Annotated in this window: 106 protein-coding genes, 1 tRNA gene and 1 pseudogene (1 of these 108 running past the window's edge); 62 read left to right on the top strand and 46 right to left on the bottom strand. The window is 64.9% G+C overall.

From position 1 onward, the window contains the following. Positions 1-156, top strand: partial view of an acetyl-CoA C-acetyltransferase gene (locus QM615_RS11850; protein WP_149407263.1) — the 3' end only. 1,056 nt of this gene lie to the left of the window's left edge; 156 of the gene's 1,212 nt are visible here — the last part of the coding sequence; its start codon lies off the left edge, out of view; its stop codon occupies positions 154-156. Positions 157-165: 9 nt separating this feature from the next. Continuing rightward, entirely contained in the window at positions 166-2,301 is a 2,136-nt protein-coding gene (locus QM615_RS11845; RefSeq protein ID WP_283347350.1) for a 3-hydroxyacyl-CoA dehydrogenase NAD-binding domain-containing protein, read from the top strand. A gap of 66 nt (positions 2,302-2,367) precedes the next feature. On the opposite strand, the gene QM615_RS11840 is transcribed toward QM615_RS11845, so the two are convergent. From QM615_RS11840 to fadD5, 5 genes are all read right to left on the bottom strand, one after another. Continuing rightward, on the bottom strand, positions 2,368-3,030 hold the full coding sequence (locus QM615_RS11840) for a GntR family transcriptional regulator (protein ID WP_188078771.1): 663 nt from the start codon (positions 3,028-3,030) through the stop codon (positions 2,368-2,370). Between the two features lie 12 nt (positions 3,031-3,042). Further along, positions 3,043-4,215, bottom strand: a complete 1,173-nt coding sequence (locus QM615_RS11835) for a cation:proton antiporter (RefSeq protein ID WP_269595576.1) — start codon at positions 4,213-4,215, stop codon at positions 3,043-3,045. Between the two features lie 19 nt (positions 4,216-4,234). Beyond that, positions 4,235-4,717, bottom strand: a complete 483-nt coding sequence (locus tag QM615_RS11830; protein ID WP_094638737.1) for a cation:proton antiporter regulatory subunit — start codon at positions 4,715-4,717, stop codon at positions 4,235-4,237. A gap of 67 nt (positions 4,718-4,784) precedes the next feature. After that, a complete protein-coding gene (mihF, locus tag QM615_RS11825; protein WP_008712632.1) occupies positions 4,785-5,099 on the bottom strand; it encodes an integration host factor, actinobacterial type in 315 nt (104 codons plus the stop codon). Positions 5,100-5,345: 246 nt separating this feature from the next. After that, on the bottom strand, positions 5,346-6,902 hold the full coding sequence (gene fadD5, locus QM615_RS11820; protein ID WP_269595577.1) for a fatty-acid--CoA ligase FadD5: 1,557 nt from the start codon (positions 6,900-6,902) through the stop codon (positions 5,346-5,348). 188 nt (positions 6,903-7,090) lie between these two features. Here fadD5 and QM615_RS11815 point away from each other — a divergent pair, with 188 nt between their 5' ends. Next, positions 7,091-8,278, top strand: a complete 1,188-nt coding sequence (locus QM615_RS11815) for a TetR/AcrR family transcriptional regulator (RefSeq protein WP_269595578.1) — start codon at positions 7,091-7,093, stop codon at positions 8,276-8,278. 12 nt (positions 8,279-8,290) lie between these two features. Here the strand turns inward: QM615_RS11815 and QM615_RS11810 are convergent, their stop codons facing one another. Both QM615_RS11810 and QM615_RS11805 read right to left on the bottom strand, forming a co-directional pair. Next, positions 8,291-9,187, bottom strand: a complete 897-nt coding sequence (locus tag QM615_RS11810) for an oxygenase MpaB family protein (RefSeq protein ID WP_269595579.1) — start codon at positions 9,185-9,187, stop codon at positions 8,291-8,293. A 2-nt stretch (positions 9,188-9,189) separates the two neighbouring features. Further along, positions 9,190-10,686, bottom strand: a complete 1,497-nt coding sequence (locus QM615_RS11805; protein WP_269595580.1) for an aldehyde dehydrogenase family protein — start codon at positions 10,684-10,686, stop codon at positions 9,190-9,192. 122 nt (positions 10,687-10,808) lie between these two features. Here QM615_RS11805 and QM615_RS11800 point away from each other — a divergent pair, with 122 nt between their 5' ends. From QM615_RS11800 to QM615_RS11790, 3 genes and pseudogenes are all read left to right on the top strand, one after another. Continuing rightward, entirely contained in the window at positions 10,809-11,984 is a 1,176-nt protein-coding gene (locus QM615_RS11800; protein WP_269595581.1) for an acyl-CoA dehydrogenase family protein, read from the top strand. 6 nt (positions 11,985-11,990) lie between these two features. Beyond that, complete coding sequence (locus QM615_RS11795; RefSeq protein ID WP_255183170.1) at positions 11,991-12,626, top strand: GntR family transcriptional regulator; 636 nt, start codon at positions 11,991-11,993, stop codon at positions 12,624-12,626. Between the two features lie 29 nt (positions 12,627-12,655). Next, positions 12,656-13,440, top strand: a pseudogene (locus QM615_RS11790) (oxygenase MpaB family protein). 8 nt (positions 13,441-13,448) lie between these two features. On the opposite strand, the gene QM615_RS11785 reads toward QM615_RS11790, so the two are convergent. The 3 genes from QM615_RS11785 to QM615_RS11775 are packed head-to-tail and all read right to left on the bottom strand — an operon-like array spanning position 13,449 to position 16,724. Further along, positions 13,449-15,815, bottom strand: coding sequence for an FdhF/YdeP family oxidoreductase (locus QM615_RS11785; RefSeq protein ID WP_269595583.1), 2,367 nt, complete (start codon positions 15,813-15,815; stop codon positions 13,449-13,451). 48 nt (positions 15,816-15,863) lie between these two features. Next, entirely contained in the window at positions 15,864-16,124 is a 261-nt protein-coding gene (locus tag QM615_RS11780; RefSeq protein WP_032379982.1) for an acyl-CoA-binding protein, read from the bottom strand. Between the two features lie 27 nt (positions 16,125-16,151). Continuing rightward, a complete protein-coding gene (locus tag QM615_RS11775) occupies positions 16,152-16,724 on the bottom strand; it encodes a TetR/AcrR family transcriptional regulator (protein ID WP_094638731.1) in 573 nt (190 codons plus the stop codon). Positions 16,725-16,747: 23 nt separating this feature from the next. Here QM615_RS11775 and QM615_RS11770 point away from each other — a divergent pair, with 23 nt between their 5' ends. Both QM615_RS11770 and QM615_RS11765 read left to right on the top strand, forming a co-directional pair. Beyond that, positions 16,748-17,680: an oxygenase MpaB family protein gene (locus QM615_RS11770; RefSeq protein WP_269595584.1), complete on the top strand. Its 933-nt coding sequence runs from the start codon at positions 16,748-16,750 to the stop codon at positions 17,678-17,680. Between the two features lie 29 nt (positions 17,681-17,709). After that, positions 17,710-18,492 (top strand): alpha/beta fold hydrolase, encoded by a 783-nt coding sequence (locus QM615_RS11765; RefSeq protein ID WP_283347349.1) that lies wholly within the window; start codon positions 17,710-17,712, stop codon positions 18,490-18,492. A 54-nt stretch (positions 18,493-18,546) separates the two neighbouring features. Here the strand turns inward: QM615_RS11765 and QM615_RS11760 are convergent, their stop codons facing one another. The 4 genes from QM615_RS11760 to QM615_RS11745 all read right to left on the bottom strand — a co-directional run bounded on the left by QM615_RS11760 (position 18,547) and on the right by QM615_RS11745 (position 22,837). Next, positions 18,547-19,863 carry a class I SAM-dependent methyltransferase gene (locus tag QM615_RS11760; RefSeq protein WP_269595586.1) on the bottom strand — a complete coding sequence of 439 codons (1,317 nt, stop codon included), beginning with the start codon at positions 19,861-19,863 and terminating at the stop codon, positions 18,547-18,549. Beyond that, the gene (locus QM615_RS11755; protein ID WP_283347348.1) at positions 19,860-21,305 is read right to left on the bottom strand and encodes an FAD-binding oxidoreductase; all 1,446 of its coding nucleotides are present in this window, start codon (positions 21,303-21,305) and stop codon (positions 19,860-19,862) included. The genes QM615_RS11760 and QM615_RS11755 overlap by 4 nt, the downstream gene beginning before the upstream one ends. Before the next feature lie 114 nt (positions 21,306-21,419). After that, a complete protein-coding gene (locus QM615_RS11750; protein ID WP_283347347.1) occupies positions 21,420-22,385 on the bottom strand; it encodes a DDE-type integrase/transposase/recombinase in 966 nt (321 codons plus the stop codon). Between the two features lie 47 nt (positions 22,386-22,432). Continuing rightward, positions 22,433-22,837, bottom strand: coding sequence for a hypothetical protein (locus QM615_RS11745; RefSeq protein WP_283347346.1), 405 nt, complete (start codon positions 22,835-22,837; stop codon positions 22,433-22,435). 209 nt (positions 22,838-23,046) lie between these two features. Here QM615_RS11745 and QM615_RS11740 point away from each other — a divergent pair, with 209 nt between their 5' ends. Continuing rightward, complete coding sequence (locus tag QM615_RS11740; RefSeq protein ID WP_068050479.1) at positions 23,047-23,481, top strand: SRPBCC family protein; 435 nt, start codon at positions 23,047-23,049, stop codon at positions 23,479-23,481. Here the strand turns inward: QM615_RS11740 and QM615_RS11735 are convergent. Further along, positions 23,478-24,137, bottom strand: a complete 660-nt coding sequence (locus tag QM615_RS11735; protein WP_269595587.1) for a hypothetical protein — start codon at positions 24,135-24,137, stop codon at positions 23,478-23,480. The two genes, QM615_RS11740 and QM615_RS11735, sit on opposite strands and share 4 nt — an antisense overlap. 139 nt (positions 24,138-24,276) lie before the next feature. Between QM615_RS11735 and QM615_RS11730 the strand changes: the two genes are divergently transcribed. The 3 genes from QM615_RS11730 to QM615_RS11720 all read left to right on the top strand — a co-directional run bounded on the left by QM615_RS11730 (position 24,277) and on the right by QM615_RS11720 (position 26,334). Continuing rightward, positions 24,277-24,588, top strand: a complete 312-nt coding sequence (locus QM615_RS11730) for a YbaB/EbfC family nucleoid-associated protein (RefSeq protein WP_217901741.1) — start codon at positions 24,277-24,279, stop codon at positions 24,586-24,588. A 3-nt stretch (positions 24,589-24,591) separates the two neighbouring features. Beyond that, the gene (recR, locus tag QM615_RS11725; protein WP_032379989.1) at positions 24,592-25,200 is read left to right on the top strand and encodes a recombination mediator RecR; all 609 of its coding nucleotides are present in this window, start codon (positions 24,592-24,594) and stop codon (positions 25,198-25,200) included. Between the two features lie 126 nt (positions 25,201-25,326). Continuing rightward, positions 25,327-26,334: a type IV toxin-antitoxin system AbiEi family antitoxin domain-containing protein gene (locus QM615_RS11720; RefSeq protein WP_283347345.1), complete on the top strand. Its 1,008-nt coding sequence runs from the start codon at positions 25,327-25,329 to the stop codon at positions 26,332-26,334. 32 nt (positions 26,335-26,366) lie between these two features. Here the strand turns inward: QM615_RS11720 and QM615_RS11715 are convergent, their stop codons facing one another. From QM615_RS11715 to QM615_RS11705, 3 genes are all read right to left on the bottom strand, one after another. Next, the gene (locus QM615_RS11715) at positions 26,367-27,077 is read right to left on the bottom strand and encodes a type 1 glutamine amidotransferase (protein WP_269596772.1); all 711 of its coding nucleotides are present in this window, start codon (positions 27,075-27,077) and stop codon (positions 26,367-26,369) included. Then, positions 27,070-28,332: a Mur ligase family protein gene (locus tag QM615_RS11710; protein ID WP_283347344.1), complete on the bottom strand. Its 1,263-nt coding sequence runs from the start codon at positions 28,330-28,332 to the stop codon at positions 27,070-27,072. The genes QM615_RS11715 and QM615_RS11710 overlap by 8 nt, the downstream gene beginning before the upstream one ends. A gap of 119 nt (positions 28,333-28,451) precedes the next feature. Further along, complete coding sequence (locus tag QM615_RS11705; RefSeq protein ID WP_269596774.1) at positions 28,452-29,348, bottom strand: EamA family transporter; 897 nt, start codon at positions 29,346-29,348, stop codon at positions 28,452-28,454. Positions 29,349-29,420: 72 nt separating this feature from the next. On the opposite strand from QM615_RS11705, the gene QM615_RS11700 reads away from it, so the two are divergent. Then, positions 29,421-30,332, top strand: a complete 912-nt coding sequence (locus QM615_RS11700; protein ID WP_269596775.1) for a LysR family transcriptional regulator — start codon at positions 29,421-29,423, stop codon at positions 30,330-30,332. Here QM615_RS11700 and QM615_RS11695 read toward each other — a convergent pair. From QM615_RS11695 to QM615_RS11685, 3 genes are all read right to left on the bottom strand, one after another. Then, positions 30,301-30,678, bottom strand: coding sequence for an SHOCT domain-containing protein (locus QM615_RS11695; RefSeq protein WP_094638721.1), 378 nt, complete (start codon positions 30,676-30,678; stop codon positions 30,301-30,303). The two genes, QM615_RS11700 and QM615_RS11695, sit on opposite strands and share 32 nt — an antisense overlap. A gap of 132 nt (positions 30,679-30,810) precedes the next feature. Continuing rightward, positions 30,811-32,622: a 2-isopropylmalate synthase gene (gene leuA / locus QM615_RS11690; RefSeq protein ID WP_068053950.1), complete on the bottom strand. Its 1,812-nt coding sequence runs from the start codon at positions 32,620-32,622 to the stop codon at positions 30,811-30,813. A gap of 151 nt (positions 32,623-32,773) precedes the next feature. After that, positions 32,774-34,450 (bottom strand): FUSC family protein, encoded by a 1,677-nt coding sequence (locus QM615_RS11685; RefSeq protein ID WP_269596776.1) that lies wholly within the window; start codon positions 34,448-34,450, stop codon positions 32,774-32,776. 160 nt (positions 34,451-34,610) lie between these two features. On the opposite strand from QM615_RS11685, the gene QM615_RS11680 reads away from it, so the two are divergent. Next, positions 34,611-35,876: an aspartate kinase gene (locus QM615_RS11680; RefSeq protein WP_283347343.1), complete on the top strand. Its 1,266-nt coding sequence runs from the start codon at positions 34,611-34,613 to the stop codon at positions 35,874-35,876. 3 nt (positions 35,877-35,879) lie between these two features. Further along, the gene (locus tag QM615_RS11675; RefSeq protein WP_283347342.1) at positions 35,880-36,902 is read left to right on the top strand and encodes an aspartate-semialdehyde dehydrogenase; all 1,023 of its coding nucleotides are present in this window, start codon (positions 35,880-35,882) and stop codon (positions 36,900-36,902) included. Positions 36,903-36,951: 49 nt separating this feature from the next. Here QM615_RS11675 and QM615_RS11670 read toward each other — a convergent pair whose 3' ends face one another. Beyond that, positions 36,952-38,022, bottom strand: coding sequence for an ABC transporter ATP-binding protein (locus QM615_RS11670; RefSeq protein ID WP_283347341.1), 1,071 nt, complete (start codon positions 38,020-38,022; stop codon positions 36,952-36,954). Positions 38,023-38,138: 116 nt separating this feature from the next. Between QM615_RS11670 and QM615_RS11665 the strand changes: the two genes are divergently transcribed. Both QM615_RS11665 and QM615_RS11660 read left to right on the top strand, forming a co-directional pair. Next, on the top strand, positions 38,139-39,947 hold the full coding sequence (locus tag QM615_RS11665) for a multicopper oxidase family protein (protein WP_283347340.1): 1,809 nt from the start codon (positions 38,139-38,141) through the stop codon (positions 39,945-39,947). A 36-nt stretch (positions 39,948-39,983) separates the two neighbouring features. Continuing rightward, positions 39,984-41,585 (top strand): DUF222 domain-containing protein, encoded by a 1,602-nt coding sequence (locus QM615_RS11660; RefSeq protein ID WP_262498541.1) that lies wholly within the window; start codon positions 39,984-39,986, stop codon positions 41,583-41,585. Positions 41,586-41,925: 340 nt separating this feature from the next. Here QM615_RS11660 and QM615_RS11655 read toward each other — a convergent pair whose 3' ends face one another. Next, a complete protein-coding gene (locus QM615_RS11655) occupies positions 41,926-42,840 on the bottom strand; it encodes a polysaccharide deacetylase family protein (protein ID WP_149407284.1) in 915 nt (304 codons plus the stop codon). 363 nt (positions 42,841-43,203) lie between these two features. Between QM615_RS11655 and QM615_RS11650 the strand changes: the two genes are divergently transcribed. From QM615_RS11650 to QM615_RS11600, 11 genes are all read left to right on the top strand, one after another. Next, positions 43,204-43,809 carry a TetR/AcrR family transcriptional regulator gene (locus QM615_RS11650; protein WP_410482255.1) on the top strand — a complete coding sequence of 202 codons (606 nt, stop codon included), beginning with the start codon at positions 43,204-43,206 and terminating at the stop codon, positions 43,807-43,809. Beyond that, the gene (locus tag QM615_RS11645) at positions 43,806-45,314 is read left to right on the top strand and encodes a flavin-containing monooxygenase (RefSeq protein WP_149407286.1); all 1,509 of its coding nucleotides are present in this window, start codon (positions 43,806-43,808) and stop codon (positions 45,312-45,314) included. The genes QM615_RS11650 and QM615_RS11645 overlap by 4 nt, the downstream gene beginning before the upstream one ends. Then, positions 45,311-47,002 carry a GMC oxidoreductase gene (locus tag QM615_RS11640; protein ID WP_068054039.1) on the top strand — a complete coding sequence of 564 codons (1,692 nt, stop codon included), beginning with the start codon at positions 45,311-45,313 and terminating at the stop codon, positions 47,000-47,002. The genes QM615_RS11645 and QM615_RS11640 overlap by 4 nt, the downstream gene beginning before the upstream one ends. Next, positions 47,002-47,643: an acetoacetate decarboxylase family protein gene (locus QM615_RS11635; RefSeq protein ID WP_149407287.1), complete on the top strand. Its 642-nt coding sequence runs from the start codon at positions 47,002-47,004 to the stop codon at positions 47,641-47,643. The genes QM615_RS11640 and QM615_RS11635 overlap by 1 nt, the downstream gene beginning before the upstream one ends. A 45-nt stretch (positions 47,644-47,688) precedes the next feature. Further along, positions 47,689-48,123 (top strand): Fur family transcriptional regulator, encoded by a 435-nt coding sequence (locus tag QM615_RS11630; RefSeq protein WP_149407288.1) that lies wholly within the window; start codon positions 47,689-47,691, stop codon positions 48,121-48,123. A 91-nt stretch (positions 48,124-48,214) separates the two neighbouring features. Further along, on the top strand, positions 48,215-49,747 hold the full coding sequence (locus QM615_RS11625) for a catalase (RefSeq protein ID WP_283347339.1): 1,533 nt from the start codon (positions 48,215-48,217) through the stop codon (positions 49,745-49,747). Between the two features lie 135 nt (positions 49,748-49,882). Continuing rightward, on the top strand, positions 49,883-50,356 hold the full coding sequence (locus tag QM615_RS11620) for a Dps family protein (RefSeq protein ID WP_068054046.1): 474 nt from the start codon (positions 49,883-49,885) through the stop codon (positions 50,354-50,356). Between the two features lie 80 nt (positions 50,357-50,436). Further along, positions 50,437-51,129 (top strand): HAD family hydrolase, encoded by a 693-nt coding sequence (locus tag QM615_RS11615; protein ID WP_149407289.1) that lies wholly within the window; start codon positions 50,437-50,439, stop codon positions 51,127-51,129. Continuing rightward, a complete protein-coding gene (locus QM615_RS11610) occupies positions 51,126-52,925 on the top strand; it encodes a glycoside hydrolase family 15 protein (protein ID WP_149407290.1) in 1,800 nt (599 codons plus the stop codon). Before QM615_RS11615 ends, QM615_RS11610 begins: the two co-directional genes overlap by 4 nt. Positions 52,926-52,954: 29 nt before the next feature. Continuing rightward, positions 52,955-53,755, top strand: coding sequence for an SDR family NAD(P)-dependent oxidoreductase (locus QM615_RS11605; protein WP_149407291.1), 801 nt, complete (start codon positions 52,955-52,957; stop codon positions 53,753-53,755). Positions 53,756-53,764: 9 nt separating this feature from the next. Then, on the top strand, positions 53,765-54,736 hold the full coding sequence (locus QM615_RS11600) for an LLM class F420-dependent oxidoreductase (protein ID WP_149407292.1): 972 nt from the start codon (positions 53,765-53,767) through the stop codon (positions 54,734-54,736). 53 nt (positions 54,737-54,789) lie between these two features. On the opposite strand, the gene QM615_RS11595 is transcribed toward QM615_RS11600, so the two are convergent. From QM615_RS11595 to QM615_RS11570, 6 genes are all read right to left on the bottom strand, one after another. After that, entirely contained in the window at positions 54,790-55,542 is a 753-nt protein-coding gene (locus QM615_RS11595) for an ABC transporter permease (RefSeq protein WP_149407293.1), read from the bottom strand. Then, on the bottom strand, positions 55,539-56,285 hold the full coding sequence (locus QM615_RS11590) for an ABC transporter permease (protein ID WP_149407294.1): 747 nt from the start codon (positions 56,283-56,285) through the stop codon (positions 55,539-55,541). Before QM615_RS11590 ends, QM615_RS11595 begins: the two co-directional genes overlap by 4 nt. Next, positions 56,282-57,184, bottom strand: a complete 903-nt coding sequence (locus tag QM615_RS11585; RefSeq protein ID WP_149407295.1) for an ABC transporter ATP-binding protein — start codon at positions 57,182-57,184, stop codon at positions 56,282-56,284. The genes QM615_RS11590 and QM615_RS11585 overlap by 4 nt, the downstream gene beginning before the upstream one ends. 92 nt (positions 57,185-57,276) lie before the next feature. Continuing rightward, positions 57,277-57,702: an SRPBCC family protein gene (locus tag QM615_RS11580; protein WP_149407296.1), complete on the bottom strand. Its 426-nt coding sequence runs from the start codon at positions 57,700-57,702 to the stop codon at positions 57,277-57,279. Positions 57,703-57,819: 117 nt separating this feature from the next. After that, positions 57,820-57,893 (bottom strand) — tRNA-Pro (locus tag QM615_RS11575). A gap of 17 nt (positions 57,894-57,910) precedes the next feature. Further along, entirely contained in the window at positions 57,911-58,849 is a 939-nt protein-coding gene (locus QM615_RS11570) for a metallophosphoesterase (RefSeq protein ID WP_231893981.1), read from the bottom strand. 206 nt (positions 58,850-59,055) lie between these two features. Here QM615_RS11570 and QM615_RS11565 point away from each other — a divergent pair, with 206 nt between their 5' ends. Next, complete coding sequence (locus QM615_RS11565; RefSeq protein ID WP_037187848.1) at positions 59,056-59,520, top strand: GatB/YqeY domain-containing protein; 465 nt, start codon at positions 59,056-59,058, stop codon at positions 59,518-59,520. A 66-nt stretch (positions 59,521-59,586) separates the two neighbouring features. Here the strand turns inward: QM615_RS11565 and QM615_RS11560 are convergent, their stop codons facing one another. After that, complete coding sequence (locus QM615_RS11560; protein WP_149407339.1) at positions 59,587-61,935, bottom strand: penicillin-binding protein; 2,349 nt, start codon at positions 61,933-61,935, stop codon at positions 59,587-59,589. Between the two features lie 294 nt (positions 61,936-62,229). Here QM615_RS11560 and QM615_RS11555 point away from each other — a divergent pair, with 294 nt between their 5' ends. After that, positions 62,230-62,553: a WhiB family transcriptional regulator gene (locus QM615_RS11555; RefSeq protein ID WP_008712729.1), complete on the top strand. Its 324-nt coding sequence runs from the start codon at positions 62,230-62,232 to the stop codon at positions 62,551-62,553. Positions 62,554-62,575: 22 nt separating this feature from the next. Here the strand turns inward: QM615_RS11555 and bagB are convergent, their stop codons facing one another. The 3 genes from bagB to QM615_RS11540 are packed head-to-tail and all read right to left on the bottom strand — an operon-like array spanning position 62,576 to position 66,111. Next, a complete protein-coding gene (bagB, locus tag QM615_RS11550; RefSeq protein WP_094638698.1) occupies positions 62,576-63,706 on the bottom strand; it encodes an ATPase BagB in 1,131 nt (376 codons plus the stop codon). Next, on the bottom strand, positions 63,703-64,710 hold the full coding sequence (gene bagA / locus QM615_RS11545) for an ATPase BagA (RefSeq protein ID WP_068054088.1): 1,008 nt from the start codon (positions 64,708-64,710) through the stop codon (positions 63,703-63,705). Before bagA ends, bagB begins: the two co-directional genes overlap by 4 nt. A 45-nt stretch (positions 64,711-64,755) precedes the next feature. Then, positions 64,756-66,111, bottom strand: coding sequence for a wax ester/triacylglycerol synthase domain-containing protein (locus QM615_RS11540; RefSeq protein WP_149407297.1), 1,356 nt, complete (start codon positions 66,109-66,111; stop codon positions 64,756-64,758). 57 nt (positions 66,112-66,168) lie between these two features. Here QM615_RS11540 and sp36 point away from each other — a divergent pair, with 57 nt between their 5' ends. Beyond that, positions 66,169-66,336, top strand: coding sequence for a Sp36 family protein (gene sp36 / locus QM615_RS11535; RefSeq protein ID WP_094638696.1), 168 nt, complete (start codon positions 66,169-66,171; stop codon positions 66,334-66,336). Positions 66,337-66,342: 6 nt separating this feature from the next. Then, on the top strand, positions 66,343-66,801 hold the full coding sequence (locus QM615_RS11530; protein ID WP_068054093.1) for a RidA family protein: 459 nt from the start codon (positions 66,343-66,345) through the stop codon (positions 66,799-66,801). A 15-nt stretch (positions 66,802-66,816) separates the two neighbouring features. Here the strand turns inward: QM615_RS11530 and QM615_RS11525 are convergent, their stop codons facing one another. After that, positions 66,817-67,701, bottom strand: coding sequence for a Gfo/Idh/MocA family protein (locus QM615_RS11525; RefSeq protein ID WP_149407298.1), 885 nt, complete (start codon positions 67,699-67,701; stop codon positions 66,817-66,819). A gap of 58 nt (positions 67,702-67,759) precedes the next feature. On the opposite strand from QM615_RS11525, the gene QM615_RS11520 reads away from it, so the two are divergent. Then, positions 67,760-68,551 (top strand): MBL fold metallo-hydrolase, encoded by a 792-nt coding sequence (locus tag QM615_RS11520; protein WP_149407299.1) that lies wholly within the window; start codon positions 67,760-67,762, stop codon positions 68,549-68,551. Between the two features lie 27 nt (positions 68,552-68,578). Here QM615_RS11520 and QM615_RS11515 read toward each other — a convergent pair whose 3' ends face one another. After that, complete coding sequence (locus QM615_RS11515; RefSeq protein ID WP_027494494.1) at positions 68,579-69,253, bottom strand: Crp/Fnr family transcriptional regulator; 675 nt, start codon at positions 69,251-69,253, stop codon at positions 68,579-68,581. A gap of 267 nt (positions 69,254-69,520) precedes the next feature. After that, positions 69,521-69,790 carry a hypothetical protein gene (locus tag QM615_RS11510; protein WP_068054099.1) on the bottom strand — a complete coding sequence of 90 codons (270 nt, stop codon included), beginning with the start codon at positions 69,788-69,790 and terminating at the stop codon, positions 69,521-69,523. A 173-nt stretch (positions 69,791-69,963) separates the two neighbouring features. Between QM615_RS11510 and nth the strand changes: the two genes are divergently transcribed. Genes nth through marP form a run of 4 tightly spaced genes read left to right on the top strand, consistent with a single transcriptional unit; the run spans position 69,964 to position 73,206 of the window. Further along, on the top strand, positions 69,964-70,650 hold the full coding sequence (nth, locus tag QM615_RS11505) for an endonuclease III (protein WP_262498546.1): 687 nt from the start codon (positions 69,964-69,966) through the stop codon (positions 70,648-70,650). Between the two features lie 50 nt (positions 70,651-70,700). Continuing rightward, positions 70,701-71,309 (top strand): TlpA family protein disulfide reductase, encoded by a 609-nt coding sequence (locus QM615_RS11500; protein ID WP_149407340.1) that lies wholly within the window; start codon positions 70,701-70,703, stop codon positions 71,307-71,309. A gap of 23 nt (positions 71,310-71,332) precedes the next feature. Further along, entirely contained in the window at positions 71,333-72,019 is a 687-nt protein-coding gene (locus tag QM615_RS11495) for an NUDIX hydrolase (protein ID WP_094670605.1), read from the top strand. Continuing rightward, complete coding sequence (gene marP / locus QM615_RS11490) at positions 72,016-73,206, top strand: acid resistance serine protease MarP (RefSeq protein ID WP_149407301.1); 1,191 nt, start codon at positions 72,016-72,018, stop codon at positions 73,204-73,206. Before QM615_RS11495 ends, marP begins: the two co-directional genes overlap by 4 nt. Here marP and QM615_RS11485 read toward each other — a convergent pair. After that, positions 73,203-73,706 (bottom strand): MarR family winged helix-turn-helix transcriptional regulator, encoded by a 504-nt coding sequence (locus QM615_RS11485; protein WP_223145657.1) that lies wholly within the window; start codon positions 73,704-73,706, stop codon positions 73,203-73,205. The genes marP and QM615_RS11485 overlap by 4 nt on opposite strands. Before the next feature lie 99 nt (positions 73,707-73,805). On the opposite strand from QM615_RS11485, the gene QM615_RS11480 reads away from it, so the two are divergent. Further along, positions 73,806-74,717: an NADP-dependent oxidoreductase gene (locus QM615_RS11480; protein ID WP_149407342.1), complete on the top strand. Its 912-nt coding sequence runs from the start codon at positions 73,806-73,808 to the stop codon at positions 74,715-74,717. A gap of 27 nt (positions 74,718-74,744) precedes the next feature. Here QM615_RS11480 and QM615_RS11475 read toward each other — a convergent pair whose 3' ends face one another. Beyond that, positions 74,745-75,677, bottom strand: a complete 933-nt coding sequence (locus QM615_RS11475) for an alpha/beta fold hydrolase (protein ID WP_149407302.1) — start codon at positions 75,675-75,677, stop codon at positions 74,745-74,747. A gap of 22 nt (positions 75,678-75,699) precedes the next feature. Further along, the gene (locus tag QM615_RS11470) at positions 75,700-76,194 is read right to left on the bottom strand and encodes a phage holin family protein (protein WP_149407303.1); all 495 of its coding nucleotides are present in this window, start codon (positions 76,192-76,194) and stop codon (positions 75,700-75,702) included. Positions 76,195-76,444: 250 nt separating this feature from the next. Between QM615_RS11470 and QM615_RS11465 the strand changes: the two genes are divergently transcribed. Beyond that, positions 76,445-77,812, top strand: a complete 1,368-nt coding sequence (locus QM615_RS11465; RefSeq protein WP_188078774.1) for an MFS transporter — start codon at positions 76,445-76,447, stop codon at positions 77,810-77,812. Between the two features lie 60 nt (positions 77,813-77,872). On the opposite strand, the gene acs is transcribed toward QM615_RS11465, so the two are convergent. Next, on the bottom strand, positions 77,873-79,816 hold the full coding sequence (gene acs, locus QM615_RS11460; RefSeq protein ID WP_149407304.1) for an acetate--CoA ligase: 1,944 nt from the start codon (positions 79,814-79,816) through the stop codon (positions 77,873-77,875). A gap of 444 nt (positions 79,817-80,260) precedes the next feature. Here acs and QM615_RS11455 point away from each other — a divergent pair, with 444 nt between their 5' ends. The 5 genes from QM615_RS11455 to QM615_RS11435 all read left to right on the top strand — a co-directional run bounded on the left by QM615_RS11455 (position 80,261) and on the right by QM615_RS11435 (position 86,337). Next, positions 80,261-81,883 (top strand): peptide ABC transporter substrate-binding protein, encoded by a 1,623-nt coding sequence (locus tag QM615_RS11455; protein ID WP_094638619.1) that lies wholly within the window; start codon positions 80,261-80,263, stop codon positions 81,881-81,883. Positions 81,884-82,030: 147 nt separating this feature from the next. Continuing rightward, positions 82,031-82,954: an ABC transporter permease gene (locus QM615_RS11450; protein ID WP_094612081.1), complete on the top strand. Its 924-nt coding sequence runs from the start codon at positions 82,031-82,033 to the stop codon at positions 82,952-82,954. Continuing rightward, on the top strand, positions 82,947-83,885 hold the full coding sequence (locus QM615_RS11445; RefSeq protein ID WP_094638621.1) for an ABC transporter permease: 939 nt from the start codon (positions 82,947-82,949) through the stop codon (positions 83,883-83,885). Before QM615_RS11450 ends, QM615_RS11445 begins: the two co-directional genes overlap by 8 nt. Before the next feature lies 1 nt (position 83,886). Beyond that, positions 83,887-85,560 carry an ABC transporter ATP-binding protein gene (locus QM615_RS11440; protein ID WP_149407305.1) on the top strand — a complete coding sequence of 558 codons (1,674 nt, stop codon included), beginning with the start codon at positions 83,887-83,889 and terminating at the stop codon, positions 85,558-85,560. Between the two features lie 30 nt (positions 85,561-85,590). Then, the gene (locus QM615_RS11435; RefSeq protein WP_068054137.1) at positions 85,591-86,337 is read left to right on the top strand and encodes an oxidoreductase; all 747 of its coding nucleotides are present in this window, start codon (positions 85,591-85,593) and stop codon (positions 86,335-86,337) included. Positions 86,338-86,734: 397 nt separating this feature from the next. Here QM615_RS11435 and QM615_RS11430 read toward each other — a convergent pair whose 3' ends face one another. Beyond that, positions 86,735-87,580: an HAD family hydrolase gene (locus QM615_RS11430; protein ID WP_410482256.1), complete on the bottom strand. Its 846-nt coding sequence runs from the start codon at positions 87,578-87,580 to the stop codon at positions 86,735-86,737. Positions 87,581-87,914: 334 nt separating this feature from the next. Between QM615_RS11430 and ssd the strand changes: the two genes are divergently transcribed. The 6 genes from ssd (at position 87,915) to QM615_RS11400 (ending at position 96,686) form a co-directional block, all read left to right on the top strand. Then, positions 87,915-89,030, top strand: a complete 1,116-nt coding sequence (gene ssd / locus QM615_RS11425) for a septum site-determining protein Ssd (RefSeq protein WP_149407306.1) — start codon at positions 87,915-87,917, stop codon at positions 89,028-89,030. Continuing rightward, a complete protein-coding gene (locus QM615_RS11420; RefSeq protein ID WP_149407307.1) occupies positions 89,027-90,211 on the top strand; it encodes a TadA family conjugal transfer-associated ATPase in 1,185 nt (394 codons plus the stop codon). The genes ssd and QM615_RS11420 overlap by 4 nt, the downstream gene beginning before the upstream one ends. Beyond that, positions 90,208-90,987 carry a type II secretion system F family protein gene (locus QM615_RS11415; protein WP_149407308.1) on the top strand — a complete coding sequence of 260 codons (780 nt, stop codon included), beginning with the start codon at positions 90,208-90,210 and terminating at the stop codon, positions 90,985-90,987. The genes QM615_RS11420 and QM615_RS11415 overlap by 4 nt, the downstream gene beginning before the upstream one ends. Beyond that, entirely contained in the window at positions 90,984-91,556 is a 573-nt protein-coding gene (locus tag QM615_RS11410) for a type II secretion system F family protein (protein WP_262498543.1), read from the top strand. Before QM615_RS11415 ends, QM615_RS11410 begins: the two co-directional genes overlap by 4 nt. Before the next feature lie 188 nt (positions 91,557-91,744). After that, positions 91,745-93,436 (top strand): recombinase family protein, encoded by a 1,692-nt coding sequence (locus tag QM615_RS11405; protein WP_283347338.1) that lies wholly within the window; start codon positions 91,745-91,747, stop codon positions 93,434-93,436. Between the two features lie 1,300 nt (positions 93,437-94,736). Then, on the top strand, positions 94,737-96,686 hold the full coding sequence (locus tag QM615_RS11400; RefSeq protein WP_283347337.1) for a hypothetical protein: 1,950 nt from the start codon (positions 94,737-94,739) through the stop codon (positions 96,684-96,686). 134 nt (positions 96,687-96,820) lie between these two features. Here the strand turns inward: QM615_RS11400 and QM615_RS11395 are convergent, their stop codons facing one another. Further along, the gene (locus QM615_RS11395; RefSeq protein WP_283347336.1) at positions 96,821-97,702 is read right to left on the bottom strand and encodes a ParA family protein; all 882 of its coding nucleotides are present in this window, start codon (positions 97,700-97,702) and stop codon (positions 96,821-96,823) included. 793 nt (positions 97,703-98,495) lie between these two features. Between QM615_RS11395 and QM615_RS11390 the strand changes: the two genes are divergently transcribed. From QM615_RS11390 to QM615_RS11335, 12 genes are all read left to right on the top strand, one after another. Next, positions 98,496-99,020 (top strand): hypothetical protein, encoded by a 525-nt coding sequence (locus tag QM615_RS11390; RefSeq protein WP_283347335.1) that lies wholly within the window; start codon positions 98,496-98,498, stop codon positions 99,018-99,020. Positions 99,021-99,907: 887 nt separating this feature from the next. Beyond that, positions 99,908-100,054 (top strand): hypothetical protein, encoded by a 147-nt coding sequence (locus tag QM615_RS11385; protein ID WP_283347334.1) that lies wholly within the window; start codon positions 99,908-99,910, stop codon positions 100,052-100,054. A 65-nt stretch (positions 100,055-100,119) separates the two neighbouring features. Further along, a complete protein-coding gene (locus QM615_RS11380) occupies positions 100,120-100,953 on the top strand; it encodes a hypothetical protein (RefSeq protein ID WP_283347333.1) in 834 nt (277 codons plus the stop codon). Beyond that, entirely contained in the window at positions 100,954-101,922 is a 969-nt protein-coding gene (locus QM615_RS11375) for a hypothetical protein (protein WP_283347332.1), read from the top strand. It abuts the gene before it with no gap. Beyond that, complete coding sequence (locus tag QM615_RS11370; protein ID WP_283347331.1) at positions 101,912-103,273, top strand: radical SAM/SPASM domain-containing protein; 1,362 nt, start codon at positions 101,912-101,914, stop codon at positions 103,271-103,273. Before QM615_RS11375 ends, QM615_RS11370 begins: the two co-directional genes overlap by 11 nt. A 6-nt stretch (positions 103,274-103,279) precedes the next feature. After that, complete coding sequence (locus QM615_RS11365; protein WP_283347330.1) at positions 103,280-104,434, top strand: hypothetical protein; 1,155 nt, start codon at positions 103,280-103,282, stop codon at positions 104,432-104,434. A gap of 331 nt (positions 104,435-104,765) precedes the next feature. Beyond that, a complete protein-coding gene (locus tag QM615_RS11360) occupies positions 104,766-105,380 on the top strand; it encodes a hypothetical protein (RefSeq protein ID WP_283347329.1) in 615 nt (204 codons plus the stop codon). Between the two features lie 32 nt (positions 105,381-105,412). Beyond that, positions 105,413-106,924 carry a tyrosine-type recombinase/integrase gene (locus QM615_RS11355; protein ID WP_206511543.1) on the top strand — a complete coding sequence of 504 codons (1,512 nt, stop codon included), beginning with the start codon at positions 105,413-105,415 and terminating at the stop codon, positions 106,922-106,924. Continuing rightward, positions 106,921-108,681: a hypothetical protein gene (locus QM615_RS11350; RefSeq protein ID WP_206492264.1), complete on the top strand. Its 1,761-nt coding sequence runs from the start codon at positions 106,921-106,923 to the stop codon at positions 108,679-108,681. Before QM615_RS11355 ends, QM615_RS11350 begins: the two co-directional genes overlap by 4 nt. 14 nt (positions 108,682-108,695) lie before the next feature. After that, positions 108,696-110,702 carry a hypothetical protein gene (locus QM615_RS11345; RefSeq protein WP_206492265.1) on the top strand — a complete coding sequence of 669 codons (2,007 nt, stop codon included), beginning with the start codon at positions 108,696-108,698 and terminating at the stop codon, positions 110,700-110,702. Further along, positions 110,699-111,082, top strand: coding sequence for a hypothetical protein (locus QM615_RS11340; RefSeq protein WP_206492266.1), 384 nt, complete (start codon positions 110,699-110,701; stop codon positions 111,080-111,082). Before QM615_RS11345 ends, QM615_RS11340 begins: the two co-directional genes overlap by 4 nt. Positions 111,083-111,568: 486 nt before the next feature. Beyond that, positions 111,569-111,877 (top strand): alkylmercury lyase, encoded by a 309-nt coding sequence (locus QM615_RS11335; protein ID WP_206492267.1) that lies wholly within the window; start codon positions 111,569-111,571, stop codon positions 111,875-111,877. Between the two features lie 58 nt (positions 111,878-111,935). Here QM615_RS11335 and QM615_RS11330 read toward each other — a convergent pair whose 3' ends face one another. The 4 genes from QM615_RS11330 to QM615_RS11315 are packed head-to-tail and all read right to left on the bottom strand — an operon-like array spanning position 111,936 to position 115,121. Next, positions 111,936-112,283, bottom strand: coding sequence for a DUF3703 domain-containing protein (locus tag QM615_RS11330; RefSeq protein WP_206497609.1), 348 nt, complete (start codon positions 112,281-112,283; stop codon positions 111,936-111,938). After that, positions 112,280-112,798 carry a signal peptidase II gene (gene lspA, locus QM615_RS11325; RefSeq protein WP_241257668.1) on the bottom strand — a complete coding sequence of 173 codons (519 nt, stop codon included), beginning with the start codon at positions 112,796-112,798 and terminating at the stop codon, positions 112,280-112,282. The genes QM615_RS11330 and lspA overlap by 4 nt, the downstream gene beginning before the upstream one ends. Continuing rightward, positions 112,795-114,747: a heavy metal translocating P-type ATPase gene (locus tag QM615_RS11320; protein ID WP_206497608.1), complete on the bottom strand. Its 1,953-nt coding sequence runs from the start codon at positions 114,745-114,747 to the stop codon at positions 112,795-112,797. The genes lspA and QM615_RS11320 overlap by 4 nt, the downstream gene beginning before the upstream one ends. Next, positions 114,744-115,121 carry an ArsR/SmtB family transcription factor gene (locus QM615_RS11315; RefSeq protein ID WP_206492269.1) on the bottom strand — a complete coding sequence of 126 codons (378 nt, stop codon included), beginning with the start codon at positions 115,119-115,121 and terminating at the stop codon, positions 114,744-114,746. The genes QM615_RS11320 and QM615_RS11315 overlap by 4 nt, the downstream gene beginning before the upstream one ends. Positions 115,122-115,343 lie beyond the last annotated feature (222 nt).

Below are 115,343 nucleotides of genomic sequence, written 5' to 3'. Positions count from 1 at the left end.
GGAGCCATCGCCATGGGCCACCCCTTGGGAGCTACCGGCGCGATGATCACCGGCACCGTGCTCGACGAGCTCGAGCGCCGCGGCGGTCGTTACGCGTTGATCACCTTGTGCATCGGCGGCGGCATGGGCGTTGCCACCATCATCGAGCGAGTCTGAGGTAAAGGCATGAGCAACAACATGATTCAGTGGGACCAGGACGCCGACGGCATCGTCACGCTGACAATGGACGACCCCAACCAGGGCGCCAACACGATGAACCAGCTGTACAAGGACTCGATGGGTGCCACCGTCGAACGCCTCGAGGCCGAGGTCGACTCCATCACCGGTGTCGTGATCACGTCCGCCAAGAAGACGTTCTTCGCCGGCGGCGATCTGCACACCCTCATCGCAGCCAAGCCCGAGGACGCCCAGCAGGTGTTCGACGAGGTTCAGGAAGTCAAGGGGCAGCTGCGTCGCATCGAGAAGCTCGGTAAGCCGGTCGTGTCCGCCATCAACGGCGCAGCACTCGGCGGCGGACTCGAGATCGCCCTCGCGACGCATCACCGCATCGCGGCCGATGTTTCCGGCGTCCAGATCGGTCTGCCCGAGGTCTCGCTCGGACTGCTTCCCGGCGGCGGCGGCGTTGCTCGCATCACGCGACTGCTCGGCATTCAGACCGGTTTCATGACCGTCCTCGCCCAGGGCACCCGGTTCCGTCCGGCGAAGGCTCTCGAGATCGGTCTGATTCACGAATTGGTCGGCAGCATCGACGAATTGGTGCCCGCCGCCAAGGCGTGGATCAAGGCCAACCCCGAGGGTGGCGTCGCACCGTGGGACGTCAAGGGCTACAAGATCCCCGGCGGAACGCCGTCGAACCCGAAGCTCGCGCAGATCCTGCCTGCATTCCCGTCCAACCTGCGCAAGCAGATCAAGGGCGCACCGATGCCGGCTCCGCGCGCGATTCTCGCTGCGGCAGTAGAGGGTGCGCAGGTCGATTTCGACAACGCGTGCACCATCGAGTCGCGGTACTTCACCGAGTTGGTCACCGGACTGGTGTCCAAGAACATGATTCAGGCGTTCTTCTTCGACCTGCAGGCGATCAACGCCGGCAAGTCCCGCCCCGACGGCATCGAGAAGACCACGTTCACCAAGGTCGCAGTTCTCGGCGCAGGCATGATGGGCGCGGGTATCGCGTACGTGTGCGCCAAGGCCGGAATCGATGTGGTGCTCAAGGACGTTGCCCTCGAATCGGCTCAGAAGGGTAAGGCCTACTCCGAGGCCATCGAGGCCAAGGCGCTCTCCCGTGGCAAGACCACCCAGGAGAAGTCCGACGCTCTGCTCGCCCGTATCCACCCGACGGCCGACGCCAAGGACGTCGAAGGCGCAGATCTTGTCATCGAGGCCGTCTTCGAGTCGGAAGAGTTGAAGCAGAAGGTGTTCCAGGAGATCGAGGACCTCGTCGATCCGACGGCGCTGCTCGGTTCCAACACCTCGACGCTGCCCATCACGAGCCTCGCTCAGGGCATCAAGCGTCAGGAAGACTTCATCGGAATCCACTTCTTCTCACCCGTGGACAAGATGCCGCTGGTGGAGATCATTCGCGGCGAGAAGACGTCGGATGCAGCCTTGGCCAAGGCATTCGACCTGGTGCAGATCATCAAGAAGACCCCGATCGTCGTCAACGACAGTCGCGGCTTCTTCACCTCGCGTGTCATCGGCACGTTCATCAACGAGGCCATCGCGATGTTGGGCGAGGGCGTCGAGCCGTCGACCATCGAGCAGGCCGGTCTGCAGGCCGGTTACCCGGCTGCGCCGCTGCAGCTCTCGGACGAGCTCACGCTCAACCTGATGCAGAAGATCCGCAAGGAGACCTACGACGCGCTCATCGCCGCGGGTCAGACTCCTCCCGAGGATCCGGCCGGTGCCGTCATCGACAAGATGGTCGACGAGTTCGAGCGTCCGTCGAAGGCCAAGGGTGCGGGCTTCTACGAGTACGAGGACGGCAAGCGCGCCGGACTGTGGCCCGGACTGCGTGATGCGTTCAAGTCGGGCTCGGCGGACATCCCGTTCGAGGACCTCAAGGAGCGCATGCTGTTCATCGAGGCCATCGAGACGCAGAAGTGCTTCGACGAGGGTGTCCTGAACACCACCGCCGACGCCAACATCGGCTCGATCTTCGGCATCGGATTCCCCGCCTGGACCGGAGGCGTGCACCAGTACGTCGTCGGCTACCCGGGTGGTCGGGCCGGATTCGTCACCCGTGCAGACGAATTGGCGAAGAAGTACGGCGATCGCTTCCAGGTTCCCGCCTCGCTGCGCTAGTGCCAAGGCAGTGGTGTGGTTATGTGCCGCCCGTGGCACCTAACCGCACCACTGCGCGTAGCGCACTCAACCGCGGTGCGCGATCAACCTCTCGGCGCCGTCTGTGAATTGTTGCTTCATCAATTCGCAGGCGGCGTCGATGTCGTTTCGAACGAGTGCCTCGATGAGGGCCTCGTGATTGCGTACTGTCGCTCGGCCCCAGTCGCGGTCGGTGGCGTAGAGGCGGGTGGGTGTGTAGCGGGTGGCGTTGTTGAGAAACCACGCCAGTTTCGCGGATTCGGCGAGTCGGTTGAGGACTCGGTGGAACTCGAACTCGCAGTTCTCGACGTCCTCCGGCCGACCGTTCTCGACGGCGATCGACAGTGCGGCGGTGAGCTCGGCGAGCCGGTCGAGCTCGGCCTCGGTGATCTTCGGCGCGGCGCGGCGAACCAGCTCGGCGGCGATGTGGCCCTGGAGCCAGAAGATGTCGACGATGTCGCTCGGCGTCAGTGGTGAGACCTTGTATCCGCGATGCGGGACGAGTTCGACGATGCCCTCACCCCGCAGCGTCAGCAGCGCCTCACGAACCGGAGTGACGCTCACCCCGAGTTCGGCGGCGGTCTCGTCGAGTCGGATGAAGTCGCCTGGGCTCACCTCGCCGGACATGACGAGATGCCGGACGTGGTTGGCCACCTCCTCCGACAGCTGCGGCCGTCGGCGCAGAACCGATGCTCGACGCTTGTCCACCATTCCGAAAGCCAATCACACGGCGGGCTTCGTGCGAAGGAGGACCTTCGCGACCGGTTCGACGACTCGGGCCGCGATGGGCCCCAGGATGGCCATCAGCAGCACGTATGCCGTGGCCAGAGCAGCCAGCTCGCCCTCGACGGCTCCCGCGGCCACGGCCAGCCCGGCGATGACGATGGAGAACTCGCCACGCGCCACCAGGGCCGCACCGGCGCGCAGTCGGCCCGGCCGCCCTATTCCTTGACGCCTGGCCGCCCACCAGCCCGTCGCGATCTTGGTCGCTGCGGTGGCGACCGCCAAGACGACGGCCCAGCCGAGCACCGGCGGGATGGTTGCCGGGTCGGTGGCGAGACCGAACACCACGAAGAACATCGCCGCGAACAGATCTCGGAGGGGTTCGAGAACGCGGGTGGCGTTGGCGGCCGTCGAGCCGGAGATCGCGATACCGAGCAGGAATGCGCCGACGGCGGCCGAGACCTGCAGTTCCGACGCGATTCCGGCCACCAGCAGGGCAGCGCCGAGGACGTTGAGGAGCATGACCTCACGGTCCTTGCTGTCGAGCAGCGCAGAGACCGAGCTGCCGTAGCGCAGTGCGATGACCAGGACGATCGTGACGACCAGCAGGGAGATTCCGAGAGCTTCGAGCCCGCCGAGGAAACTGGCACCCATCAGAACGGTGGTGAGGATCGGCAGGTAGACGGCCATCGCAAGGTCCTCGAACACCAGAATGGACAGCACGATGGGGGTTTCTCGGTTGCCGAGCCTGCCGAGGTCGGTGAGGACCTTGGCGATGATGCCCGAGGACGAGATGTATGTGACACCGCCCATCACCAGCGCTCCGACGCCGCCCCAGCCGAGTATCAGTGCGACCACTGCGCCCGGGGTGAAGTTCAGGGCGATGTCGACCAGGCCCGCCAGCCAGGATCGGCGTAGTCCGGTGACGAGTTCGGTGGCGGTGTACTCGAGTCCGAGCAGGAGCAGCAGCAGGATGACGCCGATTTCGCTGGCGATCTCACTGAATTCGTCGATGCCGCCGAGGCTGACGATTCCGCCGTTGCCGAAGGCGAGACCGGCGAGAAGATAGAACGGAATGGGGGAGACCCCGAACTTGCCTGCCACGCGGGCGAGTAGGCCGAGGACGAAGAACACCGCTCCCAGTTCGGTCAGAGCGAGTGCAGTCTCGGCCACCGGTCAGACCCGACGATTGTCAGGCATTGCCGAGGATCTTGGCAGCTGCGTCCAAACCGTCGGCGGTTCCGACGGCGACCAGCAGATCGCCGGAGACGAGGGTGAAGCCAGGAGTGGGTGACGGTTGTACTTGGCCCGCGCGCATCACTGCGACGATCGAGACGCCGGTCTTGGTGCGCATCCCGGTATCGCCGAGGGGGCGGCCGTCGAAACGCGAGCCCTTCCTGACGGGGAGCTGGCGGGTGTTGATGCCGGGGAGGTCGCGATGCTGTTCCCCGAGCTGAGCGATGAGTTGCGGCGACCCGAGCAGATTGCCCAGGGCCGCCGCTTCCTCATTGCTCAACGTGATGGATTCCTGCGTCGCATCGGGGTCGTCCTTGCGCGAGACGATCAACTCGTTCGCGCCGTCCTTGCGGGTGATGACGCCTATGCGACGCCCGGAAGCGAGGGCGAAATCTTTCCGCACCCCGATTCCCGGCAGCAGGGTCACTTCGACGTTCATGGTCGAAATGCTAGCCCTGCAGGCAACGCATTATCGCCGGATCGGGTGTGAGCCCGACCCAGGTCGATCAGGATGCGACTGCGGCCAGGAGGGCTTCGCGCTGGTTTGCACCGAGGCCACCGATACGGCGGGTATCGGCGATGGACAGCTGCTCGAGCAGCTGTGCGGCGCGCACGGAACCAACACCCGGCAGGGCCTTGATCAGGGCGGACACCTTGGTCTTCTTGACGATCTCGTCGTTCTCCGCCTTGGCGAGAACGTCAGCGACGCTGAGTTCGCCGGACTTGACGGATGCGAGCAGCTTCGACCGCGCAGTGCGTGCCTCGGCCGCCTTGGCCAGCGCCGCGGTGCGCTGTTCCGGTGTCAATACTGGTAAAGCCATGGCCTGTTCTCCTCGATTGTGGTGACCCGTCGCTCGTTGACAGGTCTCGACCCTCTTGCATCGTGCCTGGTGGCTCTCCCAATCTAACCGAACAACACGACTGTCATTCCGGTCGAGCCACCGAACCTTCCCAGCCAGGCTACGTCCTATCCGATTCGGGGTGTGCCCCGACCAGCACTTCGGCCCCGTGTCGGCCCTCGAAGGGCGTCGTGTACCGGGCATGTTCGACGCCTCCCTGCCCGCCTTTCAGGCAGGTGCCGGCGAGTAGGTCTTCCGGAGTGCGACCTTGACCACCTTGCCGCTCGCGTTGCGCGGGAGGGCGTCGACGACGACCAGATCCTTGGGGTGTTTGAACCGCGCGAGATGGTCGCCGAGCCACACCAGAAGCTCGTCGAGTGTCAGGTCCGGGGCGCCGGGCGAATCGTGCAGTGCGACCACCGCGACGGGCACCTCACCCCATCTGTCGTCGGGGCGGCCGATCACTGCGGCCTCGAGGATTCGGGGGTGGGAGAACAGGACGTTCTCGACTTCGGCGCAGTAGATGTTCTCGCCGCCGGAGATGATCATGTCCTTCTTGCGGTCGACGACGAACACGAAGCCTTCCTCGTCCTGGCGTACGAGGTCGCCGGAGTGGAACCAGCCGCCGTGGAATGCGTCCGCCGTCGCGTCCTGGTTCTCCCAGTACCCCTGCATCAATGTGGGCCCTCGATAGACGATTTCACCGATCTCGCCCTGCGCCACGTCGTTCATCTCGTCGTCGACGACGCGCGCTGCGATGGTCGGAATGACACGTCCGACGGAGCCGAGTTTGCGGAGGGCGTCGACGCCGTCGAGCACGCAGGTGATGGGCGACATCTCCGTCTGCCCGAAGACCGCGACGTTCAGCGCTCCCGGGAACGTTGTCGACATCGCGCGCAGGACGGTGTCGGAGGCCGGGGCGGCACCCCAGGAAATGACCCGCAGGGCAAGTTCTCTGGGGTTGGCGGCCTGCTCGGCGCACATCGCCTGCCATTGCACGGGGACGAGGAAGAGATTGGTGACACCCTCGGCGGCGAGTACGTCGAGCAGGGTGCCCGGATCGAAGGCACCGACCGGGTGGACGACGGTGGGAATGCCGAGCAGCAGGCTCGGCGCGAGACTGCCGAGTGCGGCGATGTGGAACATCGGTGAGGCGCAGAAACCGACCTCGTCGGTGGCGCTCATCTGCAGTGCCCGGATGCAGGTGAAGGCCTGGGCCTGCATGTTCGCGTGCGTGAGGACCGCGCCCTTGGGTCTTCCGGTGGTACCCGAGGTGTACATGATCAATGCCGGGGCGTCGTCCGGAACGTCGACGGTGTCCGCCGGCTCAGCCGCGGACAGTAGCGCCTCGTAGTCGTCCCCGACGGTGATGATTCCGTTCAGTGAATCACTCTGCGCCACAACTGCTTCGGCCAGCGGAGCGAGTGTGTCGTCGGTGATCACCAGGGTGGAGCCACTGTTCTGCGCGAGAAAGGCCACCTCGGGCGGAGTCATCCGGAAGTTCACCGGCACTGCCAGAGCCCCGAGCGCGTTGATTGCCAGCACCGCCTCGAGGTACTCGGGTCGGTTGAGCATCACGATCAGCACCCGGTCGCCGAATCCGATTCCGCGGCTCTGCAGGACGCCTGCGCATCTCGACACGCGGTCGTCGAGTTCGCGCCACGTGATCGATCGCCCCTGGAATCGGAGCGCCACGGCGTCGGGTTGCATGAGGGCGTGGCGTCGAACGTGGTTGTTCCAGTTGTTTCGGTTGGACAACCCGGGTTCGTTCGGGTGAGCGGCCATCGCCGGTTCCTCTCGTCAGCAGTAAGAGCAGGGCATCGAATGTGATGCAGCCTACAGATCGGGCACTGCTTTGTCCGGAGCTTCGCAGACTGCATTTCTGCAGCTCAGCACGCCAATAAGTTTGCGGTCATTCGCATCGATGCCGCTACTATGGGGAATCGAGACGACCGGCGGTGCAAGGGCAGGCGATGAACGAGACAGGTACGACGGCGCAGCGGCGTCGGCCACGGAATCGAAAGGCGCAGATTCTGGTGGCCGCGGCCGAGGCCTTCAGCGAGCGCGGCTATCACCCCGTCGGAATCGAGGACATCGCCGCCACCGTCGGCATTTCCGGGCCCGCGCTGTACCGGCACTTTCCCACCAAGTACTCCCTGTTCGTCCACACAGTCATGCGGATGACCGACTCGTTGGTCGCGGCAACCGATCCGGCCGTCATCGAGGTGGAGGACCCGCAGGCTCGGATCGACGCGGTCATCGGTGCCATCATCGCCACCACCCTCGACAATCGGCGCACCGGTGGGTTGTATCGATGGGAGGGGCGCTATCTCGTCGGTTCGGACCGTGAGTACTTACGCCTAGCGCTGCGAACGGTGCACGAGCGGGTGACGGTCCCGCTGCGACAGCTTCGCCCCGATCTGTCCGAATCCGATGCAGCGCTGCTGGCCACCGCGGCAATCAGTGTGGTCGCCAGCATCACCGCGCATCGATCGGCGTTGTCGGCCAAGCAGATCGAGGAGTCGATGCTCGCTGCCGCACGGTCGGTCCTACGGACCGAACTTCCGCAGCAGGGCAGTGCATCTCCCCACCGCGAATCCGTGCTCGAGCATGCATCGAAACGCGAAGAGCTGCTGCATCATTCGATCAGGCTGTTCTACCTGCACGGCTACCACGAGGTGGGCCTGGACGACATCGGCGCAGCGGCGTCGATCACTGCCTCCAGTGTGTACCGCTATTTCCCCAGCAAGGCCGAACTGCTCGAGGCTGCGTTGCACCGTGCCAACGACCAGCTCACCGACACCCTCGCCGGTGCGCTCGAGCAATCGAGCTCCCCGGTCGACGCGGTGCGGACGTTCGCCAGGCTGTACACCGAATTGACCTTCCGGCAGGGCGAACTCGTGGCCGTGTACTTCGCCGAGATCGGAAATCTACCGGCCGATCGGCGGACGACGCTGCGCAGAATTCAGCGCCACAACATCGACGGCTGGGCACAACTACTGCGGGAAGCACGGCCGAACACGAGCGTGGTGGTCTCGAAATTTCTGATCCACGCCGCTCTCGGGTTGGTCTTCGACGTCGGTCGCACGGTGCGGTTCGAGCGCTCCGACCGAACCATGGCCCGAGTGCAGCAGACGATGACCGCGGTACTGCTGGGGTGATCGCCGCCGGACTCAGGCAGGCGTGGCCACGGCGGTGTACGGGCACGCACCAGCTCCCAGATCCCGAGGGCGGTAGCCGACGGGATAACCGGGGTAGGTCTTGTTCGACGCGTCGGCGGTGGCCCGCGAGTGCGTCCGCTTGGGCAGGAACCGCTCCACGCGGGCTCGGGCACGTAGAGCCCGCACGGCGGCCCGCTCGATCGTCGCCGAGCCGGACGGGAAGCCGAAGGCACCCGCCATCCGGTCGTCCAGCAATGCGAAGACTCCCTGTTTCACGGCGGGGGTGAACGCGGCTGGGTACCACGAGCAGTACAGCTCGAGGGTGTACGTGCCGATCCGACGGTTGTCCGCGCTGAAGCGAAACGTGCGCTCCTCGTAATCGAGCTTGAACTGCGCGAGCTCGGTGTACGAGGAGGGAATGTTCTTGATTCCCATCCGCTTTCCCACTTCGCAGTAGAAGTGGAACGTTGCGAGTCGTTCCTTCGGATGCAGGCGACGCCATCCGTAGGTGTCGATCCACTCGATCGGCTCGTAGATGAACGTCGTCAACACGTAGAGCATGTCGTCGTTCGAAATGTCGAACTGCCCGTGCATCCGGTTGACCATCCGAAGCGATTCGCGGCCCCGCTCGGAGTCGTATCCGTGCTCGAGCAATTCGGCCATCAGCAGCGCGGTGTCATCGTAGCGCTTCTGCGGCCTGTTCTCGAATTCGCCGGTCCTGACCAACAGAGCCGAGATGGTCGGCACGCAGTAGGTACGGAACAACGCGAATTCGAGTGCACGCTGGTAGTCCCACGGAAACTCGTAGCCGGCGGTGATGCGGTGGATCGTGTGGCAATCCCGCACCGGGTCGAGTTCCTCGATGCGGCGGAGCCAGCCGAAGCGCCCCTTCTTCGGCTTGATTTCCATGTTCAGCCCCGTCCGTGACGAAGCTTCAGCGCCAGCACGGACAGCTTCATGTTTCGCGCTTTGCGCTTCATCGTCAGCAGATTGACCGGAGCTGCAAAACTCTGCACGGTCAACGATTTCACGGTGCTGAATTCACGGAGGCCGTCGGCACCGTGGATGCGGCCGAATCCCGAGTCGCCCGTGCCGCCGAACGGCAGCGCCGGAACACCGGCGAAGCCGAGCACCGAATTGACCGTCACGACACCACAATCGAGCTTCTCGGCGGCGCGTCTGCCCACCGCTCCGTCCTGGGTGAACACCGATGCGCCGAGTCCGTACTTGGACGCGTTGGCGCGTTCGATGGCCTCGTCCAGATCGCGCACCTTGTTGACCACCACGGTCGGACCGAAGGTCTCCTCGGTGATCGCCGTCGAATCCTCGGGTACGTCGGTGAGAACCACCGGGTCGATGTACGGACCGTGCAACGAGTCGAGTCCGCCGACGACCGCCTTGCCGCCCTTGGCCAGAGCGTCCTCGATCTGGCCGCGCACGATGTCGCTCTGCTTGCCCAGCGTCATCGGACCGTAGGACGAGGTCTTCGTTCCGCCGGGCTTCAGCGCCTTCACCGCGGCGGTGAACTCGCCGACGAAGCGGTCGTACACCGGAGCCGCGACGTAGATGCGTTCGACGCCTGCGCAGGTCTGCCCGGCGTTGCCCATCGCGCCGAACGTCGCGAATTCCACTGCGGCAGTGATGTCCGCGTCTGCGTCGACGAGCATCGCGTCCTTGCCGCCGCACTCGGCGACGAGTGGGGTCAGGGACTTCGCGCAGGTGGCCATGACCTTCTTGGCCGTGGCGGTGGATCCGGTGAACGCGATCTTGTCGACACCGGATTCGACGAGGGCGGTGCCGGTGGATCCGTCGCCGGTGATCGTCTGGAACACCGGGTGCTGAGCGGCAAGCGACTGCCACTTCTCGGCCAACCAGGTCCCGACGCCAGGCGTCAGCTCGCTCGGTTTGAACACGACGGTGTTGCCTGCCGCGAGGGCGTACGCGATCGAACCCATCGGTGTGTAGAGCGGGTAGTTCCAGGGGCCGATCACTCCGACGACACCGAACGGGCGGTACCCGACGTAGGCCTTCTGGTTCACGGCGAGCAGGCCCGATCCGACCTTGCGCTGCCGCAGGATCTTCTCGGCGTTGCGGGCCGCCCAGTCGAGGTGTTCGACGCCGAGCATGACCTCGAGCAGAGAGTCCTCGTCCGGCTTGCCGGTTTCGGCGGCGATGACGGTAGCGAGGCTTGCAGCGTCCTTGGCGATGGCGGACTTGAATTCGAGCAGCCACCGTTTGCGTCCGACGAAGCCCTGTACGTCCCACCAGCGCGCGGCCGACCGAGCGCGAGCGACGGCGACGTCGACCTCTGCGGTGCCCGCGATCGGATACGTGGCGAGTGCGACACCTGTTCTGGGGTCGAGGCTTTCGAAGGTGCTCTCGTTCGTTCGTTCGATCTGGTCCGTCACGGGCTCTTCCTCCAGCAGATCGCATCACATATATTTGATGTGATTCAATGTTGTCCAGGACACACTATGCGTCCGATTCGGTTGCTACAACCCCCGCCGCCTCGATGTGCAGGAGCCGATTCATGAGTATCGATCTCACCCAGGAACAGACCGCGTTCGCCCAGGCTGTCGCATCCTTCTGCGCCAAGGAAGCCGGCACCCGCGCCCAGCGCGACGCGCTCACCGAGCACGGCAAGCACACCCACAATCAGGCGCTCTACGACAAGATGGCCGAGCTGGGCTGGTTGGGTGCGATCATCTCCGAGGAGCATGGCGGGGCGGGCGGCAGCACCGTCGACCTGTGCATTCTGCTCGAAGAATCTGCCAAGGCCATGGCTCCCATCGGCGGCATCGGACCCACCCTGATCACCGGCGCGGCCTACGAGAAATTCGGCACACCCGCACAGAAGGAGACCGTTCTCGGCGGCATCGTCGCCGGGCGGAGCTATTCGATCTCGATGTCCGAGCCCGAGGCCGGCTCGGACGTCGGCAACCTCAGCTGCCGCGCCGAGAAGACCGACACCGGCTGGCTGATCAACGGCCAGAAGACCTGGTGCTCCAACGCGCACTTCGCCGATCGGATCCTGCTCGTTGCCCGCACCGGCAGGAGCGGAGCCGGCGGAGCGACCCAGGGAGGCAGAGAGGGTGGGAAGCACGAAGGCCTGACGATGTTCGACGTTCCGGCCGATGTCGAGGGCCTGAACATCGTCGGCATCGACACGATGGGCGGCAAGGAAGTCAACGACCTGTACTTCACCGACTGCGCGCTGCCCGGGGACGCGGTGGTCGGGGTGGAAGGGCAGGGGTGGTCTCAGCTGATGACCGGTCTGAACATCGAGCGCCTCATTCTCGCGGCGATGATGCTCGGTACGGCGCAACGAGCATTCGACGACACACTCGACTTCATCACCCAGCGAAAGCAATTCGGACGGCCCGTCGGAACGTTCCAGGCACTGCGGCATCGCATCGCCGATCTGGCCACCGAGATCGAGTGCGGACGGCTGCTGGTCTACCACGTGGCTCGGTTGGTCGACGAGAGCCCGACGAAACTCTTCCCGCGCGAGGCATCGATGGCCAAGCTCAAGCTCACCGAGACCGCCAAGAAGGTGGCGCTCGAAGGCATGCAGATGATGGGTGGCTACGGCTACGCCACCGAGTTCGACATGGAAAAGCATGTCAGGACGACTCTCGTGTCCTCGATCTACGGCGGTACCAACGAGATTCAGCGCGACATCATCGGCAAGACGTACGGACTGTAGATCATCGTGTTGCGTCGTCGACCACAGCTCGCGGAGGATGTCGCCGCCAGTATTCGCCAGCAGATCGTCACGGGTGCGCTCGAGCCAGGGGCATTCGTGCGAATCGACGAGACGGCGGCGGAGCTGGGCGTCAGTGCCACTCCGGTGCGCGAAGCACTCGTTTCGCTGCGCGGGGAAGGGCTCGTCGAGCAGGTGCCTCGACGCGGCTATCGCGTCGGTGAGCTCTCGCGCCAGGATGTGGACGACATCTTCTGGCTGCAGGGGACCATCGCCGGCACACTCGCCGGTCGGGCCGCTCGCAGCATCACACCCGAGCACCTGGATCGGCTGACAGCACTCAACGACGGTCTCCGTGACGCCGTGGCCCGCTCGGACACCGAATCGGTGGAGTACTACGAGTTCGAGTTCCATCGATTCGTGAACAAGATCGCAGGCGGAACCAAGTTGGCGTGGTTCCTCCTCGGTGCGGTCAGATACACGCCGCGGTTGTACGCGACCGACAAGCGATGGGGTGAAGATGCAGTGCGCAGTCACGAAGAACTGATCGAGGCCTTTGCGCGACGCGACGTCGAGGCCGCCGACGACGTGATGCGTCGACAGTTCCGGCAGTGGGACATCGGCGCGGAATCGACGCCGTCGTGACCGGCGATCCGGATTTCCTGCGCAAGTCCATGACCGGGCTGGGGCTGCTCGCCGGCTCGGCCAACGTCATCATGCAACTGGGGCACCCGGCCGTCGGGTACGGAGTGTTCGAGAGCCGGGTCGAATCCGGACAGATCAACCGGCACCCGATCAAGCGCACCCGAACCACGTTGTCCTATCTCGCCGTCGCGGGTATGGGCGACGACGAGACCAAGGCCGCATACCGCAAGGCGACCAACCGATCTCATGCAGCGGTGAAGTCGACGCCGGACAGTCCGGTGAAGTACAGCGCCTTCGATCCGACCCTGCAGCTGTGGGTGGCTGCGTGCCTCTACCGAGGTCTCGAGGATGTGTACGTCGCCTTGTACGGGCCGCCCGATCCGGACACCGTGGACGAGATGTACCAGGCATGCCACGTCCTGGGCTCGACGCTTCAGATGCCACCCGAGATGTGGCCCGCAGATCGAGCAGCCTTCGAGAAGTACTGGGACGCAGCGCTCGACGACATTCACATCGACCCGACGATCCGGCGTTACCTACACGGCATCGCCTCGGCCACGTTCACCAAGCCGGCTGTACTGCATCCGCTGATCGGGCCGTTCTTCCGCTTCGTGACGACCGGATTCTTACCTCAGCGATTCGGGACGAGATGGAATTGGCCTGGGACCCGGTCAAGCAGAGACGGTTTGCGCTGTTGCTGCGCAGCGCGTCCCTGCTCAACCGGGTGTCGCCGCCCGTCGTGCGCGCATTTCCGTTCAACATCCTGCTCCGCGATGTCGAGCGGCGGATGCGCTCGGGGCGAGCACTGGTCTAGTACGAGCCTCAGCTCAGATGATGCGGCTGCGGGTGCGACTTGTGCCCCTCGTCCGATCCCTCGTTGTCCTGATGACCGTTCGCCGTACCCTGCACGCCTGTTCCCGCCGGAACCATCGCGATGATGACCGACTTCGAGGTGGGGGTGTTGCTGTGCAGCGCAGTCGAATCCAGCGGGATCAGCGGATTGGTTTCGGGGTAGTATGCGGCAGCCGACCCACGCGGGGTGTCGTACTCGACGATGCGGAACGACGGCGCGCACCGATCCACGTCGTCGTCGTCCCACTTGGTGACGAGGTCGACCATGTCGCCGTCGCGGAAGCCGAGCGCCGAAATGTCCTCTCGGTGCACGAAGACGACGCGTCGGCCGTTCTCGATGCCGCGGTAACGGTCGCTGAGTCCGTAGATGGTGGTGTTGAACTGATCGTGGCTACGCAGCGTCTGCAGGATCAGATGGCCCGGCGGAACCTGCAGTACATCGATCGGTGAGACCGCGAATTCGCCCAGGCCGCTCTTGGTTTCGAACGTCCGGCTGTCGCGCGGCGGATGCGGCAGCACGAAGCCGCCGGGGCGTCGAACATTGACCTCGTAACCCTCGCAACCGGCGACGACGCGGGAGATGTGCTTGCGGATGTTGCGGTAGTCGTCGCGGAAACCCTTCCAGTCGAGACCGTATCGGTTGCCGAGTGTCGCCTCGGCGATGCCGCTGACGATCGCGACCTCGGAACGAAGGAACTCGCTCGCGGGCTTCAACGGTCCGCGCGAGGAATGCACCGAGCACGTGGAGTCCTCGACCGAGATCCATTGCTCACCACTGGCTTGCACGTCCTTCTCGGTGCGTCCCAGAGTCGGCAGGATGATCGACGTCTCGCCGCAGACGAGGTGCGAGCGGTTGATCTTGGTGGAGATCTGCACCGTCATCCGCATCTTGCGCAGTGCCTCGAAGGTGACGTCACTGTCCGGAGTCGCCTGGACGAAGTTGCCGCCGAGGCCGAGGAAGAAGTGCGCCTTACCGTCGCGCATGGCCCGGATGGAATCGACGGTGTCCAAGCCGTGCTCGCGCGGCGGCTCGAAGTCGAATTCCGCAGCCATGGCGTCGAGGAAGGCCACCGGCGGACGCTCCCAGATGCCCATCGTCCGGTCGCCCTGCACGTTCGAGTGGCCGCGCACGGGGAGCAGCCCGGCACCTGCCCGGCCGATATTTCCCTGTGCGAACGCGAGATTGGTGACTTCCTTGATGGTCGCGACGGCATTGCGGTGCTGCGTCAGACCCATGGCCCAGCAGAAGACCGTTGCCTTGGAGTCGCGCAACATCTCGGCTGCCTCGGTGATCTGCGCTACCGACAGTCCGGTCACCTCGGTGACGAGATCCCAGTCGACCTCGGCGACGTGCGCCTTCCATGCGTCGAAGCCGACGGTGTAGTTGTCGAGGAACTCGTGATCGAGTGCATCCCACTTCACCAGCAACGAGCCGATGGCCTGGAAGAGTGCGAGGTCGCCGTTGATCTTGATCGACAGGTGCAGATTCGACAGGTCCGTTCCCGGGCCCACCATGCCCCGCGGGGTCTGCGGGTTCTTGAAGTTCAGCAGACCCGCTTCGCGAAGTGGGTTGATGGACAGAATCTTTGCGCCGTTCTGCTTGGCCATCTCGAGGGCCGAGAGCATGCGGGGGTGATTGGTTCCGGGATTCTGACCGGCGAGGATGATCAGTTCGGCATTGTGGACGTCGTCGAGCGTGACGCTGGCCTTGCCGATGCCGATCGATTCCTGCAGCGCGATGGACGTCGACTCGTGACACATGTTGGAACAGTCGGGCATGTTGTTCGTGCCGAACGCCCGGGCGAAGAGCTGATAGGTGAATGCGGACTCGTTCGAGGCGCGACCCGAGGTGTAGAAGATGGCCTCATCGGGACTCGCGAGGGACTTCAGCTCATCGCCGATCAGGCGGAATGCGTCGTCCCACTCGATGGGCTCGTAATGGCTGCCGCCGGGCAGCTTGATCATCGGGTGCGTGATCCGGCCCTGCTGGCCCAGCCAGTGTTCGGTGTGGCTGTCGAGTTCGGCAATGCTGTGCTGCGCGAAGAACTCCGGCGTCGCCCGCGTCGTCGTCGCTTCCTCGGCAACGGCCTTCGCGCCGTTCTCGCAGAATTCCGCCGCGTGTCGGTGGCCCGGATCGGGATCGGGCCACGCGCAGCTCATGCAGTCGAAACCCTCGGCCTGATTGAGCTTGAGCAGCGTCTGCGCGGTGCGCTTCGGGCCCATGTGGCCAAGCGCTCGCTTCATCGACACTGCGACGGCGACGGGGCCTGCCGCGTGGGTCTTCGGCTTTTCGATGTCGAGCTCGGCCTCGTCGACGTCGCTGTCGGTGCGTCTCATGCGGGTCCCTTCGTTGCGTTACCCCCGCACTCGACCATAGCCGTTGGCTCAGCCGGCGAGGAGCTTGGTCACCAGATCCACGTACTGCTGCTTCGCCGAATCCTGGCTCGTACCTTCGAGCTTCGCCCAGGCATCGAACTTCGCTCGGTTCACCATGTCCAGTCGTCCGGGCCGCTTACCCGAGGCGTCACCGATCGAACCCTGCTTGTAGAGCGAGTACAGGCTCAGTAGGTCGTCGTTGCTCGGCTTGGACGTGAGCTTCTTGACGTCTACCTGCGCGTCGGCGAACGACTGGTCGAGATCGGACATGAAGAACTCCTTCGGTTAGAGGTGGTGTCATCCTCGCACGGAGGCCTCGGAAATCAGCCGAATGCAGTGCGCCACGAGGGCTTCGCGGGTGACGGTGAGCGTGCCGTCGAGATAGCCGATGAACAGGGCCGTCAACGCCCCGACGGTTCCGACGGCGATCAGCTGTCGATCGTCGGTGTCGGGCAGTTGGGAGTGCACCAGCTCGACGAAGCCGGGCAGGAGATCGAGACCGCGTCGGCTCAGTGCCGGTTCGGCCAACGGCGCGATGAGCAGCACCCGTCCCGTTCGCGGTTCGTCGATGATGAGTTCGACGAATGCGCGCACCGGCGCGGCGATGGTGTCCTCGGCAGTGCTCGCCTGCATCACGGCGTCGAGCAAAGCGCCCTGCGCTCTGGTGCCGACCCACGCGTACACCGCGCGGACGAAGGCGTCGCGGTCGGCGAAGCTCTCGTAGAAATACCGCTCGGTCAGGCCGGCGGTACGGCAGACGGCCCGCACGTTGACGGCCGGACCGTCCGGCGAGCCGAGGAGCTCGACCCCGGCCGCGAGCAACGCGTCGTAGCGCTTGGATCTGCGTTCCTCCAACTGTTGACTACGCATGTTGTCAACCCTAGTCTGACAACATGCGTAGTCAGCCCGATCGACCCGTCCCGCTCGGTCCGGATTCGCTGACCTGGAAGTACTTCGGCGACTGGCGAGGGATGCTGCAGGGCGTCTGGGCAGGGTCGATGCAGAACATGCACCCAGGGCTCGGAGCCGGGGTGGAGCAGCACTCCACGTTCTTCGACGAGCGCTGGCAGCGGCTGTATCGGTCTCTGTACCCCATCGGTGGGGTCGTGTTCGACGGCGATCGGGCCGAGGAGACCGCGCTGCAGGTCCGCGGCTATCACACGAACATCAAAGGGATCGACTCGAAGGGCCGCAAGTACCACGCGCTCGATCCCGACACGTTCTACTGGGCGCACGCCACCTTCTTCATGGGCACGGTGCTCACCGCAGACCACTTCATGGGCGGGCTGACCGAGGCTCAGAAGGTGCAGCTGTTCGACGAGCACGTGCAGTGGTATCGCCTCTACGGCATGAGCATGCGGTCGGTGCCTGCCACCTGGCCGGAGTTCCAGCAGTACTGGGATCACATGTGCCGACACGTGTTGGAGGACAACATGGCCGCCCGCGGGGTGCTGGACCTGTCGAAGCTGGGACCACCGCCGTATGCGGCCTGGCTGCCGAAGCCGATCTGGGCCGTGTTCCGGCGTCCGGTGGCGAAGTTGTTCGTCTGGATCACCGTCGGGCTCTACGACGAGCCGGTACGCCGGCTTTTGGGCTACAGCTGGTCTCCCCAGGACGAGAAGCGCCTGGCGTTGTTCGGCAAGGCAGTGAACCTCGTGTTCGGGTTGGTTCCGCCTCGACGGCGACTGCACCCGCGAGGCCGCGCCGGATGGGACCGTGCTCGGGGCCGGATCGACCCGACGTCGCCGCTGGTCCATACGCCGGCCCGCAATCTGCCGCCGGTGGAACGCCGCACGGACCCGTCGCACTACATCCCGAAGGTGTAGATCGGCGCGCTCGGGGTACAACGCGGGGTATGTACAACGTCAGAACCGGCACCGGAAAGCCCCTGGTCCTCGTCCACGGTCTCGGTTCCTCGCACCGCAACTGGGACCCCATCGTGCCCGCCCTCGCCAAGCACCGAGAGGTCATCGCCCTCGACCTACCCGGGTTCGGGCAGACTCCGCCCCTGGCCGAGGTCTCCATCGCGACGTTGACCGACGCGTTGCGGGAATTTCTCGACAGCGAGGGGCTGTCCGACGCCGATCTCGTCGGAAGTTCGATGGGTGCGCGAATGGTCGTCGAGCTGGCCCGCCGCGGTCACCGCGGATCCATGGTGGCGCTCGATCCCGGCGGGTTCTGGAACGACCGGCAGGTCAAGATCTTCGGGGCCACGATCACCGCATCGTTGGCGCTGATGAAGAACGTGCAGCCGCTGGTACCGTTCCTGGCCGGCAACCCGGTCACCAGAACTGCTGCACTGGCGCAGTTCTCGGCCGCGCCCTGGAAACTTCCGAGTGGGCTGGTCGAGCAGGAGCTGAAGGGTTTCTCCTCCAAGACATCGCCTTCGCTCGACGCCGCACGCAAGGCGCTGATCCACGGGCCGAAGCAACAGGGTTCCCCGAAAGGTTCCCTGCAGGGCTCGCTGCTCATCGGCTGGGGCCGTCAGGACAAGGTCACCACACCCAGCCAGGCGACAGTGGCGTTGGAGCGATTCCCCGACGCCACCCTGCACTGGTTCGAAGAATGCGGACACTTCCCGCACTGGGATCAGCCGACCGAGACCGCGCGGGTCATCCTGCGGGGAACGGGTCGCTGACGCTCCCATGTGCGCGGAACTTCGACCCCTGCTACGAGGTTCCGCTCACAAGCGTCAGCCGTTCCACCAAGGCCGCAGGGGGACGTCGGCCTGTCCCTTCGGTCCGAGCTTGACGGCCAGAACCTGGTGCAGCTGAACCACATTGCGCTCGAAGCCGAGCCGAGACCCGGCCATGTACAGGCCCCAGACACGGGCTGTTCCCTCACCTGCTTCGGCGACGCAGGCGTCCCAGTTCTCGACGAGGTTCCGGCACCATCCGGCCAGCGTCAGCGCGTAGTGCTCGCGCAGGTTCTCCTCGTGCCGGACCTCGAGTCCGACGTCCTGGATCTCGGTGATGATGCGGCCCGAGCCGGTGAGTTCGCCGTCGGGGAAGACGTACCGGTCGATGAAGCTGCCGGCCTTGGCGTGTGCGCGATTGTCCGGCCGGGTGATGGAGTGGTTGAGCAGTCGGCCGCCGTCGCGCAGCTTGGACTGGATGAACGTGAAGTACGACGGGTAGTTGTGCACGCCGATGTGCTCGGTCAGTCCGATGGAGGAGATGGCGTCGAAGTTGGTCTCGGGCACGTCGCGATAGTCGGAGAAGCGCACCTCGGCGAGCTCGGAGAGCCCCTCGTCGGCGATGGCCTGCTGTGCCCACGACGCCTGCTCCTGCGAGAGCGTCACACCGATCACCTTCACTCCGCGGCGGGCGGCGTAGCGCACCATCGAGCCCCAACCGCAGCCGATGTCGAGCAGGCGATCACCCGGTTGCAGGCCGAGCTTGTCGAACACCAAGCGATACTTGTTCTCCTGTGCGGCTTCCAGAGACTGATCGACGCTCTCGAACGCCGCGCAGGTGTACGTCATGGAGGGGCCGAGCACCTTCTCGTAGAAGGCATTGGACACGTCGTAGTGATGGTGGATCGCTTCTGCATCGCGAGTCTTGGAGTGGCGCAGACCTTCTGCGATACGACGCCACCTCGGGATCGCTTCCTGGGGTGGGGGAGCGATGGGCCGCAACACATCCCAGCCGAGCGAACGGGCGATCGATGTCAGTGTCATCGCCGAGGGGCGACGGAAGTGCAGCTCGTCGCCCATCAGCGCCAGCAGCTCGTAGGGGTCGCCCGGATGGACTCCCGTTGCTTCGAGATCGCCCGAGACGTACGCGCGCGCCATGCCGAGATCGCCGGGAGCGGTTGCGAGATAGGTGGTTCCGCGCGGGCTCTTGAGGTTGAGGCCGATTCTGGCGTCCTCGGGTCCTGCGGTGCTGCCGTCGTAAGCGGTGAAGCGCAGTGGGATGTTGCCGTCGGAGATCAGTTCGAGAATCTCGGAGATCTTGAGCTTCTGGGCACCGTTCACCGTGCGATTGCCGGAGTCCTTGAACGTCGTCATCTGCGTTGCACCGCCTTCGAGTACAAATCCAACAATCGGGATTCGGGATCGTATTTCTTCTTCAACACTTCGTATCGATCGCCGCCGTACAGAACGGCGAATTCATGTTCGGTGTAATAAGCGTCCGAGTACAGCGATTTATGCCCGTCGAACTCGGTGACCTTCTTCTCGATGGCGCGGTTCGCGGCACCCTCTGGTTCGCCTGCAACGATCGGGACCGAAGACCAGAAGCCGATGTTGACGTAGGTGCGTTTCGGTTCGAGTGGATACAGCGGCCACGGCCGGGCCGGATTCGCGCCCGGTGCTGCGGGCTCACGAAGACGCAACGGGCACAACCACAACGGCTCGATCGGGATGTTGTCGAGGAACCACGCGACGAAGCCTGCGGTGTGTTCGATCGGAACCTCGACATCTTGCACGACGCGTTCGCGCGGCGGATTTCCTTTGCGCTTCTCTAGTCGATCGCCGATGTCGTACTTACGATCGAGACCGATGAGCTTCCAGTAGAAGCTACTGCGCCGGTACTTGCGCGGCCAGAAGCGTCGGATTCTCGGGTTCTGTGTTCCGAATGCGCGGGAACACCAGAACCAATCGGTGTCCCAGCGCCACAGGTAGTCGTGAATGGTGAGGCGGTCGGTCTTGGGTGTGTCCGATGCGTGCTGGATCGAGCGGTAGAAGATGTCGGCACCGGTGTAGTCGCTGACCGGTCCCGGTTCGTCGGTCTGGACGCCGAGTGTGAGGTAGCTTTCGTCGGCGCTGAAGACCACACCGTCGAGGTACTGGACCTCGATGCCGTCGTACTCGCGCTGCTCGACGATTCTGTCCATCGTGGACTGCAGGGTTTCGAGATCGTGAAATCGCAGGTGGCGCAACGCGACATACGGCAACACGGGTTCGAGCTGGATCTTCAGCCGAGTGGAGTAGCCGAGGGTTCCGTACGAGTTGGGAAAGCCCCAGTAGAGATCTGCGTGTTCGCCCTCGGGTGTTGCGGTGACGATCTCGCCGCTGCCGGTGAGGACATCGATCTCGAGCACCGATTCGTGGGGAAGTCCGCTACGAAACGACGTCGACTCGATACCGAGTCCGGTGACGGCTCCGCCGAGGGTGATCGTCTTGAGCTGTGGGACGACGAGGGGTGCAAGGCCGTAGGGAAGCGTCGCGTCGACCAGGTCCTCGTAGGTGCACATTCCGGCGACATCTGCTGTGCGCGAGGCGGGATCGACGGTGATGACCTTGCTCAGGCCCGACACGTCGAGCCCCGGTGTGGTGGTGGTCGTCCTGGCCCGGAACAGGTTGGACGTCTTCTTCGCCAGACGCACCGTCGCATCGGCGGGAATTGCGCGATAGCTGCGAAGCAGCTGCTCGACACCCGACCGGTGCGCTGCGTAACCGCTCTCCCTCGGTTCTGGCCGTCGTCCGAGAAGAGCATTCACTGAAGCCACACTCAGACGCTATATCTCGTACCGCGTGGTATCCACCGGCATCGGCGTCCGACCGGTGAAACTTCACGCAACTGTTGCCGAATCTCGGCGAAGAATCGGAGTAAACGCTCAATGTCAAGCTGTCTGGAGTCGGTTGTTGTTGATTCCGACGGTTGCGGGCGGTTGGGCGGTGTGGGGGCGGCGGCGGAACCTCTCGGGGTGTCGGTCGTAATAGGCCTGGTGAGCTCGGTCTCGGTCGGTCCACAGGGTTCGCCAGTTCCCGGAGTGGACGTCTGCGGGTGAGAACAGGGCGATGCCGGAATGTTTGTGGTCGGTGTTGTACCAGTGGACGTAGTCGGTGAGGTGCCCGCGGGCGGCATCGATGTCGGAGAAGATCCCCGGGTAGTTCGGCCGGTATTTCATGGTCCGGAACTCGGACTCGGAGAACGGATTGTCGTTACTGACGTAAGGCCGGTTGTGGGTGAGCTGGACTCCGTGGGCGGTCAAACAGTTCTTGAGGGTGTTCGAGCGCATCGCTGCACCGGAGTCGGCGTGAACGAATGATGGTGCGCCGTAACGCTGTATGGCTGTCTCGAACATCTCGGCGGCGAGGTGGTCGCTCTCTCGTTCCTCCACACGCCACCCTGCGATCAGGCGGGAGTGGATGTCGATGATCGAGTACGCCTTGAACGAGGCACCGCGCCACGGTGAGTGCAGATCGGTGATGTCCCAACTCCACACCTGACCGGGTGCGGTAGCGGTGTGCACGGGCATCGGGCGCGGGGTTCGGGTGCTCTTCTTGGTCGGTGTCTTCGGGCGGTTGCGTTGGTCGAGGACCGCTGCTGCGATACGCCACCACGAGCGACGTGATGCCATCATCGACCCGTTGTCCCAGGCGGTGGCGAAGGAGTGATCGACCGAGTTCCCGGCTTGCCACCCGGTGTCGATCAACGCCTCGACCCGGGCGCGATCGGTGGTGTCGATTCTGCTCGGATACTTCCGATCTCGTTGGTGCACAGGGTGTTCGGTCTTGACCCTGGGGTTGCGGCGGTAGTGCCACGTCGAGCGGGACAACCCGACCAACGTCAATGCTCGACGCACCGATCCGGTCAGTGGGGCCAGTTCGTCGACGAGGGTGTTCTCGTCGCTCAGGAATCGGTGGGATCGGTTCTCGTCGGGGTGTCGTCGGGCTCGGGCACGTTCAGTGTGTGCAAGAGCCCGATAGCTTTTCCCAGCAGCTCGTTGGTCTCCTTGAGCTCACGGATCTGAGCGTCACGTCGGGCGAGTTCCTCGGCGTGGCGCGCCGTCTCGATGGCTCGCCGTTCGACCATTCCCTGCCGGCCCTTCGGTTGCGAGTTCATCGGTTCAGTCTGACGCGGAACCAGCCCGCGGTCCACGTCGCCGTCGAACACCGCCGTCCGCCACCGCGTCATCATGCCCCTCGAGACGGACGGATGCGCCACCATCCACGGCCCATGCTGGCCATACGGCAACCGGCAGTACTCGAACACCATCTCCCGAATCTGCTCCCCTGTGAACTCAGCACTCAACATGCGATAACCCTCCATAGCTTCTCGAATGACTCACCAGAAGCTTGGCAAAGAGGGAAATCGGACAAATGGTTGCGTCATACATGTGTTTTGCGGGATCGGAATTTCTTGTGTGAAGCACGTCACACACGGTCCGGCGGGATGCCGGCCGCGCGTGCGCGGCGAGGCAGTATGGACGCACATCCCGTTCGCTATCGAAGGAGAACGTTTCCGTGGCTCAGGTCAGTGCATCCAGTTCCGCCACCATCGCCACCACACCGGATCGAGTGCTCGCTGCGCTCGCCGACTACGAGACGGTGCGCCCACGCATCCTCCCCGAGCAGTACCGCGACTACGAGGTGGTCCAGGGCGGGCAAGGAGACGGAACCGTGGCCACGTGGACCCTGCAGGCCACCGAGAAGCGAGTGCGCAACGTCGCCGCGACCGTCACCGTCGCCGGATCGACCATCACCGAACGCGACGCCAATTCCTCCATGGTCACCACCTGGTCGGTCGCCCCGGACGGCGCAGGAACCACAGTCACCACGACGACGGAATGGAAGGGTGCAGGCGGCATCGGCGGATTCTTCGAGAAGACCTTCGCACCGCTGGGACTGAAGAAGATCCAGGCCGCGACGCTGGAGAACCTGCGCCGCGAGTTGATCTAAGCCTGCTCGAAGTCGGGGGCCTCGATGAGCTCGAGTGTTCCGACGACCACGGTGCGCATCGACCACAGGAACATCCCGTCGGGTCCACGGTCGACCGTGTCGTAGGCCCCCGGCAGTGTGTCCAGGTCGGTGCGCGCCGCGATCGCGTCGTCGTACTCACGATCGCGTCGAGCAGAGTTGTAGACCATCTCGGACAAGGCCAGCGCATGCTCGCAGACGGTGATCACAGCCCACGTCGCCTGCTTCGGAGTGAGGTCGTATCGAGTTCGATAGCGCGTCTGCACCGAGTCGGCCATACGGATCGCGTCGATCGAGCTGGGAGTCAGGCCGATCAGATACTCCGCGATGCCCGGGTTGGAGTGAACCAGCTCGCGCATCGCGGAAGCGAGGGTCAGCAACGCGTCGTGCATCGATTCGTCGTCAGCGGGAAGCGGAGGCGACCACCTGCGCAGAATCTCCTCCGCCACGAGCGCCTTGAGGGAACCGAGATCGTCGATGTTGTTGTAGATCGCGACGATCGACACGCCCAGGCTCTCGGCCACCGACTTCACCGACACCTTCGGCAGCGTCAGCGCAATACCCGCCTCGGCCATGGTCTGGGGCGTCACCCGACGCTTGCGAGGGGAGCGACCCTCGGGGTTCGTCGGTTCGTGCATTCGAGGATGGTACGCGCCTCAGTTGTGACGCATCCTCAGCTGTGTGGCGCGGCATCCGCGAACCTTCGTGCGACTACGCTGGGGATCGCTTCGACCCACGCGAGAGGACGGCACAGTGCAACCCGGTGAACAGCCCGACATGGCATCGATCCTTCAGCAAGCCCAGCAGATGCAGCAGCAGCTGATGGCGGCGCAGGCCGAGATCGCGGAAACCGAAGTGACCGGCCAGGCGGGCGGTGGCCTCGTGGTCGCCACCGTCAAGGGAACCGGTGAGGTGGTCGGTCTGACCATCGACCCCAAGGTCGTCGACCCCGAAGACATCGAGACCCTCCAGGATCTCGTGATCGGCGCTATCGCCGATGCGTCTCGCGCGGCTCAGGCCGTCGCGAGCGAGAAGATGGGCCCCCTCGCTGGTGGTCTCGGTGGCATGCCCGGCCTGCCCGGGTTCTAGGCGGTGTACGAAGGTCCGGTTCAGGATCTGATCGACGAACTCGGCAAGTTTCCCGGGGTCGGTCCGAAGAGTGCTCAGCGCATAGCTTTTCACCTCCTGGGCGTCGAACCTCCCGAGGTGGATCGGCTGATGCGCGCGCTGCAGCGCATTCGCGACGGTGTGCAGTTCTGCATCGTCTGCGGCACGGTCTCGGACAAGGAACTGTGTCGAATCTGCGCGGACTCACGTCGTGACAGATCCATGATCTGCGTCGTCGAAGAACCCAAAGATGTTCAAGCCGTGGAACGTACGCGAGAGTTCAAGGGCCGCTACCACGTGCTCGGTGGGGCACTCGATCCACTGAACGGAGTGGGCCCGGATCAGCTCCGCATCCGAGAGTTGTTGACCCGCGTCGGAACCCAGGACGACGGCGTCGACGTCACCGAAGTCATCATCGCCACCGACCCCAACACCGAGGGCGAAGCAACGGCCACGTATCTGGTGCGCATGATGCGCGACTTCCCCGGCCTGGCGATCACCCGCCTCGCCTCGGGCCTACCCATGGGCGGAGACCTCGAATTCGCCGACGAGTTGACGCTGGGCCGCGCGTTGACGGGGCGTCGACGAATGTAGAGCGGCTTCGCCGCACGTGCACGAAACCTCGTAGCAGGGGTCGAGTTTCCACTCACGACCCGAGGTTATGCACAGCCTGTGGATAGATTCTGACGTGGGCGCTGGAAACCGGCCATCCTGAGGTCCATGAGGACAAGACCAGCGGGTACCTGGCAGCGATTATTGGACGAGCAGCACGGAATCATCACGACGAAACAGATGCATGCTTTCGGCGTCAACAAGGATTCGATCAACCACTACGTGGAAACCGGGCAGTGGCTGAGAGTGTTTCGTGGAGTCGTCTCGGTGACCAATGGGCCGCTGACTCGTGAGATGCAATTGTCTGCAGTGCTGCTGTACTCAGGGCGGGGAGCGTTGCTCAGTCACACCACCGCCGCGGAGGAATGGGGGTGGGTTCGGCCTGGGGCAGGCCCGGTTCACGTCACCGTTCCGTACGGATGCTCGGCCACCAGCAAGCCGCCGACGATGAGGCACGCCAAGCAGAACTTCACCTCTAAAAGCAACGAACAAATCCATCCCGGGGTAGTGGTCCACCGTTCCCGAGCCATGGGACACATCGGTGCCGAGACGAATCCGGCGCGAACGAGCACCGTCGATACGGTCCTCGATCTCGTTGTCGCAGAGCCGACGTCGAGGCAAGCGACGATCACATTGGTCTCGGCGATGTCTTCGGGTGGCGTGAACGTCGCGGCCATGACGAGCAAGGTCGAAGTCCGGCGACCGATGCGCTACCTCAAACCGATTCTGCACACGCTGGCTCTCATGCGCGACGGAGTCCATTCTGCACTCGAACACCGTTACGTACTCGACGTCGAGCAGGCACACGGTCTGCCGGTCGGGCAGCGGCAGGCCCCGGTATTCGTCGACGGCCGACAGCTTTTCGAGGACATTCGCTACCAGATCTGCGACCTCATCGTCAGGCTGGACGGCCAGGCCTTCCACTCTGCCAAGCAGCGGCGATTTCGCGATCGCAGACGTGACAATGCCGCGGAGCTGAGGAACCTGCCGCGGTTGATGTACGGCTGGCACGAAGTGACCGACGACCCGTGCGGTGTGTACCGCGAGGCCCGCGAGGTGCTGGTCAGAGAGGGTTGGGACGACGCGTCGTATCCGTGCGAACGTTGCGCCTTGTGAGTGAAAATTCGTAGTGGGCTACGAGTTTTCGTTCACGTGCGGCGCAGTCGCTCTTTACGTAACTGCGTGACCTCGGCAAGCTCGAGCGGAGCGAGAGTGGTGCCCAATGCCCGCTCCAGCAGATAGTCCGCCAATTCCGGGTTCCGGGCGAGTACCGGGCCGTGCATGTACGTGCCGATCACAGAACCCTGCACGACGCCTTCGCGTCCGTCGCCGACACCGTTGCCGACACCGTGGGTGACCTTGGCCAACGGGGACGCATCCAGGCCGAGAGTCGTTCCGCCGCGGTGGTTCTCGAAACCGGTGAGCTTCTGAGTGAGTCCGTCGAGCGCGGGTTCGGTGACGACTTCGCCGATCGAACGCGTCGCCTGCGGTGCGGTGGTGACGTCGAAGAGCGAGATGCCGTCGACGCGTTCGCCGGCAGAGGTTTCGTACCAGTGGCCGAGGACCTGGATCGCGGCGCAGATGGCGAGCACGGGCGCTCCGCGGGCAGCGGCGTTCTGCAGTCCGGGGTATCGGGTGAGGTGACGCGTCGCCAGGCGCTGAGCCGAATCCTCGGCTCCGCCAAGGGTGTACACGTCCAGTGAATCGGGAACCGGGTCGCTGAGGGTGATCTGCACAACCTCGGCGTCGATGTCTCGCATCCGAAGCCGCTGCCGCAGAATGAGCGCGTTGCCGTTGTCGCCGTAGGTGCCCATCACATCGGGCAGGACCAGACCGATGCGGACGGTGGACTCAGACATTCTTCACCTCACGTGCCAGCGCGCGCCCGAGGTCGCGGAACGCAGTGTAATTGGCAAGCACTTCGACGCGCCCCGGCGGACAGGACGCGATGGCCTGCAACGGATCTGCGATGGTCGTGTGCTGCGAGCCCGCGTACAGCAGGCGAACTCCGAGGTCGGTCGCGCGCTCACCCGCGGCGACGACGGCGACGTTCTCGAAATGCTCGAAGCGGACGTCCCACAACCACGACAGGTCTTCGCCGTCGGGTACCTGCCCGTTGACGGCGATGACGAGGCCGTCGCAGGTGGGGTCGATCATCGACAGCGCCTCCTGCCAGCCGGCAGGGTTTTTCGCGAGAAGCATTCTGACGGAATGAGATCCGTACTGGATGGTGGAGTAGCGTCCGGCTACTTCGTCGACGCTCGACGCGGCGGCGACGGCATCTTCCGCGCTCGCGCCGAGGGTCACTGCGGCGGCTACGGCCTGAGCTGCGTTGCCGCGGTTGGCTTTTCCTGGCAGCGACAACGTCATCGGCAGGACGAGTCCGTCGGGCCCGTAGAGATTCTCCTCGTCGAGCCACCAGTCCGGCGTCGGGCGCTTGAAGTCGCTGCCGGTGCTGTACCAGTGCTCGCCCTCCCACAGGATGGGTTCGCCCGTGCGCGGGCAGCTGACCGAATCGCCGGCCCATCCGCCGCCGGCCGCGACCCAGACGACGTTCGGTGCGTCGAATGCTGCCGAGGTGACGAGGACGTCGTCGCAGTTGGCGATGACGACGGTCTCGGGATGCCGGGCCAGTCCGGCGCGCAGTTTGCGTTCGATCATGTTGATCTCGCCCACGCGGTCGAGCTGATCGCGACTGAGGTTGAGCAACACGATGGCCGCCGGTTCCACCTCGTCGGAGACATGGGGGACGTGCAGTTCGTCGACCTCGAGAGCAGCCAGTTCGGCATCGAAGTGAGCGTGCAGGGCCGCGACGATGCCGGCATCCATGTTCGCGCCGTCGGCCTGGGTGGCGACATCGCCCAGGGTGGCCAGGGCAGCGGCCGTCATACGCGTGGTGGTGGACTTGCCGTTGGTGCCGGTGACGATGACGGTGCGTCGTCCGCGACCGAGCCCGCCGAGGATGTTCGGATCGATCTTCAGGGCGACGAGTCCGCCGATCATCGAGCCCTTGCCCCGACCCGCCTTGCGAGACGCCCAGGTCGCCAGCTCCGCCGCGCGCAGTGCCACACGGCCACGTGCACCGATACGTCTGCGCTCACCCACTTCAACCATCCGCCGAGTCTGGCACAGAAGAGCGTGCAGTTTCACGTCGGCGGCTTCTACCCCTCGGTCATTCCGCAGGCTCCACTCCCGCTACCCCCGGGTCGTTCCGCAGGCTCCACTCCCGCCTCTCACACCGGTGCTTTCTCCCGAACCTCGACCGACCGTCGCACGGCCATGCCGCCGAGGCATCCGCCGATCACGACTACTCCACCGATCAGTGCGAGCACGGACGGGTTCTCGCCCAGGAAAATCCAGGCACCGGCGATTCCGACAACGGGAACCAGCAGTGAGAACGGCGCGACCAGTCCGGCGGGGTTGCGGCTCATCAGGATGCTCCAGAGACCGCTGCCGATGATGGTGGCGGGAATCACGATGTAGGCCAACGCGACCAACCCTGGCCAGCCTTGCGGACCGAACGACTCCGTCAGCGCATGCCAGCCGGTGCTCGGGCCCTCGAAGATCGCGGACAGCGCCAGCATCGGCAGCGGCGGAACGACGGTCATCCACAGCATCAGCGTCATCGGCGAATCGGACTTGGCGAGTCGGTTTCCCAGATTGCCGAACGCCCAGCCGAGGCCGGCGAGGAGGGTGAGGATCACCGGAAGCAGGGAGGCGTTCTGAGCGCGGTCCCATCCGATCAGGACCATGCCGAGGACGGCGACCGCGATGCCGATCGCCTGTCTGCGAGAGACGTGTTCGCGCAGCAGAACAGCGCCGAGAACAACGGTGAACGGGGCGGACGACTGCAGCACGAGTGACGCCAATCCGGTGGGCATGCCTGCTGCCATCGCCGCGAACAGGAAGGCGAACTGCAGAAATCCGAACCCGAAGCCGTAGAGCAGCAACCACTTCAGCTGCACTTTCGGCCTGGGGGCGAACAGGACGACCGGGATGGCGATCACCAGGAAGCGCAACGCGCCGAAGAAGAACGGCGGAAAATGATCGAGTCCGACTCGGATGGCCAGGAAGTTCAGTCCCCACAACACGGCGACGGTCAATCCGAGGAGGCGGTCGCGAGTGGTCATGGCGTCCATCGTGTCCGCTACAAATGATCAGCACAATCGAATATATCCGCATCAACAGTTAAGATTTACTGCATGAACGTGGAGCGACTGCGGATCCTCGCGGAACTCGCCGACCGAGGAACTGTCGCAGCGGTGGCCGACGCGATGTCGATGACCCCCTCGGCGGTATCCCAGCAACTCAAGCTGCTGGCCAGGGAAGCGGGTGTGACTCTCCTCGAACCGGACGGTCGCCGGCTCCGACTGACCGATGCGGGACGCGCTCTGGTGCTGCGCACCGACGAGGTGCTCGCTGCGGTCGCCCGCGCTACAGCCGAGATGGATCGGTACCGTGCGTCCCCGCGGGGACGCGTGCGAGTCGCGCTGTTCCCGTCCGGTGCTGCTCTGCTCCTGCCCGGGGTGCTGACGCGGTTGGCGAACTCGGACGTCGACATCGAGGCACGCGACGAGGACCTGCCTGCATCCTCGGTGCCGGAACTGTTGGCCGACTACGACGTGGTGCTCACCCACCGCGACGAGCGGGCCCCGTCGACCGCAGGCCCGCGCATCGAAGTGACGACACTGATGCGTGAGCCGATCGATCTGGTGCTCCCGCCCGGTCATGGTTTGGCGCAACACGAATCGATAGACCTCAGGGATCTGGTCGACGAACGATGGATCAGTGTTCGCGGCGGATTCCCGGTCGACGACGTGCTGCTCTCCGTCGCCGCTGCCACCGGCGTCGAGCCCCGGGTGGTCCAGCGGGTGAACGATTTTCGCGTCACTGAGGTGTTGGTGGCGGCCGGTCACGGCGTGGCACTGATGCCGCGGTACGCCGTGGTGCATCCCGGTCTGGTGCGTCGAGAACTGTCCGGCGTTCGGGCCGGGCGCATCTACGAACTCGCGACCAGGCCCGACGCTCGACGCCTACCTGCGATCGCTGCCGTGCTCGACGCGTTCCGGGCGGAGGCGGACCTCAGGACAGAGCTTTGGCCTTCAGCGTCCTGAACTCGTCCTGATCGATGGTTCCGTTGTCCAGCAACGTCTTTGCGTGTGCGATCTCCTCCGATGCGGACCGCCCGGCCACCTCTTTGATGTAGTTCTCCTGCTGGTCCTTGGCGTGCTGCAGGGCGGCAACCTGACGCTCGGCCATGTTGCCGCCGTTCACGATGAGGTAGATCAGCGCGGTGAAGAACGGCGCGATGATGAGGAAGAGCACCCACGCGGCTTTCACGAGCCCGGATGCTTTGTGGTTTCGGAAGAGGTCTCCGATGATCGACAGCATCACCATGAGGTAAGCCACGAATGCGAAACCGACGATGAGAAGCCAGAGAAAATCCCAGAAAGAATCCATGGCGAACTTCCATTCCTTGTGTGCCCCGACAGCGAAATCATTGTCGCACGGGGCGTAGCATCCGGCCGTGGATCAGCAGCGAAAAGCCGCCCATTCGTGATGAATGGGCGGCTTCGCGTCGAACCGAGAAATCTACTTCAGTGCACGGTTCACGGCCGAGACCACGGCGCGCAGTGATGCGGTGGTGATCGAGGTCGCGATGCCGACGCCCCAGACGGTGGTGGCGACACCGGCGGGTGAGGTGACCGAGGCCTCGACGTAGGCCGCAGCCTGGGCGTCGTCGCCGGCGGACATGGCGTGCTCGGAGTAGTCGAGGACGCTGACGTCGTATCCGATGGTGGACAGTGCGTCGACGAACGAGGCGAGGGGGCCGTTGCCGGATCCGGAGATCTCCTGCTCCACGCCGTCGACCTTGACCGTCGCGGTGATCGTGTCGGTGCCACCGTCGTGCTCGGCCGCGATGACCGACTGCTTGATGCGCTCGAGGGGGCGGATCGGGGTCAGGTACTCCTCGGCGAAGACGTCCCACATCTCCTTGGGCGAGACCTCGCCGCCCTCACCGTCGGTGATGCGCTGGACGGCCTGGGAGAACTCGATCTGCAGGCGACGTGGCAGGTTCAGTCCGTGATCGGACTTCATGATGTACGCGACGCCGCCCTTGCCGGACTGCGAGTTGACGCGAATGACGGCCTCGTAGGTGCGACCGACGTCCTTCGGATCGACGGGCAGATACGGGACCTGCCAGGTGACGTCTCCGATGTCCGAACCCTGTTCGTCTGCAGTGACTTTCATCGCGTCCAGGCCCTTGTTGATGGCGTCCTGGTGGCTGCCGGAGAAGGCGGTGTAGACCAGGTCGCCGCCGTAGGGGTGACGCTCGGCGACGGGAAGTTGGTTGCAGTACTCCACGGTTCGACGGACCTCGTCGATGTTGGAGAAGTCGATCTGCGGATCGACACCGCGGGTGAACAGGTTCAGCCCGAGCGTGACCAGGCAGACGTTGCCGGTGCGCTCGCCGTTGCCGAACAGGCAGCCCTCGATGCGGTCCGCGCCGGCCTGGTAGCCGAGTTCTGCTGCGGCAACACCGGTTCCGCGGTCGTTGTGCGGATGCAGTGACAGCACGATGCTGTCGCGGCGATCGAGGTTGCGGCTCATCCACTCGATCGAGTCGGCGTAGACATTGGGCGTCGCCATCTCGACGGTCGCAGGCAGATTCAGGATCAGCGGCTTGGCCGGCGTGGGATCGATGATCGCGGTGACCGCGTCGCACACCTCTTTGGCGTAGGACAGTTCGGTGCCGGTGTAGGACTCGGGGGAGTACTCGTAGCGCCAGTCGGTATCGGGGAACTTGGCTGCTTCTTCGAGGACTTTTCGGGCACCGTCGGTGGCGATCTTCTTGATGACGTCACGCTCGGCCCGGAACACCACTCGGCGCTGCAGGATGGACGTCGAGTTGTAGAAGTGCACGATGACGCTGCGGGCACCTTCGCACGCGACGAAGGTGCGCTCGATCAGCTCGGGACGGCACTGCGTCAGCACCTGGATGGTGACGTCGTCGGGGATCGCGCCGTCCTCGATGATCTCGCGGACGAAGTCGAAGTCGGTCTGGCTGGCCGACGGGAAGCCGACCTCGATCTGCTTGTATCCCATGCGAACCAGCAGGTCGAACATGCGGCGCTTGCGGGCCGGGCTCATCGGATCGATCAGCGCCTGGTTGCCGTCGCGCAGATCGACGGCGCACCACTGCGGGGTGCGGTCGATGATCTTGTCCGGCCACGTGCGGTCGGGAAGGGTGACGTGCTCGACCTCCTCGGCGAACGGCCGGTAACGGTAGGTCGGCATCGAGGAGTTCTTCTGGGTGTTCCAGGCGGGCTGGTCGCTTGGTGCGGGCCGCGAGGGCGGGGTGATGGTGCGAGTTCCCGAGGTGAATGCGTCGGCTGGTGACATGGTCTTCGTCTCTCCGTACAGATCAGAGCAATGTGTTCGACCGGCGCAACGAACCCCGCGACGGGAAGCCAGTCTGGTCTCAGACCCCGTCGCGGCTGTTAAGAAGGAGAGCTCGCAGCATGGGCTGAGTGTACTACCGCGCGCCGACCGCCTACCCCAGGGTTGACGAGTGGAATTCTGCAGTTGCTGCATCGACTCTGCGCTGCCAGTGCCCGATGTCGTTCATTCGTCCGACGTCGGTGATCGTCCAGCAGTGCGCGAGGAGTTCGTACCCGAGGCGATCGACCTCGGCATGCTGCGACCACACCCGATGAGCCCACCGCCGATCGTTGTGTGCGGCCTCGGCACCGGCCAACGCGGACCCGACCAGCTCGAACTGGACGTCGCGCCGGGCGGTGAGAGCGCTCGATCCGGCCACGTCCTCGGTGCGCAACACCGTCAGCAGATCCGCGCTGAGCGTCAGGACTCGGCCGTCGGACCACTGCAATGCGCGCCTGAACGCCCCGGGAAGCAGCAGCCACAGCGCAGCGAAGGCCAGAGCGACACCCACCGTGGTTTCCACGATCCGGTCCACGACGATGTCCTCCAGAACAGCTCCCGGATGCGTCAGTGTCCCCATCAGCAGGGCGAGCGGCGTGATGAACGTGACGGCCAACCCGTAGTTGCGCGCCACCGACACCTCGATCGCGAACTGCAACACCATCAACACCACGATGACGGCCAGACCGGTCAGCGGCGAGAGGAAGATGGCGGAGAACAGGGCCACCCCCGCGAGGGTTCCGCCGAGCCGCTGCAGGCCCCGATACGTGCCGTGCACCCGGTCGGGACCTTGTTGCAGCACCAGGACGGCACCGAGGATCGCCCAGTCCGGTCGGCTCAGATCCAGCACGACGCTGATCCCGCCTGCCGCTGCCGCCGCGCAGAAGACCCTGATCGCCGTGGACGATGCGTGTGAATCCCGGTGCAGCGAGCGCCGCAACCGGTAGGCGATGCTCGGCCTCGCGAGCGGCAGCTGCTCCGGCACCGAGTCGACTGCCTGGTCCGCATCCATGGTTCGAGAGGTAGTGGCCGCAAACGCCCGATGGGCGTCGAACAGCCTCTGCACCAGCACCGGCCTCGACGACAACCGTGCGGCACCTGCGTCGTACACGGCGGCCCAGGCAGCGTGCAGACGCGCGGCCGCGACGTGACGATCGGCGGCAGAAGGCGTCGGCGAGCTCGTGTATTTCTCGATCGCGCCCACCGCTGCTCCGACGGCCTCGCGCTCGGGTCCTCGCGGATCCCACAGCACCCCGGACATCGACACCAGTAGCGCCGACGCGACGCCGATCGCCGCGCAGACCGCTCCGTGAACGGCGCCGATGCCGGCCCCGGGGATGTACGACGACACCGCGCACACCAGCACGAAGAAGAACGCACCCGGCGGTCCCAGTCGCAGCGCAGCGATGACGTAGACCGCCACGAGAGCGAGGAGCGAGAGCAGGGTCACCGGGATCATCTGCGCCCAACCGGTGCTCCCGAGATCGAGCGCCACCTGCCCGGCCGTCGCCCCGAGCCACACCGATGCCACCAGTGCGCCGCCCGCGGTCAGGACGACCCACCAACGCGAACGATAGGGACGCCCCTCGCCGTAGATGACGGCGAAACTGCCCGAGACCACCAGCAGGGCCTCGGTGTGGAACCCGAGAACCCACGCCGCGATCGCGGGGATGCCGAATGCCAGAGCCGAGCGCAGTCCACCCGGCCAGCGGCGGCCGACGGCAGGGAGCCCGAAGAGCACCCGCAGACCTCGCGGGGGTGGGGGTGGTCGGTGCTCGGGAAGGGTCACCCGAACATGTTAGGTCAGGTGTATCCGCAGGCGAACCGCCCTAAAGTCCCAGCTCGGAGCTACCCGGCCCACTGCTCGGGGTGCCGGATCGGTAAGGTGACCCCGGAACATTTCCCCGACATTCTCGTGATCGTCGGCTATCCAGCGGAGGTAAACACGCGTGGCTCTCATCGTCCAGAAGTACGGTGGATCGTCGGTGGGGACCGCCGAACGTATCCGACGCGTCGCTGAACGAATCGTCGAGACCAAGAAGGCCGGCCACGACGTCGTCGTGGTCGTGTCGGCCATGGGCGATACCACCGACGAACTGCTCGACCTGGCCCAGCAGGTGTGCCCGGCCCCGCCGGCCCGCGAGATGGACATGCTGCTCACCTCGGGCGAACGCATCTCCAATGCTCTGGTCGCGATGGCCATCCACTCGCTCGGTGCCGAGGCTCGATCGTTCACCGGCTCTCAGGCAGGCGTCGTCACCACCAGCGTGCACGGCAACGCCAAAATCATCGACGTCACCCCCGGCCGCGTGCGAAGCGCACTCGACGAGGGCTCGATCGTTCTCGTCGCTGGCTTCCAGGGTGTCAGCCAGGACAGCAAGGACGTCACGACGCTCGGTCGCGGTGGGTCCGACACCACCGCCGTCGCGCTCGCCGCAGCCCTGAACGCCGACGTCTGCGAGATCTACACCGACGTCGACGGCATCTTCACCGCCGATCCGCGCATCGTGCCCAACGCCCGGCATCTCGACACCGTCTCGTTCGAGGAGATGCTGGAGATGGCTGCCTGCGGTGCCAAGGTGCTCATGCTGCGCTGCGTCGAATACGCGCGTCGCTACAACGTTCCTGTTCACGTGCGCTCGTCGTACACCACGAAACCCGGAACGATCGTCTCCGGATCTATGGAGGACATTCCAGTGGAAGAAGCAATTCTCACCGGCGTCGCACACGATCGCAGCGAGGCGAAGGTCACCGTCGTCGGTCTGCCCGACACCCCCGGCTACGCCGCCAAAGTGTTTCGCGCCGTGGCAGATTCCGAGATCAACATCGACATGGTGTTGCAGAACGTGTCCAAGATCGACACCGGCAAGACCGACATCACCTTCACCTGCCCCAAGGCCGACGGCCCGACTGCAGTGGAGAAGCTCACCAAGCTCCAGGCCGAGATCGGCTTCGCTCAGGTGCTCTACGACGACCACATCGGCAAGGTCTCCCTCGTCGGTGCAGGCATGAAGAGCCACCCCGGCGTCACCGCGACGTTCTGTGAGGCCCTCGCCGACGCCGGCATCAACATCGACCTGATCAGCACCTCGGAGATCCGTATCTCGGTGCTGTGCAGTGACACTCAGCTCGACGAAGCAGTGCGCGCGCTGCACGCCGCCTTCGATCTGGGCGGCGACGAAGAAGCCGTCGTACACGCAGGAACAGGACGATAGACGATGACCACAGTTGCAGTCGTAGGAGCCACCGGCCAGGTCGGTGCCGTCATGCGAACCCTGTTGGAGGAGCGCAACTTCCCCGCTGACACCGTTCGCTTCTTCGCCTCAGCCAGGTCCGCGGGCAAGAAGCTGCCGTTCCGCGGCGAGGAGATCGTCGTCGAGGACGCCTCCACCGCAGACCTCGCCGGAATCGACATCGCACTGTTCTCCGCGGGTGCCACGCTCTCGCGTGAGCAGGCACCGCGTTTCGCCGCGGCAGGTGCCACCGTCATCGACAACTCGTCGGCGTTCCGCAAGGACTCGGACGTGCCGCTGGTGGTCAGCGAGGTCAACCCCGAGGATGCGAAGAACCCGCCCCGCGGCATCATCGCCAACCCCAACTGCACCACCATGGCCGCGATGCCGGTGCTCAAGGTTCTGCACGACGAAGCAGGCCTGCAGCGTCTGATCGTCTCGAGCTACCAGGCCGTGTCCGGCAGCGGACTCGCTGGTGTGGAAGAACTCGCCACCCAGGCGCGCGCCGTCATCGGCGACGTCGAAAAGCTGGTGCACGACGGTTCGTCGGTGGATTTCCCGGCCCCGAACAAGTACGTCGCGCCCATCGCCTTCAACGTCCTGCCGCTGGCCGGTGCGTTGGTGGACGACGGATCCGGCGAAACCGACGAGGACCAGAAGCTGCGCAACGAATCGCGCAAGATCCTCGGCCTGCCCGACCTGCTGGTGAGCGGCACCTGCGTGCGCGTGCCGGTGTTCACCGGGCACTCGCTGTCGATCAATGCCGAGTTCGATCGTCCGTTGTCGGTGGAGCGGGCTCGTGAGTTGCTGGCATCGGCACCCGGCGTCTCGCTGGTCGACGTGCCGACACCTTTGCAGGCCGCAGGCGCGGACGATTCCCTCGTCGGCCGCATCCGCCAGGATCCGGGCGTCCCCGAAGGACGCGGACTAGCCCTGTTCGTCTCGGGCGACAACCTGCGTAAGGGTGCCGCGCTCAACACGATTCAGATCGCCGAGCTGCTGGTCTGACGCCGTGCGCGTTGTGCGTCCCCAGGGGTACGCACAACGCGCACGACGGTCAGTTCAGGCGGTGACCCTCGGCGGAGGCGTCGAAGATGTGCGCGTGCGCGTCGTCGATACGGACGTGGACGCGGTCACCCTTCTCGGGTGGGCTGCGCCAATCGGCCCGGGCGACGATGGTCTCGGTGCGGCCGTTGATGTCTGCACGGCCGAACACGAAGGCCTCGGAGCCGAGTTCTTCGACCACGTCGATCTCGAGAGCGATTCCGCTGCTCGCGATCTCGATGTGCTCGGGCCTGATGCCGAACATCACCTCGGCGGCCGACCCGAGGGTCTGGCGCGGCACGGGAATCACCTGATCGGCCAGGCGAACGCCGCCGTCGGTGACCGGGACACGGAACAGATTCATCGACGGTGAGCCCATGAACCCGGCGACGAACGCATTGACCGGCTTCCGGTACAGCTCGCGCGGGGTGGCGCACTGCTGCAGCACACCACCTTTCAGGACGGCGACGCGATCGCCCATCGTCATGGCCTCTACCTGATCGTGGGTGACGTACACCGTCGTCGTTCCGAGCCTTCGCTGCAACTGGGCGATCTGGGTGCGCGTCTGGACCCGCAGCTTGGCGTCGAGATTGCTCAGGGGCTCGTCCATCAGAAACACCTGGGGTTGACGAACGATGGCGCGGCCCATGGCAACTCGCTGACGCTGACCGCCCGAGAGCGCCTTGGGCTTGCGGTCGAGATACGGCTCGAGGTCGAGTAGCTTCGCGGCCTCCTCGACGCGAGTGCGAATGTCGTCCTTGTTCGCCTTCGCCAACTTCAGAGCGAAGCCCATGTTCTCCGCGACGGTCATGTGCGGATACAGCGCGTAGTTCTGGAACACCATCGCGATGTCGCGATCCTTGGGTTCGGAGTGGGTGACGTCCTTGCCGCCGATGAGGATGCGACCGGAATTGACCTCTTCGAGCCCCGCGAGCATCCGCAGCGACGTCGACTTTCCGCAACCCGACGGGCCGACCAGAACGAGGAATTCACCGTCCTCGATGTGCAGGTCGAGCTCGTCCACCGCGGGGGCGTCGGAGCCCGGAAACAGCCTGGTGGTGCGCTCGAAAGTAATCGTTGCCATGACAGATAGATCCCTCCACCGGCAGGAACGTGCCGGACGATCCGAGTGTGGGGTGACGGCGGGAGCCGACGGGCACATAGTATGGCCCCAATCACAACAAGGAGAGAGGAGGCTCGGTGAGCGGATCTGTGTCCAGGCGAACCGCCCTTCGAGGGCTCGCCGTCGCCGCAGTAGCCGCTGGTGCCGCTGCACTCCCGGTGGCGTCGACGACGCGCCGCGCGATGGCCGACGACTTCCTCCGTGGCCAGAGCCCCCTGCTGTTCCACTCACCGCCCCTCACGCCGTTCCGGGACGAGCTGCCCAGGTTGCCGCTGATCAGCGGTACCGAGGTGACGTTGGACGCGCACAGCTCCACCCACGTGTTCCACGCCGATCTACGACCCGCGCCCACCTTCGGGTACGGCCAGTGCGACTACCTCGGACCGACCATCGAGTCGCAGACCGGTCAGCCCTGGACACTGAAGTATTCCAACACCACCGCGGGCAACCCGCTCGCCGCCGACATCGACACCTCGCTGCACGGCATGAGCGAGATGGACCGCACGATGACACCGACGGCGCTGCACCTGCACGGGGCCGTCACCGAACCGGCGAGCGACGGGCACTCCGAGATGCTGGTGCGCCCGGGGGAGTCGATGACGCACAACTTCTCGGGGCTCAACGACGCCGCGGGACTCTGGTACCACGATCACGCCATGTCGATGACGCGCATCAACGTGTACGCGGGCCTGCTCGGCATGAACCTCGTGCGGGACCGTTGGGACACCGGTACGCCCGACAATGCGCTGGGGCTGCCGTCGGGTGAGTTCGAGCTGCCGCTGGTGCTGCAGGAAAAGATAATGAACCCCGACGGCAGCATGAGCATCCGTTCCAATATCACCGTGCCGCAGGGTAAATGGGAGGGCGGCGGCACCGGAGACGTGGGCGTCGTCAACGGCAAGATCTGGCCGACGATGGAAGTGGCCCGGGGTATGTACCGGCTGCGCGTCGTCAACGCCGGGTCGTACAGCGTGTGGAACCTGTTCTTCACCAACAGACTTCGCTTCTGGGTCATCGGGAACGACGGGGGATTGCTCGACGCTCCTGTGGAAGCCACCAGCATCCGACTCGCCCCGGCCGAGCGCGCCGACATCCTCGTCGACTTCGGTGCCGTCGAGGCAGGTGCTCTCGTTGAACTACTCAACGACGAGCCGCCGCCGGCGCAGGCCGCGTCCCTCGGAGCCGTCCCGATGCCGATGTTCTGCCAGTTCCGCGTCGCGTCCGCGGCCGGGTTCCGGGGCGGTATGCCGACGTTGCTGCGCGGCGGCAAGGGACAGCCGGATGTGTTGCCGCCGTTGCCGACCGCGACATTCACGCGAACGGTCACCGTCAACCAGCCGTCCGGCGGGCTCAACCTGGACATGACTCTGATGAACCTGAACAACCTGAGGTACTCGGACCCGGACATCGAGATGCCCAAGCAGGGGACCGTGGAGATGTGGAACATCGTCAACACGACGGTGGAGCCGCACCCGATTCACCTGCACCTGGCCCACTTCCGGACGCTGGGACGCATCCCGATCGACCTCGCCGCCTACCAACGTGATTTCCCCAGGCCAACATTCGGTACCAGGTGGGCTCCGCCGGTGGAGAAGTTCCTCACCGGTCCGTCGGTGCCGCCGGCAGCGTGGGAAGCCGGGTGGAAGGACACCGTCAACACCTACCCGGGCACCGTCACACAGATCCTCGTTCGATTCCCGACGGCCGACGAGCTCGGCTTCGACCCCGACGCCACCTTCGCCGGGCCGGCCGCGCACCACGGCGGCGAGCACGGTGGACACGACATGGGTGGGGGCGGCGAGCTGCAGGGGTACATGTGGCACTGCCACATGCTCGATCACGAGGACCACGAAATGATGCTCAGGTACCGCACCGTCGCTCCGTGACAAAGCTTGTCGGTGGGTGGGTATAGCTTTTCCGGTGTGAAGACATGGGGGGATGTGTTCGGGCTTGGCGACCAGGAATTGGTCTCCGAGCTCGCTGGCGTGTCCTCCCTCGAAAACGAGCTCGCTGCAACGCGATTGACGCTGCTGGCGGAGATGGACCGCCGCGGTCTGGCCATGAAACTCGGGTACTCGTCGGTCACCCGGTGGTACGCGCGATCGGTGCGCATAACCGACGGGTCCGCGGCCCGTCAGATGGAGCTGGGGCAGTGGCTCACCGACCGGCCCAGCGTGTTGAACGCCCTCGCAGGTGGTGACATCCACGCCGCGCACGCCTCGGCGATCGCCGACGGCTACGCCACCGTGGTGGTCGCCGACCCCACCCTCGACGAACAACGCCGCGACGCTGTCGTCGCCGAACTGCTCGAAACCGCCATGCGCAGCACCGCCGGGCAGGTCGCCTCCCGCGCGCAGGCACTGGCGCATTCCGCGGCCGAGGACGCCAGAGCCCGCCACGAGCAGGCCGAGAAGCAACGACAAGAACAGGAGCGGACACAGGAGCGGGACCGGGCGACCCGAGCTGATGCCGGTGGCGCGGGTGATGCAGGTGGCTCAAGTGAGCCCGAACCTGCTGGGCCCGATCCTGTTCCAGCTGGACCGCCGCCGATACCGGTGTCGGAGAACCCGGAGTTGAACCGTTTCGATGTTCACCCGCTTGCCAGTGGCCGCTTCCAGATGGGTGGCAACGTCGACCGGCTCCTGGCCGAGAAGCTGCTCACCGCGTTGTCGGCGTTGACCGCGCCGCAGCCCGGCCCTGGAGGTGAACGCGATCTACGTGGTCCGTCGAAGCGGCGGGCGGATGCCCTCGATCGGATCCTCGACCGGCACCTGAGCGGTGGTGGCCGCGGATCGGCGGGCGGGTCGCGGGCATCGGTGCACCTGATCGTCCCGCTGCGGGACCTGCTCGCCGACCGCGGAAATACGCAATCGAACAGCGCAACAACGGGTTCGACGACAGACGGTTCCGGTGGCGACTCACGGGCCGGCGATACCGATACGGGCCCCGACAATGCTGGCGTCGGTCCCGACGTCGGGAGCGGTGTCGGTGCCGGTTCACGGACCGGTGATTCCCGCGGCGATCGTGTCGGTCCCAGCGCTGGTGCCGGTGACCATACCGGGCAGAGGTCTGCACCTGAGCCCGGTGATGCCGACTGGCCGTTCCACTTCGACTGGACCGGGCCGATGAGCCGCGCCTTCGCCGAACTTCTCACCTGCGATGCCGACCTCACCCCGATCATCGTCGACCACCACGGCGTCCCCCTCGCCCTCGGCCGCACCACCCGACTCGCCAGCGACGACCAACGCATCGCCCTGACCATCCGCGACCGATGCTGCGTGATGTGCGGCCGCCCCGCACAGTGGTGCCAGGCCCACCACGTGAAATTCTGGGAACACGGCGGCCGCACCGACCTGAACAACCTCGCGCTGGTCTGCGGAGAATGCCATCGCCTCGTCCACCACGGCGACTGGCAACTGCTCATGGGCGACGACGGACACCCCTACGCCATCCCACCCGAATCCATCGACCCCACACGACAACCCATCCCCAGCTACCACCGCCGAAAACGTCGCGCAGCCTGACAGCACCTGAATCGGGCTACTCGGCCGCCCAAGCCATTCCCTCTCTCGAAGCCGTGCGCCAGCCGCGCGGCTTCGGCGGGCTGGCCCCCTGCGCGCACGGTGCTGTCGATCAGCGCTGACGGGCCAGGCACCTCACGCATCAGCAGTTCTCCTGCGCGCCCGAGCTTTTCCGACTCGAAGTCGAGTACCGACCCTTCCACGTCCGCAGCAACCACCGCGATCGGAGAGGGCACCGGTGCACCCTTGACCTGCTTCACCGACGACCGGCTGGCTTTCAACACTCGGTAGGCATCCATGTGGACCAGGTCGCTGGCGGCACCAGCGGTGGACTGTCCGTCGCCTATCCGTCGCGCAGCGGTCGACGGCCGGTGTCCGAGGGAGCTACGAGACCGCGGTATTGCGTGGCGATCTCGCCCGGTGTGGTGAACCAGACGCCGTCGCTGTTGTCGAGCATGTGTTGCAGGGCGGACCGGAACCGGCGAAGTCGGTAGGGCTGTCCGGTCAGGAACGTGTGCAGAGAGATGGCGAGCACTACGGGTTGGTGAGCCGAGTTCTCCTTCAGTTCGTCGAAACTGTCGATTATGTTGCGCTCGAACGTCGCTGCGGTCTGGTGATGGTGAACGAACACCGGAAGGTCGTTCACCTCGTGCGGGTACGGAACGCTGAGCAACGGGCCACCGCGGGTCTGCAGCCAGACCGGCTGATCGTCGATGGGCCAGTCCAAGGTGTATTCGTAGCCGCGTTCGGCGAGCAAGTCCTCGGTCACTCGACTGGGGTTGGCACCGGGGCTCATCCAACCCCGAGGTGGTGCTCCCTCGTGGCGCTCGATGGCGGTCGTCACCTCGTCGATCGAGCGTCGTTCGGCTTCCTCGTCCTGATCGTTCGGTTGCACGGCGTTCGTTCGTCCGTGCGCGACGACCTCCGCATCGAGGGCGCGGAAGGCGTCGACCAGCTGCGGAGCATGCTCGTACACCTCGGTGTTGACCAGCAACGTCGGGCGAACTCCATTCCGGTGCAACGTCTCTGCGATCCGGAAGCCGCCGACGCGGTTGCCGTACTCGCGCCAACCCCAGTTGTAGGTATTCGGCTGATCCATCCCGGGTGTGTAGCCCAGCCCTGGCTGACCGTCGTCGTACGGAAAGTGTTCGCAGTTGACTGCCACGTACACCGCGAGGCGCGCGCCACCCGGCCACTCGAATTGTGGGCGATCGCCGATGGGGGAGTATTCGAAGCGGCCATGAGAAGCGAGGGGCATGGCGACAGAATTGCCCATGGTCGATCAGCGCAAACTGTGGTGCCAGCTTGCCTGCGGTCGCCGAGTCGGAGCCACTGCTGCAGCCGGCTGAGGTGAACGCGTGGATCACCACGACTGCGCATGCGGCCCCACGAACAGCGACGGTAGAGATTGTCATCGGCCCTCTTTCGTCTGCTTCGATGCACCATTCGTGTGGCTACAGCAGGTCGGACCGACCGGATCGTAGAACCGAGCAGTGGAAATGGATTGGAAAGCGGTGCGCGCAGTCCAGTCGACTTTCCGATCAATCAGTGAGATCCAGACCGACTGCTTCCTGCAGCAAACTTAAAGTCAGGCTGGACTGTTTGTTGATTTAGCGCTACTGTGCAAAGTGTGACTACCGACACAGGGCTCGACGACTCAGCGCCCACCGAGCGCCGGACGCAGGCCGAACGCACCGCGGGCACTCGGGCGAAGCTGCTCGACGCCGCGATCGATTGCCTGGTCGAATTGGGCTTCGCCAAGACCAGCACCCAGGAGATCGCGCGGCGTGCCGGTGTCTCGCGGGGAGCGCAGCTGCACCATTTCCCGACCAAGGAGTCCTTGCTGATCGCGGCCGTCGAGCACCTCGTCGATCGTCGTCTCTCGGAGATCCTCGAAGCCGAACCGGACCCCGAGCGAGGACCCGAGATTCTCGCCGACGCATTCTCCGGGCCCCTGTTCCACGCCGCGCTCGAGCTCTGGGTGGCTGCCCGTACCGACCCGGCGCTGCACGAGGCGATGATCCCCTTGGAGCGGCGCGTCGCCGAGGCCATTCAGGGTGGTGCCCAGATCGTCATGGGCAGCCGGATGTCCCCAGAATCCATCGAGCTCAGTGTCGAACTCGCCCGCGGGCTGGCCGTCTCGGCTCTGTTCCGCACTCCCGAAGCCGACGCGCAACTGCGCGGGCGGCTCCTTCCCGTCTGGTCCGAAAAGGTGATGGATTCGTGAACGCAACTCTCCCCGAACAGCTCGACGTGCTGGTGGTCGGAGCCGGTTTCGCAGGCCTGGCCGCGGTGGCGAAGATCCTCGCCGCCGACCCGACCGCCGACGTGACCGTCATCGAGCGCGCGTCCGACGTGGGTGGCACGTGGCGAGACAACACCTACCCGGGGTGTGCATGCGACGTGCCGACCTCGCTGTACTCGTTCTCGTTCGCCCCGAGCCCCAAGTGGAGTCACACCTTCGCCCGTCAGCCCGAATTGTTCGCCTACCTGCGTTCGGTGGTGGATCGTCTGGACCTGAACGATCGCATCGTCACGAACTGTGAATTGCAGTCCGCGACCTGGGACGAGGGGAACAAGCGTTGGTCGGTGCAGACGTCGCAGGGTTCGGCGAGCACGCGTGTTCTGGTTGCTGCCACCGGCGCGTTGTCCACTCCGAAGATCCCGGACGTCCCCGGCATCGACACGTTCTCGGGCACCGTGTTCCACTCCGCGACCTGGAATCACGAGCACGACCTCACCGGCGAGCGGGTCGCCGTGATCGGCACCGGGGCGTCTGCGGTGCAATTCGTCCCCGAGATCGTCGACCGGGCGGAGCGGCTCACCGTCTTCCAGCGCACCCCCGCGTGGGTGATTCCGCGCCTGGACCGCACCATCGGCCGGCTCGAGCGCACGCTGTACGAGCGAATCCCTCTGGCGCACCGCGCGGTTCGCGGTGTCATCTACGGCTACCGCGAGGCCTACGTGACCGTGCTGGCGGACAACCCGTGGCTGCTGCCCGCGGTGAAGGTGTTCGCGAAATCGAATCTGAAGCGCCAGGTCAAGAACCCGGTGAAACGTGCGGCGCTGACTCCCGACTACGCGCCCGGCTGCAAAAGGCTTCTGCTGTCCAATGATTGGCTGCCGACTCTGGACCGGCCGGACGTCGATCTCGTCACGTCGGGGCTGACGTCGGTGACCGAGAACGGCGTCGTCGACGCCTCGGGCCGCAACCACGAGGTGGACACCATCATCTTCGCGACGGGGTTCACCCCCACCGAGCCGCCGGTGTCGCATCTGCTGCGGGGCAACGACGGTCGGACGCTCGCGGAGCACTGGGGCGGTAGCCCGCAGGCGCATCTCGGCACCACCGTCGCCGGCTTCCCGAACCTGTTCCTGATGTACGGCCCCAACACCAATCTCGGGCACAGTTCCATCGTCTACATGCTCGAGTCGCAGGCCAACTACGTGGTGTCTGCGCTGCACGCGATGAAGGATCGCAGGATCGCGGCCGTGGAGGTCAACGAATCCGCTCAGCGGCAACACAATTCGTGGGTCGATTCCGCGCTCGACGGCACCGTGTGGAATGCCGGCGGGTGCTCGAGTTGGTACCTCGACGCCAACGGCCGTAACTCCACGATGTGGCCCACCTACACATTCCGGTTCCGCAACAAGACGCGCGAGTTCGACGTGCCGAATTATCGGCTCGTCTCCGACGCTCTCGAGTCAGACAACGAGGTGGTATCCGCATGAGCGACTACGACGTATTGATCATCGGCTCCGGTTTCGGCGGCAGCGTTGCTGCGTTGCGGGCGGTCGAGAAGGGGTACCGCGTGGCGGTTCTCGAGTCCGGTCGACGGTTCGAGGACGACGAGCTGCCGAAGACCAGCTGGCGGTTGCGCAAGTATCTGTGGGCTCCGGCGTTGGGTTGCTATGGGGTGCAACGTATCCACCTGCTGCCCGATGTACTGGTGATGGCAGGAGCAGGCGTCGGCGGCGGTTCGCTGAACTACGCGAACACGCTGTATCAACCCCCGGCGAAGTTCTTCGAGGACCCGCAGTGGGGTTCGATCACCGATTGGCAGCGCGAGCTGAATCCGTACTACGACCAGGCCCGCCGGATGCTCGGCGTCGAGACCAACCCGACCATCACCGCCTCGGACAAGGTGATGAAAGAGGTGGCCGAGGACATGGGGGTGGGGGACACGTTCACCTCGACCCCGGTGGGCGTGTACTTCGGAGATCGCGGCCGCACCGCGCCCGACCCGTTCTTCGGCGGTGCCGGGCCCGAGCGCACCGGCTGCACCGAATGCGGAGCGTGCATGACCGGCTGCCGCGTCGGCGCGAAGAACACCCTCGTCAAGAATTACCTGTACCTCGCCGAACACGCAGGCGCACATGTTCTTCCGTTGACCACCGTCGTGGACGTGCGGCCGAACGGCGCGGGCTACGACGTGGTGACGCGTCGGACCGGTGGCAAGCTGCGTCGCAAGGAGAAGACGATCACCGCCGATCAGGTGATCTTCTCGGCCGGCACCTACGGCACTCAGAAGCTGATGCTCGCGGCCAAGGAGAAGGGCTCGCTGCCGAGACTGTCGGACAAGATCGGCTCGCTGGTGCGCACCAACTCCGAGGCCGTGCTCGCCGCGACCGCTCGCGGCCGTGAGGTCGACTACCACGAGGGCGTGGCCATCACGTCGTCGTTCCACCCGGACGATCACACGCACATCGAGCCGGTGCGATACGGCAAGGGCAGCAACGCAATCGGCCTGCTGCAGACCGTGCTCAGCGACGGCGGCGGCAAGATGCCGCGCGTGCTCAAGACGCTCGGCGTCGCGCTGCGTCACCCCGGCGCCGCCGTTCGGAGCCTGTCGGTGCATCGTTGGTCGGAGCGAACCGTCATCGCGTTGGTGATGCAGACCGACGACAACTCGCTCGAACTCGGATCGAAGAAGGGGCCGTTCGGGCGTCGCCTCACCAGCAGGCCCGGCGCGGGTGATCCGCCGCCGCAGTGGATTCCGCAGGGTCACGAGGCAATTCGTCTGCTCGCGGACAAGATCGGCGGTGACCCGGGCGGGTCGATCGCCGAGATCGTCAACATTCCGATGACCGCGCACTTCCTCGGTGGCTGCGCGATCGGCGACTCGCCGCAGACCGGCGTGATCGACGGTTACCAGCGGGTCTACGGCTACGAGGGATTGCACGTGCTCGACGGTTCTGCCGTCAGCGCCAACCTCGGCGTCAATCCGTCCCTGACGATCACGGCCCAGGCCGAGCGAGCAATGGCGTTGTGGCCCAACAAGGGTGAGCCCGATCGGCGACCCGCGGTGGGCTCGGGCTATCAGGAGATCGCACCCACTCAGCCCGTGCAGCCGGTGGTGCCGGTGTCGGCACCGGGTGCCCTGCGGCTTCCCCTGACCGTCGTCGGGAGGGATTCCTGATGTGGAGTGTCACCGAATCCGATACCGATCGCACCGACTGGCCGGTCAGTCCGGCAGCGCCGTGGCCGGCGAACGTGCGGGCCACGATCTGGTGGCATCGGGCCCGTTCGTCGGACTTCGCACCTGTCGGTGCCAAGACGTTGCCGATCACGATGGCGATGGTCGTCGACTACGTCACCTCACCGGTCGGCCCGTACCGCGAGATCCTGGCGAGCCCGGTGCTGCGCCGCGACGTCGGACGCGTTCCGCGGATGGCGGTGCCGTTCATCGCCGTCGATTCCGCGACATCGGTGCACGGCGGCCGGACCAACTGGCACCTGCCCAAGGTGCTGGCCGAGTTCGAGGGTGACGTGCTGGGCGAGGCCGGGGTGAGCGGCGGTGAATGGTCGGTGCGGACGACGTCCCGCTCCGTGGGACCGCAGTTCCCGATGCTCGGCTCCCTCGGTTTCGCGCAGCCGGTGTCCGGCGGCTCGGCCATCGCCACCGCGAGCCTGAAGGGCAAAGCCAGGTTGGCCCGCGTCGAGGTGGACGCGAAGGGCCCGACGCTGAGTCGCTGGATGCCGTCGGGCACGTATTTCGGCTTGCAGATCGTGTCGGGTTCGATGCGGACGGGTGAAGCGCACCTGGTCGGCCAGCCGTGATCCCCTTTTCTTGACTTAGTCCAGATTAGGGGCATACTGGAGTACATGCAGCTCACCGAACGCGTCGACCCAGCAGCGCAGTTGCGCTCGGTCGGTCTCCGCGTCACCGGGCCCCGGGTTGCAGTTCTGAATGCGGTCACAGCCCGACCGCATTCGGACGCCGACGACATCGCTGCCGCCGTCCGTGAGGACGGTGGTTCGGTGTCGACCCAGGCCGTGTACGACGTGCTCAGGGCTTGCGTCGATGCAGGTTTGCTCCGTCGCATCGAACCCGCCGGCTCGGCCGCGCTGTACGAGAGCCGTACGGCGGACAATCACCACCACCTCGTGTGCCGAGAGTGCCGCGTGGTGGCCGATGTCGACTGCGCCGTCGGAGCGTCGCCGTGCCTCGTACCCGGGGACACGCACGGATTCGTCGTCGACGAGGCCGAAATCGTGCTCTGGGGTTTGTGCGGCGACTGCACGAGGCATTCCGTCTGACATTGCGGTCCAGCGTACGGCCGCTCGGTTTCACAGCTTTTTCGAAGAGCAGCCCTCTTCGGACTCTATTCAGCCCTTCAGGAGGCTTCGTATGACCAAGCCGATCAGCAACAAGCCGACCACCAGCAACTCGGGAATCCCCGTCCCCAGCGACGATCAGTCGCTGACCGCCGGGACGCAGGGACCGATCCTTCTCCACGACCACTACCTCATCGAGAAGATGGCGCAGTTCAACCGCGAGCGGGTCCCGGAGCGCGTCGTGCACGCCAAGGGCGCAGGCGCGTTCGGTGAACTCGAGATCACCGGGGACATCAGCAAGTACACCAAGGCGAAGGCGTTGCAGCCCGGTGCCAAGACCGAGATGTTGGCGCGCTTCTCCACCGTCGCCGGCGAGCAGGGTAGCCCCGATACCTGGCGTGACCCGCGCGGATTCTCGCTGAAGTTCTACACCGAGGAAGGCAACTGGGACCTGGTCGGCAACAACACCCCGATCTTCTTCGTCAAGGACCCGATCAAGTTCCAGGACTTCATCCGTAGCCAGAAGCGCATGCCCGACTCCGGTCTGCGCGACAACAACATGCAGTGGGACTTCTGGACCCTCTCGCCCGAGTCGGCGCACCAGGTGACGTGGCTCATGGGCGACCGGGGTATCCCCAAGTCGTTCCGCCACATGGACGGGTTCGGTTCGCACACGTACCAGCTCATCGCCGAGGACGGCACGAAGACCTGGGTCAAGTTCCACTTCAAGACCGATCAGGGCATCGACTTCCTGACGCAGGACAAGGCGGACGAGGTTGCGGGTACGTCCCCCGATCATCACCGTCAGGACCTCTTCGGATCCATCAAGAACGGCGACTTCCCCAGCTGGACCCTCAAGGTGCAGCTCATGCCGTACGACGAGGCAGAGAACTACAAGTACAACCCGTTCGACCTCACCAAGGTCTGGTCGCAGAAGGACTACCCGTTGATCGAGGTCGGCAAGATGACCTTGAACCGCAACCCGGAGAACTTCTTCGCGCAGATCGAGCAGAGCTCGTTCGAGCCGTCCAACACCGTGCCCGGCATCGGTTTCAGCCCCGACAAGATGCTGCTCGGCCGCGTCTTCTCCTACGCCGACGCGCACCGGTACCGCATCGGAGCGAACTACGCGCAGCTGCCGGTCAACGCCCCGAAGTCCGAGGTCAACTCGTACTCCAAGGACGGCAACATGCGGTACTCGTTCAACTCCCCTGAGACGCCCGTCTACGCGCCGAACTCGTTCGGCGGCCCGTCGGCGGACACGAACAAGTACGGCGACGACGGAGCATGGGACTTCGAGCCCCGCTTCGTGCGCACCGGGTACATCGAGCACCCCGAGGACGGCGACTTCGTGCAAGCGGGAGCCCTGGTCCGCGAGGTCATGGACGACGCGCAGCGCGAGCGCCTCGTCGGGAACATCGTGGGGCACGTCCTCAACGGCGTCAGCGAGCCCGTTCTGAGCCGGGTGTTCGAGTACTGGACCAACGTCGATCCCGAGCTCGGCAAGAAAGTCGAGGAAGGCGTTCGGTCGCAGCAGAACGAGACCGCACCCACCACGGGTGCAGGCGCAATCGACGATCCTGCCGACGAAGCAGCCAAGGTCTGATGTTGGGATCGGCGTCACAGCGGATGTGACGCCGATCCGGAACAACGCGGGTCGACCTGCCGTTGTGCAGTACAGACGAAAGAACAATAATGGTGTGCGATGCATACCGTCGTCCAACGGCAGGGAGGCCACATCATGACGAACCCCATCACCAGCACCCTCGACGCAGGCCAGCAGAAGATCGCCGGCGACGCGCTTCAGGGAACTGTGGTCGATCTCATCGACCTTTCGCTCATCGCCAAGCAGGCGCACTGGAACGTGATCGGCAAGAACTTCCGGTCGGTGCACCTCGAGCTCGACGAGTTGGTCACGGCCGCACGTGAATTCACCGATCAGGCCGCCGAACGCGCCACGGCTATCGGCGTCAGCCCCGACGGCCGCGCAGCCACCGTCTCCTCGACGGCAGGAACCAAGGGCTTCGGTGCCGGATGGACCAAGGACAGCGAAGTCGTCCCGGCCGTCGTCGACAACCTCGCCGCGGTCGTGGAGCGTCTTCGCGGACGCATCGCCGACACCGGCGAAGCCGATCCGGTGACCCAGGACCTGCTCATCGGCATCACGGCTCGGCTCGAGCAGCTGCACTGGATGTGGCAGGCCCAGGCCAGCTGACGTTTTCCCACCCGACAGGCCCCTCGCGCACAGCGGGGGGCCTGTTGTTTGCCTGCACCACCCCCGGGTATCCGAAAACCATGCCTGTTTCCAAGCCGACGGTCGACGCGGTCCTGCTCGACATCGACGGCACCCTCGTCGATTCCAACTACGTGCACGTCGACGCGTGGTCGCGCGCGTTTCGTGAGGCCGGTGGTTCCGTTCCTTCCTGGCGTGTTCACCGCTGCATCGGGATGGACGGGTCGAAGCTGCTCGAGACGCTCGTCGGTTCCTCGGACAGCGCGCTTGCCCACGAAGCGAAGAAGCTGCACGGCGAGTACTACGCTGCTGCCTCGGCGGATCTCGAAGTGCTGCCGGGTGCCCGTGAACTGTTGGCGGACTTGAACTCTCGCGGCATCACCGTGGTGCTTGCGACCTCGGCTCCGGAGAGCGAGCTGTCGACGTTGCGCGACCTGCTCGACGTCGAGGACTCCGTTGCCGTGGTGACGAGCGGTGAGGACGCCGACGTAGCCAAGCCCGAGCCCGACATCGTTGCGGTTGCACTCGAACGGGCCGGCGTCGAGGCATCCAAGGCGGTGATGGTCGGCGACAGCGTCTGGGACATCGAGTCGGCCGGTCGCGCGGGTGTACGCGCCATCGGTGTTCGCAGTGGCGGCATCTTACGTGGGGAGTTGCTCGACGCGGGGGCGGTAGCAGTGTTCGACGACCCCGCCGATCTGCTCGCCAACATCGAGGACAGTCCCTTCTACTCCGATGAAAAGGCAAGTGCTTGAGCGAGTTCCGCAAGCCGCACCCCCGGGTCGACGGCTATGTCCCCATCGAGAGCTACGGTGCCATCGGTGACGGCCGCACCGTGGCGATGATCGCCGACGACGGCCGGATCGATTGGTTTCCGGTTCCGAACCTCGATTCGTCGCCGCCGTTCGCAGCGTTGCTCGACGCTGGGAACGGTGGATACATTCAGCTGACGCCGCTGGAGGAGTTCACCGTCCAGCGTGAATTCGTCCCCGGGACAAATGTGCTGAGCACGACGTTCCGTACCGACACCGGCACCGTCCGAGTCACCGACTCGCTGAACACCGGTGTCGCCGGGCGTCTTCCGTGGGTGGAGTTGGCCCGCCGCGTCGAGGGTCTCGACGGCAACGTCGAGCTGTCGTGGTCCGTGGCGCCGGGCACCATGCTCGGCATCGCGTCGCCGTGGGCGTACGACACCGAGCACGGCACCGTGCTGCGGGTCGACGGATTGACCCTGGCCGTGCGGACTCTGGGCATCGAGGAGGTGCACGTCGCGGACCGCGACATCGGTGGTGTCTTCACCACCCACCCGGATTCTCGGCATGTGCTGGGCGTCGTGGGCACGGAGAACGAGCCGCTGCCCCTGCCCGATCCGCAGCACCTCGACGAGGGGATCGACCGCACGATCGCCAACTGGCGCGTGTGGTCCGACGAGTTCTCGTACCAGGGACCGTGGGCGGAGCATGTGGCGCGGAGCGCGCTGGCTCTGAAGTTGTTGCTGCACAGCCCCTCCGGTGCCATCGCCGCCGCTGCCACCACCTCTCTGCCCGAGAACAGGGCCGGTGGCAAGAACTGGGACTACCGCTACGCGTGGGTTCGCGACGCCGCGTACACCATCCGCGCGCTGCAGAGATTCGGCCTTCGCGAGGAGATCCATGCTGCAGTGGCGTGGCTGCTGAAAGTGATCCGAGTCAACGATCCGTTGGTCAACGTCTTCTACACCCTCGGCGGTGAATTGCCCGGTGGCACGGAACAACCCGACGTTCCCGGCTGGCGAGGCATCGGGCCGGTGGTCAACGGCAACGCTGCCGCGGATCAGCTGCAGCTGATGATCTTCGGTGACCTGTTCTCCATCATCCGGCAGTACGTCGACGCGGGGAACATCCTGGATGCGCAGACGGGGCGCCTGCTGGCCGCCATCGCCGACGAGGCCTGCGATTCGTGGCAGCGCAAGGACGCCGGGATCTGGGAGCTCGAGGACGAACAGCACTACACCAGCTCCAAGCTCGGTTGTTGGCAGGCGCTGGACTGCGCCGTGCACCTGGCAGAAGCAGGCGAGATCCCGGGGATACCGGATCGATGGAAGGCCGAGAAGGAACGCATCCGGTTCTACATCGAGACCGAGTGTTGGTCGGACGAGAGGCAGGCCTACCTGGCGTACCCGGGTGCCGACGGTCTCGATGCGTCGGTACTGCTCGCGGCCGAGATGGATTTCGATCGGGGAGAACGTCTTTCGTCCACCATCGATGCGCTCGTCGAAGAACTCGGTGCCGGCCCGTTGATGTACCGCTACAGCGGGGTCTCGAAGGAAGAAGTGACCTTCGTGGCCTGCGCGTTCTGGCGAGTGTCGGCGCTGTCCTGCGTCGGCCGAGACGACGAAGCCGCAGCGCTGATGGACCAACTGGTGGAGCTGTCCAACGACGTCGGTTTGTACAGCGAAATGATCGATGCTTCGGATGGATCGTTTCTGGGTAACTTCCCACAGGGCTTGAGCCACCTGGCCCTGGTGAATGCGGCGCTGACCATTGCGCGCTCGCACGACGCCACAGCCTGACAGCACTCTCATACACAAGGTGGAATTCAATGGATTTGGGAATCAACGGTAGGACAGCACTGGTCACCGGAGCAGACTCCGGTATCGGCTGGCACACCGCGAAAATGCTGCTGGCCGAGGGGGTTCGCGTCGTGATCAGCGACAAGGATCAGACCTCGCTCGACGAGGCCGCAGCGAAACTCGGCGCAGCGGAGGGGCAGTTGTTCGCGTTCGCCGCGGACGTGACCGACACCGACGCGGTCGAGAACCTGGCAGCACGGACGCAGCAGGTAGTGGGCGACATCGACATTCTCGTCCAGTCCTCGGGAGTGACCGGAGCGCAGGGGCTGTTCCACGAGATCGACGAGGAGGGGTGGCGTTCCACCCTCGACATCGACCTGATGGGACCGGTCCGGCTACTGCGAGCATTTCTGCCCGCACTACGCCGCGGTGGCTGGGGACGCATCGTGTTGTTGACCTCCGAGGACGCCGTGCAGCCGTACGACGACGAATTGCCCTACTGCTCAGCCAAAGCCGGCGTGCTGGCCCTCGCCAAGGGGCTCTCGCGCAGCTATGCGTCCGAGGGACTGCTGGTCAATGCGGTCTCTCCCGCGTTCATTCACACCCCGATGACCGACGCGATGATGGACAAGCGCGCCGAGGAGAAGGGAACCGACCGCGACGGTGCCATCGAGAGCTTCCTCGACGAGGAGCGTCCGTACATGGAGCTCGGACGCCGTGGCGAACCCGAGGAAGTCGCCTCGGTGATCACGTTCCTGTGCTCGGACCGCGCGTCCTTCGTCAACGGATCGAACTACCGAGTCGACGCCGGTTCCGTCGCAACTATCTAGGAGACACGCATGACCAATTTCGGATACACCTTGATGACCGAGCAGAGCGGCCCGAAAGAGCTGGTGCAGTACGCAGTCGGTGCCGAGAGAGTCGGTTTCGACTTCGAGGTCGCCAGCGACCACTACTCGCCCTGGCTGTCCTCCATGGGGCACTCGCCGTACGCCTGGACCACATTGGGCGCGGTGGCTCAGGCCACCGAACGCGTCGAGCTCATGACGTACGTGACATGCCCGATCATCCGGTATCACCCGGCCGTCGTCGCGCAGAAGGCTGCGACGATGCAGATCCTGGCCGACGGCCGCTTCACCCTCGGCCTCGGCAGCGGTGAGAACCTGAACGAGCACGTCGTCGGCGAGGGCTGGCCGTCCATCGACAAGCGGCAGGACATGTTCGTCGAGGCGCTCGAGATCATCAGGGCATTGCACGCCGGTGGCTTGGTCACGTACGACGGCAAGCACTTTCGCGTCGACTCCGCCCGGATCTGGGACCTGCCCGAGGGCGGCGTGCCCATCGGCATCGCAGCCGGTGGCGAGAAGGCCGTCGCGCGATTCGCCGAGTACGGCGATCACCTCATCGCCACCGAGCCCGACGCCGATCTCGTCAAGGCATGGTCGGACAACCACGAGGGCCCGGCGCGGTCCATCGGACAGATCCCGATCTCCTGGGATCCGGACAAGGACGCGGCCGTCGATCGCGCGCACGATCGGTTCCGCTGGTTCGCGGGCGGTTGGGCCGTCAACGCCGATCTGCCGACGACGGCCGGTTTCGCCGGAGCGACCAAGTTCGTCCGCAAAGAGGATGTGGCCGACACGATTCCGTGTGGACCGGACCTGGACGCCATCGTCGAGGCCGTGAAGCCGTACTGGGAGGCCGGGTACACCGACATCGCACTCGTGCAGGTGGGCGACGAGACCCAGGAGCGCTTCCTCGCCGAGGCCGCAGGCCCGCTTTTGGAGAAACTGCGCGCTGCGTCCAGCTGACTCGACGTTTCACGAGGCCCCGATCGAGAGCATTCGGTCGGGGCCTCGAGCTGTCACTGGACGTGAATGTCCTTGCGGTCGAGTGCCCTGCCTGCCGATGCGACGACCGCGACAGTGAGCAGCGCCGTGGCGGTCAGGACCGACAGTGCGGCCCCGGTGGTCGGCGAACCCGAGTCACCGAAAGTTCCGGAGGTCAACTGGGTTGCGCGAGTGGCCAGGGCATAGGGCGACAAGATCGCCCCGGTCACCTCGGCGGTGAGGAGGAACACCGATATACCGGCCCCGACGAGAGCGATGGCAATCGGCACCGCGAACGACCTGACGGCCATCGACAACGCGGAGTGCAGTGCCGCGACCGGTAGTGACCCCACCACTATCAGCGCACCGGTCGCGAAGAGCTCGGAGGGGAGCGTTCCGTCGAGCGAGAAGACCACCTTGCCGAGAACAACGACGGCTGCCAGCATGACGATGTTCATGGCCGCGGTCAGTGTTGCCACCACAGCCGTCTTGACGATCACGATGCGCACCGACGGAACCGGGCCACTCATCAGGGCATTCCAATTCCCGCCTCGGTGTTCGGATCTCCAAACCAGTGATGCCAGTGCCGCAACTCCGAGTGCGAGTGGGAACAGGCCGTAGAACACGACTGTGCGCAACCACAATGTGCGCCATCCCTCTGTCAGCTCTGCGCCCGACGCGATCGTGTTGAACGTTCCGACCCCCGCGATGATCAGCGGGAGGGGAACGACGACCGCCCATGCCTGCGAGCGCCTGAGCTTGATCATTTCGGCCGAGAACGCATTCATGCTCGTACCTCCTGTCGATCGAGTCGAACGGTCATGAACCAGAACGACACTGCTCCGACAACTGCGAGGGCGGCGACGCTGGCGTAGGACGGGTTCAGCGTCACCACTTGTTCGCCTCGGTAGTCGGCGGCAGACGCCAAGGAGTAGTAGCCCCACGGCGTCAGGTGTGCTGCCCAGGAGGGAAATCCGGAGGCGCAGATCGCGATGACGGTACCCACGATGCCGATTCCCAGCGCGACCAGTTGGTTGTCCACACGCGCTGAGATCAGCAGGTGCACAGCGAGTATCACGAGGTTGGTCGTCACCGCCGCCGCCGTGTAGCCCAACCACAGGTCGGCAGGCAAGGGTTGGGTCACTCCGACTGCGATTCCCAGAAATACACCTCCAGTACTGGCCGCAACCGTTGCGCCGGCAACGACGAGGCCCGTCGAGACGAGCTTCGCGCGCACGAGGGCTCCGCGCCCGGTTCCATTGGTCCGGTTCAGCAGCCAGCCCTTGGATTGGTGCTCGACTTCCATTGTGCGGCTGGCCATCACGGCGATCAGCAGCGGGGATGCGACGGGGACGGCAAGGGACAGCCCGGCCAGTAGCAGCGCCCAGGAGACCGTGGTCGAATCCTTCGACGCTGTTGCGGTGAGAGCGCCGACGAAGGTCAACCCGACGATTGCGGCGACCAACACAGCGGCGATCGCGCCGATGTGCAGGTGCCTGAGTTTGGCGAACTCGTTGCGTACGGTCGTCACAATCGGCCACCCTTCGTCAGATTCATGAATACGTCTTCGAGCGACTGATCGTCGCGCCGAACGCCGTAGACGCCTGCGTTCGCGCCGACGAGTTCTGCCACCACCTGTGCGGCACCTCGATCGTCGATGCCGGACAGCCTCAGAGTGTGATCCTCGACCTCGACCGAAATGCGCTGTTGCAGAACCGAACGCGCACAAGTCGGATCGATGACGTCGATGAGTACATCCGGAGTGGAGGCGGCGAACAGCTCGTCGCGGGTGCCTTGGAAGATCAAGCGCCCCTGGCTCAGGATCCCCAGCATGTTCGCCGTCTTGTCGATCTCGCCGAGCAGATGGCTCGAGACCATCACTGTCACGCCGTGTTCGGCGAGATGGCGAAGCAGTCCGCGGATCTCTTCGATGCCAGCCGGGTCCAAGCCGTTGGTGGGCTCGTCCAGGATCAGAAGTCGTGGTTCGCGCGCCAGCGCCATCGCGATGCCCAGGCGCTGTTTCATCCCCAGCGAGTAGTTCTTCACCTTCTTGTCGAGGTGCTCCTGCAGCCGGACGGTGGCCACCGCCCGGTCGATCTGTTCGGTGTGCAATCCGAGCGAGCGTTGCACGATACGAAGGTTCTCCGCACCCGTGAGATGCCCGTATCCGGGTGGAGCTTCGATGAGTGAACCGATGTGTGAAAGCACTCCGCGGCGGGTCTCGTGATTCATCGGCTTCCCGAGGATCTCCACCTCACCGGAGGTCGGTCGGATCAGGGACAGCAACATTTTCATGGTCGTCGACTTGCCCGATCCGTTCGGACCGAGAAAGCCGTAGACGCAGCCCTCAGGAATGCGAAGGTTCACGTCGTCGACAACGGTATGGGCGCCGTAGCGCTTGCCGAGGCTGTGAGTTCTGACGATGTCCATGCCTCGACCGTCCCGCATTCGGCGGCGAGAATCGTCGGTCCCGAGTATGTCCGGTGTCCTACTCGGGTATGACTTGCCGCCGGGTGGCGGCGCTACGGAGCCAGGGTCGACAGATTCTTCGAGATGCTCGACGACAGTGCCCTACCGACGATCGCGGCGAGGCCGGGGACGGGTGCGTCGAATCCGATCGTGTAGTCGAGCTCGGTGCCGCCGTCGGCGGTGGGGGTGAACTTCTGCACGCCCCAGTGGCCGCGTAGCGGACCGCCCTTGGTGATGCGGTACTCGATCAGCGAATGGGGCTCGGAGGTGATCGTGGTTTCCTCGAACGCAGGAAGCGGACCCAGCTTCAGGCTGCGCGTAGACCCGACGCCGTTGCGGGAGGTGTCACCGTCCCGAACGCGGCCGATCTTCGCCATGAAGAGCGGGCCGAGGTTCTCGTGCTCCGACAACGCCGCGAAGACGATCTCGGGGGGAGAGACGAACCGGTGCTTGACGTGTACGCGGGTGGGGGTCGGCATGGGTCGTGAGATCCGTTCGCTCGGGGTCGACAGAGTCGACTCACAGTAGCCGTCCACCGCGTGAAAAAAGGGACCCATTCGATCGAATCGAATGGGTCCCTCTTCGTGGTCCAACTGTCGGGGTGGCGGGATTCGAACCCACGACCTCTTCGTCCCGAACGAAGCGCGCTACCAAGCTGCGCCACACCCCGTGTACCGCTGGAGAAGTCTAACTCACGACTGCCTCGGAACGCGAAACGCCCTCGTCGGAGACGTTTTTCGGACCCGTTCTCGGGGCCGGAGTCAGCGTGATCAGGGTGGCCTCGGGGCGGCAGCAGAACCGTGCAGGCGCGTACGGCGACGTTCCGATGCCCGCGGAGACGTGTAGCTGGGTGTGCGCGCCCCACTTGGACGGGCCCTTGACCCGCGAACGGTCGATCTCGCAGTTCGTCACCAGCGCGCCGTAGAACGGGAGGCACAGCTGGCCGCCGTGGGTGTGCCCGGCGAGGACGAGGTCGTATCCGTCCTGAGCGAACTTGTCCAGCACTCGCGGCTCCGGGGAGTGCGTGATGCCCAGACGAAGGTCTGCGAGGGGATTGGGCTGGCCGGCGATGGTGTCGTAGCGGTCGCGCTTCAGATGGGGGTCGTCGACGCCCGCCGACGCGATCCGTACCCCGGCCACCTCGAGCTCGCGACGCACATGCGTCACGTCGAGCCAGCCCCGCTCGGAGAACGCGGCCCGCAGGTCGCGCCACGGCAACGAGTCGCCGGTCGTGCGCTTGTGGTTCTTGTCGAAGTACTTGAACGGGTTCTTCGGCTTGGGCGCGAAGTAGTCGTTGCTACCGAACACGAACAGACCCGGCCGAGCCAGCAGCGGCCCCAACGCCTGCACGACGCTGGGCACGGCGCGCTGGTGCGAGAGATTGTCTCCGGTGTTGACGACCAGATCGGGTTCGAGGCGGTCCAGCTCACGCAACCAGTTCTGCTTCATCCGCTGGCCGGGCATCATGTGCAGGTCGCTGATGTGGAGCACGCGCAGCGTCGCCGAACCCGGCTCGAGCACCGCCATCGACGTCTCACGCAGCGTGAACGCATTGCGTTCGATGAGTGTGGCGTATCCGAGACCCAACGCCGCCGCGCCCGCCGTTCCGATCACGGAACTCTTCAGCGGTGCTGCTCTGACGACGTCGCGCGCCTGCTCTGCAGCGGAGCGCAGTTGCGAGGACGCGCTGCGCAGTTGTGTGGAGGCACTGCGCAGTTGCGTCGACGTGCTGAGAAACGAGGGACTGAATTGTGCGGACACCTCGTCCACGATACGGCAGCAACCGGATATGGACGTGCGAGCCGAGGACTGTGCCGCGTAGCGTTTCCGCCATGTCCGAACTCAAGGCCCGCCTCCGAACCGACCTCACCGCAGCGATGAAGGCGAAGGACAAGCTCCGCCTGGCAACGCTGCGCATGATTCTCGCCGCCATCCAGACCGAGGAGGTCTCCGGCAAGGAGGCCCACGATCTGACCGACGACGACGTTCTCAAAGTGCTTGCCAAGGAAGCGAAGAAGCGCGGCGAATCGGCCGAGATCTACACGCAGAACGGCCGCGGCGAACTCGCCGCCAACGAGCATGCAGAAGCGCAGATCATCAATGAGTATCTGCCCACTCCGCTCACGGACGAGGAGTTGGCCACCATCGTCGACACCGCCATCGCGCAGGTCGCCGAAGACCTCGGGGAGCGACCGGCGATGAAGCAGATGGGTCAGGTCATGAAGATCGCGTCGGGACTCGCCGCAGGCAAGGCCGACGGATCGCGATTGTCGAAGGCTGTCAAAGACCGCCTGTAGTGCGCTCCGCGCAGTGGTGCGGTTACGTCCCCCCTGGGGCACATAACCGCACCACTGCCGCAGGCACTAGCGAGGTGCCGTGATCCCAGGGATCGCCGGAATCTGGATGCCCGGCGGTAGGTCCGGGATCTGGATGTTCGGCAGCGCGGGTGCCGGAGCCGGCGCAGGTCGAACCGAACCGTCACTGACGTAGATCGTGATGTTCGATCCGGGGACCGCCGAACCCGACGGGGACGTCGACACCACGGTGCCGCGAGCCGCCTGGTCGGCCGTGGTGGCCACCGTCACCTGGAAGCCTGCGCCCTGCAGGGTCGATGTCGCCGACGACTGGCTCTGGCCGGTGACGTCGGGTACCTGGCCGTTAGCCGAGCCGCGGACGTACTTCTGGTCGACGGGCGGCAACGCGACGGGTCCGAAGTTGGTGGCGATCGGTGTCATGGCGTCGAACCACGTTCGAGCCGGCTCGTTACCGCCGTACAGGTTGCCCGAGCTGCATGGGCGCAGCGGGAACGAGCAGATCTCGCTCGGCGTCGGTGAGTCGCCGTACGTGTACACGGCGGCGGCGTAGTTGTTGGTGAACCCGAGGAAGCCGGAGGACCTGTTCGACTCGGTGGTGCCGGTCTTGCCTGCCATCGGCAGGGTCCAGCCGGCGGAGCCGGCCGCGGCGGCGGACGTGCCGCCCGGCTGGTCGTCCTTGCTCATGGCATTGGCGAGGGTGTTCGCCAGTCCGGGCTCGACGACCTGCTCACACGCCTGGTGAGCAACCGGAACGGGCTTGCCGTCGCGGTCGAAGATCGAGTCGATGGGGGTGGGCGGGCACCACATGCCACCCGAGGCCAAGGTGGCAGCCACGTTGGACAGCTCCAGCGGGTTCACCCAGGTCGGTCCGAGGGTGAACGAGCCGAGATTCTGATCCTTCTGGAAATCGGCCATGGACTGGTCGGTGCCCGACGAGCCGGGGTCGTTGTACGACCGCAGGCCCAGGCGAACGGCCATGTCGACGGTCGGGGTGACGCCGACCGACTCGATCAGCTTGACGAACGCGGTGTTGGGGGACTGCGCCAACGCGTCGGTGATGGACAGCGACGCCGGGTAGTTGCCCGCGTTCTCGACGCAGTAGGTCGCTGCCGGGCAGTTCCGTGCACCGCCGTCGCCGACGCCCTTGACCTCGACGCGCCTGGGCACCTGCAGCGTCGCGCTGGTACCCAGCCCGCGCTCCATCGCCGCGGCGGTGGTGAAGACCTTGAAGATGGAGCCCGCTCCGTTGCCGACCAACGAGTGTGGCTGCGGCTGCACCGTCTCGTCGTCGTCGGCATTGAGGCCGTAGGTGCGGCTGCTGCCCATGGCGAGAACTCGGTGCTGGTCCTGGCCCGGTGCGACGACGTTCATGACGGTGGCAACGCCGTCGAGGTTCGGGCTGGTGTTCTCCACCAGGGCGGCCTTGGTGGAGTTCTGTACGGCGGGGTCGAGCGTCGTGCGGATGAGGTACCCGCCCTTGTCGATCTGTTCCTGGCTGATTCCCGCCTCGGCCAGGTACTGCAGTGCGTAGTCGCAGAAGAATCCGCGGTCGCCTGCCGCGATGCATCCGCGGGGCAGGGTCTGGGGAACGGGCAGCACACCGAGCGGCTCGGACTTGAGCGCGGCGAGCTCGTCGGCGCGTTCGGGGAGGTTCTGGATCATCGTGTCGAGCACGGTGTTCCGGCGCTCGAGCACGCCCTCCTCGTTGGTGTACGGGTTGAGTGCGGAGCTGGACTGCACCATGCCTGCGAGCATCGCGGCCTGGACGGCGCTGAGCTGGCTCGCATCGATACCGAAGTAGGTCTGGGCGGCGTCCTGGATGCCGAAGGACGCGTTGCCGAACGGAACGAGGTTGAGGTACCGGGTGAGGATCTCGTCCTTGGTCAGTTCCTTGTCGAGCGTCAACGCCATGCGGATCTCGCGGATCTTGCGAGCGGGCGTCGTCTCGATGGCCGCTCGGCGCTCGGCGTCGGTCTTGGCCACCACGAGCAGCTGGTAGTTCTTCACGTACTGCTGATCGATGGTGGATGCGCCCTGCTCGACCTGCCCGCTGGTGGTGTTGGTCAGGAACGCTCGGAGCGTGCCCTGCCAGTCCACGCCCTGATGTTCGGCGAAGCGGCGGTCCTCGATCGAGACGATGGCGAGCTTCATCTCGTTGGAGATCTGGTCGCTCGGCACCTCGAATCGGCGCTGCTCGTACAACCAGGCGATGGGCGTGCCGTTGACGTCCGTCATCGTCGAGACGGCAGGCACTGCGCCCTCGACCAACTCGGCCGAGACGTTGTCGACGGTATCGGCGGCGCGGTTGGAGGCGTACCCGAACCCACCGGCCAAGGGGAACATCACGCCGGCGAGCAATGCACCGGCGAGTGCTGAACATCCGGCGAGCTTCGCCACGGTTTTTCCAACTGACACAGAGCACAGCGTACGTGGGTGTGGCTCGGACCGGCAGAGGCCTGCATGCGCCGTGTGCTGCGCCCCTGCTCGGGACGGCCGTACCAGAAATGTGACCCCGCCGTCTTGCATTCGGGGCTCGCTTTACCTAAATTATGAGCACGGTGTGATTCGCATAACACTTGATAATGAATGTGGGGCAGCTCCTAGAATTTGTGCTTCGCCTGACGAGGTACAAACCGCTTCGAGCCTCCGGGACGTCCAGCGAGGACGTCCGCAACGCAAAGGGGTATCCGCATGCACACGACAACCGCGCCGACGCGACTCGATGTAGAAGAAGCCGAGGCACGCATCGCCTGGGTGTCGCACGCCCGTTGCAAGGGCACTGACCCGGACCAGCTCTTCGTCCGGGGTGCAGCGCAGCGCAAGGCCGCAACCATCTGCCGGCACTGCCCGGTACTCATGCAGTGCGGTGCGGATGCCCTCGACAATCGAGTCGAGTTCGGTGTCTGGGGCGGCATGACGGAACGCCAGCGCAGGGCGCTGCTCAAGCAGCACCCCGAGGTCGACTCCTGGTCCGAGTTCTTCGAGACCCAGCGTCAGCAGCAAGCAGCCATCTAGTCGCCTGCCGGGCAGGGCCGATTCAGCCTTTGCGAGTCAGCTGATCGGCCACTGCACGCAGCGCGGCGAGGTCGGAGACCTCGAACGGCAGTGACGGAACACCGACGATGGGCACGCGGGGGTGCGCACCGGTGAACCGGCGAAGCAACCGCACCTCACGCGCTGCCGTGACGGCGCGCTGAGCGTGGATCCGGAGGACAGCGGCGGTCAGATCCGCACCCGGGTCGTCGATCCGATCGAGTAGATCGGCCGCCGTCGCGGCGTGATCCGCCTGCACCGACGACAGCGTCGGGTGCGTCCGGTTCACCACCAACCCGGCCAGGGGCATCTTCTCCGCAGACAAGCGCTCGACGAAGAAGGCCGCCTCGCGCAGCGCGTCGGGTTCTGCGGCAGCGACGACGAGGAAGCTGGTGCCGTCCTCGCGAAGCAGCTGGTAGGTACGCGTCGCCCGCTCGCGGAACCCGCCGAACATGGAATCCAGCGATTGCACGAAAGCTGATGCGTCGGACAGCATTTGGCTGCCGATCACGGTGGAGACGCCGCGCATGGCCAAGCTCATCGCGCTGGTGACCACGCGGGTGATGCCGCGGCCGGGAGCGGTGAGCAGCCGGATGAACCGGCCGTCGAGGAACGAGCCGAGTCGCTGCGGTGCATCGAGGAAGTCCAGTGCATTGCGCGACGGCGGAGTGTCCACCACGATCAGATCCCACGACGAGTCCAGGGACAACTGCCCCAACTTCTCCATCGCCATGTACTCCTGCGTGCCCGAAAAAGACGACGCCACAGTCTGATAGAACGGATTGGCCAGCACCTGCTCGGCCTTCTCGGGCGTCGAGTGCTCGATGACCATCTCGTCGAACGTGCGTCGCATGTTCAGCATCATCGCGTGCAGTTCACCCTTGGCACCGGCACCCAACTTCACCGGCTGCGGGCTGTTGTCGAGATCACCGAGACCGAGAGCCTGAGCCAGGCGGCGGGCCGGATCGATCGTCAGCACCACCACCCGCCTGCCCTGCTCGGCAGCCCGCAGGGCCATCGCGGCCGCGGTGGTGGTCTTGCCGACTCCGCCGGCCCCGCAGACGACGACGATCCGCGACGTGGGATCGGTCAGGATGCGGTCGACATCGAGTTCGGTTGCTACTGGTCGAGTCATCGGACACCCTGTTCTGCAAGCTTGGCGGCGAGCTCGTACAAGCCGCCGAGATCGACACCATCGGCCAACATCGGCAGCGACATCCGCGCGACGTCGAGTTCGTCGAGCGTGGTTGCGCTCTCCACCTGAGCCGAGAGCGTTGCCGCGTGCTCGATCGATTCGGTGAGCAACCCCGCAAAGTCCGCCTCGGAGAGCGTGATTCCGGTCTTGGCGAGACCGTCCTGAATGGCGACGGCATCGATCTCGCCCTCGGCGATGGCCTCGAGCGACTCGGCGGGCAGGTACGTCGGTTCGGTGCGATTGACGATGACCGCGCCGAGTCGAAGATCTGCCGCCTCTAGCTCACGCACCGCGTCGGCCGTCTCCTGCACCGGCAGTGCCTCGAGCAACGTCACCAGGTGCACGACGGTGTCGGCCGAGTGCAGCAACCGCACCACGCCCTCGCTCTGCGAACGAACCGGTCCGCCCTTGGCCAGGTCGGCCATGGCCTTGGTGACGTCGAGGAAGTTGCCGATGCGTCCGGTCGGCGGCGAGTCGACGACGATCTCGTCGTAGGCCCGGTTGCCCTTCTTGTCGGTCCGCACCACACATTCCTTGACCTTGCCGGTCAGCAACACGTCGCGCAGACCCGGTGCGATGGTCGTCGCGAACTCGATGGCACCGATCTTGCGCATCGCGCGGCCGGCGAAGCCGAGGTTGTAGAACATCTCGAGGTACTCGAGGAACGCGGTCTCGATGTCGATGGCCAGTGCGTAGACCTCGCCGCCGCCGTCCGCCGAGGCGACGCGTGTCTCCTTGGGCGGAAGCTGCGGCACGTCGAACAGCTGCGCGATGCCCTGCCTGCCCTCGACCTCCACCAGCAACACCCGTCGACCACCGGCTGCGAGCGCCAGTGCCAATGCGGCAGCGACCGTCGTCTTGCCGGTCCCACCCTTACCGGATACGAAATGCAGCCGCGCGGCATCTGCCTTCGCCGGCCATCCCTCTTCGTTCGCTATGCCCACACCCCGACCATATAGAGGTCGTCCCCGGGCGTCCGACCGAAGTGTCTAACTCTGCTCGGAGTGTCGGCGGAGTCGGTCGACCAATCCCTGGGTGTACGCGTCGAGATTCGGTACTGCGTCGGGACAGGCGACCATCGCGATCGTCACCACGTCGCCGAGGCCGAAGATTCCGTGATTGAGACACCGGCCGTCTTCGAGGAACGGAAAGCCTGCCGAGAAACGCGCGACGGCACCACACAGCTCGAGGTCCGCGCGGCCACGGTCGACACTGACGACGGTCGTCTGGGCACCGACGTGCGACGGAGAGCGGTCGTGTTGTCGGAATCGGCGTCCCTGTACGAACCGGACGATCGGTGCAGGCACCCGCTCGTCCGCACGCGCGACGCGAAGCAGTGGTGCGGCCGTCACTCTGGCTCGTTCGACTGCGAGCGACCGAGTGATCAGCTCGGCCCGCTTCTCGAGATCGGGTTCGCCGACGTGGAGATCGACCGTCCCGACAACCGCTCGATTCGCTGCCGGCCATTCCACGTCGCGAGGTAGCGCCATCGGTACGAACGCCGCAACGGTGCCTCCGGTCTCGGACAGTGGCTCGAGACCGTCGCCGAGATACCGATCGAGACACGGGCCGACGGCGCAGAGAGCGGACACCGTCACCGAAGCGGCACCCGCGCGGACTTCCGTCATCTGCATCGGCACGATGCGGACGACTCGATACGGCCCCACGGCGCGGTTCAGCGACGTGGCGGGCACCGACGGCGGGCAGGGCTGCGACCCCCGGTACGCGCGAACAGCTCGACGGGCCTCCCACCGTGATCGAACGAGATCGACCGGTGCCCGGACCACTGCACCGAGAACGTCGAGAACGGCGTTCTCCCGCTCGGCAGTGAGATTCGGCGACGGCGTCGCACCTGTCGCGGACTGAGGTTCGAACAGCGCGCGAACCATCCTCGATACGCCCAGCCCATCGGTCAGGGCGTGTCCGACCTGCAGTATCACCACCGTCACCGCGCCCTGCACCAGCGGAGCAGAACCGATTCCACGGATCACGTGCATGTGCCAGGAGTGCTCTCGGAGATCGAGCCGAGTGCGGAGCAGATCGCCCATCAAGATCTCGAAGTCGGCCCAGGGCGCACCGCCGAGATCGTGATCCGACATCCGTTCGGACAGCGGGGACGTGTCGGGCACCCATCGCGGATAGTCCAGATTCAGCGGTGCTTCCCGAAGCCGCAGTCCCAGGCCGGGGACCGCGGGTGCGCGGGCCTCCACGTGCGCGACGATCTCGTTGAACGAGGGCGCGGCGCGTTCGACCGAGTCGAACGTCGTCAGTGAGAACTGGTCTCGAGAATCACCGCGGTCACGCGCGAAGTGATAGATGGCGTCCTTGATATCGAGCCGATCCATGCGACGACTGTAGTTCCGGCACCGCGCCGGTGGAACCGAACGATAGGCTCACCAGTCATGAGCGAAAAGATCATCTGGGAGTACTTCACCGCGCCGGTCCTGATTCACGCCACCAAGCAAATTCTCGACAACTACGGCTCCGAGGGCTGGGAGCTCGTCACGATCATGGCGGGACCCAACGGCGGAGACACGTTGGTCGCGTACTTCAAGCGCCCGAAGGTCTGAGCGCGCGTGGCGAATTGGAGCGAACGACTGTCCGAGCTGGGCATCGAGCTGCCCGACGTCGTCCCGCCGCTGGCGGCCTACGTCCCGGCGGTGCAGGTGGGCTCGCTCGTCCACACCTCCGGGCAGTTGCCGATCGTGGACGGAAACCTGACGTCGGTGGGCAAGGTCGGTGGCGACGTCACCGCTGAGGACGCCACCGCAGCGGCGCGCCTCTGCGCCCTGAATGCGCTCGCCGCCGTGCACGCGCTCGTCGGCATCGATTCGGTGGCCCGCGTGATCAAGGCGGTCGGCTTCGTTGCCTCCGCTCCGGGATTCACCGGTCAGCCCGGGGTGATCAACGGGGCGTCGAACGTCATTGGTGAGATCTTCGGTGATGCGGGCAAGCACGCGCGCTCGGCCGTGGGTGTCGCCGAACTGCCCCTGGGTGCTTCGGTGGAAGTGGAGCTCATCGTCGAACTGCGCTGACGCGCAGTGGTGTGGCTAGGTGCCCTCTGGGGCACTCAACCACGCCACTGGGGCGGCAGCCGCACTGATCACCTTCTGCAGGTGTAGGCCTCGGTGTACCGAGCATTCGTGATCGACACCCTTGTCGACCGACTCAAGGAATTCGTTCAGCAGGACGGCGAAGCAGTCGGTCGACGAGGTCGAGCGGTCGGTGAGCGTGGCGATGCCGTCGGTGCCGCTGAGCTCGATCCGCATCAGGGACGGCATGATCGGCGTCCGCAGCGACAGTTGCACGGTGCTCGTTGCACCGCCCTCGTGCTCGAGCACCACGGTCCAACTGTCCGACGCCACCTCGCGGTGCGAGTAGGCAACGCGGACAATGGTTCCCAGTGCGGCGTCGAGCAGATCGAACACGTGCGGGCCGATGTCGAGGATCGCCCCGTCGTCGTGTCGCCACTGCGAGTTCGCGTACGCCCCGCCGAGGACGGCACCGGAGAACCAGGTTCCCGAGCCCGCTGCCCACGGTCGTCCGGCGACCTCGTCGAGGAATTGCCTTGTCTCCGGGGCGAACCGGAGCGTCAGCGTCACCATCGAGCGGACGCCTGCTGCCGTCACTGCCGCGGCCAGTTCTTCGGCCTCGGCCACTGTTGCGGCAATCGGCTTGTCCAGCAACACATGTTTGCCCGCCTGCACCGCGCGGAGTGCGTATCCGGCTTGCACGGCCGGTGGTACCGCGAACGCCACCGCATCGACGGCGCCCAGCAGGTCGTCGAACGATTCGAAGACCGGTGCCCCCAGCTCGGCTGCCGCTTCGGGTCTGCGCGCCCATACTCCGGCGAAGTCGATGGCGCGATGGGCGAGTAGCGAGGGGGCTTGAGTCTTACGGGCCCAGGGCCCAGCTCCGACGAGTCCGACCTTCATGAATATCGACGGTAGTCCTCCCGGACACCGCGTGGAGAAGGCGACCTACAGTACTTTCATGGCCGACTCGAACCCCCAGCATCCCGCGTACGGACTTCTCCGGCAGGTGACGCCCACCGCGTCCGTTCTGCTCGCCGACAACCCGGGCAAGATGACGCTCGACGGGACGAACACCTGGATTCTGCAGGCACCGGGGTCGGACGAGTGCATCGTGGTCGATCCCGGGCCGAAGGACAAAGCTCATCTCGACGCCGTCGCCGCGTCGGGCACGGTGGTGCTGACGCTGGTGACCCATCGCCATGCCGATCACACCGCAGGGCTGAAGCGGTTTCACCGAAAGACGGCGGCTCCGGTGCGGGCGGTAGGGGAGAAGTTCCTGCACGGGGGCGGCGCAACGTTGGCCCACGGCGAGGTCATCGAGGCTGCCGGGCTGCGGATCGAGGTTCTGCACACGCCCGGTCACACCGCGGATTCGGTGAGTTTCGTGTTGGACGACGCGATCCTGACAGGAGATACCGTCCTCGGTCGCGGCACGACGGTGCTGGACCCGAAGGACGGTTCGCTCGCGGACTATCTGCAGTCGTTGGACCGGCTCGAAGCGGCCGGCGCGGGGAAGACGGTACTTCCCGGGCACGGGCCGGAGTTGCCGGACACCGCCGAGGTGGCGCGAGCGTATCGCGCCCACCGTCGGCAGCGGCTGGATCAGGTTCGCTCGGCGCTCGCCGAGATCGGCGAGAACGCGAAACCGATGCAGGTGGTACGGCACGTCTATTCCGACGTGGACAAGAAGTTGTGGCCGGCTGCGCGGATGTCGGTCAAGACGCAGCTGGCCTACCTCCGCGAAAGCTAGCGAGCTGCTGTCTCGACGGAACTCGGCCTAGCGAGCTCGGCGTGCCAGACGCTCAGAGTCCGAGATCAGCACGGACTTGCCTTCGAGGCGCAGCCAGCCGCGGTGTGCGAAGTCGGCCAGTGCCTTGTTGACGGTCTCGCGCGAGGCACCGACGAGCTGAGCGATCTCTTCCTGCGTCAGGTCGTGGGTCACGCGCAGCGAGCCCGCTTCCTGGGTACCGAATCGCTGGGCCAGCTGGAGCAGCGCCTTCGCGACACGTCCGGGAACGTCGGTGAAGATGAGGTCGGCCAGGTTGTTGTTGGTGCGACGCAACCGGCGAGCCAGGACGCGCAGCAGCTGCTCGGCGATCTCGGGGCGCTGATCGATCCAGTCCTTGAGCGCAGCACGATCCATGCTGACCGCGCGCACCTCGGTGACCGTGGTGGCCGAGGACGTACGGGGGCCGGGGTCGAAGATCGACAACTCACCGAACATGTCCGACGGTCCCATGATCGTCAGCAGGTTCTCGCGGCCGTCGGGGGAGCGTCGCCCGAGCTTGATCTTGCCCGAAACGATGATGTAGAGCCGGTCTCCGGGCTCACCCTCGTTGAACACCACGTGCCCACGGGGGAAATCGACAGGCTGCAGCTGCTTCGTCAGTGCCGCAACCGCAGAGGGTTCGACTCCTTGGAAGATGCCGGCCCGTGCCAGGACGTCGTCCACTTGCGCTCCTTTTGGGATGTCGGTGTCGCGGAAACCCGCACCACCGAAAGCGTTTGTACTCAGTTCGTGCCATGCACCGAACTGCGGTGCAGTTCAGGCGTCGACGCCGATCCGATGATCAAACACAACAATTACCTTAGGGGAGTCTACTTCGAGTCGGTGAAAACCGAGTGATCGACGCCACCACAGGTTGCCAGAGGACTCGGGCGTGTGTTCCCGTTCACCCGAAATTCATCCAAATTACGACCAATGGGACGAAACGCGCGCTCAACTGGCTCGTTGGTCGGCCAGGCCGTCGCGCGTGTCGATGGTCCGCGGCGGGGTCTGGCGGCGTTTGCGGGTGTTGAACCGGGCCAATGCGTGCGGGAAGCCCTCGTTCGCCAGAGTGGCGACCTCGGACTTGCTCGCCTGATCGAGGAATTCCTGTACTTCTTGCTCCCGGACGCCGAGCTTGCTCAGACGAAACTCGACGCGTTCCATCGCGAGTGCGAAGAGCATGAGTAGTACCGGAAAGAGCACCACGGCGAGTCCTTGCATACCGGCCAGTTAACACCGAAAAGATCTCGATACAAACACGGTCCGCTGCTGCCGCGAGGAACGTTACGCATTCTTGTCCGTACAGTTGTGGAGTGGATTCGACAGCTCCGAAACGCCCCGACGTGCGCAAACGCGAGGAGACGCACCTCGGGCTTGTGCGTAGAGCTCGGCGAATGAACCGGACGCTGAACACTGCCTTCCCGCATGTGTACTGCGAACTCGACTTCAGCACGCCGCTGGAACTGGCCGTCGCGACCATCCTGTCCGCGCAGTGCACCGACAAGCGCGTCAACATGGTCACCCCGGCGCTGTTCGTGAGATACCGCACAGCCCGTGACTACGCCGAGGCCGACCGGACCGAACTCGAGGAGTTCATCCGCACCACCGGTTTCTATCGGAACAAGGCCAACTCGCTGATCGGTCTCGGGCAGAAGTTGCTGGAGAACTTCGACGGCGAAGTGCCTGCGACGCTGAAGGACCTCGTCACACTCCCCGGGATCGGCCGCAAGACGGCCAACGTGGTTCTCGGCAATGCCTTCGATGTTCCGGGAATCACCGTCGACACCCATTTCGGACGGCTCGTACGGCGCTGGCAGTGGACCGAGGAGCAGGACCCGGTCAAGGTCGAGCACGCCGTAGGCGCACTCATCGAGCGCAAGGAGTGGACGCTGCTCTCGCATCGAGTCATCTTTCACGGTCGACGCGTCTGCCACGCTCGTACACCCGCCTGTGGGGTGTGCATCCTCGCCAAGGACTGCCCCTCGTTCGGGACCGGTCCGACCGACCCCGCAACCGCAGCTGCGTTGGTGAAGGGCCCGGAAACCGATCACCTTCTCGCTCTCGCCGGAATCGTGCCGTGAACAAATCTGCCCTGCGGTGGTCACTCGTCGCTCTGATCCTGGTGGTCGGGATGGTCTACGCGCTGTGGCCCCGAAGCGACGCGCCGACCGCGCAGCCCATGGATTCGCCCGGCCTCGGGCAGCGAACACCGAGCACGGACGAGCGTCGTGCAGTCGACACTCCCGAGGCACTCGCACCACTGCGTCAGGACGCCGGTCTCGCCGCGTGCCCCACGGCGTCGGGCACCGCCGCGGGCCCGTTGACGGGCATCACCCTCGAATGCATCGGCGACGGCTCGTACGTCGACCTCGGGCAGGCACTCGCGGGCCGCCCTGCCTTGCTCAACATCTGGGCGTACTGGTGTGGCCCGTGCGCCGAAGAGCTGCCCTATCTGCAGCAGTACGCCGACCGGGCAGGCGAGAAGATCGAAGTCCTGACCGTCCACAACGACGCCAACGAGGCCAACGGCCTGACTCGGCTGACCGATTACGGCGTCACCCTGCCCGGCGTTCAGGACGGCGGCGGCCGCGTCGTCGCCGCCGTCGGAGCACCCAACGTGCTGCCCGTTTCCGTTTTGATATCTGCGGATGGCACTGTCGCCAAGGTGCTGCCACAACCTTTCCGTAGCGTCGACGAGATCGCCGACGCCGTACGCGTGAACCTCGGAGTCGACTCGTGAGCGCACCCGACTGGCTCGGACGCATGCTCGACGTGGCAGGCAGGGCCGGCGGCCTGACCGACACCACCGGCATCAACCCCGTGCTGCAGCGTCAGGCACCGCCGTCCGACCGACCGCGGTCCGCCGCTGTGCTGGTGCTGTTCGGCGGCCCCGCCTCCGCAGATCCCACCTCGCCCGGTGGATTGCCCGCCGACGCCGACGTCCTGCTGACGCAGCGCGCGTCGACGCTGCGCGATCACAGCGGGCAGATCGCCTTCCCCGGCGGAGCCACCGACCCGGGCGACGACGGCCCGGTCGGCACGGCACTGCGCGAGGCGCAGGAGGAAACCGGACTCGATCCGGCAGGCGTCGTGCCACTGGCGACGATGCCCGGCATCTACGTTCCGCCGTCACGCTTCGATGTGGTTCCGGTGCTCTCGTACTGGGAGCGACCGACCCCGGTGCGCGTCGTCGATCCCGGGGAGACCGAGCGAGTGGTGCGAGTTCCATTGCGCGAGTTGCTCGATCCGGACAATCGATTCCAGGTGCGCCACCCTGCGGGCTACCAGGGCCCGGCGTTCGCTGTGCAGGGAATGCTGGTGTGGGGGTTCACGGGCGGTATCCTGGCGGGTCTGCTGGCTGTATCGGGCTGGGAGCCCGAATGGGACACGGGGGACATACGCGATCTGGAGGCCAGCTTGACTGCGGTAGGAGCGAGGCTCGATCGGTGACGGGTTCAGGGTGGGTCGATATCGCGGTGATCGCCATCGCACTGCTGGCGGCGTCGTCGGGATGGCGGCAGGGGGCGGTGGCGTCGGCGCTGGCGTTTCTGGGGGTCGTCCTCGGTGCCGTTGCAGGCATTCTGGTGGCACCGCACGTGCTCGAGCACGTCGACGGTGCGCGGACGCGGGTGTTCGTCGGTATCGCACTGATCGTGGTGTTGGTGATCGTCGGTGAAGTCGCCGGAATGGTCCTCGGGCGGGCCTTGCGCAGCGGAATACACTCGCGCGCAGCGAGATCCGTCGACAGCACGGTCGGAGCCGGGCTGCAGGCGGTGGCGGTGCTCGCCGCTGCGTGGCTGCTGGCCATTCCGCTGACGTCGTCCTCGCAGCCCGAGGTGGCCAGTGCGGTGCGCGGATCGTCGGTGCTCGGTCAGGTCGATCAGGTGGCACCCGACTGGCTGCGGCAGGTACCCGAGGAATTCTCGGCGTTGCTCGACACCTCCGGATTGCCGGACGTCATCGGACCGTTCGGTCGCACCCCGGTCGCCGAGGTCGCCGCGCCCGATTCCGGTATTGCAGCGGGACCTGTTCCGGTGCAACTGCAATCGAGTGTCATCAAGATCAACGGCATCGCACCGAGCTGCCAGAAGGCTCTCGAAGGCTCCGGCTTCGTCGTCGGATCCGATCTGGTGATGACCAACGCGCACGTCGTCGCCGGCACCTCCGAGGTGACCGTCGATTCGCCCAACGGACCGCTCGACGCAGACGTCGTGCTGTTCGACCCCGAGGAAGACGTTGCCGTGCTTCGTGTTCCACAGCTGCAGGCACCGGTGCTGACCTTCGCCCCGACGCCAGCCGAATCCGGTACCGACGCCATCGTGCTCGGTTACCCCGGCGGCGGTCCGTACACGGTGAGCCCGGCGCGTGTCCGCGAGATCATCAACCTCAGCGGGCCGGACATCTACCGCACCGGAACCGTCCAGCGTGAGGTCTACACCGTGCGCGGATCGGTGCGGCAGGGCAATTCCGGTGGACCCCTGGTCAACTCGTCCGGAGAAGTACTCGGAGTCGTGTTCGGCGCTGCCGTCGACGACCCCGACACCGGATTCGTGCTGACCGCGTCGGAGATCGCTGACGAACTTGCACAGAGTTTCGCTGCCCCGGTGCCGGTCGGCACCGGCGACTGCGTCGTCTAGTCGCCAGGGCCTGGCGAAGTCCGGCTGGGCAACAGATGCACACAATCTTGTCTGAGTGGGGTCAGGATCGCTTCGGCCAGTTGCTCCAGCTGGTCGATCCGGCCGGGGGCGAGCTGCTCGAAAACCCGTCGGCGCACTTGCTGCACGTACCCGGGCTCGATGCGGTCCACCGCCTGCGAGCCTGCATCGGTCAATCGTGCCAATGTTCGTCGTGCGTCCTCGGAATCGCTTCGTCGAGTGACCCACAGCTTCTTTTCCATCCTGGTCACGATGCGCGACAGGTGTGAGGGCGTGACGCCTGCGCCCGCGGCCAGCTGGGTCATGTGAACGTCGCTCTCCTCGCTCGTCGACAACCAGCGCAGGACCTGATACTCCGCGTGTGTGAGCCCGTGCTCGTGGCCGAGGTACGCATCGAGGGCGCCCGGTAGCCACATCATCACTCCCACGAGCAGAGACCAGGTTCGGTCTTCCTGAGGCGAGAGGTGCGGGGCATCGGACACGGGTTACACGATACCGTTGCTTGCTGCGGAAAGTATTCTCGGGTAGATTGCTTTCCGCGGGAAGTAATCTCGCACCTGATGCGTAGTACGGAGAAGCAGATGCAGGCAGCGCGATACCACCGTTACGGTGGCCCCGAAGTACTCGTGGTCGAGGACGCACCGGAACCTCACGCGGAGGCGAACACCGTTCGCATCGAGGTCGGAGCCGCGAGCATCAACCCCATCGACTATCTGCTGCGCTCCGGTCGGTTGAGTGATGTGGTGCCGCTCGATCTGCCCGCCATCCCCGGCCGTGACGCGGCCGGAGTGGTCGACGAGGTAGGACCGGGGGTTGTCGGTACGCAGGTCGGAGACGTCGTGTTCGGCGTCGGTGGGATCAGTGACACCACCGCGCAGTACGCAGTACTCACCGCGTGGAGCAGTGCACCCTCGGATTGGAGCATCGAGCACGCTGCGGCCGCCGGGCTCGCTTCGAGCACGGCATCCGCGGTCATCGAGGCTCTCGAGGTCTTCGGGAGTCTGGAAGGGAAGACCGCACTGATCGACGGCGCTTCCGGAGCAGTGGGCACCGCCCTGAGTGTTCTCGCCAGGGACTCGGGCGCCGAGGTGATCGGAACCGGAAGCCCGCGCAATCACGACTATCTGATCGGCCTCGGCGTACGGCCGACCACCTATGGTCCGGGGCTTGCCGAACGGGTCGCCCTCCTCGCGCCGGGCGGGGTGGACGCGGCTGTGCACGCGGCGCCGTCATCTCTGCCGGCGGACCTGATTACATTGGTGGGCGACGCCGCCCGCGTCGTGACCGTCCTGGACGCCGAGGGTGCCGAACGTCTGGGTGCGCGAAAGATCGACGCTCGCAACGAGTCCCAGTTGTTGGAGCGCGCTTCCGAGCTGGGCCGACGCGGAATCTATCTACCTCGGGTCGACCACATCCTGCCGTTCGCCCAGATCGCCGACGCCCACGCCGTGGCCGAGCGGGGAAGCGGCAAGGTCGTCGTCACCATGCGGTGACCCACCGCCGCGCGTAATCGAGCGCGTTCAGATTTCGCGCACGACGCGCAGGATTTCCTCGGACACCACGTCGGGTGCTTCCTGGTGGACGTAATGTCCCACGTCACGCACTGTTCGATGCGTCAGTCCCGGTGCCCAGTGCCGATCGCGATCGAGGGTGGTGGGCAGCACGTACGGGTCGAGGTCGCCGCTGATCTGCGCGACGGGAATCGAGGTACGTACGTCCACGGCGGCCATGAAGCGGCGTCCCTCGGCGCGGAACTGGCTGCGGAACGCCCAGCGCTGATATTCGAGCGCGCAATGCGCAGCACCCGGAATCCGGATGGCCGAGCTCATCTTGGCTGCGGTGTCGGCGTAGTCCTCGGTGTTCTTCCACGCGGACCCGGCGCGGCTGCTCATCAACTCGCCCACCGCAGCTCCGCCTCGGCGCGTCAGCAGCCTCTCCGGGCGCAGCGGAACCTGGTAGCGAACGAAATGCGGTAGCAGCGCGGCGCGTTGCGCCGAATCCTTCAACACCGCTCGCCGCAGCGAGATGGGGTGCGGTGCGTTGATCAGCACCATCGAGCTCACCAGGCGGGGGTGCAACGCCGCACTGGCCCAGCAGACGAGACCGCCGTCGGCGTGACCGACGAAGGTGGCGTGCGGGTATCCCAGAGCGCGAACCAGTCCGACGATGTCGCCGGCCAGTGTCCACCCGTCGTATCCGCGTGGGGGCTTGTCGGAGTCACCGTAACCGCGCAGGTCGACGGCGATTGCCCGGACGCCGGACCGAGCGAGTGCGGCAAGTTGGTGACGCCACGAATACCAGAAGTCGGCGAAGCCGTGCAGCAGAACCACCAGCGGTGCGTCCGGTGCATGTTCGCCGACCTCGACGACGTGGAACCGGATTCCGTTGGCGTGGATGTCGCGATGGATCCACTGTCCCGGATACCGGACCGTGGACGGATCGGGCTGATTCATACTGCTCGATTCGCCCGGGCTACTACTTCTTGTAGCCGGGAACCCCGGGGATGGAATCGTGCTGGTTCGGCAGCACCGTCGACGCCTGCTTGAGCGAGTCGATGGTCTTCTCGGGCTTGCGCAGTTTCTTGACCCTGCGGTAGCCGAGGAATCCGAACAGCGCCGCAGCCACCACCATGAACGCGAACACGATGAGGAATGCGGCCCAACGGTAGAGCCACACGTCGAGCAGCTCGGCCGCGAAGAAGAAGAAGAAGAAGGTGCTGAACAGCAGAACCGTCAGGGCGATGATGAAGAAGACGCTGCCCTGCAGCCCCTTCTTGACCTCACCGGTGACCTCGGCCTTGGCGAGGGCGACTTCGGCGCGCACGAGCGTCGAGACCTGGGTGGTGGCGTCCTTGACGAGGTTTCCGATGCTGGCGCTACCAGGGGTGCGGGCATCGACATCGGTCAGAGGTATCGATGAAATCGTGTTCGGGACGCCGTTTCCGTATCCCTTGTCATTGCTGACGCTCAACTCTCGACCCCTTGTAATCGCTCTGCTCGGTGTTGTGCGGAAGATCGTATCGACAGTAGTGCCTGGGTAGCAGATTAACTGTTCCGCGAAGGGCGAGCGACGCTCGGCCCTCGTTTGGACGCGTACCTCGGTACCGCTTCCCGCAAACTCGCCGATCTTGCGCGATCGGGCACCGGACACGCCCGGGTCGTGAAATTCTCAGGTGTTCATCAGGTAATTTGCAGGGAACTTCCCCCTTTCAGGAGCATTCGTGAGTTCAACACACGCCGTCGCCGACGGCGCAATTCCCGCACCTCAGGTGCCGCGGTCACGCATCGTGATCGCGTCGATGGTCGGCACGTCCATCGAATTCTTCGACTTCTACATCTACGCGACCGCCGCAGTGCTCGTCTTCCCGCGTCTGTTCTTCCCGGCGGGCAACGACACCACGGCGCTGCTGGCGTCGTTCGCGACGTTCGGTCTGGCGTTCGTGGCGCGACCCATCGGGTCGATTCTGTTCGGCCACTTCGGTGATCGCATCGGGCGCAAGGCGACCCTCGTCGGCTCCCTGCTCACGATGGGCGTCGCGACGTTCGCGATCGGCCTGTTGCCGACGTACGCCGCGGTGGGTCTGTGGGCACCGGCCCTGCTGGCGATCATGCGCTTCACCCAGGGTGTCGGTCTCGGTGGTGAGTGGAGCGGTGCAGCATTGCTGGCGACCGAAACCGCGAAGCCGGGCAAGCGAGCCTGGGCCGCGATGTACCCGCAGCTGGGCGCGCCCATCGGCTTCTTCTTCGCCAACGGCATCTTCCTGCTCATCGTCATCGCGACGGGCTACGATTCTGCGAACTCCGGCACCGACCATGCTTTCCTGACGTGGGGCTGGCGAATCCCGTTCCTGCTCAGCGCGATCATGGTCATCATCGGTCTGTACGTCCGGCTCAAGCTCGAGGAGACGCCGGTGTTCAAGTTGGCCGTCGAGCGCGGGCAGAAGGTCAAGACTCCGCTGGCTCAGGTGTTCAAGACCAGCTGGCGCCAGCTGATCATCGGTACCTTCGTCATGCTCGCCACCTACACGCTCTTCTACATCATGACCACGTGGGTGGTCAGCTACGGAACGGGCAAGGTCTCCGACGTCAACGGGCCCAAGCTGGCCATTCCCTACACCGACTTCCTGGAACTGCAGCTCATCGCCGTGCTGTTCTTCGCGGCTCTGATTCCGGTCGCCGGACTGCTCGCCGACAAGTACGGTCGCCGTCCCACGCTCATCGTCATCACCACGGCGATCGTGCTGTTCGGCCTGTCGTTCCACTGGTTCGCAGATCCGGCGTCCGCGTCGGCAGGCAAGATGCTGGTGTTCATGTGCGTCGGCCTCGGCCTGATGGGTCTGACCTTCGGACCGATGAGTGCCGTTCTGCCCGAACTGTTTCCGACCAACGTGCGCTACACGGGCTCGGGAATCTCGTACAACACCGCGTCGATCCTCGGGGCCGCAGTTGCCCCGTTCATCGCCACCTGGCTGGTGAGCAGCTACGGCGTCGGCTGGGTGGGCGTCTACCTCGCCATCGCCGCAGCGTTGACGCTGATCTCGTTGATCATCATGAAAGAAACACGGGATCAGTCGCTCGACAGCGTGTGAGTGCCTTCGGCAGTGGTGTGGATAAGTGCCCCAGCGGGCACTTATCCACACCACTGGCCGCTAGCGGCCCTTCTTGATCGCCTCGAACACCTTCGGGTCGACGAGGGTGGACACGTCGCCGAGTTCGCGGCCCTCGGCCACGTCGCGCAGTAGGCGACGCATGATCTTGCCGGATCGCGTCTTCGGCAGCTCGGGCACGATGGAGATCTCGCGTGGCCGGGCGATCGGTGAAATCTCCTTGGAGACCTGAGCTTTGAGCTCCGCGATCAACGCGTCGCCGGTGTTCTCCTCGCCAGCCCGAAGGATGACGAATGCGACGATGCCCTGACCGGTGGTGTCGTCGGCGGCACCGACCACCGCGGCCTCGGCGACACTGTGATGGGTGACCAGTGCCGACTCGACCTCGGAGGTCGAGATGCGGTGGCCCGAGACGTTCATGACGTCGTCGACGCGGCCGAGGACCCAGAGTGCGCCGTCCTCGTCGTACTTGGCACCGTCACCGGCGAAGTACCAGCCTTCTTCGGCGTAGCGGGACCAGTAGGTGTCCTTGTAGCGGTCCATATCGCCCCAGATGCCGCGCAGCATCGCCGGCCAGGGCTCGTCGAGCACGAGATATCCGTTGCCGCCGTTGCCGAGTGGCTTGGCGTCGTCGTCGACGATCTTGGCGCAGATACCCGGTAGCGGGGTCATCGCGGAGCCGGGCTTGGTGGATGTGACGCCGGGCAGTGGGGAAATCATGATCGCGCCGGTCTCGGTCTGCCACCAGGTGTCGACGATCGGTGCGGTGCCGCCGCCGACGACATCGCGGAACCAACGCCACGCCTCGGGGTTGATGGGCTCACCGACGGAGCCGAGCAGACGGATCGAGCTCAGATCGTGTGCCTCGGGAATTTCCTTGCCCCACTTCATGAATGTGCGAACGAGGGTGGGGGAGGTGTAGTAGATCGAGACCTTGTACTTCTCGATGACGTTCCAATGCCGGTGCTCGTCGGGCGAATTGGGCGTGCCCTCGTAGACGACCTGCGTTGCGCGGTTCGAGAGCGGGCCGTAGACGATGTAGGAGTGCCCGGTGACCCAGCCGATGTCGGCGGTGCACCAGTAGACGTCCTTGCCTGCCTTGTGGTCGAAGACGTTGTGGTGGGTGTACGAGGTCTGCGTCAGGTAGCCGCCGGAGGTGTGGATGATGCCCTTCGGCTTACCCGTCGTACCGGAGGTGTACAGGATGAACAGCGGGTGCTCGGCCGGGAAGGGCTGTGCCTCATGCTCTTTCGACGCCTTCGCGACGGTCTCGTGCCACCACAGGTCGCGTCCGTCGGTCCACGAGACCTCGGAGTCGGTGCGCTTGACGACGAGCACGTGTTCGATCGAGGCAGCCCCGTCGACGGCCTCGTCGACGGTGTCCTTGATGGGAGCGGGCTTGCCGCGTCGCCACTGACCGTCGGTGGTGATGACGAGCTTGGCCTCGGCATCGTCGATGCGCGAGCGCAGCGCGGTGGCCGAGAAGCCGGCGAAGACGACGGAGTGGGTCAGGCCGAGGCGGGCGCACGCGAGCATCGAGACGATGGCCTCGGGAATCATGGGCATGTAGATCGCGACGCGGTCGCCGGAGACGAGGCCGAGTTCGGTCAGCGTGTTGGCGGCCTGGCTGACGTCCGCGAGCAGATCGGAATACGTGACGTCGCGGCTGTCGCCGGGCTCGCCTTCCCAGTGGATGGCCACCTGGTCGCCATGACCGTCGAGGACGTGGCGGTCGACGCAGTTGTAGGCGACGTTGAGCTCGCCGTCGGCGAACCACTTGGCGACGGGGGCGTCGGACCAGTCGAGTACCTCGGTGAACGGGGTGTGCCAGTGCAGCCGGCGAGCCTGTTCGGCCCAGAAGCCGAGTCGATCGTTCTCCGCGGCGGCGTAGAGGTCGGCTCCGGCGTTGGCCTGAGCGGCGAACTCGGCCGAGGGCGCGTAGGAGGCAACCGCGGTCTCGTCGGTTCCGGAGGTACTGGTCGTCATCTCGAATAGCTCACTTTCGTCCGGTGCATTTCGCTCATGAAACTGCACTTCCGTGCCTGTCTCGAGCCCCTTGTGAGGGTAGTCACATGTGACGGCAATCGCACCGTTGCAATCGCCTGCAACCCCCTGATCTGCGGTGATCGGTAGTTTCTGCACGCTGGGCGGTAATCGGGGCCGTTGGCGCGCACCCCGGGCGACGCCGATGTCCGAACTGTGAGAAATCGACTTGCCGAAACGTTTCGATCATGTTTCCGGCTTACTCACGGGTCAGCAAAATCTGGGGGAGTTCACATGTTCGTTTCAGGATGTGTCTAAAGTCCATCCCATCAGATCGTTGGAACGGCCCACCTGCCGTGCCATGCGGTCGCCCACGAATCCCCGGGCGTCGCGCCCGAGGAACTGAGCACGGACGACCCCGTGTTCACATCTGGATGGAGGATTTTCTTGCGTATCAAACGTGCCGCGGTAGTCACCACGGCTGTGCTGATGAGTGCGAGCCTGCTCGCCGCCTGTGGCGGCGGAGGCTCGAGCTCCGGCGGTAGCGCCGACGGTATCTACAGCATCTACATCGGCGAGCCCGAGAACCCGCTGATTCCGGGCAACACCACCGAGAGCGAGGGCAGCCAGGTTCTCGAGGCGCTCTTCACTCCGTTGGTCACGTTCAACGACGAGGACAACAGCGTCGAGTACAACGGAGTTGCCGAGTCCGTCGAGTCCGAGGACAACACCACCTGGACCGTCAAGCTCAAGGACGGCTGGACCTTCCACGACGGCACCCCCGTCACGGCCGAGTCCTACACCAAAGCCTGGAGCTACAACGCGTTGAGTACCAACGCTTTCGGTGCCTCCTACTTCTTCGAGAACATCGAAGGCTACGCAGACCTGCAGGGCAGCGACACCGCCGAGCCCGTCGCGACCGAACTGAGCGGACTGAGCGTCGTCGACGACACGACCTTCACCGTCAAGCTCAACGGACCGTTCGCGATCTTCCCGCTGACCCTCGGCTACACCGCATTCGACCCGCTGCCCGAGGCGTTCTATGCCGACCCCGACGCCTACGGCGCTCGCCCGATCGGTAACGGCCCGTTCAAGGCCGACGAGGACTTCGTTCCCGGACAGGGATTCACCGTCACCAAGTACGACGATTACGCAGGCGACAATGCGGCACAGTCCGCAGGCGTCAACTTCAAGGTCTACACCGAGGTGAGCACCGGCTACAACGACGTTCAGGGTGGCGGACTCGACGTCATGCTCGACCTCCCCGAGGACGCATGGGCCACTGCCCGCGACACGTTCGGTGACCGGTACGGCGAGCGCGCACGTCCCGACATCACCTCGCTCGGCTTCCCGACGTACGATCCGCGATTCCAGGATCCGAACGTGCGTAAGGCATTCTCGATGGCCATCGATCGCCAGGCCATCGCGACCGCGATCTTCACCGATACCCGCACTCCGGCAGGATCTTTCGCATCGCCCGTCGTCGACGGCTACCGCGAGGACGCCTGCGGTGCCAACTGCGAGCTCAACGCGGACGAGGCCAACCGTCTGCTCGACGAGGCCGGATTCGACCGCAGCCAGCCGGTGGATCTGTGGTTCAACGCCGGTGCGGGCCACGACTCGTGGATGACCGCCGTGGGCAACCAGCTGCGTGACAACCTGGGCGTGAACTACGCACTGCGCGGTGACCTCCAGTTCGCGCAGTACCTGCCGCTGCAGGACGCTCAGGGCATGACCGGCCCGTTCCGTTCGGGCTGGATCATGGACTACCCGTCGATCTACAACTTCCTCTCCCCGTTGTACTCGGCAGCCGCAACCCCGCCTGCAGGTAGCAACTACGTCTTCTTCAACGATCCGGCATTCGACGCCGCGCTGGCCGAAGGCAACAACGCTGCAGACATCGACGCTGCAACCGCCGACTACCAGAAGGCAGAGGACATCCTGATCGACCAGATGCCCGCTACTCCGCTGTTCTACGGCCTGAACCAGGCTGTGTGGTCCGATCGCGTCTCCGACGTCAAGATCGACAACCGAGGCAACATCATCCTCGAGGACGTCGTAGTCAGCTGACGACACACCCAGGTGGGTGGCAGCCGAGCGTGATCGGCTGTCACCCACCGGGTCTCGTTCAACCGTGGGGCGCATCCGCCCCACACCGACCTGCGCCGGCAAGACCCGAGGCGCAGGTTCGTCCCTTGTTCAAGGAGAAGACACACAGTGGGTCGCTACATCACTCGCCGATTACTGCTGACGATTCCCGTCCTGATCGGCTCCTCGTTCTTGATCTTCGCGATGGTCTACGCGCTCCCGGGTGATCCCATCCGCGCCCTCGCCGGAGATCGCCCCCTCGCCCCGGGCGTCGTTGCCCAGTTGCGAGACGAGTTCAACCTCGACGACAACCTCTTCGTGCAGTACTTCAAGTACATCGGCGGCTTCTTCCAGGGCGATTTCGGTACCGACTTCTCCGGACGCCCCGTTCTCGACACCATCGAGCGGGCACTTCCGGTCACGGTCCGATTGACCATCGTGGCCGTCGTCATCGAGACCGTCATGGGTATCGCTGCAGGCGTGCTCGCCGCCCTCAAGCGCGGATCGTTCTTCGACAACCTAGTGCTCATCTCGACGACGCTGCTGGTGTCGGTGCCGGTGTTCGTTCTCGGCTTCATCGCCCAGTTCACCCTCGGTCTCAAGTTGGGGCTCTTCCCGATCTCCGGCATCAACGACGGCTGGTCGAGTTACCTGCTTCCCGGATTGGTGCTCGCATCGCTGTCGATGGCCTACGTCGCTCGTCTGACGCGCACCTCGGTGGCGGAATCGATGGCCGCGGATTACATCCGCACCGCCAAATCCAAAGGAATCAGCAACCGGCGCATCATCGTTCGGCATGCGTTGCGCAACTCGCTGATTCCTGTTGTCACCTTCATCGGTGCCGACGTGGGTGGTCTGCTGGGCGGCGCCATCGTGACCGAAACGGTGTTCAACCTGCCCGGGCTCGGCCGCGCCATCTACGACGGTCTCGCCCGTCAGGAGGGTGCCGTCGTCGTCGGCATCGTGACGCTCTTCGTGTTCTTCTACATCTTCTTCAACCTCGTGGTGGACGTTCTCTACGCGGTTCTCGATCCAAGGATTCGCTATGAATAAAGAAGATTCGAGCGCAGCTCAGCACGCCGCGGACGAGGGCCAGCCCGGAAACGTCGTCACCGGCGAGGCCGTCGAGCTGGTCGGTCAGGCCAGCCTGTGGGGCAACGCGTGGAAGTACCTGCGCAAGAGCCCGTTCTTCATCATCGGCACGTTCCTGCTGTTGGTGCTGTTGGTCATGGCGGTGTTCCCGCAGCTGTTCGCCCGCGGCATCGATCCGCGAGTGTGCTCGTTGTCCGATTCCGGTCAAAAACCCAGTGCAGCACACTGGTTCGGCACCGACATCCAGGGCTGCGACTACTACGCCAACGTCATCTACGGTGCGCGGATCTCGCTGTCGATCGGTGTGCTCTCGGTGATCGGCGTGCTGATCATCGGCGTCCTCATCGGTGCTCTCGCCGGCTACTTCGGCGGTGCGATCGACAGCATCCTGGCGCGCTTCACCGACGTGTTCTTCGGGATTCCGCTGCTGCTCGGTGCTCTGATCCTGCTCACCGTCACCGCCCAGCGCACCATCTTCACCGTGTCGTTGGCCCTGGTGGCCTTCGGTTGGATGACGGCGATGCGCCTGGTGCGATCGTCGGTCATCTCCATCAAGAACAGTGAATACGTCCAGGCCGCACAGGCATTGGGAGCGTCGACCTACCGCATTCTGGTGCGACACATCCTTCCCAACGCGCTGGCCCCGGTGATCATCTACGCCACGATCTCGGTGGGTACGTTCATCGCGGCCGAGGCGACATTGACGTTCCTCGGAATCGGATTGCAAGCCCCCGAGATCTCCTGGGGCCTACAGATCAACCTCGGTCAAGCCAGGTTCCTCACGTCACCGCACCTGGTGCTGTTCCCGGCCGCGTTCCTCTCCGTCACAGTGCTGGCGTTCATCATGCTCGGCGACGCACTCCGTGACGCACTCGATCCGAAACGGAACTGACATGAGTATTCAGAAGGACACGGTTCTCAGCGTCACCGATCTGACGGTCGAGTTCGAGGTCGAGAAGGTCTGGCGCAAGGCGGTCGATACCGTCTCGTTCACGGTCGCCTCCGGTGAAGTTCTCGCCATCGTCGGTGAATCCGGATCCGGTAAGTCGACGACGGCGATGGCCGTCCCGGGCCTGCTGGCCGATAATTCGCGGGTGTCCGGCAGCATCAAGCTGGGCGAGAAAGAGCTGGTCGGGCTGCCCGAGAAGCAGCTCGCACCCATCCGCGGCAAGAACGTCGCGGTGATCTTCCAGGAGCCCATGACGGCGCTCAATCCGGTGTACTCGATCGGCTGGCAGATCACCGAGGCCATCCGTGCGCACACCTCGCTGTCGAAGAAGGAAGCGAAAGCGCGGGCCGTCGAGCTGCTGAAGCTCGTCGAGATGCCGGATCCGGAGACGCGGGTCAACTTCTACCCGCACCAGCTCTCCGGTGGTCAGCGTCAGCGCGCCATGATCGCCCAGGCGCTGTCCTCGGATCCGTCGCTGCTGATCGCGGACGAGCCGACCACGGCCCTGGACGTGACGGTGCAGGCCGAGATCCTCGACCTGATGCGTGATCTCCGGAACCGCATCGACGCGTCGATCTTCCTGATCACCCACGACATGGGTGTGGTGGCCGACATGGCCGACCGCATCGCGGTGATGAAGGACGGCGTCATCGTCGAAACAGACGCTGCGCGAACCATATTCAAGAATGCGTCGCATCCGTACACGCAGCAGCTGCTCGCCTCGGTCCCGCACCTGGGCAGCAGCATCGAGGCTGTGACCGCCGGGAAGATCGCCGAGCCCAGTGCCGTCGAGGAGACCCGGGCACTGAGCATCGTCGACGGTGTCATCGAGTACCCGGGCCGCACCGTGTTCCGGGCCGTCGACGGGGTCAGCCTCGACATCGAGATGGGTGAGGTGGTCGGCCTCGTCGGTGAGTCCGGCTCGGGCAAGTCCACGATCGGTAAGGCCGTGGTGGGGTTGAACAAGCTCACCGGCGGCTCGTTGTCGATCGCAGGCGTCGACATCACCAACCTGTCGAATCGTGAACTGCGGTCGGTGCGAAGCAAGGTCGGCATCGTGTTCCAGGATCCGGGTTCGTCGCTGAACCCGCGCTGGCCGATCGGACAGTCCATTGCCGAGCCGATGCTGTTGCACACCGAGCACAGTGCTGCAGACCGAAATCGAAAGGTCGAGGAACTGCTCGACCGGGTTCACCTGTCGCGGACCATGCGCAACCGCTACCCCCACCAGTTGTCCGGTGGGCAGCGTCAGCGCGTCGGTATCGCCCGGGCGCTCGCCCTGGAGCCGACGCTGCTGGTGGCCGACGAACCGACGTCCGCGCTCGACGTGTCGGTGCAGGCCAAGGTGCTCGAGCTGTTCAAGGAACTACAGCGTGAGTACGGCTTCGCGTGCCTGTTCATCAGCCACGACCTCGCTGTGGTGGAGGTACTGGCCAAGCGCATCGCGGTGCTGAACAAGGGCAAACTCGCCGAGTTCGGTACGACGGATCAGATTCTGCGTCGTCCGACCAACGAGTACACCAAGCGGTTGCTCGCGGCCGTCCCGGTGCCCGATCCGGCCGAACAGGCCAAGCGTCGCCAGGCCCGCGCCGAGCTGTTGGCGGCAGGGGCAAAGTAGGGGTGAGGGGAGGGGGTACCGTCGTCTGTCGTGACGGACCCTCTCGCCCCGCTGCTGGAACTGCCCGGAGTTGTCGACTCCGCCGAACGGGCGCGTGACGCTCTCGGCGCGGTGCATCGACACAAGGCCAACCGTCGTGGCTGGCCGGCCACCGCGGCCGAGGCCGCGGTCCGTGCGGCCCGCTCGTCCTCGTCACTCGAGGGCGGGTCGATGGATTTCCCCCGCGAGGGCGAAGAAGGCGACCCCGTGCTCGCCGGCGCGCTTCGAGTCGCGGCAGCCCTCGATGGCGACGCCCTACAGAACACGCTCTCGACGTGGAAGCGCGCTCCGCTGCAGACCCTGGCTCGACTCCACTTGTTGGCAGCTGCCGATCTCGTCGACGACGCCTCCGCGCTCGGTCGTCCGCGCGGTGATTCGGGGGTCGGCGAGCGACTCGACCTGCTCGCTCAGCTCGTGACCGGTGGAACCTCTGCACCCGCTCCGGTGATCGCGGCGGTGGTGCACGGTGAGTTGTTGACGCTCAAAGCTTTCGGATCGGCCGACGGCATCGTTGCGCGGGCTGCATCGAGACTGGTGGCGGCGTCGTCGGGCTTCGACCCCCACAACCTCGGAGTGCCGGAAGTGAGCTGGATGCGTCGAGCAAATGCCTACCGGGACGGCGCGACCGGATTCGCCGAGGGCACCGCGACGGGCGTCGGGAGTTGGGTGATCCTGTGCTGTGGAGCCTTCGAAGCCGGTGCGGCAGAAGCAACTTCGATCGCCGAAGCTGCGGTGTAGCGAGCACATAAAAGGGCCGCGAGCGGAGCCTGCAGTAGCGAGCACATAAAAGGGCGGCGATGCCGACTTGCGTCGACTTCGCCGCCCGTTAGCACGGAGCGCCTGGTTACCAAGCGTGCTCAGGTGGGCTGTGATGGAAAACCACGTGGCCTCGGCGAGGGTTCGACGGTGATGAGGTCATCCCTGCAACCGGTGCAGGGTTCTTGCTGATCATCGACGAATCTCGCAGGCCCACAGCGCTTCTGCCATTAGGTGGCCGCTCCGCGTGGGTGCCTGGTGTCCGTGCTGGGAAGGGCGGTTGGGAGAGCGAATCTTCTCTTCCGATTCGATCTTGGCCTTCCGTTCTTCCGTACGTCATTTGTACCCCGTGACGCGCCTCACATCAAGGGGTTGAGCGTCATCTTTTTCTTCGGAGCAGTCCGTAGGTGATCGCGCCGGCCGCAAGAGCGCTGAAACCTGCTGCCGCACTTGCCGCTACGGTCTTACCGGACGGGGTCTGGATCCGTGATCGCAGCGAGACCGGGTTGGAGAAGGTGAGAATCGGCCAGCCGCGGGATGCGGCTTCCTTGCGCAGCGCTCGGTCGGGGTTGACGGCCGTGGGATGCCCGACGGCGCGCAGCATCGGCACGTCGGTGATCGAGTCCGAGTACGCGTAGCTCGACGCCAAGTCGTAATCGTGTTGCGCGGCCAGGGAGTTCATGGCGTCGACCTTGCCCTCGCCGTAGCAGTAGAAGTCGACCTTGCCGATGTACTTGCCGTCCACGGTCACCATCGTGGTGGCCATGCTGTGATCGGCTCCGAGCAGTTCTGCGATGGGGTGCACGATCTCGTCGCCGGACGCCGACACGATCACCACGTCGTGGCCGCGGAGCTTGTGGTCTGCGATCAGGTCGGCGGCTTCGGCGAACACGAGGGGGTCGACGATGTCGTGCAGGGTTTCGGCGACGACTGCTCGTACCTGTTCGACGTCCCAGCCGGCGGTCATGCTCGCGATGTGTGCGCGCATGCGCTCCATCTGGTCGTGATCGGCTCCGGAGAGCAGGAACAGGAACTGGGCGTAACTGCTCTTGAGAACGGCGCGCCGGTTGATGAGTCCTTGGTCGAAGAACGGCCTGCTGAATGCCAAGGTGCTGGACTTGGCGATGATCGTCTTGTCGAGGTCGAAGAATGCCGCCACGCGCGCTGCGCGTCGGCCGGCCGGGGCGTCGTCGGTGCTCGCGCTCTGGGTCACGATTGTCACCATAGTGGCCGGTGGTGACCGGTGGATGTTGCGCGGTGCCACTGGCGGACTCGGTCCGAAACCGTCGAGAAAAAGCGACGGTTGAACTTGCAAACAAGGAAGTCCACGGGTGTAGTATTTGCTATGAGCCCGGTTCATTCCGGGCGGTGTTCAGCCCGACCCCCCGGGGCTGAACCAGACGACCCTCGCCTCCTCCCCCCCTGGCGAGGGTCGTCCTCTTTTTCGGGTCGGGTCGAAAACTGGTACAGCAGTACTGGTATTCATCCACAGGCCCCGATCTATCCACATTTCCCCAAGTCGCGCGCACCTCGAGCAGATTCTCACGCAGGCTTGGCGCATGGAAACGGACTCGCGACAGCGAATCGCGCACCCGACTGTGGCGATGTCGATCGAACTTCGCGGACTCCGCGAGGACGTCTATCGAATAGCCGCGGCCGCGGATTGTGTTGTGGAAGAGCAGAACTTACTGGTCGGTATCGGTTCGGCACGGTCGATGTGGGACCGACCCGGAACGATTTTGGTCGATTTCGAGTCCGCCGAGACAGCATTGGCGTCCGGATTTTCGCGACGCTCGGGCGTCATTCTGGTCACGGACGCGCAACCGACACTCGACGACTGGCGAACCGCAACATCGCTCGGTGCCGAGCATGTGATCTTTCTGCCGCAGGACGAAGACGCACTCGTGCGCATACTCGGCGAACCCGCGTCGGTGCCGTCGGGAGACGGTGGAGTGATCGCCGTGGTCGGCGCTCGCGGCGGCGCGGGCGCATCGACATTCGCCGCCGCACTCGGACTCCGCAGCAGCCGCTCGGACCGACGTGCCCTCCTCGTCGAGGGTGATCGGTACGGCAGCGGCCTCGACCTGTTACTCGGCTGGGAGAACGCTCCGGGTCTGCGGTGGTCCGGCCTGGTCGTCGAAGGCGGCCGAGTCTCCGGCGACGCTCTGCACGGGGCGCTGCCTTCCCGCGGCGGGTTGTCGGTGCTGGCGCTCGGCCGATCCGAGGACCGGGGTGTCGGACTCTCGGCTGTTGCAGTGGCGGCTGTGGTCGATGCAGGACGCGCAGCGGGAGATCTGGTGGTGTGCGACGCTCCGCGTCATCCGAGCGACGTCTCCGACGCTCTGTACGCCGCGGCGGATCTCGTCGTGCTGGTACTTCCGGCCGAACTGCGGGCCGTGACGTCGGCTGAAGCGGTCGCAGCACAGGTGGTAAATCGAAACGCCAACGTCGGCATCGTCGTTCGTGGGCCTGCGCCGGGAGGGCTGAGAGCAGACGACATCGCCGTCGCCCTCGGTCTACCGCTGTTGACGTCGATGCGCGCCGAGCCGGGATTGGCCGAGCGACTCGAGCGGGGCGGGCTCGTTCTCGGTCGGCGTTCTCCCATGGCCGCAGCGGCGACCGGTGTGCTGGAGACCTTCGCGCAGAAGCCCGGCGCACGGCGGTGGGCGGCATGAGTGCGGTGGTCACCGCGGATCTGCTGGACCGCGTTCGTGATCGCCTGGCCGCATCGGCTGACGCCCCCGTTCCCGCGACCGTCGCCGCGGCCATCCGAGCCGAGGCAGGAGGCGTCATCGGCGACACCGATATGCTTGCAGCCCTTCGTGTTCTGCAGACCGAGCTGACCGGAGCAGGCCCGCTCGAACCGCTGCTGACCGAGCCCGGAGTGACCGACGTACTGGTCACCGCACCGGATCAGGTGTGGATCGATCGCGGTCGCGGACTCGAGCGCACCGGAGTTCGCTTCGTCGACGAGGCTGCCGTTCGGCGGCTGGCGCAGCGGCTCGCACTGTCGGCCGGCAGGCGACTGGACGATGCGCAACCCTGGGTCGACGGTCGGCTGCCCGGAGTGGGGCGGGACGTGTTCGGCGTCCGGTTGCACGCTGTACTGGCACCGGTGGCCAGCGGCGGAACGTGTGTCTCGCTTCGAGTCCTGCGACCCGCGACGCAGGGACTCGCCGCGCTCCGTGCATCCGGAGCCGTGACCGAAGACGGGTACGAGCTGCTGCGTCGAATCGTGCTCGGCCGCTTGGCGTTCTTGGTCGTCGGCGGTACCGGCGCGGGAAAGACCACCCTCCTGGCCGCGCTGTTGGGTGAGGTGGATCCGGCCGAACGGATCGTCTGCGTCGAGGACGCCGCCGAGTTGGCCCCGGCACATCCGCACGTGGTCCGGCTGGTGGCCCGCGCGCCCAATGTCGAAGGCGTGGGTGAAGTATCGGTGCGGCAGCTGGTGCGTCAGGCCCTGCGAATGCGACCGGACCGGCTCGTGGTCGGTGAAGTGCGCGGGGCCGAGGTCATCGACTTGATGACGGCACTCAATACAGGTCACGACGGTGGAGCAGGAACCATTCACGCGAACTCCCCGGCCGAGGTACCGGCCAGACTCGAAGCCCTTGCGGCACTGGGCGGAATGGGCCGAGACGCGCTGCACAGCCAACTCGCCGCTGCGGTCCAAGTGGTGTTGCACGTCCACCGAAGTTCCGACGGTACTCGACGACTACGTGAGATCGGAGTGGTCGACGTCGATCCCACCGGGCGAGTGCACATCGCGGCGGCCTGGTCGGTGACTGCCGACGCGACGCCGGGTGAAGGTCGGCTCCTCGAACTGCTCGACCGCCGTTGCGGTGACGCCCGATGACGGCGGCGGTGATGGTCCTCGCCCTCGCGGTTGCCCTGTGGCCGAGCAGTTTCCGTCGGTTGCCTCGTGAAGAACGGGCGGCTTCCTCCGCGCCGCGATGGCTGGTGCCTGCATGCTGCGTTCTGCTTGCGGCAGGGGCGGCGTGGTGGCTCGGCGGAATCTGGGCCGTGAGCGCAGCAGCGGTGGCGGGCGGTACCGGATGGCGGCGATATCGTCGGCGACTCGAACGCGACCGGCGTGCCAACGAATTGAACTGGCTCGCAACCGGAGTCGAGGTGGTCATCGGCGAGCTACGCGTCGGATCCCATCCGGCCACGGCCAGCGCGGTCGCGGCGGACGAGTGCGGCGGAATCGCGTCGACGGCACTGCGCGGCGCGGCATCGCGCTCCCGACTGGGCGGCATGGCTGCGGACGGTATCGCCTCATCCGATTCGTTGTTGGACGCCGAGCTCGGCCGGCTGGCCGCCGCGTGGAGAGTGGCAGACGAACACGGGCTCGCGCTCGCCGAACTGCTCGACGCCGTCCGCGAGGACATGCTGGGACGCAGACGGTTTCGCGAACGAACCGATGCATCGCTCGCCGGTGCCCGTGCCACCGCGCTGGTTCTGGCCGGGTTGCCCATTCTCGGAGTCGCGCTCGGTCAGCTGATGGGAGCCGATCCACTGCACATTCTGCTCGGCGGTGGGCTCGGCGGAATGCTGCTGCTCATCGGCACGGGGCTGGGCTGTGCGGGACTGCTGTGGACCGATGCGATCACCGGCAAGGTGACGACGTGATGTGGGTGGCGGTGCTGTTTCTGGCCACGGCATCGATCACGCTGCCCTCGGTCTCGGGTGGGTTGCACAGGCTGGCATCCGAGCGCCGGGCGGGCACCGACACCGTCGATGTGCCGACACCCGACCCGCTCGCAGTGGCCACGACCTTCGATCTGCTCGCAGCCTGTCTGCGGTCAGGCTTGCCGATATCGACCGCCGCTGCGGCAGCGGCACATTCCGCTCCGACCTCGTTCGGTATCGCGCTCCGCAAGGCAGCCGATCTGCTCGAACTCGGTGCCGACGCCGCGACCGCATGGGACGCCGTCGCGCAGGATCCCGAGACCGAGGCTCTGGCCAGGATGGCCCGCCGATCTGCCCGGGCCGGGTCGTCCATGGCGTCGGCGATGACGGAACTCGCTGCGACACAACGAACTCGCGCCGAGGACGCGTCGGCTGCTGCGGCCGAACGCGCGGGTGTGCTGATCAGCGGGCCGTTGGGGCTGTGCTTTCTGCCTGCCTTCATCTGCCTCGGCATCATCCCCGTGGTGATCGGACTGGCGGGCAACGTACTGGGCGGCGGTCTGCTGTGACCGCCGCGCCGACAATCTTCCGCTGCGGAACTACCGCAGCGGACAACAGGGAGGGGAATCGAGATGATCGAGAATGCACTGCAGGAGTTGAAGACTCGAATCGTTCTGTTCGGCGTGGAGGACGATGGCATGTCGACCGCGGAGTAGTCCGCGGTCCGGGTTTACACCCATGACGTAGTATTTGACAGATGGGTGGGAGAGCAGCGCCTCGGGCATTGATCGTGGTCCGGCTGTCGCGTGTCACAGAGGCGACTACGTCGCCGGAGCGCCAGCTTGCGGAGTGCCGAAAGCTTTGTGAGAGCAGGGGTTATGACGTCGTAGGGGTTGCCGACGACTTGGACGTCTCCGCTGGCAAGACGTCACCGTTCACTCGCCCTAAGCTCGGCCCCTGGCTGGATGCACGTCACAACGATTTCGACGTGATCGTCTTCTACCGCATGGATCGGATCGTGCGCAGGTTGATGGATTTGGCGAAGCTGATCGACTGGGCCGAGAAGCACCGTGTCACGTTGGTGTCAGCCACCGAGTCGTTTCTCGATTTGAGTCAGCCGTTCGGGAAAATTATCGCGCTCCTCGTGGCGAATGTCGCAGAGATGGAGCTCAACGCCATCACGGAGCGTAATGCGAACGCGTTCAAGCACAACTATGAGGCGGGCAAGTGGCGCGGTGGCGTTCCGCCCTGGGGTTTCCTCCCCGAGAAAGATACTGCTGGCGAATGGCGGTTGGTGCAAGACCCCATGCAGGTCGAGGTCATTGACGAGGTTGTCGAGCGAGTGCTCATAGGCGAGCCGTTGCGCGCCATCGCCCACGACCTGACCGACCGAGGGATACTGACACCGAAGGATCGGTTCGCGCAGTCGAGGGGCCGGAAACCGGCCGGATACGAGTGGCATTCGGGGCCTCTGAAGCGGGGGCTGACGTCTCAGACGTTACTCGGCCGCATTGTGACCCGTGAGCCGCGTGTTGACGAACTGGGCGAGGCCCTGAGAGATCCAGACGGTAAGAAAATCTTCGGTCCCGAGACAATCGTGGTGGGTGCCGACGGTTCTCCCCTCGTGCGAGCCGAGCCGATTGTCACGCGTGAGACGTTCGATCGCCTCGCCGGCGAGCTGTCCGGCCGTGAGAACCGCACGGAGCCGACAGTGCGTTCGACAGGCCTACTGCTGCGGGTCATCTATTGCGGGGTGTGCGGGCGGCCTGCCTACCGACTCAAGGGTGGGACTGGGCGAAAATCTCGATACCGTTGCGCTTCAGCGCAGTACAAGGACCAGTGCGACAACAGGACAGTCACCGCAGAGGATGCCGAGGGTCGGGTCGAAGAGCAGCTTCTCAGAACTCTCGGTGAGATGGAGCGGACGGTGCGAACCTGGATGCCGGGCAGTGACGTCGCGACCGAACTAGCCGAAGTCGGCGAAATTCTGTCCGACCTCACCGACCAGATCGGTACGGGTTCGTTCAGGAGGGGCACGCCGCAACGAGAGCGTCTGAACGCAAGGATCGCCGCGCTGACCGAGCGGCAAACAGCGCTCGAGGCGCAGCCGACCGAGACCGCCGGATGGCGCTACGAGGGCACTGGACAGTCTTTCAACGATTGGTGGGCCTCGTCTACGTCTGAAGCGCGGAACGTATGGCTGCGGGACAACGTGCGTGTGACATGGCGGTCACACAGCGTCGGTACGCGAACCGTACTGGACGCCCTCGACGTCGAGATGCTGGCACCGGATCTGGCTAGCGGCGTGCTGTTGGGACCAGTCGGGGCTCTGGCCGAGTACAAGGCTGCGGGGGCTTGGGCGCATGCAGGTCTGGGCACGCTGCCGGATGCCCTGGCTGCGGTCTACATGCGGCAAGGGAAGTCACGACCGCGCGTCGTGCAGGAGTAGAGACACGCTCCGCGTCGACTCGGTGTGTGTTCGAGCGCTGTGGGTCTCGGCGTCAGCAGTCGGTGACGCGTTTCTCCTAGACAATCTCGCATGCAAGAAATTTCGTCGTGATCTCGTCGGCTTCCAATGATTGACCGGGCTCAGTCGTTCCGTCCTAGCCGCGTTCGCGTGTTCGAGAACATAGCCACTGAAGCCGAGCGGCCCCTCGCTCAGGCCACACGCACAGGCCACCGTTAAGCCCGCCGACAGCGGTGTCGAAACGCACGTAGAGAGCGGACTCGCCAAGCAGTGCGAGGTGGTTCTCTATCTTCTCTGCTACGACTTCGGCACGGAGACAGATGTTTTGAGTACATGCGCGCGCGTAAATTTTGCGTGGGTGCAACCGATAATGCGTTTGCGATGGAAGCTTCGAGGTGGCGGTCTTAGCTATCGAGCGCATCTGCGGTACCTCGCAGGCCTACCCGAATATTCCTCGTTGCCTCAGGACCGTGCGCGTCGCGAATTATCAGCGGGCCGGTCCGCGCGTGGCTTTGCGGTCTGGATCCGACATTGTCTTTTGAATAACTCAGTCGAATAACTTTGTAGCGGTCGCCGACCATGCCGGTGACCGCTACGACCTGCGAAGCCTTAGCGAAACGGAGGGGTTAGGAGTTTCCGCGTGAGTAATATTTTTGTATAGCTGTTCTCCGACAAGCGATTTCAGTTCTTGCGATCACCTCGACTTCGACCTAGGGTGAGATCATGTCCGGGGATCCAGATAGGCCAAGTCGGTCAGATTCAACCGCCGCGAATGGTGGTCAAGCGGTTACGCACGATTGTGCGCCACGAGTGTTGAGCGCGCGGGACTACGCCGAATTAAAAGGAATTCCCCTGCGTTCGCTGCGCCGATACCTGGCGCAGGGGCTGATTCCCGGTGCCGAGCGCGTGGGGCCGGGGAAGAAATGGCGGATCACTCCGACCACACCAGCCTGATCCGAAGCTCGATTCGACCGTGCTGCCTCAGCAGGGTTCTGCGCGAGGCTTCCTGAGCGAAATATTCACTGCAGGAAACGCTTACGCGCGATCCTGACCAACATTCAGCAACACGGCTGGCCTCGACAGAAGAAAACCCCCGCACCTGCAGCAACAGGAGGCGGGGGTCACTATCGAAGTTTTGCGAGAAGCGAGTTGCAAGCTCGAATCTCAGTGTTGCGCATCCCCAGAAGGGACTGTCTTGCCAGACACGTCTCAGGGTACCTCCTGCCCTGACGAAGTTTCAACCGTCGCTGCTTCATGTGTCGCGCGGCCAGCACCCGAGGTCGTGTGGAAGCTGCTCTCGCCACTGCTCGCCGCGCGTCAATCGATGCGGTTGGCCGAGCCCGATGGCGGCGGCAAATTCAACTCCCCGCGACCTCGAACGTCGCGTCTCCCCGACTACCCCGCCGCCGTCCCCATCTACGATCGACAGCGCCGCACGAAGTTGTTGGCGCTCGACTTCGACGCCAAAACGCATGGCGCTGCTCAGGTAGAAGCGGACGTCGAACGCGTCCTTTCGTGGCTGCACGAATGCGGCGCTCGGACCGTCACAGACCGGTCCACCAGTGGCGGTCGCCATGTACTCGTGCCCTTGGCCGCAGGCACATCACTCGAGGTCGATGACTTCACCGCCCTGTTGTCCCTGCTCGAATCCCGACTGCCGACATTCGACAAAACCCCGATGCGCAACGCCACGCACGGGTGCATCACTGCCCCGGGGTCACTGTGCAAAGAAGGTGGGCACAGGCAACTCGTCGGCACACTTCCCGACGCCGTCGAAGCCCTCACTCTCAGATCCGACCGCGGCGTCGTCGCCCGCATGGTCGAACTGCTCGGCGGTATTACTACCTCGCGGCCTCGTACCCGCGTCGCGGCCGTACAGGCGTCGCTGACCCGCGAAGGACATCTCGTCGGCGTCGACGACACACGCAGGCTGCATCCGCGGTTCTGTCAGACGAGCCCGATCCCGGCCGCGGTCGCCGCGTTCGCGCGCGCCGGCGAGTTCGATCGCGGCCGCTGGGACTCGCCCTCCGAGGCGCGACAGTCCGTCATCACGGCCCTGGTGCGTCGTGGTGCCACAGCAGCAGACATCGAAAGTCTTATTGGCTCCGACGAATACGTGGGCCTGCGCCAGGCCTACGACCGATACAGGAACTCCGCCCAGATCGCGCGCTCCCTACGGTTGGACGTCAACAAAGCGCTCACCTGGGCTGCGAGCGTTGCGACCGAATTCCGCGTTCGCGAGCACAAGAACAAGCACACAGGGGGGTACGGAGGTGTCGATCTATCGCGTGACGATCCAATCCGACGACGATGGCTTGCCTCTGCCAACACATGGATCGATCAGGAGTTCCTAGCATCACGACAGCGCCCCGCGCTGCTCGCAGTCGTCCAATCCTTGGCCTACAGCTCGGCTCTCGCAGGCAAACTGGTCGAGGGTGTACCAGTGGTGGCTATCGGCGGCCGTGGGCTCTCACACGCCGCTGGGCTCATGTCCGAGGCGAGCGTGTGGTCGGCTTTACGGGTTCTGCGTGAGACGCCCGGCTCACCCGTGCTGCGAGTCGCGCGCGGCGCAGGCCAGCTCCCAGACCGGTACGCCCTGACGACACCGGCGACAGCGCGCGACACCAGCGCGGTGGCACTCGAACGAGCACAGGTCGCCCCTGTGCATCACGCATGGAGTGTGCTCGGTCTGCGCTCTCGGGTGCTCTATGACCTCATCCACACAGGCCACGCACTCACCGTGAAGGACGCGTTCGCCGCTGCAAAGCTCAATACCTCTGCCGGCTACGCGGCCCTGACCGATCTGCGAATCGCTGGGCTCATCACCTCGACCCGAGATGCCGTCGCTGCCACGGAGCGCACTCTCGACGATGTCGCAGACGACGCGGGCCTCGATCTGGTCGCCTCCCAACGGGTCGTCCGCCACCGCGCCGAGCGACTTGTGTGGCACGCCTGGCTGGAAAGCCGTTCCGGTACAACATCACCCAATTGCAGCGGTGTACTTCAGCGCGCGTGCGAAGTGACGGGATGGGCCGATCCGCACCTCAATCCCCGCGAGTCCGAATTGATATGGGCAGCGACCCTGGCCGCCGGTCCACCGACGCTGGATCCCGACCTCAAAGCGTTCGATCTACACCGAAACCAGCTCGGTGCGGTCATCGCGGCACCGAGCTGGGGGATGCAGCTCACGGATCAGGGACCGATCCGCCGGCGTCGCATTGGGCATGGCTGAAATCACGGTCGCTGCACGGCGTGCTCGATCAGAGTTCGCGGTGCACGCTGAGCAAGCCGCTCTACTGCCGACCCGCGGATTGCCGGCAAATGCGGAAGAACGAACGAACGCAGAATTGACACGGGTCCGTTCGTTCATTTCGCCTGTTCGACATCTTGGATTCGCTGCAGGATCTCTTGGCTGAGCGTCACGTAGTCCTCGGCAAGGGCAGATGCGCTCCCAGGTCCGTGTTCCTCTGAAAGCTGTCCGGCGTCATCGTCGTGGTCGGCGAGCTCGTGTATGAGCCCTCCACTCTCCCTGGTCTTCACTGCGGACCTCTCTGCGTGCTGGATGACCGCCTTGAGTAGCGGTGCTGCGCCGTTGAGTGCCGACTCGATGTCCGAGGCCGCGTTGCGCCTGACGGCCTTGTCCGAGGTGGCGACGTCGAACAGAACCACGCCGAGAAGCTCGATGTCGGGGTTCGCATCGCGGGCGGTCTCGATTTGTCGCGAAAGCACTCGCAAACCTTCGATGCTGGCTCGATCGGCCCGGGTGGGCACCACGATCCAGCGGGTGGCGCCCAATGCGAGCTGGAACAACGTCGGACGGGTCGACGGGGTGTCCAAGACGATGAGATCGTAGTCGGGGGCGATGGGTGCGAGCGCCTCCGCGAGGAGGCTCTGGTGGGGGCGTGACCGATGCGCACGACCGGTGATCTCTGACTCCCAATCGTCCAGCGCTTCACCGCCGCTGATGACGTCGAGGCCGGGTCGAACGTCGGGGATGACAGGCACGAGTGCGGAGCCGGTCGCCAGTGCGCTGCGCAGAAGCTTGCCGGAGTCGCCCCGGCCGTCCCAGTAGTAGCCCAGATCATGCCCCGCATTGCCATGCGGATCGAGGTCGATGAACAGTGTTCTCCACCCACCTTCCGAGGCAAGGCCGGCGACGTTCACGGCCGTGGAGGTTGTACCTGTGCCGCCCTTGCAGTTGGCGAAGGTGACTACGCGAGTCAGTTCCTTCGTCATCGAGTCCGTCACTACAGCCTCTCCTTCTCGCATCGTCTCTCGCGAGGCGAGAGTCGCGCGCCACAATCCGTGGCGCGCCTTGGACATGCACCACCAGTGAGGAACTGACCCCACTTCAACTTATCGTGGATTGAGTGAAACAGGTTGCGCGACCAGTTAGGTCAACCGCGTCTAAAGTTGTTGTGCGACTGTATCTTTTGACGCGTACACCGCCCGAGGGCGTGGTGCTGCTCGGGGGATCCTATTTTCATTTCATTTCATTACATGTAACGAAATGAAATGAAATTCGGCCCGCATTGGCCTCGCGTGTTGGTTCTCGATGTATTGGTGCACCGCCCCTGGCTGCGTCTCAATTGCCGTGACATCGTCCCCGCTGCGCCGGCAGTAGTTCGAAGGCGGAAGTGTCCGCGACGGACGGACAGGGTGGCGATCCCGATAACTCACATTAGCTCCGCGGCGCAGCGGTTGTCGCTACGCTGACTGTGAGCGAGCGTCCGCTCCTATCGCTCCCGCGTGGGGGGTGTTCGGCGGCTCGGGCCGCGAGCCCCGGCGAACGTCAGTTCTGTTCGTCCTGTTCCTCGCCGAACTGACCTGTTTCGAGGGCCTGGCCGCCGCCTGTTGGGTTTCGATCAGATCGGGGTTGTGTAGACGATTGCGTCCTGGATATACCCCGAGACCTGTTCGCTGCACGCCCCTGATGGCGAAGCCGTCGTCGGACCTGTCGGCCGCGACTGCATCAGGCGTTTGGAAGGTTGACGCTACGGTCACAATCGCATTGACTTGATCGACCGAGAAAGGACTGCTCATGAGCACTCTCGACGAACAGGAACGCAAGCTGCTCGAGTTGCTCACCCACTCGGTCCACCGGACGTTCGCCGACGCCCGGGCCTCCGGTGTCCCTGCCGAGGTGTTCGCCGACGTTGAGGCAATCGCAGCGTCGATGACCTCGGCGCTGCCGACTGGCCACATCTACGACCAGCTTGTCGGCCCGTTCTACGACACCTCGGGCCTGACCCAGTGGTGGGGCGTGAGCCGGCAGGCCGTCGCGAAGGCATCGTCCACCGGCGCGCTGATTGCCTGCCGGCTCGACGGCGGCGGATGGGTCTATCCGACCTGGCAGTTCACCGACTCAGGCACGGTGTACCCGGACCTGCTCACCTTATGGTCGACTTTGCGTGCTGCAGCCGATGCCTGGACCTGCGCAACCTGGCTGCGCAGTCCCCTCGCCGACCTCTACGACCGCAGCGCAGCGCAATGGGTCGCCGAAGGGCGCCCCATCGAGCCAGTGCTTGAGCTCGCATGCGCCGACGCGCGCCGGTGGGCGGCGTGAGCAGCCGCGACCGCGTCGCGCTTGGACCCGCGATCATGGCCACAGCGGAGCCGATCGCCGACACTGCCGCTGCGGCCGTCATCGAAACCGGGATGAAGCTAAGTTGACCAACTATCAAGCCATCCTTGAAGATCGATCCGAGTAGTGCGACGTCTTTCCCCGCCATTTGCCCACCGCTCTTCAGCAGCGCTCGTGAAACGCTCTCGTGTCCGGTCCGGGTGGTTCAGTGAGTCGACACAATCACCGCGCGACTCGCAGTACATCCCGATCGTGGTCTAAATGTCTGACTCGCAGGGGTCAGTCCCAGCGGCGGTGGGGCAGCTGAGAAGGCTTCTCATCGCCGTGACGCGTCATCTAATTTCCTCCCCAAGCGTCATCGCCGATAGCTATACGGATTTCACACCGGCCCGGTGAGTGGCACTGGTCGACTACGAATGGTGGAGTTCGGGCGCACAGCTGCTCACGGCACCAGGGGGAGAGATGCCGCGCCACGACAGGTTTTTCCTCAAAATCGTCGAAGTCGAACCGGAACGGCAGTCGCCGGTCCTGCCACGGCTTCTGACAGGTCACCCCTGCCGGACACGATGTCGACTTCGATTCCAGTCCCGATGGTTCAGCTGGCCATAGATCGTGCCAGCCGGGTCCGATCGTTAGGCGTCCATGAACCGGAGGGTGAGCGCGTCGATGCTGTTCGTCGAAGACATCAATCGCAGCCTGGACGATGCGATCGAGATCGTCATCCGTGGATAGCGGAGGGATGGTGCCTCGCGGGACGCCAATGGGTCAATTTTCGATTGATCGAATGATTGTTGCCACCTACGCCCAATGGGAATATATCCCTGCATTTGGTGAGAAGAATTCCCTCGAAGCGATACGGAGAATGTGAAATGTCTGCAGACAAGACGACTGTGGCTACGACGCCCACGAAGGCGGCCGACGCGCCTACCTTCCTCAAGAGTGTTGTGACACCCAGCGACACGCGCACCACGATGGGCCTCGGCAAGATGTGCAAGTACAAGTCGTACGGCAACTAGCTCCTGCATGCTGGAGAGGTGGCACTAATGCCTAGTGTCACCTCTCGGTGTAGCTCAGGTCATCCATGGCGAAAATAAAATTCAGCAAGTTCAGCGAACCCGGAGCATGGTCCGAGATTCTCGAGGGGCTGCTCTCGGACACCATCACAGGTGACCGCAGCACTGCATTCCGCGAACGCTGTCGCGAGTTCGGGATCGAGACGACTACGCCCTTGTTCGACTGGTTGATTTCCGACCTCGCGTTCATTCGTCCGCCTGACGCAATCGCCCAGATCATTGCCCTCGTTTTGGGACTCGAACACCGAGCGGGAATCGACACCTTCACCGCAAGTATGAGGCTCACCTCGGCGTACGCACGCAAGATCGACTCGGATCCGGAAACCGCCCGATTGCTCGTCGGCGTAGCCGTAAGCTTCGCTGCCGACACCGGACTCGGCGGCGTTGCGATCGACCGGTGGGCCGGCGTCAACCAGCGAATGTTGCTGAGTTCGGAGTGGACCCTCACGGATGTTGCCTCCGCGGCCGACAACCAGCCTGAGTCCGTAATCTACGAAGCGCTGATCGGCGAGGACACTCGGCTGCGCGAAACGCGGCTGTGCGGACACGCATCCTCGCGCCTGGGATGGCACAGTGCCGAACTTATGCAAGTAACCACCGGTAATCGCATGTGGCGCGGTCCACTGACTGCACAGAATGATCTCGCGCAGCTGGACGTAGCCCGGACCGTCTTACTTCCCCAGATGGACGATGACGCCCGGTACGTCGCTGAGCACATGCATGCGGCGATCGACGAGGTTCCCGCAGAATTCAGCGGGATAACGAAAGACTACTTCGAGGGCAGTATCGTGTACGCAGCCGAAATGTATCGACTATTCGACACCACCGGAACGTCGGCATAAATGGCAGCCGCGACTTACATCCTCGCCGACTACGACGATCCTGACCTACCCGCGATGACTGCGGTCCCTGGATCAGTCCACCTTCCCCTTTCCCTTCCGCACGACGCGTACTCGATCCTCGCGACGAAGACGGGCTGGTCGATTTCCTGCGGTCAAGACCGGCTGACCGACTCCGACCTTAAAGACTGCTCGGTGGTGGTCTACCGCCGCTGGCGAAGCTCTCCGCCGGCCCCACTGGTTCGCGCAGACGCCGAAGCCGACGCATCGGCGAGAGCGTTCATCGAGCGTCAATGGAACTCCACCATTGCCGGACTGCTGTCTCTGGCATATGACTCCGAACCGGCGAAATGGTCGCGAGATCCGATAGCTGTTGACAACAAGATTCGCAACCTGTGGCAAATCCGAGACCTCGTGCCGACCCTCGAAACGGTCATAGGCACGTCGACCCCCGTCATCGGCACACCCGCGGTTTTGCAACAGGTGATTTGGAAGCCCGTCGACGTCGACCAATCCGTCGCTGGCGGACGAGCTACGACCGTCGTCGCACCGCCTCCGCACGCTGAGTCTCGCGAGCCATGTCCCGCGTTCTATCAGCGCCGGATCAATTCGGTAGCCGAAATCCGGGTCGGTTACTCCTTCGGAACGGTGTCATCGGTATGGCAAGAACCGATCAACGCCCCGGAATCCGCCATCGACCTCCGCTATGTGGACATGGACCGAAAGCCGTATCCCCATCCGCTGATCGAGCAACAGGCACGCGACATTGCCCGAGCACTTCGCAAGGAGATGTACACCGCCGACATCCTCGTCGACACTGCCGGGCAGATGTGGTGGACCGACATCAACCCCGACGGATTATTCAGCGGCGCCGACTCACCCGAGGGTGCCTTGAGCACCTGCCTCACTACTGGTATCCGCCTTCAGGCGAGCCTCCCACCAACCCACAGGGGAAACCGCGATGCGTCTTAGTCACTACACCCGGATCACCGACCTGGGCGACGACACCTCGTTACTCCTCAACCTTCCACACAAGCGTGCGGACGTGCTTCCTAACGGGGTAGTCGCCCTCATTGAAGCCGGACGCCTCGACGAACAAGCCGACACCGCTCACGCGCTGCTGGAAGCCGGCTACCTCACATCGATGTCAGCCGAAGACGAGGTGACATGGTTCCAGCAATACGTAGCGGACCAGGTCAGCGACACACAGGCCGCGAACATCGCAGTGGTCACCACCAACTCGTGCAACCTCGCCTGCTCGTACTGCTTCCAGGCCGACACAGGCATGCGAGCGCTCCCACAGCGTTACCTCACCGAGGCCGACGCGGATTCGATCCTGCGTTCGGTCACCTCGCTGATCGGGACCCGCGGAGTCAGTCATCTCGAATTGTTCGGCGGTGAGCCCCTCCTGCCCCGACTCGGCGACGTCGTGCGCAAGCTTGTCCTCGGGGGAGCCGAGCTAGGGTTACAAACACATGCGACGACCAACGGCGTATTCCTGCACCAATTCGCCGACCTTCTCTCCCCCACTATGCTGAACGACCTCATCGTCAGCGTGGACGGGACCGCCGAATACCACGACATCCGCCGGGTCCCGTTGTCCGGCGCCCCGACGTTCTCCACGATCATCGACAACATCGAGCTTGCCCTCGATAAAGGTGTCTCTGTCGCGATACGACCCAACATCGATCGCCGGAACATCGACGGTCTGCCCAAACTCATCGACTTCCTCGGCGAGCGCGGAATCCTCGCGCACGAACTTGTCGCGTTTCACCACGTGAATGTCCATCCGGATCCACTGTCGCCGGAACGCGGCGTTGGCGACCACTACATGAGCGCCATCGAGATCGACGAATACCTTCTCATGCGCGGCTACGGCGACTTCGTCTCCGGAGAACACAGTGCAGTGTTCGGTTCGCTCGGCAGCACCTCGAGCCGATTGACCGCTTACCTCCGCGATGTGATCAGCAGACCGATGTACGACGCGTGCGGGGCCCCAGCAAGGAACATCTACTTCTCACCCGAAGGTGCCATCTACAACTGCCACGAACTGGTCGGGCGGCCCGACAAGGCTGTAGGAATGAGCACAAAACGCGGCATCGTCGAGCTTCCGCTATGGGACAAATGGCGGGCACGCCGAGTCGACTTGCTGAAGAACTGCCAGACCTGCAATCTCGCCCTCACACACGGCGGCGGCTGCGGTGCCAGGCTGGATCCGGACAGCTTGGATGTCTGGGGGGTGTGTGCAGGGTTTCCCGAGGAATTCGATTCCAAGGTCGTTGCCCTGGCACGTGAAGACCGACTCGACATGATGAGCGCCTGAACACTGGTGTCCATCTCCCTCGCACCTGGAGTTCGCGTCGGATTTCGCGGTAATCCGGTGGTCCTTGTGCCTGGCCGCGATCCCCTCGTTGTCGACGGGGATACCCATGACTTCCTGCTTCGGGTCGCCAACGAGGAATCCGGCGGTGCCCCGACCCTAGTCATGGACGACCAGGAGACGGCCCGGTCCATTCAACTGCTCGTCGACCACGGCGTGCTGGAAGGCGAGTCGGCTGATTGGACGATACGACATCAGACGTACGCACCGAGCTTGTCCGACCTGTACTTCCGCCGCGATTCGCAGGTATTGCAACAGCTCTTCGCGGGGGTCGCGACAGCCACGGGCCGACTAGTGGCCTCCAAGGCCACCGTCGGCTTCGGATTAGCGACGCTCTTGCTCGCCTCGGCGTTCGTGATCTGGGCGCTTCCTGTGACCTCCACCATGGTTACGGTGCTCGACAGTCCTGGCACCGCGATCCTGCTCGTGTTCGTGGCTCAGACTGTCCGCTTGCTCCTGCACGAGTCCGGGCACTATGCCGTGGCTGCGCAATGCGGTGACCGGCCAGGGGTCGGCTACGGGCTCTACCTCGCAGGCCCGTCCCTCTATGTCGACCTCTCGCACCTCGAATCCGAGCCGGTGGCCACCCGCCTACGCGGCGACCTGGCGGGCCTCGCTGTCGACGGTTACCTCATCGCGGCACTTGCGCTGGCCTACCTCTGGCATTCCGATGGAATGGCGGCGATAGTCCTACTCTCCCTATGCACCGTCTCCCTCGCAAGCCTGCGGCCCACCGAAAAGTCGGACGGCTACTGGGCTCTGCGTGACGCCATGGGGGCACGCGCCGTCTCCGCCACCTGGGCAACGCCACGCGCTATGCTCACCGCGTTGCGAGCACAGGACACGACGGTGCAGCGGTTTGCCCGGGTACTGGTGATCATCTACACCTTGTTCAGCGTGTTCGCGCTCTGTTCACTTCCACGGTGGCTGTTCGGCATCTACCACGCGGTCATCGATGCGGGGCCGAGATCGCTGGCCGTAGTTCTGTTGGCTGGCGTTGGTTACCCGACGATCATGGTCATCGCTCTTTTGGTAGTTCGCCGACGCCGGACAACCCGACTGCGCCCAATAAGAGGTCGTCACCGACGTGATCGGTCTCGATGACCAATCAATACACATCCGACACCGCTGACTGCTTCGGCCACCTACGGGTCAAGTGGTGCTGGATGCCGGAAACTGTGAGGAAAGCGCACCTTTCACCGCCGCGTTGGTCGGTGGATTCGCGCAACCTGCTTGAGGTTTGGGCCCGGTGACGTGGGACAACTTCCTTTGCCGATCGACTCGATGTAACACTCCTGCCGCAGCCCATCAACTCGGCTACGCCATCGGCTGACGCGCTGCGCGGATTCGGTCAGAAGTAACAGCCGCCAACTGTGCCCGATACGGTGTCGACGGACCTCGCGCGTCAACGTTTTGCTCGTAGGAGAACACCGCTGTGTCCGATCTAAAATATCCGCCGCCCGCAACACCGGTACCGAAGGGGCGACGGAAATGGCCGTGGGTTATTGGCGCTGTCCTGTCCGGCTTGCTAATCGTCGGTTGCGTCGATCAGACGGGGACCGCTGAGACCGCCGCGCAGGCCGCAGTGGCGACTTCCGCGCTGACAATCAGCCCCTCGATCACTGCCACCTCCAGCGACGCACCGCCGACGCCCCCAGGCTCCAACCCGACGACACCCGAAGCGAGACTCGACAACGCCGACGGCGCACAGGCATCCCTGTCCACGCTGGCCACTCTGCCGATCAAGGGCCGAGCCCCGAAAACCGGCTATGACCGTGACTTGTTCGGCCAATCCTGGACCGACGATGTCGACGTCGAATTTGGGAGGAATGGCTGTGACCAGCGAAACGATCTGCTTCGTCGTGACCTCACGGACATCACCCTCAAGCCAGGATCCAATGGATGCGTGGTGCTGACCGGCACCCTGGCCGACACCTACACCGGCACCATCATCGACTTCGTTCGAGGAGCTGATACCTCGATGGCTGTTCAACTGGATCATGTTGTGTCGCTTATATCGGATCGCCGACTGTTGGGTGCTAAGATCTGAGCCATGCCCGACCGGTGGAGGTGCGAGTCCGAGTGAGCAACCATGCCCGAGTAATGCAGGTAGATCTCAGGCTCCTCGGCGCCAGCCAAAATCCAGCGCCCTGGCTCAGCGAGGCGGTCCAGGCAAACCGCCAGTGGACGCGACGCGGCACACCCCTGCACATCCCCTTGACTGCAGATGGCCACATGGACCCCGTCGTGGTCTCCTGGGCTCACCACTTTCACAACGAGCACACCGCCATGAACTACGCAAGTGATGTGGCGGCATACTTCGGATACCTTGGCGACCAGCGGGACGGACTCTCGTGGCTGGACGTCAGGCGCGGAGACGTGACTGCATACTTCCAGTGGCGGCGCACGGACGCCACAGTAATTCGGCGGGGGGCGATACAGCGAGGAGTGTCGGCGAGCACCATCGTGCGCAACCGCGCGGCGCTCATGTCCCTCTACGGTTACGCCGCCGATCACGATGCGGTGTCGTCGAACCCGGTCCCGACCGGCAACATCAACGTGACGCGTGGCCAGGTCCTGGCTGACGTGAATTGGCTTACGCGACGTGCGTACCAGCGCTGGCGAAGCGAGGCACTGCTCGGGGTGGGTGCCGCCCGGGCCGAGAGCATGGTCATGAGGGACCGCAATGCCGCCTACGCGGACCTTCTCTACAGCAGCGGGATGCGTCGCTCCGAAGCGGCGGGATTGCTCCTCGTTGAAGTTCCCACAGCGCAGATCACGAGTCGTCTCTTCAAGGGGCGGGTCCCCGGAGCCCTTTCGAAGAACAGCCCCGAGCGTGGCCGGATCTTCTACCTCGGCCGAGAAGTGCTGGCGACAATCAACGAGTACGTGTCCCAGATGCGCGTATTGGACGAGGCCGCTGGCCTGGCGTCCGGCGTCTACGAGGAGGTCCCCAATGCGCTGATCGTGCAGAGGGTATCCCGCCGGAATGGGCTCGCGACCAAAGTCACCGTGGACGACACCGAGAGCGGCGAGACCGTCCAATTCAACCTCGATGAGTTGGATTGGTCGCATCGGGCTCGGACGTTCGGTCTCGATTCGGAGGGGCGTCGACGTCCGCTGGCACTGTGGCTCGGACAGCACGGCCGTCCGCTCCAGCCCACGTCGTGGAATGACGTCTTCAGTGAGGCATCCGACCGGATGGCGGCCTCGTCCCGGGTGTCGCACGGTTCCCTGCAGATCGACGATGACGACTCGATCTACGTCCATCCACACATGCTGCGACATTCCTTCGCGCTTCACGTCTTCGCGCTGTCCGCGATGATGTCGTTGCGGCAGCAAGATCGAGTGAGTCAGGCGGGCCTCCGGAGCCTCATCGAGGAAGGCAATATCTGGCTGCGCGTGCAGAACCTCCTCGGGCACAAGAACCTACAGGTGACCAGAGACCACTACTTAGCACCAGTACTGGCTCTTGAATGGGACTGGTTCCTCGCGGCGACGGAGCAAGCCCCCACTCAACTGGACGAGGCCCTAGCGCTTATCGCTCAATCAGATGAGCGCGTCATCGACAGCCCGATCGGAGTCGGCAGTTGATCTGTTCATTCGATGGCCCGCTCACCTTGCGCCTTGCCGAATACCGCCGGCCAACCCACGATTTCGTGCTGCGCTTCGACACCCTGGATTGCGGTCCTGAGTTCCAGCGAGTGTTGGCCGTGCGTTTCAGCGAACTCGTCTCTGGCGATGGCACTTGGAACTCTAAGGCAACCGTCGAACTTGGGTTCCGCGCTGTCAAGGCGCTCCTACGCACGGTCCCCCTCGACCGGCCATCGGATCTGCAGGCTTCCCAGTGGAACTCATTTCTTCTGTCTATGAGTCCGTCGGTGCGTTCAGCCTACGGGCAGTCGGTGAAGGCCGTCCTCCGAGTTCTTCCGGGCATCACCGAGAGCGCCCTCCACGCCATCGAAACAGGATACGTCGGAAGATCTCCTGCTGAGGTCAGCGGTATCGTTCTCAGCGACGCCCAGATCGAGACTCTGCGCGCCACCTGCTTCGAAACCCTGCGGGCGGCCAAGGCCCGTGTTACCGCGTCATGGATGCTCGTCGACGACTTCCGTGCCGGACGCATCACACCGGATTCAGATGACTACCTTTACGCCCAGACTCTCGACGAGATCGCCCGGACCGGCGATATTGCCCGCCGCTACCCTTCGTCGCCTAGTCTTCGTGTGATTCCACCGACTGTGCTCAAGCGGCTGAATGGCAGCGCCACCAAACGAACGCCGTACCTGGCCTACAAAGCGCTGTATCTCACCGCAGGCGAGGGTGCCGCCGCGGTCATGGGCTTGACGATCACCTGTGGATGGAACCTCAGCGTGGCCCTGAATCTCACCACATCCGACATCAGTCGAGTCGACGCCCGTGATGGCAGCGAGCCGGTGCATCTCCGCGTCACCCTCACAAAACCCCGCCGCGGTGCCGTGAGCACTTGGTCCGAGACCTACTTCGACAACGGCGCCCGGTCTAAGGCGAGAATGATCATGATGCTGCTCGAGGCGACCGAAGGCGCACGGCGCACCTTGGCCTCCGTGGGGCACCCGACCGATGCGGTTCTAGTGGTCTTATCTGGCGGCCTCAACTCAGGACGGCAGACACCATCCGGCATCCCACTATTCACCCTCGCTGACGTACATTTGCGAACCGTTTTGGCCCATCTTGCCGGCTGGCGCAAGGACCACCCTGAACTTGACTTCGCCACAGCAAGGGCACTCCGCCACTATTTCGTGACCCAGGTCCATCCGCAAGGCCACACCGCCGCGACCAACACCGAATATGCCCTGCAGGACCCCCGAGTCCGTCAAGACGCACAGGAAGCTATCGCCGCCGGGCTCGAGGCCGCACTCGATGACGTGCAGGCACGTGTCACGTCCCGAGACTTCGCCACCGCCGCCGAAGCCCCGATCGCCGCCAACCTCGGTGTGCTCGATGCCCTCAATGCCGGCCATCGGGACACCGTCGCGGCAGCCTGCCAGGACCCCACATCGAACCCGGCGACGGGATCGCCATGTGAGGCGTCGTTTCTCACCTGCTTCGCCTGCAAAAATGCAGTCATACTCCGGCGCCACCTCCCTCGGGTCGTGGCTCTGCTCGATCATTTCGAGCTCCTCCGTGCGACGACGGATGAGCACACATGGTCAACCCGCTATCAGGCTCACTACGCCAGAATACGAAGCCTGACCAGCCCCGGACCCTACTTCTCCCCAGACGATCTCAAGCGGGCACGCGACACGGTCACCGCGGGTGACCGGAACGCCGTCGAACGACTAATGAGACGAGAGTGGGACACTCGATGACTCAGAGAAACGCGATGACCACCGGCCTGTCGAACAATCCGTCTGCGACCTTCCCCGACCGCGGCTCACGCGCGGTCGTGCCGTCCTCCTCCGCCCGCGTGTTTGCCACCCACGAACGCCGCAGCGACGTTACAGACCAGCCGATAACCGTATTCGCGGACGATGTGTGGCCGCTGCACCACATCGATCACGCGGACCACCTGGCATCGATGAATCTCAACTTCAATACGGTTCCCGAGCCGTTCAGGAACGCCACGAAGATATATATCTTCAACATCCTCAATACCCCCATGCTCCGCGCTAGCGCCAAGATTCGCCGGCGGATGATTTCGCCAGGATCAGTGCAGGCTGCCTACTACCGGCTCTGCGCTCTCACCCAATGGCTGTCGGCACGCGGGTACGAGCAGTTCGCCGAGATCACCACGGAAACCTGGGAGGAGTACGCGGCGGAGATCGCAGACTCGTCTTCCGGCCGCAGTTTCAAGGGCGCCATCCTCAGCTTCCTGTGCCGCATCTGGGTGCACAACATAGACCATCCCGGCCCGCTCCACCTGGTCCAACCACCGTGGTTCGACCGCGATCTCACAAACTGGATAGGCGACACCCGAGGCCAATACGAGAACCGAACCGAGCCCATCCCGCCGGACGTGATGGCCGATCTCCTGCACGCGAGCATGGCTCTCGTCGATGAGTACCTCAGTGGGGCCCTCGACTTGGGAAGCCAATCTGCCCGATGGAAGGCCCGACGTTGGGCGCAGGACAACGACCTGTCCGTCCCCGCTGGCAAGGGACAGGCCGTTACTCCGGAGCAATTCGCGGCCTTCAAGCAAGCTACCAATTATGTGCGGGCGTTCGACATCGGCGACGTGCGCACATCTGCGATGCTCATTGTCGGCTATCTGACCGGCATGCGCCCCAGCGAGTTATTGCACCTCGGACACGACTGCCTGGAAAGCACGGGCCCCCTCGAAGACGACCTGTCGAGCACCGCCAGCAGATACCGAATCTGGGGACGCACCTTCAAGAATGTGCTCGATGAGGACGGGCAGGCTGCCACCGCCGGTCGGCGGAGACAACAGCCCTGGATCACCATCGAGCCGGCCGCCCGCGCTATCGAAGCACTACAACTGATCAACCCCAACAGCGAGTACCTATTCGCGGTGGTCAAGCGAACACCAGACTGTGAGAGATCACGACGCGGCGCTCTGATTTCGACGACCATGGCCTCTGCTGGAATCAAGAGGTTGATCACGAAGTGGAACCAGCACGCCCACCGTGGCGACCGCTTGCCCATCCGATTGAAGGCGAGTAGCGAAGGAGCCGTGAATAGAGGCTCTTCCTTGGTATTCGACGACATCGAGAACGATGAAGTCGTCTCATTGAGCAGGCTTCGCCGCACCCTGGCCTGGCATATCGCAAACCAACCCGGTGGTGAAATCGCCCTCGGCATCCAGTACGGCCACCTTAGCTCCGTCACATCACTGGGCTACGCAGGACGTGCCGAATCAGGCTTCCCGGACGAGGTCGAATTCGATCGGCTGATGTCCAACTGGGACCGCCTTCAAGACCTGACGGAGGCATGGAGCCATGACGAGCAGATCAGCGGCCCCGCCGCAGACCGCCTTGCCGACGGGCTCAGCAGCTTCCAGGAACAGTTTGCCGGACAGGTTCGCAGCGAAGCCGAACTCAAGCGGTTCCGAAACAGCCGTCTGCACTTGATCTACGACAACCCGAACGCGCACGTCGTCTGCATCTACAACCCGAGCACGGCTGCGTGCCAGGTCGATCGCCCGCCCAAGGATGACGCCACGCAAACGCCCGATCTGACAAATTGTCAAAGCAACTGCCCCAACATCGCCATGCTCGATCAGCACGTCTCAGCGAAGGCAAGAGAGCGCGATGACCTGCTCGCTGAGGCCGAGTCTCTGCCCGAGCCACTTGCCATGCGCAATCGACAACGGGCAGAACTCCTGACGCGCCAGATCGGCAGACACCCTGGGAGGGAGGGGGAAGCCACGTGACCCGACGCGGGGATGACGCAGCTGAACGGGACGCACTGATCGCTGCGCTCGGACGACTGCTCGATGGCCAAGCGAAGAACAGTTCGGGAAAGCTCAGCGCCAAGGCCCTTGCGGAGGAAGCGGGTCTGGCGAGAACTTCCCTCACACACAAGCACACCGACATTCGTGATCTGGTCGCCCAGATCTCGAAGCAGATCGCTCCAGTGTCCGCAGCTCAGCAGACAGAGGAGACCTCCGCTGTCGCAAAACTTCGCCAAGATCTGGCTGCAGAGAGGGAGCTCAACGGCATATTGAGCACCCAACTCGCCGCCGCACTTCTCCGGCTGGAGCAGCTACCCGACCGCCATTTACGCCCCTTACGTGGCAGGGATGGAACTTAGCGCCAGGTTCCCGACACCCGGTGCAGTTCATTCGCGCGGGCGTCTCGGGTTCGTCCCGCACTCGACACGAGCAGGGCCACGCGAAATACTGCAGCAAGCAGGTGATGGGACTCGCCTCTGCCGCCGTAGCTCCCGCTGATAGTTCCTGGCCTGCGGCCAGGCGACTGCTATGGGCTCCGGCAACGACGTTGCCCTATTCGAGACGATGTTCTGGCTGCCGCCTGGCGGCACCGGAAACAGCATCGCCGCCGCATCATGGGCCGAATCGGCTGACCTACACGGCGACCAGGTCGGCATCGTGCTCGCAGCGCTGGCAGACGCCGACGTCGCCAGATACGCTGTTGGTTCACTTCGACGCGGCGGTTTGAAGCCAGGTCGCCCACCGAATCGGGCACATTCGTACCACCTGAAAAGTGCCGCTACCCATAACGGGTGCCGCAGGACGGCCCGATTGTCAGCGCACATAGCAAGGGGCAGGATCTAGGTATGAAGGTGGAGATTCTGTATTTCGATGGCTGCCCGAACTGGCAGGACGCGGCCGACCGGGTCCAGGCGGCGGCTGACACGGTCGGGTTGTCCGATGTGACGATCGGCTATCGGCGGATCGAGACAGAGGAGGAGGCTGCGGCGCTGCCGTTCGCCGGTTCCCCAACGATCCTGATCGATGGCACGGACGCATTCGCTGGGGCGCCGGCGGTGACCGAGTTCGCGTGCCGCGTCTACCCGACGGGGACCGGACTGGCCGGATCGCCCACCGTCGAGCAGCTGGCCCAGGTCCTGCGGAGCCGAATCTAGCTCGCAGAGTGTGAGAGCCCCCTGCCTTGGCGGGCGACGGTTCCCGTGAAGATACCCGCTAGGGCGACTGCGCCAGGATCACTGCCATCTCGGCCGAGAGGGGCATCGTCGTCATGAGCCCGGCACGGGTACGGCCGGTGTTGCCCTCGGGGTAGCGGCCGAGGGCCGAGCCGGGTGCGGCGACGACGATGCGAACGATCTGGCCGAGCGCCTCGCGGCGGTCACGTTGGTGCAGGGCGAGTCCGAGCATGGCGATGTGATTGCGGGTGTGCGGCCACAGGTAGGGCTGGGAGATGATGTGGGCGCGTTCGAGGTGATGCCACCGTTCGTCGGCCTCGCCGGTATCGCGGGCGGCGACCATCTCCGCGGTGTAAGCCTGGCGCAGATGCTCGGGCATTCCGCTCATGGCGTGGGCTCCTTGCTGGTGGTGGTGTCGAGGAATAGTGCGCAGATCACGAGCAGGACGCCGCCGGTGATGTAGACGTCGGCGAGATTGAAGGTGGGCCACCAGCCTGTGTGGAAATAGTCGGTGACCTTGCCATCGAGGATCCGGTCGATGACGTTGGCGGCGGCACCGGAGACGATCGCGGCGAGCCCGACGCTCTGGAGCCTCGGGCTGCCGGGTGCGGTGCGCCAGGCGAACACACCGATACCAGCGGTCACAGCGGCGGTCACCGCCACGATCACGATGGTGGGGAGCTGCGCGCCGAGACTGAACGCGACCCCGCTGTTATAAGCCAGCCGCAGGTCCAGCACCCCAAGCCCGATGGTTCGCCCGCCAGCGAGGCCGGAGCGGGCCATCGGATCAACAATGAGCGCCGCCGTAACCAAGAGGCTGGCGACGACCAGGAGCCAACGTCGGCCCGTGCCCCGCCGGGGCACGGCCGCTGACGGCGGCTTCATGCTTTCGGCATCAATCATGACCGGGCTCCGCCGACCGGTTCAAGCACCCGAGGGGTTGTGGGCATGGCCAAGATTTTTCGCGCGCGGCCCGCCCGGACACCGTTGGCGATGACGACGATCTCGGCGACCTCATGGACGAGCACTACCGCCGCCAGCCCCAGAACCCCGAACAACGCGAGCGGCATCAGCACCGTGATGATCGCCAAGGACAGGCCGACGTTCTGCAGCATGATCCGACGCGAGCGGCGTGCATGCCCCAGGGCCTGGGGCAGGTGGCGCAGATCCTCGCCCATCAATGCGATATCCGCGGTCTCGATCGCGACGTCGGCACCCATCGCGCCCATCGCGATCCCCAGATCCGCGGTGGCCAGCGCCGGGGCGTCGTTGACGCCGTCCCCGACCATCGCTGTCGGCCGATCCGCGCGTAGAGCAGCGACGATGCGGGCCTTGTCCTCGGGCCGCAAGTCCGCGTGCACCTCGTCGATGCCGACCTCTGCGGCCAGGGCGCGGGCGGTGCGTTCGTTGTCGCCGGTGAGCATCGCGACGGTGTAGCCGCTCCTTTGCAGCTCGGCCACGACCTCGCGGGCCTCCGGGCGCAGCTCATCGCGCACCGCGACCGCCCCGATCACCACGCCGCCGCGTTCGATCAGCACCGCGGTGGCACCGGCATGCTGCATCCGCTCGATATCCCCTGCCAGGGGGCCGGGGTCGACCCACCCGGGCCTGCCCAACCGGGCTGCAACACCATCGACGCGGCCAGTCAGCCCCGCGCCGACGACAGCATCGACCTCCTCCGCCGGAACGACGTTGTCGACAGCGGCGAGGATCGCCCGAGCGAGGGGGTGCTCGCTGCGCGCCTCCAGCGCGGCGGCAACTGCCAGCACCTCGGCTTCGGTGGCACCGCCGGTGGCGGCGACCTCGATGACCTCGGGCCGATTACGGGTCAGGGTGCCGGTCTTGTCCACGGCGACACCGCGGATCCGGCCGAGGGCTTCCAGCGCCGCGCCGCCCTTGATCAGAACACCGAACTTGCTGGCGGCACCGATCGCGGCGACCACCGTCACCGGGATCGCGATCGCCAACGCGCACGGGGACGCGGCGACCAGCACAACCAGTGCCCGCTCAATCCACACCAGCGGATCCCCAAACAGGCTGCCAACAGCGGCAATAACCACGGCAGCGATCATCACGCCCGGGACCAGCGGCTTCGCGATCTTGTCGGCCAGGCGCTGTGCCTCGCCCTTGCGAGACTGCTCGGCCTCGACGATCCGCACGATCTTGGCCAACGAGTTGTCCTCGGCACCTGCCGTGACCTCAACCTCTAGGGCACCTGTGCCGTTGATCGATCCGGCGAACACCTCGGCCCCTGGCCCGGCCTCGACAGGCATCGACTCGCCTGTGATCGCCGAGGTGTCCAGGGCAGTGCGCCCGCTGCGGATGATGCCGTCGGTGGCGAGTCGCTCGCCGGGCTTGACGATCATCGTTTCCCCAAGCCACAGCTGCGCCGGGGCGACGGTCTGCTCGCGGCCGCCCCGCCGCACGGTGGCGGTGTCCGGGACGAGGGAGAGTAGGGCGCGCAGGCCGCGGCGGGTGCGGGCGACGGCATATTCCTCGAGGCCCTCGCTGATGGTGAACAGGAACGCGAGCATCGCGGCCTCGCCGACGGCGCCGAGCAGCACCGCGCCGACGGCAGCGATCGTCATCAGTGTGCCGACGCCGATCTTGCCCTTGGCCAGGCGTCTGAGTGTCGAAGGGACAAAGGTGTAGCCGGCGATCAGCAGCACTGCGGCCTGCAGGGTCAGCTCGGCCGCGGGCGGCCCGCCAGCCCAGGCGACGGCGTACCCGGCCACCAGCAGCACCCCGGCGATCACCGCGGCACGGATCTCGGTGACCTGCCAGAACCTCGCCGGCTCCTGCGCCTGGTCGGCACCGGGTTCGTCGGGGCCGCAGCCGCAGGCGTCGCTCACGACTGCTCTCCGGTATCGGTGCCGTAGTTCAGGCATAGCGCGACCGCGTTCCCCGTGGCGGCCAGCAGAGTCTCGGCGGAGGCGAGCAGGTCCATCAGCTCCGGGCGAGCGAGGGAGTAGAACACCTGCCGCCCTTGCGGCCGGCCCTCGACAAGGTGGCAGTCGCGCAGGCACGCCACGTGCGCCGATACCGTGGACTGGGCCAGTCCGAGTTCGCCCACCAGGTCCGCCACTCGGGCCTCCCCGTCGGCAAGACGGCGCACGATCGCGAGCCGTGTGCCGTCGGAGAGGCTGTGGAACAGCGCCACCGCGGCGTCGAGTTCGGTCCCCGCGCTTACCGCGGTTGGGCAACCGCCAATGTCTTTGATCGTCATAATGCGATGATAGTCATATGTAGCGATGATTGATACGTCGGGCCGCACCCGGGGGGCTACGGAGGCCGCCGGCGACCAATTGTCCTCGGTGCCCCCGTGGGCCGGCACCGCTCTACAAAAATCGAGAAACCACACCGAAGACGCGTTAGTAGAGATCCGCCCCCCATCTAGGGCGTGTCTCCCAATCGGCGTAGCCAGGTGAGAATTGCGCAGAGGGTGACG

Origin of the sequence: Rhodococcus sp. IEGM 1341, from assembly GCF_030056895.1 — a bacterium.
In the GTDB taxonomy this organism is placed as follows: domain Bacteria; phylum Actinomycetota; class Actinomycetes; order Mycobacteriales; family Mycobacteriaceae; genus Rhodococcoides.
This window is presented reverse-complemented; position numbering and strand designations above follow the sequence as displayed.

Excerpts from the sequence above, each read along its gene's own strand:
- QM615_RS11675 (WP_283347342.1), top strand. The coding sequence starts at position 35,880 with ATGACCACAGTTGCAGTCGTAGGAGCCACCGGCCAGGTCGGTGCCGTC.
- QM615_RS11330 (WP_206497609.1), bottom strand. The coding sequence starts at position 112,283 with ATGAGCGGAATGCCCGAGCATCTGCGCCAGGCTTACACCGCGGAGATG.
- QM615_RS11605 (WP_149407291.1), top strand. The coding sequence starts at position 52,955 with ATGGATTTGGGAATCAACGGTAGGACAGCACTGGTCACCGGAGCAGAC.
- QM615_RS11385 (WP_283347334.1), top strand. The coding sequence starts at position 99,908 with ATGTCTGCAGACAAGACGACTGTGGCTACGACGCCCACGAAGGCGGCC.
- QM615_RS11815 (WP_269595578.1), top strand. The coding sequence starts at position 7,091 with ATGAACGAGACAGGTACGACGGCGCAGCGGCGTCGGCCACGGAATCGA.
- QM615_RS11800 (WP_269595581.1), top strand. The coding sequence starts at position 10,809 with ATGAGTATCGATCTCACCCAGGAACAGACCGCGTTCGCCCAGGCTGTC.
- QM615_RS11765 (WP_283347349.1), top strand. The coding sequence starts at position 17,710 with ATGTACAACGTCAGAACCGGCACCGGAAAGCCCCTGGTCCTCGTCCAC.
- QM615_RS11845 (WP_283347350.1), top strand. The coding sequence starts at position 166 with ATGAGCAACAACATGATTCAGTGGGACCAGGACGCCGACGGCATCGTC.
- QM615_RS11615 (WP_149407289.1), top strand. The coding sequence starts at position 50,437 with ATGCCTGTTTCCAAGCCGACGGTCGACGCGGTCCTGCTCGACATCGAC.
- QM615_RS11640 (WP_068054039.1), top strand. The coding sequence starts at position 45,311 with ATGAGCGACTACGACGTATTGATCATCGGCTCCGGTTTCGGCGGCAGC.
- QM615_RS11655 (WP_149407284.1), bottom strand. The coding sequence starts at position 42,840 with ATGCCCCTCGCTTCTCATGGCCGCTTCGAATACTCCCCCATCGGCGAT.
- QM615_RS11635 (WP_149407287.1), top strand. The coding sequence starts at position 47,002 with ATGTGGAGTGTCACCGAATCCGATACCGATCGCACCGACTGGCCGGTC.
- bagB (WP_094638698.1), bottom strand. The coding sequence starts at position 63,706 with ATGACTCGACCAGTAGCAACCGAACTCGATGTCGACCGCATCCTGACC.
- QM615_RS11440 (WP_149407305.1), top strand. The coding sequence starts at position 83,887 with ATGAGTATTCAGAAGGACACGGTTCTCAGCGTCACCGATCTGACGGTC.
- QM615_RS11430 (WP_410482256.1), bottom strand. The coding sequence starts at position 87,580 with ATGGTGACAATCGTGACCCAGAGCGCGAGCACCGACGACGCCCCGGCC.
- QM615_RS11695 (WP_094638721.1), bottom strand. The coding sequence starts at position 30,678 with ATGGATTCTTTCTGGGATTTTCTCTGGCTTCTCATCGTCGGTTTCGCA.
- QM615_RS11335 (WP_206492267.1), top strand. The coding sequence starts at position 111,569 with ATGAAGGTGGAGATTCTGTATTTCGATGGCTGCCCGAACTGGCAGGAC.
- QM615_RS11345 (WP_206492265.1), top strand. The coding sequence starts at position 108,696 with ATGACCACCGGCCTGTCGAACAATCCGTCTGCGACCTTCCCCGACCGC.
- lspA (WP_241257668.1), bottom strand. The coding sequence starts at position 112,798 with ATGATTGATGCCGAAAGCATGAAGCCGCCGTCAGCGGCCGTGCCCCGG.
- fadD5 (WP_269595577.1), bottom strand. The coding sequence starts at position 6,902 with ATGGCCGCTCACCCGAACGAACCCGGGTTGTCCAACCGAAACAACTGG.
- QM615_RS11520 (WP_149407299.1), top strand. The coding sequence starts at position 67,760 with ATGGCCGACTCGAACCCCCAGCATCCCGCGTACGGACTTCTCCGGCAG.
- QM615_RS11775 (WP_094638731.1), bottom strand. The coding sequence starts at position 16,724 with ATGCGTAGTCAACAGTTGGAGGAACGCAGATCCAAGCGCTACGACGCG.
- QM615_RS11585 (WP_149407295.1), bottom strand. The coding sequence starts at position 57,184 with ATGGACATCGTCAGAACTCACAGCCTCGGCAAGCGCTACGGCGCCCAT.
- QM615_RS11830 (WP_094638737.1), bottom strand. The coding sequence starts at position 4,717 with ATGAACGTCGAAGTGACCCTGCTGCCGGGAATCGGGGTGCGGAAAGAT.
- QM615_RS11420 (WP_149407307.1), top strand. The coding sequence starts at position 89,027 with ATGAGTGCGGTGGTCACCGCGGATCTGCTGGACCGCGTTCGTGATCGC.
- QM615_RS11555 (WP_008712729.1), top strand. The coding sequence starts at position 62,230 with ATGCACACGACAACCGCGCCGACGCGACTCGATGTAGAAGAAGCCGAG.
- QM615_RS11380 (WP_283347333.1), top strand. The coding sequence starts at position 100,120 with ATGGCGAAAATAAAATTCAGCAAGTTCAGCGAACCCGGAGCATGGTCC.
- QM615_RS11495 (WP_094670605.1), top strand. The coding sequence starts at position 71,333 with ATGCTCGACGTGGCAGGCAGGGCCGGCGGCCTGACCGACACCACCGGC.
- ssd (WP_149407306.1), top strand. The coding sequence starts at position 87,915 with ATGGAAACGGACTCGCGACAGCGAATCGCGCACCCGACTGTGGCGATG.
- QM615_RS11475 (WP_149407302.1), bottom strand. The coding sequence starts at position 75,677 with ATGAATCAGCCCGATCCGTCCACGGTCCGGTATCCGGGACAGTGGATC.
- QM615_RS11525 (WP_149407298.1), bottom strand. The coding sequence starts at position 67,701 with ATGAAGGTCGGACTCGTCGGAGCTGGGCCCTGGGCCCGTAAGACTCAA.
- QM615_RS11630 (WP_149407288.1), top strand. The coding sequence starts at position 47,689 with ATGCAGCTCACCGAACGCGTCGACCCAGCAGCGCAGTTGCGCTCGGTC.
- QM615_RS11370 (WP_283347331.1), top strand. The coding sequence starts at position 101,912 with ATGCGTCTTAGTCACTACACCCGGATCACCGACCTGGGCGACGACACC.
- QM615_RS11540 (WP_149407297.1), bottom strand. The coding sequence starts at position 66,111 with ATGGATCGGCTCGATATCAAGGACGCCATCTATCACTTCGCGCGTGAC.
- QM615_RS11745 (WP_283347346.1), bottom strand. The coding sequence starts at position 22,837 with ATGTTGAGTGCTGAGTTCACAGGGGAGCAGATTCGGGAGATGGTGTTC.
- QM615_RS11840 (WP_188078771.1), bottom strand. The coding sequence starts at position 3,030 with ATGGTGGACAAGCGTCGAGCATCGGTTCTGCGCCGACGGCCGCAGCTG.
- QM615_RS11735 (WP_269595587.1), bottom strand. The coding sequence starts at position 24,137 with ATGCACGAACCGACGAACCCCGAGGGTCGCTCCCCTCGCAAGCGTCGG.
- QM615_RS11700 (WP_269596775.1), top strand. The coding sequence starts at position 29,421 with ATGAACGTGGAGCGACTGCGGATCCTCGCGGAACTCGCCGACCGAGGA.
- QM615_RS11510 (WP_068054099.1), bottom strand. The coding sequence starts at position 69,790 with ATGCAAGGACTCGCCGTGGTGCTCTTTCCGGTACTACTCATGCTCTTC.
- QM615_RS11710 (WP_283347344.1), bottom strand. The coding sequence starts at position 28,332 with ATGGTTGAAGTGGGTGAGCGCAGACGTATCGGTGCACGTGGCCGTGTG.
- QM615_RS11315 (WP_206492269.1), bottom strand. The coding sequence starts at position 115,121 with ATGACGATCAAAGACATTGGCGGTTGCCCAACCGCGGTAAGCGCGGGG.
- QM615_RS11500 (WP_149407340.1), top strand. The coding sequence starts at position 70,701 with ATGGTCTACGCGCTGTGGCCCCGAAGCGACGCGCCGACCGCGCAGCCC.
- QM615_RS11810 (WP_269595579.1), bottom strand. The coding sequence starts at position 9,187 with ATGGAAATCAAGCCGAAGAAGGGGCGCTTCGGCTGGCTCCGCCGCATC.
- QM615_RS11780 (WP_032379982.1), bottom strand. The coding sequence starts at position 16,124 with ATGTCCGATCTCGACCAGTCGTTCGCCGACGCGCAGGTAGACGTCAAG.
- QM615_RS11770 (WP_269595584.1), top strand. The coding sequence starts at position 16,748 with ATGCGTAGTCAGCCCGATCGACCCGTCCCGCTCGGTCCGGATTCGCTG.
- QM615_RS11785 (WP_269595583.1), bottom strand. The coding sequence starts at position 15,815 with ATGAGACGCACCGACAGCGACGTCGACGAGGCCGAGCTCGACATCGAA.
- mihF (WP_008712632.1), bottom strand. The coding sequence starts at position 5,099 with ATGGCTTTACCAGTATTGACACCGGAACAGCGCACCGCGGCGCTGGCC.
- QM615_RS11565 (WP_037187848.1), top strand. The coding sequence starts at position 59,056 with ATGTCCGAACTCAAGGCCCGCCTCCGAACCGACCTCACCGCAGCGATG.
- QM615_RS11625 (WP_283347339.1), top strand. The coding sequence starts at position 48,215 with ATGACCAAGCCGATCAGCAACAAGCCGACCACCAGCAACTCGGGAATC.
- QM615_RS11405 (WP_283347338.1), top strand. The coding sequence starts at position 91,745 with ATGGGTGGGAGAGCAGCGCCTCGGGCATTGATCGTGGTCCGGCTGTCG.
- QM615_RS11375 (WP_283347332.1), top strand. The coding sequence starts at position 100,954 with ATGGCAGCCGCGACTTACATCCTCGCCGACTACGACGATCCTGACCTA.
- QM615_RS11580 (WP_149407296.1), bottom strand. The coding sequence starts at position 57,702 with ATGCCGACCCCCACCCGCGTACACGTCAAGCACCGGTTCGTCTCTCCC.
- sp36 (WP_094638696.1), top strand. The coding sequence starts at position 66,169 with ATGAGCGAAAAGATCATCTGGGAGTACTTCACCGCGCCGGTCCTGATT.
- QM615_RS11620 (WP_068054046.1), top strand. The coding sequence starts at position 49,883 with ATGACGAACCCCATCACCAGCACCCTCGACGCAGGCCAGCAGAAGATC.
- leuA (WP_068053950.1), bottom strand. The coding sequence starts at position 32,622 with ATGTCACCAGCCGACGCATTCACCTCGGGAACTCGCACCATCACCCCG.
- QM615_RS11415 (WP_149407308.1), top strand. The coding sequence starts at position 90,208 with ATGACGGCGGCGGTGATGGTCCTCGCCCTCGCGGTTGCCCTGTGGCCG.
- acs (WP_149407304.1), bottom strand. The coding sequence starts at position 79,816 with ATGACGACCAGTACCTCCGGAACCGACGAGACCGCGGTTGCCTCCTAC.
- nth (WP_262498546.1), top strand. The coding sequence starts at position 69,964 with ATGAACCGGACGCTGAACACTGCCTTCCCGCATGTGTACTGCGAACTC.
- QM615_RS11760 (WP_269595586.1), bottom strand. The coding sequence starts at position 19,863 with ATGACGACGTTCAAGGACTCCGGCAATCGCACGGTGAACGGTGCCCAG.
- QM615_RS11595 (WP_149407293.1), bottom strand. The coding sequence starts at position 55,542 with ATGAATGCGTTCTCGGCCGAAATGATCAAGCTCAGGCGCTCGCAGGCA.
- QM615_RS11730 (WP_217901741.1), top strand. The coding sequence starts at position 24,277 with ATGGCATCGATCCTTCAGCAAGCCCAGCAGATGCAGCAGCAGCTGATG.
- QM615_RS11720 (WP_283347345.1), top strand. The coding sequence starts at position 25,327 with ATGAGGACAAGACCAGCGGGTACCTGGCAGCGATTATTGGACGAGCAG.
- QM615_RS11715 (WP_269596772.1), bottom strand. The coding sequence starts at position 27,077 with ATGTCTGAGTCCACCGTCCGCATCGGTCTGGTCCTGCCCGATGTGATG.
- QM615_RS11600 (WP_149407292.1), top strand. The coding sequence starts at position 53,765 with ATGACCAATTTCGGATACACCTTGATGACCGAGCAGAGCGGCCCGAAA.
- QM615_RS11390 (WP_283347335.1), top strand. The coding sequence starts at position 98,496 with ATGAGCACTCTCGACGAACAGGAACGCAAGCTGCTCGAGTTGCTCACC.
- QM615_RS11705 (WP_269596774.1), bottom strand. The coding sequence starts at position 29,348 with ATGACCACTCGCGACCGCCTCCTCGGATTGACCGTCGCCGTGTTGTGG.
- QM615_RS11670 (WP_283347341.1), bottom strand. The coding sequence starts at position 38,022 with ATGGCAACGATTACTTTCGAGCGCACCACCAGGCTGTTTCCGGGCTCC.
- QM615_RS11445 (WP_094638621.1), top strand. The coding sequence starts at position 82,947 with ATGAATAAAGAAGATTCGAGCGCAGCTCAGCACGCCGCGGACGAGGGC.
- QM615_RS11480 (WP_149407342.1), top strand. The coding sequence starts at position 73,806 with ATGCAGGCAGCGCGATACCACCGTTACGGTGGCCCCGAAGTACTCGTG.